General features: G+C 67.5%; 105 protein-coding genes and 3 pseudogenes (2 of these 108 only partly in view). 55 read left to right on the plus strand and 53 right to left on the minus strand.

Annotated elements, in window-relative coordinates; translation table 11 throughout:
* The 3 genes from ACIP5Y_RS30670 to ACIP5Y_RS30680 form a co-directional block, all read right to left on the minus strand.
* On the minus strand, positions 1 to 517 hold the 5' end (the start) of the coding sequence (locus tag ACIP5Y_RS30670) for a serine hydrolase domain-containing protein (RefSeq protein ID WP_400355310.1). 866 nt of this gene lie to the left of the window's left edge; 517 of the gene's 1383 nt are visible here — the first part of the coding sequence; the start codon lies at positions 515 to 517; the stop codon falls past the left edge of the window.
* Positions 518 to 549: 32 nt separating this feature from the next.
* Positions 550 to 2835: a DPP IV N-terminal domain-containing protein gene (locus ACIP5Y_RS30675; RefSeq protein WP_400355312.1), complete on the minus strand. Its 2286-nt coding sequence runs from the start codon at positions 2833 to 2835 to the stop codon at positions 550 to 552.
* Positions 2836 to 3380: 545 nt separating this feature from the next.
* Positions 3381 to 4187: a hypothetical protein gene (locus ACIP5Y_RS30680; RefSeq protein WP_400355313.1), complete on the minus strand. Its 807-nt coding sequence runs from the start codon at positions 4185 to 4187 to the stop codon at positions 3381 to 3383.
* 1666 nt (positions 4188 to 5853) lie between these two features.
* Between ACIP5Y_RS30680 and ACIP5Y_RS30685 the strand changes: the two genes are divergently transcribed.
* A complete protein-coding gene (locus tag ACIP5Y_RS30685; RefSeq protein ID WP_400355315.1) occupies positions 5854 to 6228 on the plus strand; it encodes a MerR family transcriptional regulator in 375 nt (124 codons plus the stop codon).
* Positions 6229 to 6656: 428 nt separating this feature from the next.
* Complete coding sequence (locus ACIP5Y_RS30690) at positions 6657 to 7895, plus strand: thiolase family protein (RefSeq protein WP_400355317.1); 1239 nt, start codon at positions 6657 to 6659, stop codon at positions 7893 to 7895.
* Between the two features lie 33 nt (positions 7896 to 7928).
* Here ACIP5Y_RS30690 and ACIP5Y_RS30695 read toward each other — a convergent pair whose 3' ends face one another.
* Together ACIP5Y_RS30695 and ACIP5Y_RS30700 are read right to left on the minus strand one after the other, a co-directional pair.
* Complete coding sequence (locus tag ACIP5Y_RS30695; RefSeq protein WP_400355319.1) at positions 7929 to 8246, minus strand: DUF222 domain-containing protein; 318 nt, start codon at positions 8244 to 8246, stop codon at positions 7929 to 7931.
* A gap of 75 nt (positions 8247 to 8321) precedes the next feature.
* Positions 8322 to 8765, minus strand: a complete 444-nt coding sequence (locus ACIP5Y_RS30700; RefSeq protein ID WP_400355320.1) for a winged helix-turn-helix transcriptional regulator — start codon at positions 8763 to 8765, stop codon at positions 8322 to 8324.
* A gap of 117 nt (positions 8766 to 8882) precedes the next feature.
* Here ACIP5Y_RS30700 and ACIP5Y_RS30705 point away from each other — a divergent pair, with 117 nt between their 5' ends.
* Positions 8883 to 9755: an aldo/keto reductase family oxidoreductase gene (locus ACIP5Y_RS30705; protein WP_400355879.1), complete on the plus strand. Its 873-nt coding sequence runs from the start codon at positions 8883 to 8885 to the stop codon at positions 9753 to 9755.
* Here ACIP5Y_RS30705 and ACIP5Y_RS30710 read toward each other — a convergent pair.
* Complete coding sequence (locus ACIP5Y_RS30710; RefSeq protein ID WP_400355321.1) at positions 9745 to 9999, minus strand: hypothetical protein; 255 nt, start codon at positions 9997 to 9999, stop codon at positions 9745 to 9747. The two genes, ACIP5Y_RS30705 and ACIP5Y_RS30710, sit on opposite strands and share 11 nt — an antisense overlap.
* A gap of 349 nt (positions 10000 to 10348) precedes the next feature.
* Here ACIP5Y_RS30710 and ACIP5Y_RS30715 point away from each other — a divergent pair, with 349 nt between their 5' ends.
* The 7 genes from ACIP5Y_RS30715 (at position 10349) to ACIP5Y_RS30745 (ending at position 19167) form a co-directional block, all read left to right on the plus strand.
* Positions 10349 to 11563: a hypothetical protein gene (locus ACIP5Y_RS30715; RefSeq protein ID WP_400355322.1), complete on the plus strand. Its 1215-nt coding sequence runs from the start codon at positions 10349 to 10351 to the stop codon at positions 11561 to 11563.
* Between the two features lie 275 nt (positions 11564 to 11838).
* On the plus strand, positions 11839 to 13995 hold the full coding sequence (locus ACIP5Y_RS30720) for a tetratricopeptide repeat protein (protein WP_400355324.1): 2157 nt from the start codon (positions 11839 to 11841) through the stop codon (positions 13993 to 13995).
* A gap of 11 nt (positions 13996 to 14006) precedes the next feature.
* Positions 14007 to 15014: a PP2C family serine/threonine-protein phosphatase gene (locus tag ACIP5Y_RS30725; RefSeq protein ID WP_400355326.1), complete on the plus strand. Its 1008-nt coding sequence runs from the start codon at positions 14007 to 14009 to the stop codon at positions 15012 to 15014.
* A 2-nt stretch (positions 15015 to 15016) separates the two neighbouring features.
* Entirely contained in the window at positions 15017 to 16318 is a 1302-nt protein-coding gene (locus ACIP5Y_RS30730; RefSeq protein WP_400355328.1) for a VWA domain-containing protein, read from the plus strand.
* A 9-nt stretch (positions 16319 to 16327) separates the two neighbouring features.
* On the plus strand, positions 16328 to 17056 hold the full coding sequence (locus ACIP5Y_RS30735) for an FHA domain-containing protein (RefSeq protein WP_400355329.1): 729 nt from the start codon (positions 16328 to 16330) through the stop codon (positions 17054 to 17056).
* A 15-nt stretch (positions 17057 to 17071) separates the two neighbouring features.
* Positions 17072 to 18517 carry a hypothetical protein gene (locus ACIP5Y_RS30740; protein WP_400355331.1) on the plus strand — a complete coding sequence of 482 codons (1446 nt, stop codon included), beginning with the start codon at positions 17072 to 17074 and terminating at the stop codon, positions 18515 to 18517.
* Positions 18518 to 18558: 41 nt separating this feature from the next.
* Positions 18559 to 19167 (plus strand): hypothetical protein, encoded by a 609-nt coding sequence (locus tag ACIP5Y_RS30745; protein ID WP_400355333.1) that lies wholly within the window; start codon positions 18559 to 18561, stop codon positions 19165 to 19167.
* Between the two features lie 67 nt (positions 19168 to 19234).
* On the opposite strand, the gene ACIP5Y_RS30750 is transcribed toward ACIP5Y_RS30745, so the two are convergent.
* Positions 19235 to 20254 carry a hypothetical protein gene (locus ACIP5Y_RS30750; RefSeq protein WP_400355334.1) on the minus strand — a complete coding sequence of 340 codons (1020 nt, stop codon included), beginning with the start codon at positions 20252 to 20254 and terminating at the stop codon, positions 19235 to 19237.
* Positions 20255 to 20348: 94 nt separating this feature from the next.
* Here ACIP5Y_RS30750 and ACIP5Y_RS30755 point away from each other — a divergent pair, with 94 nt between their 5' ends.
* Entirely contained in the window at positions 20349 to 20945 is a 597-nt protein-coding gene (locus tag ACIP5Y_RS30755) for a TetR/AcrR family transcriptional regulator (protein ID WP_400355336.1), read from the plus strand.
* A gap of 408 nt (positions 20946 to 21353) precedes the next feature.
* The gene (locus ACIP5Y_RS30760) at positions 21354 to 21794 is read left to right on the plus strand and encodes a hypothetical protein (RefSeq protein WP_400355338.1); all 441 of its coding nucleotides are present in this window, start codon (positions 21354 to 21356) and stop codon (positions 21792 to 21794) included.
* 151 nt (positions 21795 to 21945) lie between these two features.
* Here the strand turns inward: ACIP5Y_RS30760 and ACIP5Y_RS30765 are convergent.
* Positions 21946 to 22197: pseudogene (locus tag ACIP5Y_RS30765) on the minus strand (cytochrome P450); the annotation flags it as partial.
* Positions 22198 to 22259: 62 nt separating this feature from the next.
* Here ACIP5Y_RS30765 and ACIP5Y_RS30770 point away from each other — a divergent pair.
* Positions 22260 to 23198, plus strand: a complete 939-nt coding sequence (locus tag ACIP5Y_RS30770) for a MerR family transcriptional regulator (protein WP_400355340.1) — start codon at positions 22260 to 22262, stop codon at positions 23196 to 23198.
* Here the strand turns inward: ACIP5Y_RS30770 and ACIP5Y_RS30775 are convergent, their stop codons facing one another.
* Entirely contained in the window at positions 23199 to 23723 is a 525-nt protein-coding gene (locus ACIP5Y_RS30775; protein ID WP_400355341.1) for a DoxX family protein, read from the minus strand.
* A gap of 207 nt (positions 23724 to 23930) precedes the next feature.
* Here ACIP5Y_RS30775 and ACIP5Y_RS30780 point away from each other — a divergent pair, with 207 nt between their 5' ends.
* Positions 23931 to 24707 carry a hypothetical protein gene (locus ACIP5Y_RS30780; RefSeq protein ID WP_400355343.1) on the plus strand — a complete coding sequence of 259 codons (777 nt, stop codon included), beginning with the start codon at positions 23931 to 23933 and terminating at the stop codon, positions 24705 to 24707.
* Between the two features lie 7 nt (positions 24708 to 24714).
* On the opposite strand, the gene ACIP5Y_RS30785 is transcribed toward ACIP5Y_RS30780, so the two are convergent.
* Complete coding sequence (locus ACIP5Y_RS30785) at positions 24715 to 25560, minus strand: MHYT domain-containing protein (protein ID WP_400355344.1); 846 nt, start codon at positions 25558 to 25560, stop codon at positions 24715 to 24717.
* A gap of 365 nt (positions 25561 to 25925) precedes the next feature.
* Between ACIP5Y_RS30785 and ACIP5Y_RS30790 the strand changes: the two genes are divergently transcribed.
* Positions 25926 to 26066, plus strand: coding sequence for a hypothetical protein (locus tag ACIP5Y_RS30790; protein WP_400355346.1), 141 nt, complete (start codon positions 25926 to 25928; stop codon positions 26064 to 26066).
* 76 nt (positions 26067 to 26142) lie between these two features.
* On the opposite strand, the gene pdxS is transcribed toward ACIP5Y_RS30790, so the two are convergent.
* The 19 genes from pdxS to ACIP5Y_RS30885 all read right to left on the minus strand — a co-directional run bounded on the left by pdxS (position 26143) and on the right by ACIP5Y_RS30885 (position 41771).
* Complete coding sequence (gene pdxS / locus ACIP5Y_RS30795; protein WP_397001207.1) at positions 26143 to 27045, minus strand: pyridoxal 5'-phosphate synthase lyase subunit PdxS; 903 nt, start codon at positions 27043 to 27045, stop codon at positions 26143 to 26145.
* 168 nt (positions 27046 to 27213) lie between these two features.
* The gene (locus ACIP5Y_RS30800; RefSeq protein WP_400355348.1) at positions 27214 to 27786 is read right to left on the minus strand and encodes an alkaline shock response membrane anchor protein AmaP; all 573 of its coding nucleotides are present in this window, start codon (positions 27784 to 27786) and stop codon (positions 27214 to 27216) included.
* A complete protein-coding gene (locus ACIP5Y_RS30805) occupies positions 27786 to 28454 on the minus strand; it encodes a DUF6286 domain-containing protein (RefSeq protein ID WP_400355349.1) in 669 nt (222 codons plus the stop codon). The genes ACIP5Y_RS30800 and ACIP5Y_RS30805 overlap by 1 nt, the downstream gene beginning before the upstream one ends.
* Positions 28451 to 28861, minus strand: coding sequence for an Asp23/Gls24 family envelope stress response protein (locus tag ACIP5Y_RS30810; RefSeq protein WP_400355351.1), 411 nt, complete (start codon positions 28859 to 28861; stop codon positions 28451 to 28453). The genes ACIP5Y_RS30805 and ACIP5Y_RS30810 overlap by 4 nt, the downstream gene beginning before the upstream one ends.
* Before the next feature lie 77 nt (positions 28862 to 28938).
* Positions 28939 to 29127, minus strand: coding sequence for a hypothetical protein (locus ACIP5Y_RS30815; RefSeq protein WP_397001199.1), 189 nt, complete (start codon positions 29125 to 29127; stop codon positions 28939 to 28941).
* A 27-nt stretch (positions 29128 to 29154) separates the two neighbouring features.
* Positions 29155 to 29652 (minus strand): Asp23/Gls24 family envelope stress response protein, encoded by a 498-nt coding sequence (locus ACIP5Y_RS30820; RefSeq protein WP_400355353.1) that lies wholly within the window; start codon positions 29650 to 29652, stop codon positions 29155 to 29157.
* Positions 29649 to 29993: a hypothetical protein gene (locus ACIP5Y_RS30825; RefSeq protein WP_400355355.1), complete on the minus strand. Its 345-nt coding sequence runs from the start codon at positions 29991 to 29993 to the stop codon at positions 29649 to 29651. The genes ACIP5Y_RS30820 and ACIP5Y_RS30825 overlap by 4 nt, the downstream gene beginning before the upstream one ends.
* Positions 29990 to 30370: an Asp23/Gls24 family envelope stress response protein gene (locus ACIP5Y_RS30830; protein ID WP_400355356.1), complete on the minus strand. Its 381-nt coding sequence runs from the start codon at positions 30368 to 30370 to the stop codon at positions 29990 to 29992. Before ACIP5Y_RS30830 ends, ACIP5Y_RS30825 begins: the two co-directional genes overlap by 4 nt.
* Entirely contained in the window at positions 30367 to 30951 is a 585-nt protein-coding gene (locus ACIP5Y_RS30835) for an anti-sigma factor family protein (RefSeq protein WP_400355358.1), read from the minus strand. Before ACIP5Y_RS30835 ends, ACIP5Y_RS30830 begins: the two co-directional genes overlap by 4 nt.
* Positions 30942 to 31502 carry an RNA polymerase sigma factor gene (locus tag ACIP5Y_RS30840; RefSeq protein WP_400355360.1) on the minus strand — a complete coding sequence of 187 codons (561 nt, stop codon included), beginning with the start codon at positions 31500 to 31502 and terminating at the stop codon, positions 30942 to 30944. The genes ACIP5Y_RS30835 and ACIP5Y_RS30840 overlap by 10 nt, the downstream gene beginning before the upstream one ends.
* Positions 31503 to 31840: 338 nt before the next feature.
* On the minus strand, positions 31841 to 32506 hold the full coding sequence (locus ACIP5Y_RS30845; protein WP_400355361.1) for a hypothetical protein: 666 nt from the start codon (positions 32504 to 32506) through the stop codon (positions 31841 to 31843).
* A 128-nt stretch (positions 32507 to 32634) separates the two neighbouring features.
* On the minus strand, positions 32635 to 34257 hold the full coding sequence (locus tag ACIP5Y_RS30850; RefSeq protein ID WP_400355363.1) for a hypothetical protein: 1623 nt from the start codon (positions 34255 to 34257) through the stop codon (positions 32635 to 32637).
* 88 nt (positions 34258 to 34345) lie between these two features.
* Positions 34346 to 35386, minus strand: a complete 1041-nt coding sequence (locus tag ACIP5Y_RS30855) for an NUDIX domain-containing protein (RefSeq protein WP_400355881.1) — start codon at positions 35384 to 35386, stop codon at positions 34346 to 34348.
* Positions 35386 to 36510: a glycosyltransferase family 4 protein gene (locus tag ACIP5Y_RS30860; protein ID WP_400355365.1), complete on the minus strand. Its 1125-nt coding sequence runs from the start codon at positions 36508 to 36510 to the stop codon at positions 35386 to 35388. The genes ACIP5Y_RS30855 and ACIP5Y_RS30860 overlap by 1 nt, the downstream gene beginning before the upstream one ends.
* The gene (locus tag ACIP5Y_RS30865; RefSeq protein WP_400355366.1) at positions 36507 to 37517 is read right to left on the minus strand and encodes a phosphatidylinositol mannoside acyltransferase; all 1011 of its coding nucleotides are present in this window, start codon (positions 37515 to 37517) and stop codon (positions 36507 to 36509) included. The genes ACIP5Y_RS30860 and ACIP5Y_RS30865 overlap by 4 nt, the downstream gene beginning before the upstream one ends.
* Complete coding sequence (gene pgsA, locus ACIP5Y_RS30870; RefSeq protein ID WP_400355368.1) at positions 37514 to 38185, minus strand: phosphatidylinositol phosphate synthase; 672 nt, start codon at positions 38183 to 38185, stop codon at positions 37514 to 37516. The genes ACIP5Y_RS30865 and pgsA overlap by 4 nt, the downstream gene beginning before the upstream one ends.
* 91 nt (positions 38186 to 38276) lie before the next feature.
* Positions 38277 to 38852 (minus strand): HIT family protein, encoded by a 576-nt coding sequence (locus ACIP5Y_RS30875; RefSeq protein ID WP_400355370.1) that lies wholly within the window; start codon positions 38850 to 38852, stop codon positions 38277 to 38279.
* A gap of 70 nt (positions 38853 to 38922) precedes the next feature.
* Positions 38923 to 41004 (minus strand): threonine--tRNA ligase, encoded by a 2082-nt coding sequence (gene thrS, locus ACIP5Y_RS30880; protein ID WP_400355371.1) that lies wholly within the window; start codon positions 41002 to 41004, stop codon positions 38923 to 38925.
* Positions 41005 to 41114: 110 nt separating this feature from the next.
* A complete protein-coding gene (locus ACIP5Y_RS30885) occupies positions 41115 to 41771 on the minus strand; it encodes a (2Fe-2S)-binding protein (protein ID WP_400355373.1) in 657 nt (218 codons plus the stop codon).
* Positions 41772 to 41971: 200 nt separating this feature from the next.
* Here ACIP5Y_RS30885 and ACIP5Y_RS30890 point away from each other — a divergent pair, with 200 nt between their 5' ends.
* From ACIP5Y_RS30890 to ACIP5Y_RS30900, 3 genes are read left to right on the plus strand one after another with little or no spacing between them, the layout of a single operon-like run.
* Complete coding sequence (locus tag ACIP5Y_RS30890; RefSeq protein ID WP_400355375.1) at positions 41972 to 43369, plus strand: glucose-6-phosphate dehydrogenase; 1398 nt, start codon at positions 41972 to 41974, stop codon at positions 43367 to 43369.
* A 57-nt stretch (positions 43370 to 43426) separates the two neighbouring features.
* Entirely contained in the window at positions 43427 to 44167 is a 741-nt protein-coding gene (locus tag ACIP5Y_RS30895; RefSeq protein WP_400355376.1) for a beta-phosphoglucomutase family hydrolase, read from the plus strand.
* Positions 44164 to 46524: a glycoside hydrolase family 65 protein gene (locus ACIP5Y_RS30900; RefSeq protein WP_400355378.1), complete on the plus strand. Its 2361-nt coding sequence runs from the start codon at positions 44164 to 44166 to the stop codon at positions 46522 to 46524. The genes ACIP5Y_RS30895 and ACIP5Y_RS30900 overlap by 4 nt, the downstream gene beginning before the upstream one ends.
* 74 nt (positions 46525 to 46598) lie before the next feature.
* Here ACIP5Y_RS30900 and ACIP5Y_RS30905 read toward each other — a convergent pair whose 3' ends face one another.
* Positions 46599 to 47462, minus strand: coding sequence for an NAD(P)-dependent oxidoreductase (locus ACIP5Y_RS30905; protein WP_400355379.1), 864 nt, complete (start codon positions 47460 to 47462; stop codon positions 46599 to 46601).
* 105 nt (positions 47463 to 47567) lie between these two features.
* On the opposite strand from ACIP5Y_RS30905, the gene ACIP5Y_RS30910 reads away from it, so the two are divergent.
* Complete coding sequence (locus ACIP5Y_RS30910) at positions 47568 to 48134, plus strand: CGNR zinc finger domain-containing protein (RefSeq protein ID WP_400355381.1); 567 nt, start codon at positions 47568 to 47570, stop codon at positions 48132 to 48134.
* A gap of 3 nt (positions 48135 to 48137) precedes the next feature.
* On the opposite strand, the gene ACIP5Y_RS30915 is transcribed toward ACIP5Y_RS30910, so the two are convergent.
* A complete protein-coding gene (locus tag ACIP5Y_RS30915; RefSeq protein ID WP_400355383.1) occupies positions 48138 to 48797 on the minus strand; it encodes a hypothetical protein in 660 nt (219 codons plus the stop codon).
* Positions 48798 to 48933: 136 nt separating this feature from the next.
* On the opposite strand from ACIP5Y_RS30915, the gene ACIP5Y_RS30920 reads away from it, so the two are divergent.
* Complete coding sequence (locus tag ACIP5Y_RS30920; RefSeq protein WP_400355385.1) at positions 48934 to 50142, plus strand: FAD-dependent oxidoreductase; 1209 nt, start codon at positions 48934 to 48936, stop codon at positions 50140 to 50142.
* Positions 50143 to 50168: 26 nt separating this feature from the next.
* On the opposite strand, the gene ACIP5Y_RS30925 is transcribed toward ACIP5Y_RS30920, so the two are convergent.
* A complete protein-coding gene (locus ACIP5Y_RS30925) occupies positions 50169 to 50996 on the minus strand; it encodes a helix-turn-helix domain-containing protein (RefSeq protein WP_400355386.1) in 828 nt (275 codons plus the stop codon).
* 205 nt (positions 50997 to 51201) lie between these two features.
* Here ACIP5Y_RS30925 and ACIP5Y_RS30930 point away from each other — a divergent pair, with 205 nt between their 5' ends.
* Positions 51202 to 52023: an alpha/beta fold hydrolase gene (locus tag ACIP5Y_RS30930; RefSeq protein ID WP_400355388.1), complete on the plus strand. Its 822-nt coding sequence runs from the start codon at positions 51202 to 51204 to the stop codon at positions 52021 to 52023.
* Positions 52024 to 52109: 86 nt separating this feature from the next.
* On the opposite strand, the gene ACIP5Y_RS30935 is transcribed toward ACIP5Y_RS30930, so the two are convergent.
* Complete coding sequence (locus ACIP5Y_RS30935; protein ID WP_400355389.1) at positions 52110 to 54320, minus strand: SulP family inorganic anion transporter; 2211 nt, start codon at positions 54318 to 54320, stop codon at positions 52110 to 52112.
* Between the two features lie 207 nt (positions 54321 to 54527).
* The gene (locus tag ACIP5Y_RS30940) at positions 54528 to 56759 is read right to left on the minus strand and encodes a solute carrier family 23 protein (protein WP_400355391.1); all 2232 of its coding nucleotides are present in this window, start codon (positions 56757 to 56759) and stop codon (positions 54528 to 54530) included.
* A gap of 256 nt (positions 56760 to 57015) precedes the next feature.
* Between ACIP5Y_RS30940 and ACIP5Y_RS30945 the strand changes: the two genes are divergently transcribed.
* The 5 genes from ACIP5Y_RS30945 (at position 57016) to ACIP5Y_RS30965 (ending at position 62401) form a co-directional block, all read left to right on the plus strand.
* Complete coding sequence (locus ACIP5Y_RS30945) at positions 57016 to 58053, plus strand: AraC family transcriptional regulator ligand-binding domain-containing protein (RefSeq protein WP_400355393.1); 1038 nt, start codon at positions 57016 to 57018, stop codon at positions 58051 to 58053.
* Between the two features lie 118 nt (positions 58054 to 58171).
* Entirely contained in the window at positions 58172 to 59524 is a 1353-nt protein-coding gene (locus ACIP5Y_RS30950; protein WP_400355395.1) for a glutamine synthetase family protein, read from the plus strand.
* The gene (locus tag ACIP5Y_RS30955; protein WP_400355396.1) at positions 59505 to 60245 is read left to right on the plus strand and encodes a gamma-glutamyl-gamma-aminobutyrate hydrolase family protein; all 741 of its coding nucleotides are present in this window, start codon (positions 59505 to 59507) and stop codon (positions 60243 to 60245) included. The genes ACIP5Y_RS30950 and ACIP5Y_RS30955 overlap by 20 nt, the downstream gene beginning before the upstream one ends.
* Positions 60242 to 61603, plus strand: coding sequence for an aldehyde dehydrogenase family protein (locus ACIP5Y_RS30960; protein ID WP_400355398.1), 1362 nt, complete (start codon positions 60242 to 60244; stop codon positions 61601 to 61603). Before ACIP5Y_RS30955 ends, ACIP5Y_RS30960 begins: the two co-directional genes overlap by 4 nt.
* A 30-nt stretch (positions 61604 to 61633) precedes the next feature.
* On the plus strand, positions 61634 to 62401 hold the full coding sequence (locus ACIP5Y_RS30965) for a 3-oxoacyl-ACP reductase (RefSeq protein WP_400355400.1): 768 nt from the start codon (positions 61634 to 61636) through the stop codon (positions 62399 to 62401).
* Between the two features lie 3 nt (positions 62402 to 62404).
* Here ACIP5Y_RS30965 and ACIP5Y_RS30970 read toward each other — a convergent pair whose 3' ends face one another.
* The gene (locus tag ACIP5Y_RS30970; RefSeq protein WP_400355402.1) at positions 62405 to 62914 is read right to left on the minus strand and encodes a cupin domain-containing protein; all 510 of its coding nucleotides are present in this window, start codon (positions 62912 to 62914) and stop codon (positions 62405 to 62407) included.
* A 184-nt stretch (positions 62915 to 63098) separates the two neighbouring features.
* Here ACIP5Y_RS30970 and ACIP5Y_RS30975 point away from each other — a divergent pair, with 184 nt between their 5' ends.
* Positions 63099 to 64007, plus strand: a complete 909-nt coding sequence (locus ACIP5Y_RS30975; protein WP_400355404.1) for a TIGR03564 family F420-dependent LLM class oxidoreductase — start codon at positions 63099 to 63101, stop codon at positions 64005 to 64007.
* Here ACIP5Y_RS30975 and ACIP5Y_RS30980 read toward each other — a convergent pair.
* Positions 63999 to 65543: an amino acid permease gene (locus tag ACIP5Y_RS30980; protein ID WP_400355406.1), complete on the minus strand. Its 1545-nt coding sequence runs from the start codon at positions 65541 to 65543 to the stop codon at positions 63999 to 64001. The two genes, ACIP5Y_RS30975 and ACIP5Y_RS30980, sit on opposite strands and share 9 nt — an antisense overlap.
* 147 nt (positions 65544 to 65690) lie before the next feature.
* Positions 65691 to 66587 carry an alpha/beta fold hydrolase gene (locus tag ACIP5Y_RS30985; RefSeq protein WP_400355408.1) on the minus strand — a complete coding sequence of 299 codons (897 nt, stop codon included), beginning with the start codon at positions 66585 to 66587 and terminating at the stop codon, positions 65691 to 65693.
* A 122-nt stretch (positions 66588 to 66709) separates the two neighbouring features.
* On the opposite strand from ACIP5Y_RS30985, the gene ACIP5Y_RS30990 reads away from it, so the two are divergent.
* From ACIP5Y_RS30990 to ACIP5Y_RS31000, 3 genes are all read left to right on the plus strand, one after another.
* Positions 66710 to 67156, plus strand: a complete 447-nt coding sequence (locus tag ACIP5Y_RS30990; RefSeq protein ID WP_400355410.1) for a MarR family winged helix-turn-helix transcriptional regulator — start codon at positions 66710 to 66712, stop codon at positions 67154 to 67156.
* Between the two features lie 102 nt (positions 67157 to 67258).
* Positions 67259 to 67609 (plus strand): hypothetical protein, encoded by a 351-nt coding sequence (locus ACIP5Y_RS30995; protein WP_400355412.1) that lies wholly within the window; start codon positions 67259 to 67261, stop codon positions 67607 to 67609.
* Between the two features lie 232 nt (positions 67610 to 67841).
* Positions 67842 to 70082: a phosphocholine-specific phospholipase C gene (locus ACIP5Y_RS31000; RefSeq protein ID WP_400355413.1), complete on the plus strand. Its 2241-nt coding sequence runs from the start codon at positions 67842 to 67844 to the stop codon at positions 70080 to 70082.
* A gap of 104 nt (positions 70083 to 70186) precedes the next feature.
* On the opposite strand, the gene ACIP5Y_RS31005 is transcribed toward ACIP5Y_RS31000, so the two are convergent.
* The 3 genes from ACIP5Y_RS31005 to ACIP5Y_RS31015 all read right to left on the minus strand — a co-directional run bounded on the left by ACIP5Y_RS31005 (position 70187) and on the right by ACIP5Y_RS31015 (position 77935).
* Entirely contained in the window at positions 70187 to 71644 is a 1458-nt protein-coding gene (locus ACIP5Y_RS31005) for a flavin-containing monooxygenase (RefSeq protein WP_400355415.1), read from the minus strand.
* Between the two features lie 55 nt (positions 71645 to 71699).
* Positions 71700 to 72350 (minus strand): TetR/AcrR family transcriptional regulator, encoded by a 651-nt coding sequence (locus ACIP5Y_RS31010; protein ID WP_400355417.1) that lies wholly within the window; start codon positions 72348 to 72350, stop codon positions 71700 to 71702.
* A gap of 101 nt (positions 72351 to 72451) precedes the next feature.
* Positions 72452 to 77935: a carboxyl transferase domain-containing protein gene (locus tag ACIP5Y_RS31015; RefSeq protein WP_400355419.1), complete on the minus strand. Its 5484-nt coding sequence runs from the start codon at positions 77933 to 77935 to the stop codon at positions 72452 to 72454.
* A gap of 239 nt (positions 77936 to 78174) precedes the next feature.
* Here ACIP5Y_RS31015 and ACIP5Y_RS31020 point away from each other — a divergent pair, with 239 nt between their 5' ends.
* Together ACIP5Y_RS31020 and ACIP5Y_RS31025 are read left to right on the plus strand one after the other, a co-directional pair.
* Positions 78175 to 79458 (plus strand): amidohydrolase, encoded by a 1284-nt coding sequence (locus tag ACIP5Y_RS31020; RefSeq protein WP_400355421.1) that lies wholly within the window; start codon positions 78175 to 78177, stop codon positions 79456 to 79458.
* A 70-nt stretch (positions 79459 to 79528) separates the two neighbouring features.
* Positions 79529 to 79711, plus strand: coding sequence for a hypothetical protein (locus tag ACIP5Y_RS31025; protein WP_400355423.1), 183 nt, complete (start codon positions 79529 to 79531; stop codon positions 79709 to 79711).
* On the opposite strand, the pseudogene ACIP5Y_RS31030 reads toward ACIP5Y_RS31025, so the two are convergent.
* A pseudogene (locus ACIP5Y_RS31030) lies at positions 79633 to 79857 on the minus strand (zinc-binding dehydrogenase); the annotation flags it as partial. The gene ACIP5Y_RS31025 and the pseudogene ACIP5Y_RS31030 sit on opposite strands and share 79 nt — an antisense overlap.
* On the opposite strand from ACIP5Y_RS31030, the gene ACIP5Y_RS31035 reads away from it, so the two are divergent.
* Both ACIP5Y_RS31035 and ACIP5Y_RS31040 read left to right on the plus strand, forming a co-directional pair.
* Positions 79808 to 80179 (plus strand): hypothetical protein, encoded by a 372-nt coding sequence (locus ACIP5Y_RS31035; protein WP_400355425.1) that lies wholly within the window; start codon positions 79808 to 79810, stop codon positions 80177 to 80179. The pseudogene ACIP5Y_RS31030 and the gene ACIP5Y_RS31035 overlap by 50 nt on opposite strands.
* An 11-nt stretch (positions 80180 to 80190) precedes the next feature.
* Positions 80191 to 80361 carry a hypothetical protein gene (locus ACIP5Y_RS31040; protein WP_400355427.1) on the plus strand — a complete coding sequence of 57 codons (171 nt, stop codon included), beginning with the start codon at positions 80191 to 80193 and terminating at the stop codon, positions 80359 to 80361.
* A gap of 48 nt (positions 80362 to 80409) precedes the next feature.
* Here ACIP5Y_RS31040 and ACIP5Y_RS31045 read toward each other — a convergent pair whose 3' ends face one another.
* Positions 80410 to 81393 carry an NADP-dependent oxidoreductase gene (locus ACIP5Y_RS31045; protein WP_400355429.1) on the minus strand — a complete coding sequence of 328 codons (984 nt, stop codon included), beginning with the start codon at positions 81391 to 81393 and terminating at the stop codon, positions 80410 to 80412.
* An 87-nt stretch (positions 81394 to 81480) separates the two neighbouring features.
* Between ACIP5Y_RS31045 and ACIP5Y_RS31050 the strand changes: the two genes are divergently transcribed.
* On the plus strand, positions 81481 to 82416 hold the full coding sequence (locus ACIP5Y_RS31050; RefSeq protein WP_400355430.1) for a LysR family transcriptional regulator: 936 nt from the start codon (positions 81481 to 81483) through the stop codon (positions 82414 to 82416).
* Positions 82417 to 82509: 93 nt separating this feature from the next.
* Here the strand turns inward: ACIP5Y_RS31050 and ACIP5Y_RS31055 are convergent, their stop codons facing one another.
* Genes ACIP5Y_RS31055 through ACIP5Y_RS31065 form a run of 3 tightly spaced genes read right to left on the minus strand, consistent with a single transcriptional unit; the run spans position 82510 to position 84606 of the window.
* A complete protein-coding gene (locus ACIP5Y_RS31055; RefSeq protein ID WP_400355432.1) occupies positions 82510 to 83655 on the minus strand; it encodes an RNA polymerase sigma factor in 1146 nt (381 codons plus the stop codon).
* Positions 83652 to 84059 carry a YciI family protein gene (locus ACIP5Y_RS31060; RefSeq protein WP_400355434.1) on the minus strand — a complete coding sequence of 136 codons (408 nt, stop codon included), beginning with the start codon at positions 84057 to 84059 and terminating at the stop codon, positions 83652 to 83654. Before ACIP5Y_RS31060 ends, ACIP5Y_RS31055 begins: the two co-directional genes overlap by 4 nt.
* Before the next feature lie 49 nt (positions 84060 to 84108).
* Positions 84109 to 84606 carry a pyridoxamine 5'-phosphate oxidase family protein gene (locus ACIP5Y_RS31065; protein WP_400355436.1) on the minus strand — a complete coding sequence of 166 codons (498 nt, stop codon included), beginning with the start codon at positions 84604 to 84606 and terminating at the stop codon, positions 84109 to 84111.
* A gap of 161 nt (positions 84607 to 84767) precedes the next feature.
* Between ACIP5Y_RS31065 and ACIP5Y_RS31070 the strand changes: the two genes are divergently transcribed.
* The 11 genes from ACIP5Y_RS31070 (at position 84768) to ACIP5Y_RS31120 (ending at position 94245) form a co-directional block, all read left to right on the plus strand.
* Positions 84768 to 85607 (plus strand): class I SAM-dependent methyltransferase, encoded by an 840-nt coding sequence (locus ACIP5Y_RS31070; RefSeq protein ID WP_400355437.1) that lies wholly within the window; start codon positions 84768 to 84770, stop codon positions 85605 to 85607.
* A gap of 141 nt (positions 85608 to 85748) precedes the next feature.
* Positions 85749 to 86117 (plus strand): nuclear transport factor 2 family protein, encoded by a 369-nt coding sequence (locus ACIP5Y_RS31075; RefSeq protein WP_400355438.1) that lies wholly within the window; start codon positions 85749 to 85751, stop codon positions 86115 to 86117.
* Positions 86118 to 86232: 115 nt separating this feature from the next.
* Positions 86233 to 87654 carry an MFS transporter gene (locus ACIP5Y_RS31080; protein WP_400355440.1) on the plus strand — a complete coding sequence of 474 codons (1422 nt, stop codon included), beginning with the start codon at positions 86233 to 86235 and terminating at the stop codon, positions 87652 to 87654.
* A 282-nt stretch (positions 87655 to 87936) separates the two neighbouring features.
* Positions 87937 to 88761: a CoA transferase subunit A gene (locus ACIP5Y_RS31085; protein ID WP_400355442.1), complete on the plus strand. Its 825-nt coding sequence runs from the start codon at positions 87937 to 87939 to the stop codon at positions 88759 to 88761.
* On the plus strand, positions 88758 to 89546 hold the full coding sequence (locus ACIP5Y_RS31090) for a CoA-transferase subunit beta (RefSeq protein WP_400355444.1): 789 nt from the start codon (positions 88758 to 88760) through the stop codon (positions 89544 to 89546). The genes ACIP5Y_RS31085 and ACIP5Y_RS31090 overlap by 4 nt, the downstream gene beginning before the upstream one ends.
* On the plus strand, positions 89543 to 90259 hold the full coding sequence (gene pcaH / locus ACIP5Y_RS31095) for a protocatechuate 3,4-dioxygenase subunit beta (RefSeq protein ID WP_400355446.1): 717 nt from the start codon (positions 89543 to 89545) through the stop codon (positions 90257 to 90259). Before ACIP5Y_RS31090 ends, pcaH begins: the two co-directional genes overlap by 4 nt.
* Positions 90252 to 90797, plus strand: a complete 546-nt coding sequence (gene pcaG, locus ACIP5Y_RS31100) for a protocatechuate 3,4-dioxygenase subunit alpha (protein ID WP_400355448.1) — start codon at positions 90252 to 90254, stop codon at positions 90795 to 90797. The genes pcaH and pcaG overlap by 8 nt, the downstream gene beginning before the upstream one ends.
* A complete protein-coding gene (gene pcaB, locus ACIP5Y_RS31105) occupies positions 90790 to 92142 on the plus strand; it encodes a 3-carboxy-cis,cis-muconate cycloisomerase (RefSeq protein WP_400355450.1) in 1353 nt (450 codons plus the stop codon). The genes pcaG and pcaB overlap by 8 nt, the downstream gene beginning before the upstream one ends.
* Complete coding sequence (gene pcaD / locus ACIP5Y_RS31110; RefSeq protein ID WP_400355451.1) at positions 92139 to 93011, plus strand: 3-oxoadipate enol-lactonase; 873 nt, start codon at positions 92139 to 92141, stop codon at positions 93009 to 93011. The genes pcaB and pcaD overlap by 4 nt, the downstream gene beginning before the upstream one ends.
* Positions 93008 to 93406, plus strand: coding sequence for a 4-carboxymuconolactone decarboxylase (pcaC, locus tag ACIP5Y_RS31115; RefSeq protein WP_400355452.1), 399 nt, complete (start codon positions 93008 to 93010; stop codon positions 93404 to 93406). Before pcaD ends, pcaC begins: the two co-directional genes overlap by 4 nt.
* An 11-nt stretch (positions 93407 to 93417) precedes the next feature.
* Positions 93418 to 94245, plus strand: coding sequence for an IclR family transcriptional regulator (locus ACIP5Y_RS31120; protein WP_400355454.1), 828 nt, complete (start codon positions 93418 to 93420; stop codon positions 94243 to 94245).
* 7 nt (positions 94246 to 94252) lie between these two features.
* Here ACIP5Y_RS31120 and ACIP5Y_RS31125 read toward each other — a convergent pair whose 3' ends face one another.
* From ACIP5Y_RS31125 to ACIP5Y_RS31135, 3 genes are all read right to left on the minus strand, one after another.
* Positions 94253 to 95431, minus strand: coding sequence for a 4-hydroxybenzoate 3-monooxygenase (locus tag ACIP5Y_RS31125; RefSeq protein ID WP_400355455.1), 1179 nt, complete (start codon positions 95429 to 95431; stop codon positions 94253 to 94255).
* Complete coding sequence (locus tag ACIP5Y_RS31130; protein ID WP_400355456.1) at positions 95428 to 96657, minus strand: MFS transporter; 1230 nt, start codon at positions 96655 to 96657, stop codon at positions 95428 to 95430. Before ACIP5Y_RS31130 ends, ACIP5Y_RS31125 begins: the two co-directional genes overlap by 4 nt.
* An 88-nt stretch (positions 96658 to 96745) precedes the next feature.
* Positions 96746 to 97360 carry a TetR/AcrR family transcriptional regulator C-terminal domain-containing protein gene (locus tag ACIP5Y_RS31135; protein WP_400355458.1) on the minus strand — a complete coding sequence of 205 codons (615 nt, stop codon included), beginning with the start codon at positions 97358 to 97360 and terminating at the stop codon, positions 96746 to 96748.
* A 126-nt stretch (positions 97361 to 97486) separates the two neighbouring features.
* On the opposite strand from ACIP5Y_RS31135, the gene ACIP5Y_RS31140 reads away from it, so the two are divergent.
* From ACIP5Y_RS31140 to ACIP5Y_RS31150, 3 genes are read left to right on the plus strand one after another with little or no spacing between them, the layout of a single operon-like run.
* Positions 97487 to 98977, plus strand: a complete 1491-nt coding sequence (locus ACIP5Y_RS31140) for an APC family permease (protein ID WP_400355460.1) — start codon at positions 97487 to 97489, stop codon at positions 98975 to 98977.
* The gene (locus ACIP5Y_RS31145) at positions 98974 to 100575 is read left to right on the plus strand and encodes an amidohydrolase (protein WP_400355462.1); all 1602 of its coding nucleotides are present in this window, start codon (positions 98974 to 98976) and stop codon (positions 100573 to 100575) included. The genes ACIP5Y_RS31140 and ACIP5Y_RS31145 overlap by 4 nt, the downstream gene beginning before the upstream one ends.
* 60 nt (positions 100576 to 100635) lie before the next feature.
* On the plus strand, positions 100636 to 101862 hold the full coding sequence (locus ACIP5Y_RS31150) for a hypothetical protein (RefSeq protein WP_400355464.1): 1227 nt from the start codon (positions 100636 to 100638) through the stop codon (positions 101860 to 101862).
* Between the two features lie 11 nt (positions 101863 to 101873).
* Here ACIP5Y_RS31150 and ACIP5Y_RS31155 read toward each other — a convergent pair whose 3' ends face one another.
* Positions 101874 to 102254 (minus strand): ArsR/SmtB family transcription factor, encoded by a 381-nt coding sequence (locus tag ACIP5Y_RS31155; RefSeq protein WP_400355465.1) that lies wholly within the window; start codon positions 102252 to 102254, stop codon positions 101874 to 101876.
* Between the two features lie 183 nt (positions 102255 to 102437).
* Here ACIP5Y_RS31155 and ACIP5Y_RS31160 point away from each other — a divergent pair, with 183 nt between their 5' ends.
* Both ACIP5Y_RS31160 and ACIP5Y_RS31165 read left to right on the plus strand, forming a co-directional pair.
* Entirely contained in the window at positions 102438 to 103571 is a 1134-nt protein-coding gene (locus ACIP5Y_RS31160; RefSeq protein ID WP_400355467.1) for a HoxN/HupN/NixA family nickel/cobalt transporter, read from the plus strand.
* A 124-nt stretch (positions 103572 to 103695) separates the two neighbouring features.
* A complete protein-coding gene (locus ACIP5Y_RS31165) occupies positions 103696 to 104382 on the plus strand; it encodes a FadR/GntR family transcriptional regulator (RefSeq protein ID WP_400355469.1) in 687 nt (228 codons plus the stop codon).
* A gap of 9 nt (positions 104383 to 104391) precedes the next feature.
* Here the strand turns inward: ACIP5Y_RS31165 and ACIP5Y_RS31170 are convergent.
* Positions 104392 to 104736: pseudogene (locus ACIP5Y_RS31170) on the minus strand (hypothetical protein); the annotation flags it as partial.
* A 355-nt stretch (positions 104737 to 105091) separates the two neighbouring features.
* On the opposite strand from ACIP5Y_RS31170, the gene ACIP5Y_RS31175 reads away from it, so the two are divergent.
* A complete protein-coding gene (locus ACIP5Y_RS31175; RefSeq protein WP_400355471.1) occupies positions 105092 to 105931 on the plus strand; it encodes an MBL fold metallo-hydrolase in 840 nt (279 codons plus the stop codon).
* Between the two features lie 5 nt (positions 105932 to 105936).
* Here the strand turns inward: ACIP5Y_RS31175 and ACIP5Y_RS31180 are convergent, their stop codons facing one another.
* On the minus strand, positions 105937 to 106653 hold the full coding sequence (locus ACIP5Y_RS31180) for a spermidine synthase (RefSeq protein ID WP_400355473.1): 717 nt from the start codon (positions 106651 to 106653) through the stop codon (positions 105937 to 105939).
* Positions 106654 to 106810: 157 nt separating this feature from the next.
* Entirely contained in the window at positions 106811 to 107692 is an 882-nt protein-coding gene (locus ACIP5Y_RS31185; RefSeq protein WP_400355475.1) for a carbohydrate kinase family protein, read from the minus strand.
* A 115-nt stretch (positions 107693 to 107807) separates the two neighbouring features.
* On the opposite strand from ACIP5Y_RS31185, the gene ACIP5Y_RS31190 reads away from it, so the two are divergent.
* Positions 107808 to 109187, plus strand: a complete 1380-nt coding sequence (locus ACIP5Y_RS31190; protein ID WP_400355477.1) for a trehalose-6-phosphate synthase — start codon at positions 107808 to 107810, stop codon at positions 109185 to 109187.
* On the opposite strand, the gene ACIP5Y_RS31195 is transcribed toward ACIP5Y_RS31190, so the two are convergent.
* Positions 109144 to 110073, minus strand: a complete 930-nt coding sequence (locus ACIP5Y_RS31195) for a GNAT family N-acetyltransferase (RefSeq protein ID WP_400355479.1) — start codon at positions 110071 to 110073, stop codon at positions 109144 to 109146. The genes ACIP5Y_RS31190 and ACIP5Y_RS31195 overlap by 44 nt on opposite strands.
* A 236-nt stretch (positions 110074 to 110309) precedes the next feature.
* Here ACIP5Y_RS31195 and ACIP5Y_RS31200 point away from each other — a divergent pair, with 236 nt between their 5' ends.
* Both ACIP5Y_RS31200 and ACIP5Y_RS31205 read left to right on the plus strand, forming a co-directional pair.
* Positions 110310 to 113033, plus strand: coding sequence for an HAD hydrolase family protein (locus tag ACIP5Y_RS31200; RefSeq protein WP_400355481.1), 2724 nt, complete (start codon positions 110310 to 110312; stop codon positions 113031 to 113033).
* 172 nt (positions 113034 to 113205) lie between these two features.
* A protein-coding gene (locus ACIP5Y_RS31205; protein WP_400355483.1) for a dienelactone hydrolase family protein crosses the window boundary here: on the plus strand, positions 113206 to 113887 show its 5' portion. 80 nt of this gene lie beyond the right edge of the window; 682 of the gene's 762 nt are visible here — the first part of the coding sequence; the start codon lies at positions 113206 to 113208; its stop codon lies off the right edge, out of view.

Here is a 113887-nt window from a genome sequence, read left to right on the forward strand (position 1 = left end):
CCCAGCAGCGGCCGGACAGCCGTTCGATGAGTAGGCCGGAGAGGTTGGTGGAGGCGTTGGTGTAGCCGTACTCCGCGCCGGGCGGGTCGATCACCGCGATGTCGGTGAGCAGATCGGCGTACGCGCGCACGCAATCGTCACCGCGCCCGGTATCGGTGTAGGGGCCGTTGTCGAGACCGCTCGTCATCGCCATCAGGTGACGAGGGGTGACGGTCTTCGTGGTCTCCGGATCACCGAGCCGCAGCTCCGGCAGATAGGTGATCAGCGGGGCATCGATATCGATCACACCCTCGGCGGCGAGCTGCATCACCAGCGCCGCGGTGTATACCTTTGTGGTGGAACCGATCTGGAACAGCGTATCGCGGGTGACCGGGGTATCGAGTTCGGCATTGGCTGTGCCGGTGACGAATTCGTGGATCTCACCGTCGAGCAGGACAGCGAGTTGCGCGCCGACGATGCCGAGTTCGGCGGCGGTGTCATCGACAAGGCGTTGAGTCACCACATGATCGAGTGCCACAAATAACTCCTTCAACGTGTTGTGTGCGGCGGTCAGCGGAAGCTCATTGCCGCCATGGACTTTTCGATGGGGACCGGGGTGAGCCGGAATCCTGCGGGCGGTTCGGCGCCGAGCAGATGCCGGACCAGGAAGTCCCAGCGCCGCCGGATCACGTAATGCTCTGCGCCGGTGAAGGCGTGGTCGGCGCCGGGAACGAGGAGCATCTCGAAGTCCTTGTCCGCCGCGACGAGCCGGGCGACGAGCCGCAGCGTCTGCTGCGGGGTGACATTGTGATCGAGTTCGCCATGGACGAGCAGCAGTTTGCCGCGCAACCGATCGGCGAACTCCGGATTGGCGCTGCGCCGATAGATTTCCGCGTCGTAGGGCCCGTCGTAGGATTCGCCCCACACCTGGTGGTAGATGCGCTGATCGTGGTTGCCGGATTCGGAGACGCCCACGGTATAGAAGTCGGGGTACGTGCACAGCGCCCGCACGGTGGCGTAACCGCCGCCCGAAATCCCGAAGATCCCCACGCGATCCAGGTCCATCCACGGCCGCGTCGCGGCCAGCTCCCGGATCGCGGCAATGTGGTCGTCGAGCCCGCCCGCATCGCACAGCCTGCCGTAGGACGCGTCGTGAAATGCCTTGTCCCGCCCGGGAGTTCCCCGCCCGTCCAACGCGACGACAACGAATCCCAGCGCGGCCAGCGCCTCGGCGTCGTACCCGTAGGACCCCGGGTCGAACGACGGCGCAACGCGGTGGATCTGCGGGCCGGGGTAGATGTGGTCGATGACGGGATAGCGCCGGCCTGGGTCGAAATCGTGCGGCAGGTACAGCACACCGTAGATGTCGGTGGTTGCGTCGGCGGCGGTGGTGCGGAACCGTTCCGGCGGGCGCCAGCCGGTATCGCGCAACCGGACGACGTCGGCACGTTCCAGTTCGACGAGCACTGCGCCGTCCCAGTCGCGAACTGTGATCACCGGCGGGAGTTCGGTTGTCGACGCGGAGTCGAGGAAATATGCCGCGTTCTCGGGGACGGTGACGACGTGATCGAGGTCGTCGTCGCACAGCCGCGCGAAACCCGACCCGTCCAGATTCGCCCGGCACACCTGGCGGCGGTAGGGATCGGTGGCGATCAGCCCGGAGGCGAGGAAGTAGACGACCCGGCGGTCTTCGTCGACATGCAGGATCTGCCGCACCACCCACGCCCCCGAGGTGACCTGGACGGGTGGCGCGTCGGTGCGAGTGTCGTACAGGTACAGATGTCCCCAGCCGTCGCGCTGTGAAAACCACAGCACCTCATGGCCTCCGGGCAGCACCCGCACGATCGGAGGTGCGGCGATCTCCTGGGCCGGTTCCACCCGGGTCGGCCCGCTTTCCTCGATCAGCGTGCGCACCGCGCCGGTCTCGGGGTCGAGTCGCTGCAAGCGCAAGGTCCGCTGGTCTCGCGAGTGATCGAGCCAGTAGACGGCCGAACCGTCCCGGTCCCACCACGCCTGCCGCAACGCTATCGGCGTGATGTATGACATCCGCAGTGGCTCGGCCTGCGCGGTCACCATCGTTCCCGAACGCACATCCAGCACCACCAACTCACCGCGCGCGGTCACTTCCTCTCCCGGCACCGAGTAGGGCAGCGTCAGCAGGGCGGGCCTGCCGCCATCCGGTGGCATCGCCTCGACCAGATGCATCGTCGCCACCTCCCGCTCGTCGGTGCGGATGGTGAGCACCCGGGTCGAATCCGGCGACCACACCACCGACGGCGGTAGCTGCGGCACACCGAGCGCCCGCAGCAAGACGAGCGGAACGAACGGCCCCGGCTCGGCCCCGTAGCCGTAATCGGGCACGCCGTCGCTGGTCAGCGCACGCTCCCCAGAGCCGTCGTCGCAACGAACCCACAGGTCGTCGCCACGGCGGAACACCAGCGAGGTCCCATCCGGTGACGGCACCTCGAGCGGAGAGCGCGGCCGCGCGGCCAGCCGTTCACACTCACCGGTGTCCAGCGTGCACCGCCAGCGCGTGCCGAGCGCATCGAACTCGACCGCACCGCCGGGAAAAGCCAACGCCGACAGCGGAAGTAGCGCGGGATCAAGTTTCTCTCCACTCGCGGCCCCGAGAACCGCGGCCAGCCATTCGTGATCGAATGCCACTTCCCGCCTGCCCGCCGCAGGATCGACCAAGACATACCGTATGCCGTCGGCCGTACGGCTCCGATACCAGAACCGCTCCTCCCCCACGATCCGAACCGGCGTCACCTCCGCCCCATAGACAAGCTCGGATCGGTTGTGCCCCAACAACTTCTCGGCGGTCCGATAAGCGGATTCCGGCACCACAGTCGCCATTGTCTCTCCTCGTCGAGCACTCGAATCAACTCCCATCCTGACGCCGCCGATCAACGATCACCTCGTTCCCACCGACAAGTTCGCCGCCTCTCACTCGTGTACGGCGACGAGACAGCCGCCCACGTGGCCCGGTAACGCCCGGGCGGCTCGAGGCCCGGCAAAGACGTCTCCCTGTGCCCGAGCACCGCGTCTTCCGATTGCACAAAGCCGCCTCATGATCGAGATGCCAACCTGCCCTCGGATCGAGAACCATGGCTCGCGGTCAACCCGAAAACCTACGTCGGCGACCCAGCGCACGAGCCACTCAACATCATCCGCAGCCCCCGCTTCGACCGCCTGCCCCGATCCTCGGATATGCAACCGGTAATTCTTCGTCTCCTCGATATCTATTGCGGTGCAGCACAACTCGACGTCGACCGGACCCGTCTATGGACACAGTCCGGAGCAGCCCGGGAAACGATGCGGGGGCGGCGCCACGGCGCCGCTATGGAAAACATTGACACCACACCGGCATAGGCAATACAAGATCGTGGGAATGCAGTGCGTCAGTGCACCGGGGCGGTCCGGAGGATCTCGCGGCCGCAGAACCGCTGGATTATTTCGTCGTCGCTGAGTTCGGACTGCAGGGAGCCCTGCTCGTTGTCGACCGCGCAGGTCCAATGCCCGTTGGTATCGGATGAGTTGATGATCTCGGCGACGAACACGAGTTGAGAACCCTGGAACCTGTCGAACTCGATGTACCAGTGCGCGGCACCGCCTTTGGACTGTCCGACGATGTAGCCGCCCGCCGAACGATCCACCCCGATCCCGAACACGGTTCCGGACCTGGCGAATTCCGGCTTGTTCGCCTTGGGACGGAATACCTCGAAGTTGCCGTTGCCCACGATCGCGAGGGAAAGCGGCACGATCAGTTCATCCCGTCCGTCACCGACCAGATCGGCCAGGAACGGCTCAACGCCGGGAGCGTCGGAATCGTCCGTATCGATGGTTTGCAGGACGGTGCCGTCACCGCCCGTCACGTCGATCCTCGCCTGAGTCCCGAACTTGAAGCCGTCCCTATGGCGCACGATGAACGAGAATCCCGCGCTGTCGTGGGAGATCAGCTTGCAGTCGGCCGGCGCCGCGCCTGCGGAACCGGATCCCTTGACGTCACCGCACAGCGGCAGCGCTGCGGGTTCCACCGGGATCGTCGAAGTCGTTGGCGCGATGGTCTTGGTGGCCGCGATGACCGGTGCCGGGCTTGTCGTCGGCACGGACGGCGTCGTGTTCTTCGCGGTCGTCTCGGTGTGCCCACAGGCACCGGTGAGCAGTACGCATGCAGTGACGGCCAGCACCGGCCGAATCCTCCCCATGACCTGGAGAATAGCTGGCGCCGGGGAAACGGCGACCCTGTCGGAATTGTCGAAAACTGGCCTCCGAGAACGGCTAGCTGGACCATCGGGTGCTCACGCTGGGTCAATCGCTGACGCACGAGGACTTCGGGTCGAGCGATACCGAAGGGAGGTGAGCTCCCCGGATAACATGCCCAGTGGTCGACAGCGGTAGGGGGCAATGTGTGGAATGCGTTGAGAACTACGGTGATCGGCAGGATCGGCATTACGGTGGTAGCGGTTTGTGCGGCGGTGGGTGCGATTCCCGCAGCGCTTCACCACCGGGCAACGGAACCCGCTCAGGACAGACTTCGCAGAATGAATATCAAGGGTGGCAGCCGCTGCGGCGCAGCGCCCGGGTGCTGGACCGACCGCAAGCCGTTCACTTCCCGTGCAACTTGCCCACCCATGGCTCTGACCAGAATGGTTCTAGGCGGCCGTCGGGTCGATTGCGGCCGCCGCTGACGCCGAATTTCGTTCCGCCATCGCTCCGGCGTCTGCCACCTCGGTGTTGCTGCTGGTGCGCTTTCCTGAACGCGCAGGTCGCGGCATTATCGCTCACTCGTTTCGAATGAAGTCAGCATGGAAAGGTGCGATACGGAACGCTTTACGCTGATGACAGTGCGTTCAGCAGCGGAACCTTGTGTCGGCTCGATCTCGGTCGCGCGGGGCGTGGAGAGGCTGTGCTCGTCTTGCCGAAGATCGGGAAGTGCTGCCACCGTGACGGGCCCCGGCGCGTTGGAGCGCCGGGGCCCGTCATGGTTCTCACCTTGCTTCTTCGCCCCCTCCAGCGGCGGCCCCGGCCGGGGGTAGTGCCGGTTTCGTCTGCACCGGAAGGGGCGGTCGAACCTCATGTTCCAGGCAGTTCCGCTGCCCAGCTACTTGATCTCTCAATCGCAACGACAGCGAATATATGCCACAACAAGAGGAATGTCTACATCCATCACGATAGTTTTTCCCGCACCGAAAATGGGGGCTCATGCCTTTCGGAGTAGGCGTCGGCTGCGCCGTCAGGGGGCTATTGGCGTGCGGGTCCCCCAGGTCGCCGACCAGCGCCTGACACCGGAGAGCCGCCTGGGCGTTTCGAGCCGCGCGGGAGGCAGCACTCGCGGGAGGTCCAGATGCGCTGGACAAAACAACGATCCCGCGAGGTTCACCGCCGACATACGCACGGCCGCGAACGAGGGCAGAGCGAGTGAACAGCATGTTCGGTACGAGGGAAAAAATCTGCACTCAAGGGTGTAGACAACCGTTGTGACCCGTTGTACTGTCTCTCTTGTTCAACAAGCAGCAAGTCAAGGGCCCGGGAGAGATGAACTGCCCGGAGAAGTTCAGTTTGGGCCGTCCCCCGCCGGCGGGTGAAGTTTGTGATCCTGTTTCCGCAGGAGGGGACGAAGAACACCGCGAAAGGCGCCGGAAGTAGCAAGAGGACTTTCGAAGCGGGACCGTGCCAGCAACATTCGGGTGCGGGGGTGCGCAACCTACGAGCCGGGAGGTGGTCCACGAGCACATACGTACGCATTACGCGTCCCTGTCAACACGTTCGGACGCGGTGTCAAGCACCGGCCTCACCGGCCGGTAACCGAAATTGAGTCAACCCCTTCGTAACGACCTCAGGCCCCGGCGCACTGCGCCGGGGCCTGAAGGCATGAACCCACCGAGAGGTGTAGTGGAAGATCCACACGCGAAACCCGCCGACAGCACGCCCGCCGACCGACTCGACGACGATGACTATCCGGCCTACAGCATGGGCCGGGCCGCGGAAATCGTCGGAGTCACCCAAGCATTCCTGCGCGGCCTGGACGCCGCGAAACTGCTCACCCCGCAACGTTCCGAGGGCGGGCACCGCCGCTACTCCCGCTACCAGTTGCGCATCGCCGCGCGGGTCCGCCAACTCGTCGACGACGGTAACCCGCTCGAGGCCGCCTGCCGGATCGTGATCCTCGAAGATCAACTCGCCGAAGCACAACGCATCAACAGCGAACTACAACAAACCATCAGAGACGCTCACGACGGCAACTGACCGCCAGGCATCACCATCGAATCATCCACAGGCCGTCGATGATTCCTACCCCTCTCGCTAAGGGATAGATCAACAGCACACTGCTGAGGGGATTTGCCGGAATCGGCCACGGCAGTGCACTTCTCGCCGTTTCGAGCTTGGCGGACGGCGTCCTCGAGTGGTACCTCAGCGTGAGATTCTGTCCGATTTCTGAGGGGTCAGGTGCCACTCGGTCCTCGGCAGTTGCGGACGTTCCGCGCAGTCGGATCGGTACGGCCGGTCGATCCTTCGTTAGGCCGTGGGTTCGAGTAGCTCGGTCTCGGAGGTCGGCGGACTCGGCGCCGTCGGGTGTGTGGGTGTGGCGGATTTCGTCGGGATCGGGGCAAGATCGGGGTGGCAAGTACGGCTCGCTCGTTGAGACTCTGAGGATACTTTCGAAGGAGATCGTGATGGCGGAAGCGTTTGTGCTTGGTGGTGTTCGGACGCCGTTTGCTCGGTACGGTGGTTCGCTGTCGCATATTCGGGCCGACGACCTGCTGGGGATGACGATGAAGGGGGCGTGCGAGCGGGTTGGGGTGGGGCTGGATCAGGTTGAGGATATTGTTGCGGGGTGCGTTAATCCGGCCCATGAGGGGATGGGGGATGTCGCGCGGTGGGCGGCGCTGGCGGCGGGATTCCCTGACACGGTGGCGGGGGCGACGATCAATCGGTTTTGTGGGTCGTCGCTGAGTGCGACCGTCAATGTCGCGCACGCGATCAAAGCGGGGGATCTGGGCGTCGGGATCGCCTGTGGCGTCGAGTCGATGTCGCGGTCGGGGTGGGCGTATATGAAGGGCGACTCGCCGTTCGGGCCTCGTGGTCCGGTCATTCTGCTCGACACCATGTGGGCGGGTGCGGGTGGTCCCGCCAATCCGGTGCTGCTGGCGCGCAATGCTTATATCGGGATGATCGAGACGGCACAGAACGTCGCCGACCGTTACGGGCTGACCCGCGAGGAAATCGACGCGTTCGCGCTGCGGACGCAGCGAAATGCCAAGGCGGCCAGGGATTCCGGGCGGCTGGCCAAGGAGATCATGCCGGTGGAGATCGCCGCGACGAGGAAGACCCCGGCCCGCCTGTTCGAGCATGACGAATTCATCCGCGACGACACCACCGCCGAAAGGCTGGCGGCGCTGCCCCCGCAGCCGGGGACGACGCAGATGACCGCCGGGAACTCGACTCCCCTGACCGACGGAGCCAGCGCAGTGGTGCTGGCCTCGGGTGAACGAGCAGCCGAACTCGGCGTCGAACCGCTGGCCCGGGTGGTGTCGTCGGCGGTGTACGGGATCGATCCGCTCTACATGGGTTTGGCTCCGGCGTGGGCGCTGCCGCTGGCGATTCGACGCGCGGGCCTGACACCCGAGCAGATCGATGTGTGGGAAGTGCACGAGGCATTCAGCGCCCAGGCCCTGGGTGTGCTGCGTGAATTGCCCAACCAGCTGGACGGTTTCGTCATCCCGGACGAGAAGCTGACACCGAACGGCGGCGCGGTGGCGATCGGTCACCCGTTCGGCGCCACCGGCGCCCGCTACGTCCTCACCTTGGCCACCGAACTGCGGGAACGCAATGCGCGCTACGGTGCGATCGGCGTCTGCATCGGATCCGGTCAAGGAGTCGCAATCGTCCTCGAAAACCCTTCCGCCGCCTGAGAAAACTCACCGCGGCAATGGTCGGGTTCGGCCTCAGCTTGCCGCCGCCAGCACCCTCCAGACCTTCCTGGAACGCGAACGGGCTTGCGGAGCCGTGTATTCGATTCGCCGGCGCGCTTCGTGGGCACTGATCCGCAGCAGATCAGTCAATAGCTCTACAGTGTCCCGATAGCCGGTGCCTGCGGCGAGGCCACGACGCTCGGCCTCGGCGACGGCCGCGCGCATGGCAGCATCCAGTCGCCTCCGGCGGCGTTCGGTTTCGACGAGGGTGCGCAGCAAATCGACATCGGCCAGTTCCGGCCATCCTGGTCCTGGAGCATCCGGCGCCGGCGCGGTCGAATGTATGTTCACGCGAGCCAGCCTACTTCATGTGTAGAACATATGTTCGATAATTCGGCTTGTGGGGCGTGTGTTGCGTTGAGTGGTTCAGCCGACGTGGGTGTCGTGTGCCGCGCGGTTGGTGAGTACTTCATCCATGTGCGCCTCGGCCCAGCCCTTGATCTCGCGGACCAACCGATGCAGTGAGAGGCCGAGGTCGGTCAGTTCGTAGGAGACCGTCACTGGCACGGTCGGTGTCGCGGTGCGGGTGATCAGACCATCTCGCTCCAGGGCGCGCAGGGTTTGGGTGAGCATCTTCTGGCTCACGCCTGCCAGCAGGCGCGACAGCTCCGAGTAGCGCATGGACCGTGGCTCACCGATGCAGGGGTCGTCGGGCCGAGGTGATCCGCCGCTGCCGAGCGCGGTCACGATCAGTGCGACCCATTTGTCGGAAATCCGTTCCAGCAGTTTGCGGCTCGGACATACCGCCAGGAAGGCGTCATATTCGGCCTTGGCCTGCGCTCGCTTCTGGGCTGCCGCCGTCGTTGCCATCAACTGCTCCTCCAACTTGCGGACGGTTACGCACTCTGAAGTGCCTACTTCCCAATAGGAAGTTACACGTCAATCATGGAGCAAGGCACCGACCAGCTCGACACGAAAGGTAGCGGTATGAACACTCCCTCCCCTTCACTTCCCGGCGGCACCTGGACCCTGGGCGACCTTGTCGTCACCCGGTTCGGTTACGGCGCAATGCAACTCGCCGGACCCGGGGTCATGGGTCCGCCCGTGGATCGCGACGGCGCGCTCGCTGTCCTACGTGAGGTCGTCGACCTCGGCATCACCCACATCGATACCGCCGACGCCTACGGGCCACGCGTCACCAATCAGCTGATCCGCGAAGCACTGCACCCTTACCCCGAATCGCTGCACATCGTGACCAAGGTCGGCGCGACCCGGGATTCGCAGGGCGGCTGGCCGCCGGCTCGGCGGCCCGAGGACCTCCGCCGCGCCGTCCACGAGAACCTGGCCACGCTCGGACTCGAGGTGCTCGACGTGGTCAACCTTCGGCTCGGCAATGCCGCAGGGCCACAGTCGGGTTCACTCGCAGAGCCGTTCGAGGCCCTCGCCGAACTCCAGCGGCGGGGGCTGATCCGCCACCTCGGTGTCAGCAACGCGACGGCCGAACAGGTCGCCGAGGCGCAGACGATCGCGCCGATCGTGTGTGTGCAGAACATGTACAACCTGGCCTACCGGCGAGACGACGAACTGATCGACACCCTCGCCGCGCAGGGCATCGCCTACGTACCCTTCTTCCCGCTCGGTGGCTTCAGCCCACTGCAGTCCGCGGCACTGTCGGCCGTCGCCGCCCGGTTGAACACGACGCCGATGTCGGTCGCCCTGGCCTGGTTGCTGCACCGATCACCGAACATCCTGCTGATCCCCGGCACCTCTTCGACGACCCACCTTCGCGAGAATCTCCTCGGTGCTGGATTGCCGCTCTCCGGCAAGGACATCGACGAACTGGAAAAGATCAGCCATTAGACGAGATGTGGTTCGCGGAGTCCTGGGTGAATGGCGCACCGTTCCAGTCTGCGACGCGCCGTTCCAGCTCGGGCCCGGCGATGCGGGCCATGAGGTCGAGCTCTGCGGGCCGAGCGTATCGGTGACGGGAGGTGCTGCGACGGTAGTGGTCGCCGTCGCGGGTGAAGTGGTGCGAGACGAGGATCTGTTCGGCCAAATCGACGGTGTCGAAGCCGAGATGCCGTTCGGAAACGTCGAACGGCACCGCGACCTGGCCGGGCCGCAGGAACCGTAGTGGCGGTCGCGCAGGTCCACAGTTCGCTGCTCGTCACGGACGGTCACTCTGCCGGGGCGGCGGGAGGCTGTCGATGTATTTACCTTTCGCTTCGAATCGTGCAGGCGGAGTTGCCGTGTCGAATCCGTGACAACGAATGTCTCCAGTATCACGTCTCGGCGGCGGGGCCTCCCTCTCCGCGCTGGTCGGGGGTTCAAGTAGCCCCTGACGTCGGGATACGTTCTAATACTTACGGTTTGTTTACGGTGCGGGGTGGCAGCATGTGCTGACGGGGATCGGTCCCGACCAGATTTGATTGCTTTGAACGACGGGGGTGCCAGTGCTGGCAATTGCCGAGGTCGATATGGCCTTGGCCCGGCTCGACGCCGATCGCTCCGAGATTTCGGTGAATCTCGTGGAGCTGGAGGATCATCCGGGGGTTCGGTTTCTGAACGAGGTTCCGCTGACCGGGGTCAGTGCGGATCGCTGGGCGGTTGCCCGGGTGCGGTTCGCCGATATCTGGGCGCAGTTCCGGCTTTTCGAGAGTGTGGTGGCGCAGGTGCATGCGGTGCGGTCGCGGCGGGGGCGGCCGGGGCAGGCCGAGCTGGCGGAGTTGACGCGGTTGCTGTGCGGGCCTTCGGTGGTGCTGGCGCCGCAGCCGATTCCGCTGGCGGAACGCGATCTCATCGGTCCCGCCGCGGTCAGCCGGTCGATGACGCTGGCCCAGTTGGTGGCGCAGATGACGGCGGCGTATCGCGAAGTGGTGCAGTTGGCTTCGACGGCGGACGCGGTGGCCTCGGCCTATCTGCCGGGGGTGGATCGGGCGAGCGCGCGGTTGCTGGAGGCCCGGCAGTTGGCCGCCGATCTACGGCTGGCCGATATCGGGCATCCGGTGCTGGTCCGGATCGATGCGGTGGAACGGCGGTTGAACACCGATCGCATGCTGGCCATGTCGGATCCGCTGGCGCTGGCGCAGCGGCAGCCGGACAGTTCCGATCCCACGGTGCTGAACCGCGAGATCGATGAACTGCAGGCCGTTCTGGAGGAGCTGCGCGGCCGCCGCGACAGCGTCACCGCACGGCTGACGGGCTTGACCGGTGAGCTGGACGCTGCCGCTACCGCCGAGAACGAGGCGCGGTCGGCGGCGGCCGTCACGGCCGCCAAGATCGCCGGTGCGACCGCTTCCCCCCTCGAACCCCTTGCTCCGCTGCGGGATCGGCTCAGCCACTTGCATGCTTCGGAGGAGCGGCACTGGACCCACGTCAACGATGATGTGGTGGCCCTGGCCCGGGATGTGGAGCGGGCGCGTTCCACCGCCGAGACGGCCCGCGACAACTCGCTCGCGCTGATCGACCGCCGCGATGAACTCCGCGGCCGGTTGGATGCGTATCGAGCCAAGGGCGCGCGGTTGCGCCTCAGCGAGGACGCCACCGTCGACGCCCGCTACCGGCGGGCATATGAGCTTTTGCACACTCCGCCATGCGATCTCGCCGCGGCCACCCGGGCCCTGGCCGAATATCAACAGGCGATCACCGAGAAGACGGCAACACGATGACCAAGTGCATGCGGCCGGACTGCGGCGGCACCATTCTGGACGGTTTCTGCGACGAATGCGGCCTCGCGCCCGCGCCGTCCGTACCGCTGACCCCGACCGGCCAGGGGACGAGCCCCGCCGGCTGGGGCGCGAATCCCACTGGGCGAGGCCCGGGCTCGAGTCCCGCGACCTCCGCCCTCGGGCAAGCGGGAGGACCCCCGGCCCACAATGGTTCCGCGGCGCCCAGCTCGCAAACCAGTGGATCGTCGTCCTACTCCTCCCCCTACTCAACGCCTTTGAGCGCCTCCACGCCGCAGTCCGGGATCTATCTCGGCTCCGGCCGGTCCGGCACGATGACCGGCGGTTCCTCCCGATCCGGCCGCCAGAGCCGCCGCGGTTCGAGCCGTTCCTCCTCCCGCTCCACGCGCACCGCGCGCTCGAGCCGCGGCCGCCTGGGCGCGGGCCTGGTATCGATTCCCCAAGTCCCGTATCGGGATCCGTCGACCGCCGTCATGTCCGACCCGCAGGTCCCGGAGCGGGAACGCTTCTGCAGCAACTGCGGTCAGCCCGTCGGCCGCGGCAAGGACAGTGCGCCGGGCCGCACCGAAGGATTCTGCAAGCAGTGCGGTACCGCGTATTCGTTCACGCCCAAGCTGGTTCCGGGTGACCTGGTGGCCGGCCAGTACGAGGTGCTGGGCTGTCTCGCCCACGGTGGCCTCGGCTGGATCTATCTGGCCCGCGACCGTAATGTCAGCGACCGCTGGGTGGTCCTGAAGGGCCTGCTGGACACCGGCGACGCCGATGCCATGGCGGCCGCCGTCGCGGAACGCCAGTTCCTGGCTACCGTCGAGCATCCGAATATCGTCAAGATCTTCAACTTCGTGAAGCATCCGGACCCCAAGACCCATGAGCCGGTCGGCTACATCGTCATGGAGTATGTCGGCGGCGCGTCGCTGAAAGAGCTGCGCTCGCAACGGGATGCGGTCGGCGCCCTGCAGCCGCTGCCGCTGGCCCAGGGTCTCGCCTACATTCTGGAGATCCTGCCCGCCATGGGCTACCTGCACGGCATGGATCTGCTCTACTGCGACTTCAAACCGGACAATATGATTCAGACCGAGGAGCAACTCAAGCTCATCGACCTGGGTGCGGTCCGGCATATGGACGACGAGGAGAGCGCCGGTTTCAAGACCGACGGCTACTGCGCGCCCGAGCTGGAAACCGAAGGCGCGTCGATCGAATCGGACCTGTTCACGGTGGCGCGCACGCTCGCGCTGCTGACCTTCAACTTCGATTACCGCACCGCCTACCGCTACACGCTGCCGCCGGACTCGGAAGTGCCGTTGCTGGCAATGTTCCCGTCCTACCGCCGTCTACTGGAGCGCGCGACCGCCACCGACCCGAACGAGCGTTTCGGCTCCGCCTCGGAAATGGCCGAGCAGGTCACCGGCGTGCTCCGCGAGGTGGTGGCCGCGCAGGACGGCATGCCCCGCCCCGCGGTATCGACCGTATTCAGCGGTGAGCGGCAGGCTTTCGGCACCGATCCGGCGCAGTGGCCCGCCATCCCCGATCCGGTGGTCATCGCGGCGGGCCTGCCGGTCCCCGTGGTCGACCCCACGGATCCGGCGGCCGGCTTCCTGGCCACCACCACGGTGGCGGATCCGAACCAGCTCATCGCGACGCTGCAGAATGCCCCGGTCTCCTCGCCCGAGGTGATCCTGGCGCTGGCCCGCACTCTCATCGAGGCCGGCCACGCGACCACCGCCCTGGAGCAGCTGGCCGAGTTCGAGCAGTCCGAGGACGCCGACTGGCGCATCACCTGGTATCGCGGCCTCGCCGCCCTGACACAACGCGATATGGCCACGGCCCGTGCGCATTTCGACACCATCTTCGGCATGCTCCCCGGCGAGTCCGCCGCGAAGCTGGCGCTGGCGGCGGCCACCGAATGCGCCGACGATCCGGACACGGCGGCCCGCCTGTACGAGCAGGTGTGGCGCACCGACAATGGTTTCGCCAGCGCCGCTTTCGGTTTGGTGCGCACCCGGCTGCAGACCCGGGATGTGGACGGCGCCATCGGGGCCGCCGAATCGGTGCCCGCGACCTCCAGTCACCATGTGGCGGCGCAACTGGCCGCGTTCGGCGCGCAGCTCGTGGGTGGTTCCGGTCAGCGCGCTCCCCGGTATCTGCAGGCGGCGGGCGACCGCCTGACCGCCCTGCCGCTGGATCCGGAGGCGAAGGCGTGGCGCAGTATCGCGGTCCTGGACGCCGCGCGCGAACTGGCGAGTGGCCAGCCGCAGAACGGCTTCACCGTGCTGGGCTGCCGTTTCGCCGATCGTGACCTGCGCCGTGAGCTGGAGGCGCAGTATCGGACCCTGGCGCGGTTGTCGTCGGACAAGCTGACGCGGCGGGATCTGGTGAACCAGGCCAATGCGGTACGGCCCGTGAGTTGGGTGTGAGGGGCAAGGGTGTGACGACAGTCGAGAGTGAACAGGTGACCGGCGCGTGTCCGGTCTGCGGTGAGCGTTTCGCGCCCGGGGACCGGTTCTGTGAATACTGCGGCAGCGCGCTGACCGCACAGTCCGCGGGTGAGCCCGTTGCGGCGCTATGCACTTCGTGCGGCGCGGGCCAATTGGACGCCGACGGGTTCTGCGGGGTGTGCGGTATGCGGGTACACGTCCCGGATCGCAGCGAGCTGGATCTGGGCGGCATTGTCGCCGCCGTGACCGATCTCGGAAAACGCCACGAGCACAATGAGGATGCGATGGCGTTGCGCCTGGTCGAGGGTGCGGTGGTGCTGGTCGTGTGCGACGGCGTCTCCTCCTCCGAGCACGCCGATGAGGCCGCGCAGCAGGCTGCCGTCTCGGCCGCCGACCGGCTGGTCGCGGAACTGGAGGCCGGAACCGATCCCGAGTCCGCTACCGCGGCGGCGGTCGCGGTGGCCGCGACGGCCGTGAGCGCGCTCGGTGACCGCAGTGAAAGCAGTCCCGCCTGCACATATGTATCGGCCGTGCTGACCGCCGCGGGCGTGACGGTCGGCTGGGTCGGTGACAGTCGCGCCTACTGGCTGGCGACCGATCCGTACGCAACGCCGTCGCAGTGCCTGACCACCGATGATTCGGTGGCCGCGGGTCTCATCGCCCTCGGCGTCACCGAGGAGCAGGCCATGTCGAGTCCCGGTGCGCACACCCTCACCGCCTGGCTGGGGGCCGATGCGGATCGCGTGGAGCCGCACGTGCACACCTTCGCCCCGGCCGGTCCGGGTGCGGTGCTGGTGTGCAGTGACGGCCTGTGGAACTACTTCTCCGCCGCCGATGCGCTGGCCGATCTGGCCCTCCCGTCCGCGGCGACGGCTCCGCTGGCCGCCGCCCACAATCTGGCCGATCTGGCGCTGGCCGCGGGCGGCGGCGACAACATCACCGTGGCTGTCGCGCCGTTCCCCGCAGCGTCCCTGCCTTCGACTCCGAGGATGAGCTGAATATGAACTCCCCCATCGGTTTCTCCATCGAAACCTTCCAGAACGAGTACGTGCCGGCGGGCGCGACCCGGATCAATGCCGTGGTCACCGTGACCGCGACGGGCGGCGCGGGCGATGCCCGCACCACCGGTTCGGGCGGGGCGGCCGAGGTGATCATCGTGGACTGCTCGGGCTCCATGGATCACAGTTACGGCAAGCTCGCCGCCGCCAAGAACGCCACGGCCGCAGCCATTTCGGCGGTGCGCGACGGTGTCGCGTTCGCGGTGGTCGCGGGCACCGATACCGCGCGCATGGTGTATCCGGTGACCCCGTCGCTGGTGCCCGCCGATCCGGGTCACAAGCAGAATGCGATCGCCGCCGTGCAGCAGTTGCGGGCCGGCGGCGGCACGGCCATCGGCAGCTGGTTGCGGCTGGCGCGGCAGATCTTCGGCGAGCGGGGCGGCATCAAGCACGCCATCCTGCTGACCGACGGCCGCGACGAACACGAGACCCAGCAGCAACTGGATGCCGAAATCGCCTCGTGCAGTGACGTTTTCGTCTGCGACTGCCGCGGCGTGGGCACGGACTGGGAGGTCGACGAGCTGCGCAAGATCTCCACCGCCCTGCTCGGCACCACCGATATCGTGGCGAATCCGGCCGATCTGGTGGCCGACTTCCAGGCGATGACCACCGCGGCCATGGGTAAGCAGGTCGCGGATGTGGCGCTGCGATTGTGGACGCCGCGCGGCGCGCAGGTGAAGTTCGTCAAGCAGGTCGCGCCGGATCTGCTGGATCTGACCGGTCGCCGCACCGAATCCGGTACGCAGGCGGGCGATTATCCGACCGGTTCGTGGGCCGGCGCGGAGAGCCGTGACTTCCACATCTGTATCGAGGTCGCGGCGGGCGGCGTGAACGATGTGATGCTGGCCGGGCGGGTGAGCCTGGTGCGGATCACCGGCGATCAGTCGGAGGTGCTGGGGCAGGGCCTGATCAAGGCCATCTGGACCGATGATGTGGTGCAGTCCAGCAAGATCAGCCCCGAGGTCGCGCACTACACCGGTCAGGCCGAACTGGCGGGCGTGATCCAGGAGGGTCTGGCGGCGCGGCGCAGCGGCGACCTCGACACCGCGACGAGCAAATTGGGCCGTGCGGTGCAGATTGCCGCGCAGTCCGGGAATGCCGATACCGCGAAGCTCCTGGAAGGCGTGGTGGACGTGCTCGACGCGCGCACCGGGACCGTGCGCCTGAAGTCCGCGGTGGCCAAGGCCGACGAGATGACCCTGGACACGCGGTCGACCAAAACCTCCCGCGTGCACAAGAAGTAGAGGGCTGCCATGGCTATCTGTCCGTCCGGGCACGACTCGGAGGCCACCGACTACTGCGATATCTGCGGGCTGCAGATTCGCTCGGGTGAATCAGCGCCGCCCGTAACGGAATCCGCGGCCGAGCCCTGCCCGGTGTGCGGTGAATCGCGCACGGGGCGATTCTGCGAGGGCTGCAGTTACGACTTCGTTGCGGGCGTACCGCCCGCCACTGCGGCGACGGCGGCTTCGACCGGAACGCTGACGGCGTCGACGCCCGCACCGGCGATGGTCGAAACCATGGCCGTGGCCACGCCGACCTTGCCGGACACCACTCCCCCGGCGGTCCAGGGTGTCACCGAATCAGCCTGGACGGCAACGGTTTCCGCGGATCGTATCTACTACGACACCATGCGCAGCGAGGACGACGATATCGAGTTCCCCGCCTACTGCCCCGAGCGGACGTTCCCGCTGCAGGGCGGGCAGGTGCGGGTGGGCCGGTACAGCGCCTCCAAGGGCATCGATCCCGAGATCGACCTCACCGGGCCGCCGCAGGATCCGGGCATTTCGCACCTGCACTTCCTGATCATCGCGCAGCCCGGAAACGGCTGGGCCGTCATCGATCTCGGGTCCACCAACGGCACCCGGATCAACGGCGCGGAGGATCCCATTCCGCACGGTACGACGGTGCCGCTGCACTCCGGCGACCGCATTCACCTCGGCGCATGGACCACGCTCACCGTGCTGTCCGCCGAAATCTAGAACTGGACACCCATCATGACCACGGTCATCAACCGTCCGCAGTCGGATCGCAAGGCGCTGCCGAACGTCCGCAACCTGCTGCCCACCCGCGCCGACACTCCGGGCTGGATCCGGTATCTGGCCATTGCCGTGGTCGTCGTCGCGCTGATCACCGCGCTGGTCATGGCGGCCGATGCGCGGTCGGCCCGCAATGGCGTCGGCGTGATCGGCGATCACACCGCGCCCACCGTGACCGCCACCGAGGACCTGTACTTCGCGCTCGCCGATATGGACGCACAGCTCGCGAATGTGCTGCTGGCGGGCGATGATCCGGCGCTGGCGAAGGTGCGGACCAGCGCGCTGGCCACCTACGATCAGCGCCGCACCCAGGTCGACGCCGACTTGCAGCAGGCCATGACCATCGCCACCAATGGCGATGCCGCCCAGCAGATCCGCAGCCTGCTCGACAAGTTCGGGCAGTACCAGAGCCAGGCCGCCGACACCCTGCAGCTGGCGAGCCTCGACCCCGCCCCGGCCGGGCAGCCGTCGGCGCGCACGCTCACCGCGTATCGGGCGGCGACCGGGATGGTGCCCGATCTGCTGAAGAGCGCACAGACGCTCGCCGACACCAATAGTGGGGTACTGAGCCAGGCGTACAACGACAGCGAGCACACCACGACCATGGCGCGATTGCGGATCGTGGTGCTCGGGCTGATCCTGCTGGCCGCGCTCATCGGCCTGCAACTATTGTTGCGGGTGGCGCTGCGCCGCCGCGTGAATCCCGCGCTCGCGGTGGGCACGCTGCTCGCGGCAGGTCTGCTGATCGGCGGTTTCGCCGCGAATTCGACCGCGGCACACCAGCTCACGGTCGCCAAGAAGGATGCCTTCGATTCCCTGCTGGCATTGCGGCAGGCGCGGGCGATCAGCTACGACGCCAATGCCGACGAGAGCCGCTATCTGCTCGATCCGCAGAATGCGGCGGTCTACGAGAAGTCGTTCTACGACAAGTCGCAGCAGCTGGCCGGCGTATCGGCGACCGGGATCGGCAATTACGCGTCCGCCCTGGACCAGGCGATCGCCGCGAATCCGGGGAGCAAGGCGAATGCGCTGACCAAGGATTCATTCCTCGGACAGGAGCTGCGCAACATCACCTTCCCGGGTGAGGGCGAGGCCGCGGCCGACAGCCTGCTGGGCTACCAGAAGTACATCCACGACGACGCCCAGATCCGTGCACTCGACCACAATGGCGACCTGACCGGCGCCATCGCCCTGGACACCGGCGCATCCAACACCGATTTCGGTGGATACGACACCGCCCTGCAGAACACCATCGGAATCAATCAGAAGGCTTTCGACAAGGCGATCTCCGACAGCGAGAACGCCCTGTCCGGCTGGAATGCCCTGCTGCCGTACGGCGGCATGGTGGTGCTGGCGGTACTGGTCCTGGTCGGTGTGCGGCCGCGGCTCGCCGAGTACCGCTGACCCGGCGTGGCCGGAATCCGGAAGTCGATCATGATGGTTCCGTGCCTGCTTTCACCGCCATCACCCCCGCCGGACTGATCGACCTGGTCGCCGAGCGTGCGACCGGCCTGCCGGGCTATGCGGTGATCGCGGTCGATGGAGCCGATGCCGCCGAGCCGGTGTCGTTCGCGCGCACCGTCGCCGAACGACTCCGGACCGGCGGCCGGGCGGCCGAGGTGGTGTCCCTGCACGATTTCGTGCGGCCCGCGTCGGTACGCCTGGAATACGACCGCGAGAGCGAATTCAGTTACCGCACAGCCTGGTTCGACTACGAGGGACTGACCCGCGAGGTGCTGACACCCCTGCACCGCGACGGCCGCTGGCTGCCCGCACTGTGGGACGAGAGCGCCGACCGCTCCGCCCGCGCGCGTATTCGCACGGCCGCGGCAGGCACCGTGCTACTGGTGGCCGGACCCATGCTGCTCGGCCGCGGCCTGGCCTTCGATCTCACTGTGTCCCTGCGCATGTCGGAGGCCGCGCTACGCCGCCGGACCGCACCCGAGGATGGGTTCACCGTTACGGCGCTGAGCGAACATCGAAACGGCGGTGACGAACCCGACATCGTCGTCGCGTGGGACCATCCGGACCGGCCGGCGGTTCGCGCGAACTGATCGGATGTCCCGTCTGCTCGCGCGAAGCAGAAGCATCGGCCGGCGACGACAGTGCCGATCGCGCCGGTCAGCGGGGCCGGTTCGCCAGGGCCGTGAAGGCCAGCTTCGGCTCCCATTCCTTCGCGGCGCCGTCGACACTGTCGAAGACCTTCACCAATCCCCCACTGGCCTGGTCCAAGTCGAGCACCGGGTCCTCGCGATGAACCAGATCGGGGCGCGCGAAGCAGTACCAGAAGGCGGTGTCGATCCCGGCGCTGTCGAGAATGTCCAGCATCTCCAGCAGATGCGCGGCCTGTCCGGCTTCGTCGCGTGTGTAGACGCCGTCGAGGCGCACTGGCGTCCACGTCCGCTCATCCCATTCGATGATGTCCGCGCCGGTATCCGCGCGGTCGACGGCGCCCGCATAGGCCACGCAGCCGAATTCGGTGACGGCCACCGGTTTTCCGAGTTCTGCGCCTCGGTCGGCGTAGGCGCGCATGAGGTCCGGATACTGGCCGGCCAGTGCCGCCGATCGATAGCCGGCGTCGGTGGCGAGTATGTCGAACGGTTCCCAGTTCACGCGTTCGAAGGGCAGGCATGCGTAGGTGAGCTTGCCGTTGAAGCGTGCTCGCGCGATCTTCGCCGCGCGGGCGAGGAATTCGTTGAATCGGCCGGGTAGCTGCGCCATCGCGGCTTGCCCTGCCGGGGTTCGCAGCGCGGCCGCCCGTTCATGGAATTCGTCGCCGGGGAAGAAGCCGTGGACGAACAGGCTCAGTTCGGAGCCCACCGCCAGCACCACGTCCGCACCCTGAATCCGCAGACGTTCAGCGAATTCCGCGAGATCGGCGACGAGTTCGAGCAGTTCGTCCTCGGTGACGCCATTGACGAACGGGCAGATCCACACTTCCAGTCCCGCGTCCGCGGCGAGTGCGGCAGCCTGTTTCAGCCGTGCCGCATGGCCGCCGGTGATGCGGACCGCGTCGCAGTGCAGGTCGTCGCGGATGGCGCGCATATCGCGCAGTACCGCGTCCGGGTCGAACGGTTCGTGGGTGGTGTTGCCGCCGTCATGGACGAAGCCGGTGTCATAGCACACGCCGATGGCACGCATCGGTACCTCCTTGGATCAGTAAGGTACTTCGAGTACCTTAGATCCGACCATAGCGGCGTCCACCACCCCTTCGCAAGGTACGATCAGTACCGTTATGACCGAGCCCGCAAAATCCGCCCGCCGCCGCGGCCCCGCCCTCGAACAGGCCATCCTGCGCGCGGCCGCCGACGAACTCCTCGAATCCGGCTACCCGGGCATGACCATGGACAGCGTCGCCAAACGCGCCGGCACCAACAAGAACGCCATCTACCGCCGCTGGCCCCACCGCCCCGCCCTCGGCGTCGCCGCCTACAAACTCCTCACCACCACCGCCCTCGACCTCCCCGACACCGGCGACCTCCGCACCGATGCTCTGGAGCTATTGCGCCGAGCCAACTCCCACCTCGCCTCCCCGCTCGGCGAAATCCTCCGCAGCCTGCTCTCCCAATTGACCCAGGAGCCCGAACTCCTGGCCCAGCTCCGCGAACAGTCCGGCACCGATGGCGCCCGCCCCTGGCTCACCATCCTCGACCGCGCCATCGCCCGCGGCCAAGCCCCCGCCGCCGCCCGCCACCCGCGCACCGCCACCGTCCCGATCGACTTGTTACGCAACGAATTCGTCACCCGAGGCGTCCCCACCGTCCCCGACGAAATCCTCACCGAAATCATCGACACCATCTACCTCCCCCTCCTCCGCGGCTACCGCCCCTGAACCGCGCCTCGCAGCGGCGGAACCATCGCGACACTCCCCACTCTGCTCGGCACTCTGACCGAAAACGTCGACCACAGGTGACCAGCGGTGATCAACTGGGGCGCAGTGGTCTGTAGGTCTGCGACCCGGGCGGTTATCGTTGTTTCGTCACGTGGGTGATGGAGTGCGGGCCGGCGCCGGAACTTCGCGGGACAGGGCAGGGAACGAGTGTGGCGGTCCTGAGGGAGAATACGGGCGTGAGCGACGTAAGCAGGAAGAAGTTCAGAGATCAGCTCGGGGTACCGGCGGTCGTAGAGCCGACGGGTGCCGCGACACCTGTCGGGGGCTAGCTCGATGTCCGACCGGGAAGTGCCGGGACCGGGATCCTTGCCGGGACCCGGGGGAAACAGGTTCGATGCGGTCGAGCGCTTGCGTAAGAAGCTGGAAAGTCTGCGAGCCGCCGAGGCCGCCGCACCCGAACCGGGAGACGCGAAACTCACCCGGCTGCCGCGCCGGCCACGCCGCATGACCGAAGACGTCAATGAGCCACCCCACAAGACCTGGCGGCCGGACGGCACCTCCGTCTACGACCCCGCACCGACCAGGCCCGTACTGCGCTCGGAACTGCAGCGCGAGACCGGATGGTGGCCGATCGACCCCGGCGCGGCCCGCCACACCGCCCCGGAAACCGATCCGGCCGGACCCGACCAGGACGGCAGCGTCATCGATCTCGACGCGCTGCGGCGGAAGCGCGCCGGCGACGCCCCGACCACCGGCATCCGGCGCATTGCCAAGCCGCGCCGAATCAGCCCCAGCACCAGCGAGGAATCCAGCGAACAGGACAAAGGCCGCAACAGCGACCCCGATTGACCCGGCCGGTTCGCCGAGCTACTCGGCCGAGAAGGCGATCGTCCATCGCGCGTCGTCCGACCAGGTGACCGGAAGTTCGTGCACGCCATAGATATTCATGTCCGTCCTGAGCTTCACCCGGTCGGCGGGCACGGCCAATTCGATAGCGCAGGAGTTCCTCGACAGTGAGGTCGTCCTGGCGGGCCAGATCGGACAGGATGTCCTCACCCGGTGTCGCACGTTTACCCTTCATGCGTTTCACCGTGAAAGCTCCGGTGAGCCTGCGCCGCAGCCGCGTATGGTCCGGCGGATCCATGGCGATGAACAGGCCCCGCGCCTGCGGAGACGGCTCGGTCTGGACGGGCATGCCGGGAATCTCGTACGGCACATGGATGACGCCGAGGTCCTGGCGCGAGCTGACACGAACCTGACACGACGGAAAGCGGGCTTGAGTCTCCATCAAGGGGAGACAGCAAGGTGGGATGCATGGACGACGAGACGCTCTTCACGATCGGGGCCCTGGCCGAACGAACCGGCTTGACGGTCAAGACGATTCGGTTCTACTCCGATCGCGGGATCGTCCCGCCGACCGATTACAGCTCCGGCGGCTATCGCCTCTACGACATCGACGCGCTGGCGCGCCTGCAACTGGTTCGCACCCTGCGAGAACTCGGCATCGACCTCGGCACCATCGGGCGGGTACTCGCCCGCGAGGCTTCGGTTCCCGAGGTGGCGGCGGCCCACGCCGACGCCCTCGACGTGCAGATCCGAATCCTGCGCGCGCAGCGAGCCGTATTGCGGGCGGTCGCCGAACGGGGATCGGATCGACAGGAAATGGATCTCATGCACAAGCTTGTCCGGCTCTCCGCGACCGAACGCGAACGCCTCGTCAACGATTTCATCGACGACACCTTCGGCCGCGTCGACGCCAACCCCGAACTGGTCGAAATGCTGCGCACCAGCCTGCCCGAACTGCCCGAGGATCCCACCATCGAGCAGACCGAGGCCTGGATGAATCTGGTGGAACTGGTGCAGGACAACGACTTCCGCGCCGCGGTCCGGCGCATGGCCGAATACCAGGCCCGGGAACGCGCCGACGGCGACGATACCGGCCTGCACACCGACCTCACCGGCGCCGTGCGCGAGCAGGTCGGGCACGCGCTCACCGCGGGCATCGCCCCGGAATCCGCGGACGGCGGCGTGATCGTCACCGCCCTCGCCACCGCGTACGCGCACACCTTCGGCCGGCCCGATGACACCGCACTGCGCGACTGGATCCGGGAACGCCTCGAGGTGGCGAACGAACCGCGCGTGGAACGTTATTGGCGGCTGGTCTCGGTGATCAACGGCTGGCCGGAGCTGCCCGACCTGGCACCGCTGTTCACCTGGTTCGCGGCCGGACTCCGGGCGCATCCGGACCGGTAGTCATTTCAGGGCGAGGGTGATCAGTGCGGCGGCCATCGCCAGAGCCAGCGCACCGATCGCCCATCGGACGCCGCTACGCGCCCACGGCCGTCCGTGGTCGAGGGAGTAGCGGCCCGGCCCTGTGCACGCGAGCACCGCCGCGGCAACGGCGAACAGCAGCGCGCCCTCGTATCCCATGAGGCCGCTGTGCCAGGTCACGTGCATGGCATTGATCATGGTGCCGATGGCGATGGCCGCGCCGAGCGGTGTGAGCAGCCCGAGCAACAGCAAGGCCCCGCCGGTGGTTTCGCACAGACCGGCCAGGGTGCCGAATACCGTGCCGGGGTGATAGCCCAACTTCTCGAAGCCGGCGGTGGTGCGATGCCAGCCCGCCCCGTTGAACCAGCCGAACAGTTTCTGAGTGCCGTGCACGAACATCAGCCCACCGAAGAACACCCGCAACACCAGCAACCCGACATTGACGCCGAGCGCGTCGGTGCCCGCGGTGAAATCGGTGGCACCGCGCGCGGTGAGGTCGGTGGTCATGGCTATACCAGTTCGGTCGAGCGAGATCCGGAAGGAGTCTGTCCCTTGAATTACGACAGCGGGCCCCGCCCGGTTCACCCGATCGGCGATTGTGTCTTTCCGTGCCACTCTCACCGGATCCCATGATCGGCCGACCGGCCCGGCGCAGACTCGGGTCGAGCGCGCGGTGCAGCCTCCGCGCGCCGAGCGCTAAGGACCGTGAACAGCATGACCACATCCGAGCCCGACTCCGGAGCAACCCCCGAAGCCCCACCCATGGATCCGGAAACCGAGCCGATACCCTTCACCGAAACACCACAGGCGCAACAGCATTCGAAAGACTGGGCGGAAACCTTCGAACTCCGGCGACGGGCCGGAGTCGAACGGGCGCAGAAGATAGCCGAGGCGGCCGCCGCCCTGAAGATCCCGCTCTCGGCCCTGGCGAGCAAGAATCGCGAAAACCGCAACGACCAGGCCCTGGAGATCTTCGACACCGCCTACACCACGCAACGCGTCAGCCACACCGACACCCGCACCGGTATGACCTGGTCGCACAAGACACGCTGGAACAAGGCCGCCGACCAGACCTCCTACTATCTGAACACCCCACAACCCAGCCAGAATCGCATCTTCTCCTGGCAACTACAGCGTGAGCCCGGGGAGCCGCTGCGCGTCTCCGACATCTTCTACCTGCAGTATCTGCGCGGCTCCACGCAGCCGAACCAGTTGCAGCCCTTGCGCTACATCCGTCAGCAGCAGGCGTATTCCGAATCGATCCAACCGGTCTACGATCACCTGCGCTACACCAACCCGAAGAATGACGGCAGCGTCCCGTCGACCACGTACCCCGCCGGTTCGGCCACCTACTTCGCCCTGCTGGGCACCTCCAACGGCGCCGGCCCGGCCTATCTCGTCATCGACTGGGCACGGGAGCTGGGCATCACGGGTATCGGCGCCATCGAGGTGGACCGGGACCTGAACCTGTATTTCCATTTCTCGCAGTAACCGCGGGTCACCAGTGCCGATCGCGGCGCTCGATGGTCTCGGTGGGGAAATCGTCCGGGTCGAAGCGCCGGCCCGGACGCGGCGCGCGAGCCGGCCAGAAGCGGCTCGCGTACTGCCCGCGAATCCGGCTGAGGTCGGGTTCGTCGACATCGGTGATCCCGACCTGGAAGAGCATGAGCATGGTGGCCATGCTGACCGCCACGATGAGCGGGGTCAGCAACTGCGCCGGCTGCGCACCCGACGGCGCGTGCATATGGTCGGAGACATGGGCTCTCATGGCGAACATGCCGGTGTAGTGCATCCCGCACACCGCGACCCCCATGATGAGCGCCGCGCCGATGGTGGCCAGAATCCCGTCCACGTGCAGCGCGAACCAGAGCGCGGCGGTGGCGGCCACGACGGCGATCACTATGGACAGCAGGACGATCCACGGGTCGTACCGCACGGCGGCGTCGGTTCGCATGGCGTACATGCCCGAGTAGTGCATGGCCGCCACCCCCAATCCCGTGACGGTGCCCCCGATTATCAACGCGAACGCCTCACCGTGCCGATGCACCACGATCGATAGACCGAGCCACACGACACCGATGGCGATAATCGCGCTCAGCAGCGTGATCGGCACATTGAACCGAACGGTGCTGTCCTGCACCGAAAATCCCAGCATCGCAATGAAATGCATGACCCAGATTCCGGTTCCGCCCAGCGCGACCGCCCCGGTGACAACCCATCCGCCGTGTGATCCATTGCGCGCCCGCACCATACAGCGCAGTGCCAGCAACGACCCGATGACCGACATGACATAGGCCAGTACCGGGGTGAGCCAGCCGTAGGTGAAGTGATCGATGTCCAGCATGCGGACTCCTTGCCAGAAAGCATTCGACTCGACGGTTCACCGGTGACGCGCCGAACACTAGCCACGAATGTCGAGGCAGTAAATTTGCCGCAGCACAGTCCGGAAAAATTAGCCGAGTTTGCTGGACGGCATGCCCGCAGGTAGCGGAGGCCGCCGCGGCCGGTCCGCGCCCCGGGCGTTCGAGTATGCGGCCCTTGACATCTAGCAGCTCCCCCGCAAACCCACCAGAGCCGAAAGTCCCCCCGCTGCCCGAAATTCGATGACGGATACACCGGCCGATTCAAATCCACACGGGCAGTTGTGGATTGCAATCCGCAGCTGATACGGTTCCGCACCGGTCGGGGAGGAAATCACAAATCGAGGGGATGAATTTGACCTACGACAGCGCCACCGTCACCTGCCGAATCCTGCAGGGCGACAAGGTGCTCAACGAGAACACCGCCACGGGCGGCGGTTCGATCGCCGACTGCACGGCCGATCTCAGCAAGATCCCCGGCGTCAACTGATCCGGAAACGAAATTACGGGGTGGTCCGAAATGGACCACCCCGTAATTTATTTCAGTGAATTATTCCGTCCGGAAATTACCAGCCGCGCTCGGCGAGCCGGTGCGGCTGCGGGATTTCCTCGACATTGATGCCGACCATGGCCTCACCCAGGCCACGGGAAACCTTCGCCAGCACATCCGGGTCATCGTAGAAAGTGGTGGCCTTGACGATGGCGGCGGCCCGCTCGGCCGGGTTGCCGGACTTGAAGATGCCGGAACCGACGAACACGCCCTCGGCGCCGAGCTGCATCATCATGGCGGCGTCGGCGGGAGTGGCGATGCCGCCCGCGGTGAAGAGCACGACCGGCAGCTTGCCGGTTTCGGCGATCTCGACGACCAGATCGTAGGGGGCCTGCAGCTCCTTGGCGGCCACGTACAGCTCGTCCTTGGGCAGCGAGGTCAGGCGGCGGATCTCGTCGCGGATCTTGCGCATGTGGGTGGTCGCGTTGGAGACATCGCCGGTGCCGGCCTCACCCTTGGAGCGAATCATGGCCGCGCCCTCGGTGATCCGGCGCAGGGCCTCGCCCAGGTTGGTGGCGCCACACACGAACGGGACGGTGAAGGCGAACTTGTCGATGTGGTTCGAGTAGTCGGCCGGGGTCAGCACCTCGGACTCGTCGATGTAGTCGACGCCCAGCGACTGCAGGATCTGGGCCTCCACGAAGTGGCCGATGCGGGCCTTCGCCATGACCGGGATGGAGACCGCGCTGATGATGCCGTCGATCATGTCCGGATCCGACATGCGGGACACGCCGCCCTGGGCGCGGATATCGGCGGGCACCCGCTCGAGGGCCATGACGGCGACCGCGCCGGCATCCTCGGCGATCTTGGCCTGGTCCGGCGTGACGACATCCATGATCACACCGCCCTTCAGCATCTCGGCCATGCCGCGCTTCACGCGGGCGGTGCCGATGGTGGGGGTGGTGTCGGGCGTGGTCACGGCAAACTCCTGTGTCATGAGGGCCAATCGGATCGCAGCTGGTCTCCGCGGATCACCGCGAGAGGAACACCCCGATTCTAGGCGTCCAGATGAGGCCGATAGATAGCCAGTCGGACACGACTGGACTGCTCACCCCACCGGCGGTGGCCGGTGTCACAACCCTTCGGGCTATTGCGGGGCAATCCCCTGGTCGGACAGCCGGAACTCCATGCTGACCGGAATCACGCCGACCCCGAGCGCCGCACGCAGCCGGCCCACCGCCTCACCGAGAATGCGACGCCGCAACGCGGTGATATCGGCTCCGGCAGCCGCGGTCACGATCAGCTGCAACTCCGGTGCGCGCCCCGGCCCCGACAACACCGCCGACGCCGAACTCACCTCCGGATAACCCTCGATATCCGCGGCCACCGCGTCCGCCGCCACGGCCGAGGACATCATCGTGGTTCCCGCCGCATCCGCGGCCGACAGCTCCCACGCCACCGCCCGCGGCAGCCGGAACCACTGCGCGGCCATCCACCGCAGGCACAGCAACCCGATCACGATCGCCGCGCCCACGATCACCACCAGCACCCAGGTCGGCGGCGCCCCCGTCCCCGGCACCAGCCGATCCCCCGACTCCACCCCCGGCACCCGCCCACCGTGCGCGGCAACCGCATACCCGCCCGCCGCCAGCAGCAACAGCCCGACGAACGCGAGCAGAGCCCGATTCAACCGAGCCGGCCGATTCGACGAAATCCCCATTACCGACCGCCCTTCCGCGCCGCGCGCACCCGAGTCCGCAAAGCAGCCCCTTCCACTCCGATCCGCCCCAGAGCGCGCGACACCGCCTCCCCCACAACGACTTCCGCCGACCTCTCAACAGGCACGGCAATCGCGCCATCCGATACCGCTTCCGCCGCAACCGCTTCCGCGCTCCACACCCCGGGCGTACCGGGCGCGGACACCTCCGAGCCGACCGGTCCATCCGATGGCCCGGGCCCCGCGGCCGCGACCGCCGGATGCACGCTCGTCGCGGTGACCCGGATATTCTTGCGGCCCAGTCCGACTCGGCGGGCGTCGATGCCGGGGAGTGCGTTCACCTCGCGGGCCAGCATGGAGCGCATGCTGCGGCGGGTGACACTGGCGGCGGTGCCGTCGAGGTCGGCCAGCGGAATCGCCACGGGGCGGCCCGGAAGCAGGGCGAGGACGAGCAGTATGAGGCCGAGCACGATTGCTGCCACGCCGACGGCGAGTACGACGCCGTCGGTCCACCCGGTGTCGTGGAGGCGGGTCGCCACGCTGTCGTAGGACACCAATTGCCTGTCACCGGTGAGCTTCTGGATCAGGGAGATCGCCGTGAGGATGCATACCGCGAACAGCGCCAGCGCCACCAGCAGGGCCGGGACGGCGCGGCGCGGGCGGCGGATCATCGCACCCTCGGCGCGGATCGGGCTGCCGCCGTGTGGGATTCGTGCACCAGCGCCGTGACGACTATATCCACGGCGGTCACCGACACCCCGGCCAGTTCATTCGCGCGCCCGATCAGATGGCGGCGGCAGTCCTCGGTGACCCGGGCCACCGGGAGTGGATAGCGGATCGGCAACCGCACGCGCAGTACCGCGCGATCGCCCGACATATCCGCCTGCACAGTGATATCCGGCTCCACACCGTCCACCTCGCGGGCCGCCTGCGCGGCGATCCGCCGCACCGCGCGTTCGCTGACCGTGGTCCGGCCCGGCGGCTCGGCGAGCGAACCGGCAACCTGCGCAGCCGAACCAATTGGCCCGGCGGCTTGCCCCGTGGGTGTGGAACCAGTGGGCGCGGCGGCTTGCCCCATGGGTCCGGACCCAATTCCCGTGTGCCGCGCGGCCGGTCCCGAAGAATCGGCAACCGGGGCCGGCGGCGGGGCGGAGGTCACCGCCGGCCTCGATCACGCGCGGAGCGCACCATTCCGGACAGGTCGAGTGCTCCGTCGAGCCAGCGGCCGATCAGCAGGCCCAGCCCGGCGAACACCAGCACGATGGCGAAGGCGCTCAAGCCGCCGAAGGCGGCGGCGAAGCCGAGCGCGATGCCGATGGCGAGACAGATCGATGTGGCGTTCAACTGCGACTCCTCTGCTCGGCGATGCGGCTACTGGACGCGGGTCCCCGCGGCGGGTTGCGGGTCGTCGTCCTCGGCGATGTAGACGTCGTTGACATTGATGTTCACCTCGACCACCTCGAGGCCGGTCATCTGCTCGATGGCGGCGATGACGCTGCGCCGGATGGTGCGCGCCAATTCGGCGATGGCGACGCCGTATTCGACGACGATCTCCAGGTCGACGGCGGCCTGCGTCTCGCCGACCTCCACCGAAACACCCTGTCCCACACTGGCGGACGCGCCGGGAATGCGGTCACGGATCGCGCCGAAGGCGCGGGCGGTGCCGCCGCCGAGGTCGTGCACGCCGCGCACATTGCGCGCCGCCAGACCCGCGATCTTCTGCACCACGATGTCGGAGATGGTGGTGGCACCCTGTTCGCTGTGCAGGGCGCCGGTGCGGGCCGAACCATTACGGGCGGAACCGGATTCGGTGGTCTGCTCGGCCGGAGCCTTGGCGGTCCCGGTCTTGGCGGAGTCGGTCGCTGTCATGATTTTCCTCCTGAATCCCTTGTGCTTGGCCTTGCGTCTCTGTCCTCTTCGAGGGCGCCGGCACCGAGTTCGGTGACGACCAGCCGTACCGTCGCGTCCGCCCACGCCGTGCCCGAGAGCACCGGCGCGACCGCGGCGGCCACCCGATCCGCGAGCGGGCGCAGCGGCAATTCGGTGGCGATGACCCGGATTTCGACCAGGTCCGAGCCCAGCTCGATCGCGGTGCCGCGCACCGGTTTCGGCAGCCAGGACACATCGGTGAGCGAGGCCGCGGGCAGTACGCCGTCCACCTCCGCCAGCGCGGCGGCCAGGCGGTCGAGCAGCTCTCCGTTATCGCTCATCGTGCCCCCGGTTCCATATCCACGATGGTCACCGACACTTCGTCGACGACCACGCCGGTCCGGTCCCGCACGGTGTCGATCACCGCGCGCTGCACGGCGGCACCCACCAGCGCGGCGGATTGGTCCGCGCCGATCGCGAGTTCCAGCTGCACACCGAGCGCACCGGCCGGTTCGCGGCGCACCCGCACGCCCTCGGTGGTCGCGGTCTCGTAGCCGGACCACAGTTGCTTTCCGGCACGGCTGAGTCCGGCGACCAGGCCGCGCAACCCCGGCTCGACCCGCACCACCCCGGCGACCCGGGTCGCGGCCCAGGCGGCTACCCCGGCCACCACCGCATCGGCGACGACGAGTTCGGTGCGGGCGGCGGGCGGGGTCACCGGCCTCCTTCCTGATAGACGTCCACGATCGCGATGTCCAGTCGTCCGACCAGTAGACCGGTCCGCGCCGACGCGGCGGCGGTGACACGCTCACGCACCTGCGGAACGAGACCGGGCACGCCGGCGCTGTCGACCTGCACCGCAATGGTCATATTGATGTGCACGACGCTCTCGCCGTCCGGCCCGGTACCCACGACCTGCATGCGGCAGCGGCGGGCGCGCACGCCCGGCACGGAATCGGCGGCGAACCGCAGCACCACTGCGGCGGCCTGCTCGCTGACCGACACCACCCCGGGATGCGGTGTCACGAGTTCCAATGTCGCGCCGCGCCGCAGCTCGGCGCGCACCGCGGACATGATGCGGCCGAACAGGTCCGGCGGCACCGGATCGGGTTCGTCGATGAGTTCCTGAGTCGCCGAACGCAAGCCGAGCAGGCTTTCCCGGGCGGTGCGGCAGTGCGGGCAGCTCGTCTCGTGTGCGTCGCCGTTCCCGTGCTCGACCGCGTCCAGGCGTTCCCAGACCCGTTCCACGCCGCGGCCACAGGGCAGGAGATAGTCCGCTTCGGTGTCGGTCACCGCCATGGCTGCATCACCTCCGCCAATTGCACTCGGGCCCGCGCGATACGGCCACGCACCTGGGTGGCGTTCGCGCCGACGATCTCGCCGATCTCCTCGTAGGAGCGGCCGTGCACCTCCCGCAGCAGCCAGCAGGCACGCTGTTCGGGGGTGAGTTGCTGTAGCGCGGAGGTGAGCGCCTCGAGCTGACTGTTCAGCTGGGCGGCCTGCTCGGGCCGGGTGTCGGCGCGCGGGGATTCGGTGGTGTCCGGATCGACGTCGGCCGCAGGTTGGCGCTTGCGCAACGCATTGAGGCAGAGGTTGGTGGTGATCCGATACAGCCAGCCCGCGAAGGCGTCGTCATCCTGCAATTGGGCGATCCGCCGCCATGCGGTCAGGAAGACGTCCTGGACGATGTCCTCGGCCTCGGCGGTATCGGCCAGCATCCGTGATGCCAGCCGATACATCGCGCCTTGATAGCGCAGCACCAACTGCTCGTAGGCCCGGACATCACCATCGCGCACGCGGCCGGCGAGTGTCGCATCGTCGGGCGCGGTCGCGAGGGCTGCATCGGACACGGCCACAGCACCTCCTCATCGCTACATACGGTTCGACACCGATTCGCGGAGATCGTCACGCAGCATTATGGGTGACGGTTGTCTCAGAAGTTGCTATGGCCCGGTGACGCCCGGCTAGCCGTCCTTGCCGATCACGAACATGGTCGCCCAGTACTCCGCGGCGGACGGACCCAGGTACGGCATGAGAAAGTCGTACAGAATGTAAGACACGAAATCCTTCACCTCTCCACACACGGCCCGCCACTTTCTTTGCGCGGCAAACCTTCCCAGGACCCTAGCGAAGAACGCGCCGGAGATCACCGGGACGACAAGATCGCTATACCCCGAAGTTGCCGGTGCTACACCCGGTAGACGTAGCGACTGGTCGGCACGAGATCCAGATTCAGGTGCGCACCGAACCGGACCACGCTCTCCATCAGGCGAGTGACGCGACGCTGCAATTCCTCCTCGTCACCGCCACTGCCGTAGAACGCGTGCGCACTGGTCATGGCCGCCATCGGAAACAACTCCTCCACCAGCGCATCCACCCGCTTACCCGGAGTTATGGCCGACACCACGGTGTTCTGCACGTACCCGAACGTGTCCTGCGTTTCGATGGCCACCGGAGTGTGCAGCACATGCCAGTTGTGCAGCCACTCCTCCCGCGTCAGCTCCTCGGGAATCCGCAGCACCGCGATGTTCGCCAGCGCATCCGTCCGCACCCCGTCCGCCACCTCCGGCGGCACGATCGGCCGCCGCTCATCGACGATCCACCCGTTCACTTCATCGGCGACCGCGGCCAGCGCGGCTGTCACCGGCGCATGCTCCCCCTCGGTCCGCACACTCACGATCGCCGAAATCGGCTCGTCATAAGTGCTGTGCCGCACCTGCGCCGCCGCCACCTCCGCATCCCGCACATTCACCTGCACCTCGAACACGCCGAGCCCGGCCAATTCCTTGTGCAGCGCCACCCCTCGCAGCCGCTCGTCCAGCCCCTCGCCCCACAACGCATACATCAACTTCATAGCCGTATTTCCTAGCCGCAGATCACCATTGACCGCCCCACGGTAACCGGGCGAATGACCAGGAATACCCGGTTTCACGAGCCCGGTCCCATCCATCGGACGCCGACGCGGAAATGGCTGGTGGGCGGTCAGTCCCAGCGGTCGAGGGTGTAGCGGGTGCGGATGTTGCCGGCGGTGACGCGGAAGGTGTGGTCTATCGCGCCGCCCTTGGAGACGAGGAGGCCACAGACTTCCGCTTCGTCCTTGCCGGCGATCACGGCTTCGGTGGTGTGGGCCTCGAGGGTTTTGCGGATCTCGTGGAGGTCGCTGCGGAGGAATTCGGGGAAGAAGCCGGCGCCGCTGGTGTAGCGGGTGTCTTTCGCGCCCGAGAGGGCGAAGAGGACGCTTTGTTCGCGGGCGGTGCGGTCGTCTTCGACGTACCAGGTGGCGGGGTGGGCGATCACGGCGGTGACGTCGCGGAATTCGCCCGGGCGCAGGCCCCAGCGGTCGGGGGCGGAGCCGTTGACGTAGACGTACCAGGTCACGGGGTTGCGTTTGGTGAGGGTGTCCCACTGGATGATGGGCGGGGCTTCCGGGTTCGCGGCGGTGACCATGGCGCCGTAACCGGCCGAGCGGGTGGGGACCTCGTATTCGATCCGCTCCGCGGACGGGATGACCGTGCGGCGGAACTTCTCCCAGGTGATCACCACCGGGGGCGCGTCGGAATCGATTGCGGCGCGGCGCTTTTCGGCGGGTACGAGGTGGGCGAAGACGCCGTTGGAGCGCGGCGCGTCCTGGACGCGGGGCACCCACAGGGGATGCACGTCGGCCAGTTTCGCGAAGCGGCGTTCCAGGGCGCCGGCGGCGCGCAGTTCACCGATGACCTGTTCGGCGCGGGCGATCATCGCGGCCGTGGGGGCGGCGGTCGGGCGGCGATACTGCAGCGGATTCATCTTCTCGGCGAAGCGCTGTTTGACGGTTTCGTGCGGCAGGCCCTCGGCGAGGTCGCTGAGCAGGGTGCCGATCATGCCGCTCTTGATGTGGCAGTAGCCCGCCGGGGCGGTGGCGGCGGCCAGCCAGATGAGGTTGTCGCGCTGCCGCTGTGCGCTGTCACCGCGACCGCGGACCTTGTCGATTGCGCTATGCAGTTCGAGCAGCCAGGTGCCCGCACCGAGGATGGCGTCGGAGCGGTAGAGCTGCTCGGTGCGCAGCAGCGCTACCGCCTTTTCCACGATGGGGCGCGGGAATTCGGCGAGCGCGCGTTCGAGGGTTTCCCGGTCGGCATTGCGTGCGGCGACGTACTGGGAGGTGGTCAGGATCGGCGACGGCGTATGCACGATGGCCTCGGGCGGCGTGAGCGCGAGGTGTGTCCACGAACCACGTTCGGGGCGGCCCCATTCCGCGGCGTCCGAGCGGAACACCGAGGTGATGGCGGCGCGCTCGACCTGGGCGGCCAGTGCGGCCGCGGCCTTCTCGTAGCCGGGCGGCATGCCGGCGGCCGACCAGACCGCCGAGGCGGTCTTCCCGTCCGGGCCGACGACCACCAGCCCGCCGTAGCGCCGCACGAAGATCCGGCAGGTGCCGCAGATGTTCTCGGCGGCGAGCGCCGGGGTCAGGCCATCCAGAAAGACGTCGAACAGTCCCGCGGTATCCACGGTGAACAGTGCCGCATCCGCGCCCACCGCCGACTCGAATCGCGCGCGTACCGCCGCGAGAAACTCGTCGTACCGGTCGTCGACAGGCTGCGCGCCCATCGCCTGCTGCGTCGCCATGGTCCGTCCCCTCTTCGTGCCGTTGCGCGATAGGCCGACACTAATGCCCGATCCACCAGTATTTCGCGTGCTTTTCCGACAGCGCGGTTCAGCGGATGGAACGGACTTCCGGGTCGGCATCCGCGTCGGCCGCGGCAATGGCCTCCGGCAGCAGTTGGTCCAGGTGATACGGGTACACGGTTTCACCGACGTGGTCCAGGTGAGCGATATCGGTGGGGGTGCACCACTGATTGCCGATAATGGAACGCCGCTCGATGAAGTCGAGACTGCCCGGCTCGGGCGTGAAATTCTTTGCGCGCAAGGCGAAGAAGAGTTCCTCGGAGCGGATGAGTTCACCGTTGAAGGGGAAGACCGCCACCCGCCGCCACAGCGGGCCGCGCAGCGCCGAGGAATCGGCGGGATAACCGGTCTCCTCGTAGAGTTCGCGAATCGCGGCCTCGCGCAGGGTTTCCCCGGTTTCGATGCCGCCGCCGATGGTGAACCAGAACGGCACATCGGGAATCTGCGGATCCACCCCGCGCAGCAGCAGCACCCGGTCCTGCTCGTCGAGCAGCACGATGCGCGCCGACGTGCGGACGGTATCCACATCCAGCCCCGTCGACGCGGCCGCCGTTGCGCGCTCGGCGATTTCGAAATACGTGGGCAGCGGCGCGGTACCGCCGAGGTGCAGCCAACGGACCGGTCGGCGCGTCCGCAAGGCGAGTGTGTCGCGCACCGCGTCATTGTGGAAGCGACGTGCAATCAGCACGCGCGCCTCGGCATCGGCCAGCTCGGCCACCAATTGCGGTGGCAGCAGCGCCGAATCCACGGCCGACAGCGCACCCGCGAGCTGGTTCTCCACCGTCTCGCGATCCCGCCAGTTGGCGCGTTCGGCCCGATCGGCCAGCGAGGCGAGGCGACGCGCCTGCTCCACCAGCTGCGGATCGTCGAGCCCGTGCAGGATGGTGGCCACCGCCCGCGCCACCACCGCACGCCGGTCCAGCGCCGCATCCAGGGCGAGCCGGGCCTGGTCACTGCGCACGTGCAGCCGGTCGAGCCGATTCGCGGTGGTGTAGGCCCACACACCGGCGGTGATGAGGACGGCCGCGATGAGCGCGAGAACCAGAATGGTGGTCGCGGAGAAAGTGATCATCCGGCGGTCCTGACGCGCATATCGCCGACCGTGACGGTCTCGTAGACGCGCAGGATCTGCTCCGCCACCACCGGCCAGTCGTATTCGCCGACAACCTGATTGGCAGTGCGGATGAATTCCTCCCGCCGCTCGGTATCGGTGAGCACGGTATCCAGCGCCTGCGCCAGCCGCGCGGAATCACCGACCGGCACCAGCAGACCCGCGGTCCCGTCGCGCAGTACCCGCCGGAAGGCGTCGAGATCGCTTGCGACAACCGCGGTTCCGGCCGCCATGGCCTCGACCAGCACGATGCCGAAGCTCTCGCCGCCGGTATTGGGCGCGCAGTACACGTCGGCGCTGCGCATGGCGGACGCCTTCTCGGCATCGGAGACCTGCCCGAGAAAGCGCAGATGTCCCGCATGCTCGCCGGCCTCGCGGATCAGCCGTTCCTCGTCGCCGCGACCGACGATCAGCACCTCGATATCGGGATGCTTGCGCACCAACGCCGGTAGGGCGCCGAGCAATACGGCCATGCCCTTGCGCGGTTCGTCGTAGCGGCCCAGGAACAGCACCGATTTACCGGCCCGCGGATAGCCGTCCAGCAGTGGGGCGTGCGCGAAGGCGGGCACGTCCACGCCGTTCGGGATCTCCACCGCGTCGCCGCCGAGCGCCTCCACCTGCCAGCGCCGCGCCAGTTCGCTCACCGCGATGCGTCCGCTGATCTTCTCGTGGTACGGCCGCAGCACGCCCTGGAAAGTGCTGAGCACCAGCGATTTCGTGGTCGAGGTGTGGAAGGTCGCCACGATGGGCCCCTCCGCGATCTTCAGGGCCAGCATGGACAGGCTGGGCGCGTTCGGCTCGTGGATGTGCAGCACGTCGAAATCGTTCTCGGCGATCCAGCGCCGGATCCGCGTATACGCGGTGGGCCCGAAGGAGAGTCGCGCCACCGATCCGTTGTAGGGAATCGCCACGGCCTTACCCGCCGACACCACGAAGTCCGGCAAGGGAGTGTCGTCGGCGGCCGGGGCGAGCACGCTCACCTTGTGGCCGCGTTCGATGAGTACCTGCGCGAGCTCGACGACATGAGCCTGCACCCCGCCCGGGACATCGAACGAGTACGGGCAGACCATGCCGATTCTCATAGCGCGCCGTCTCCCCTGAACCCCTCGGTTCCGATGTCCGCCACCGGTTCCCGATACCCCAATGTCTGCTGCGCCGCCGCGATGCGAGCCCGTCGCTCCTGCGACAGATCACTCTCCCACAGTGGCTGCAGCATGTGCCAGTCGGCGGGATGCGCGGCGATATTGGCGGCGAAGACATCCGCCAGCGCCTGGGTGGCGGGCTGCACGCCGCCGGAAGTGTCGAGGGCCTCGAAAACCTCCATGCCCCAATCCTCCCGGCCCTGCGCGTCGACGGTGAACCAGCAGTGCACCGGGAGCATGGCCGCACCGGTCTCGATGGCCAGTTTGGCGGCGCCGGCCGGTAGCCAGGTGCGCTCGCCGAAGAAGTTCACCGGCACGCCCTTACCGGTGAGGTCGCGCTCCCCCATCAGGCAGACGACCTTGTTGTCTCGCAGCCGGTCCGCCAGCTGCGGGAAGGGCGGCTGCTCGCCGCCGGTGAGCGGAAAGACCTCGAATCCCAGGCTCTGCCGGTACGCCATGAAACGCTCGAACAACGCTTCCGGCTTCAGGCGCTCCGCGACCGTCGCGAAGGCGCCGTTGTTCTGCACGAGCCAGACACCGGCCATATCCCAGTTGCCGGAATGCGGCAGCACCAGCACCGCCCCGCGCCCCTGTTCCAGCGCCGCGAACAAATGCTCTTTCCCGGCGACCTGCAGCGACCTCCCCAATGCCACATGGTCCATGGACGGCAGCCGGAACGCCTCCCGCCAGTAGCGGGCGTAGGAACGCACGCTGTCGCGGATCAGGCTGTCCGGCACCGCTTCCGGGGTCGTTCCGAGCACGCGGGCGAGGTTGCGCCGCAACTGATTCGGCTGCCCCAGCTGCGCGGCCTTGTTCGACCGCTTCGCGAAGACATCCGCACCGCGGTCGAAGCCCTTGCGCACCATGCCTTCCGGCAGTGCGCGGACCAGCCGCCACCCGGCCGCGTACGCCTTGTCGGTCATCGCGGACGTGAAATCGGTGCTCACTGCTGCGGTTCCTCCGGAGCCTTCGCCGCCGTGGCGAGGATGTCGCGGGCGCCGGGAGAATTGCGCACCGCCAGCGCCCGCTGGAAGACGGTGATGATGCTGAGCACGGCCAGCGCGTACATGGCGGCATACACCGCGTACGACAGCCAGTTGATGTCGAAATAGCCGCCGATACCGGTGAATCCGGCGCCGACGAGCACGATGATGAGCCGGTCCGGCCGCTCGATGAGCCCGCCGTCGGCGGACAGCCCGCTCGCCTCCGCGCGCGCCTTGATGTACGAGATGACCTGCGAGGTGATCAGTACGACCAGGGTCGCGAACAGCAGGTGCTTCGAGTGCTCGTGGTAGACGGCCCACCACGCCAGGCCCGCGAAGATGGCGCCGTCGGCCACCCGGTCACAGCTGGCGTCGAGCACCGCACCGTATTTGGTGCCGCCGCCTCGCGCCCGCGCCATCGCCCCGTCCAGCATGTCGAACATGACGAACAGCCAGATCACCATGGTTCCCCAGAACAGGTGACCGGTCGGGAAGAGGGTCACCGCCGCGGCGATCGAGGCGGTGGTGCCGATGATCGTCATCGCGTCGGGCGTCAGCCCGGTGCTCACCAGCGCTTTGCCCAGCGGCGCAGTCGCCTTGGCGAACGTTTCGCGACCGAAGAAGCTCAGCACGCTCCGCAGAATCCTTTCAGGCGTGCCCGGGGGCGCTCCGTGGTTACGCAGGCTTCCGCCTCCGCGCCCTGACCGCTCACGCCGGGTCCTTTCATGCGTCAGCTTCCTTCCATGCCTCCGCCAGCAGCGCGCGAGTTTCCCGCAACAACTGCGGCATCACTTTGACGCCGCCGACGACGGTAATGAAATTCGCGTCTCCACTCCAGCGCGGCACGATATGTTGATGCAGGTGATCGGCGAGTGAACCACCGGCGACACCGCCGAGATTCAAGCCGACATTGAATCCCTCGGGCCGCGAGACCCTTTTCATCACTCGAATGGCCTGCTGCGTGAACGCCATCAATTCGGCGCTCTCCTGCGGAGTCAGATCTTCGAGATTGGCCACGCGGCGATAAGGCACCACCATGGTGTGGCCCGGGTTGTAGGGGTACAGGTTCAGCACCGCGTAGACCCATTCGCCGCGCGCGAGGATCAAGCCGTCCTCATCCGACATCTGCGGGATATCGGTGAAGGGATGCCCGGTCTTCTTGGGCACGTCGACCGTGGGCTCGGCCTCGCCTGTGATGTAGGACATCCGGTACGGCGTCCACAGTCGCTGCAAACGGTCCGGGTCCCCCGCACCGCGGTCGATGATGGTCTCCCGCGGCGCCGAATCCTGTTGCGTCATACTGTTTCCTCCGGGCGTGATCGGTGGCCCTCCGTGGTTACGCAGGCTTCCGCCTCCGGGCCCTGACCACTCACGCCGCCCCGTTCGTCTTCTCGATGAGTTCCGCGGTGGGCGAGGCGTTCTCGCGCCGCTGCACCCAATCCACCACGGTGGCAACGGCTTCGGCGACGGGAATACCGTTGACCTGGGTGCCGTCCCGGAAGCGGAAGGACACCGCTCCGTTCTCCACATCGCGCGCGCCGGCCAGCAGCATGAACGGCACCTTCAGCGCGGTGTGGTTGAAGATCTTCTTCTGCATACGGTCGTCGCTGCGGTCCACGTCGGCGCGAATGCCGTTGTCCCGCAACTGTTCGATGACACCGTCGAGGTGCTCGGCGAAGGCCTCGGCGACCGGGATGCCCACCACCTGCACCGGCGACAGCCACGCCGGGAACGCGCCCGCGTAATGCTCGGTGAGCACACCGAAGAACCGCTCGATGGAACCGAACAGCGCGCGGTGGATCATGACCGGGCGGTGCTTGGCGCCGTCCGCGCCGGTGTACTCCAGCTCGAAGCGTTCGGGCAGGTTGAAGTCCAGCTGGATGGTCGACATCTGCCAGGTGCGGCCGAGCGCGTCCTTGGCCTGCACGGAGATCTTCGGGCCGTAGAAGGCGGCGCCGCCCGGATCCGGCACCAGGTCCAGGCCGGAGTCGGTGGCCACCTTGCGCAGGGTCTCGGTGGCTTCCTCCCACAGCTCGTCGGAGCCGACGAACTTCTTCGGGTCCTTGGTGGAGAGCTCGAGGTAGAAGTCGTCGAGGCCGTAGTCGCGCAGCAGCGAGAGCACGAACTGCAGCGTGGAGGTGAGCTCCGCGTGCATCTGCTCCTTGGTGCAGTAGATGTGCGCGTCGTCCTGGGTCATGCCGCGCACCCGGGTCAGGCCGTGGATCACACCGGACTTCTCGTAGCGGTACACCGAGCCGAACTCGAACATGCGCAGCGGCAGTTCCCGATACGACCGGCCACGCGACCGGAAGATCAGGTTGTGCATCGGGCAGTTCATCGGCTTGACGTAGTAGTCCTGGCCCGGCTTGCGGACGGTCCCGTCCTCGTTGAGTTCGGCGTCCAGGTGCATGGCCGGGAACATGCCGTCCCGATACCAGTCCAGGTGGCCCGAGACCTCGAACAGGTGGCCCTTGGTGATGTGCGGGGTATTGACGAACTCGTAGCCCGCGGCGGTGTGCCGGCGACGCGAGTAGTCCTCGAGCTCCTTGCGGATGATGCCGCCCTTGGGGTGGAACACCGGCAGGCCCGAGCCCAGCTCATCGGGGAAGGAGAACAGGTCCAGTTCCAGGCCGAGCTTGCGGTGGTCGCGCTTCTCGGCCTCTTCGAGCAGGTGCAGGTACTCGTCCTGGGCCTCGGTGGATTCCCACGCGGTGCCGTAGATGCGCTGCAGATCCTCGCGGCTCTGATCGCCACGCCAGTAGGCGGCGGACGAGCGGGTCAGCTTGAACGCCGGAATGTACTTGGTGGTCGGGATGTGCGGGCCGCGGCAGAGATCGCCCCACAGCTTCTCGCCGGTGCGCGGGTCCAGATTGTCGTAGATGGTCAGCTCTTTGCCGCCGACCTCCATGACCTCCGGATCGTCGATACCCGACTTATCGGAGATGAGCTCCAGCTTGAACGGCTCCTTGGCCAGTTCGACCCGGGCCTCCTCGACCTCGACCACCCGGCGCGAAAACCGCTGCGCGCCTTTGATGATCTTCTTCATCCGGGACTCCAGCTTGGCCAGATCCTCGGGGGTGAACGGGCGCTCGACCTGGAAGTCGTAGTAGAAGCCGTCCTTGATGAACGGGCCGATGCCCAGCTTGGCCTCGGGGAACTCCTGCTGCACGGCCTGCGCCAGCACATGCGCGGCGGAATGCCGGATCACATTGCGGCCGTCCGGCGAATCGGCGGTGACCGCTTCGACCTCGGCATCGGTGTCGGGGATCCAGGACAGATCCCGGAGATTGCCCTCGGCATCCCGCACGACGATGACGGCATCCGCGCCCTTGCTGGGCAGATCCGCCTCGCGCACCGCGGAACCCGCCGTAGTCCCGGCAGGCACCCGGACGAGGGCGGCTGGGATCTGCGGGGGTGAGGTGGTCACGGCTGCGCGCTCCTTGGCATTCATGGGCGGAGGTGTCGACCCGCCCGGGTTCACGCTCGCGCTGTTCGCGAACGTATTGTCTCGGCGCGCACCATGCTATCGGCAGGCCACCGGCCACGTGCTTCGTGGTGCGGTCAGCCGCGGGCAGCGACCTCGGCCAGCAGTGTTTCGCGTTGAGCAGCCGGGCGTTTCGGGCAACTGGTGCACATCTCGCAGCCCGGCACCTCGAAGACCAGGCAGCAGGAGATGCGGCGCACGAAAGTACGGCCACCGATATCGGTGAACCGCGGCACCGGCATCCGCCCCGCCACATCCCGGGCCAGCCGGGCGCCGGCCTCCTCGGCGCCGATATCCAGGGCGCGGTTGCCGATGGCATCGGCCACGATCGCCCACAGCGAGGCCACACCCGCCCCGGACACCTCGGCGACCACCGGGATGACCCGGGAGAGCGTATGCCGCAGCGCATTACCCATCGAGGTGTTCGCGCAGCATTCCTCGGCTTCGGCGGCGGCGTGCAGATTCTCGAGCGGCGTGGTACCCAGCGCCACGGTGTATTCGTGCGCCTGCGGTACCACCCGCTCGACGCCGCCGTCGGGCCGTATCTCCAGCGAAATGTGCTCGAGCGCCGGATCGAAAGCGGGCCGGCCCGCGGCATAAGCGCCGACAATGGGTTCGACCAGCGAGGACGCAGCCATGCACCACCACAGGGTCCCGGATACCCGGGAGTCTCCGGTGCCCCAGGAAATTCCCATATCGGCAATGCGTTCGCTCAGCCATTGGGTCCGCAACATTTCCGCTCCGGGCACCATCGACATCGAAACCGCAGGCTGCGCAACCATTCCCATCCGACTCCGATCGATTCGCGCGAATACGAGCACACCCTATTCCGCCCCCAGTTTCTTCCCCCGCAGGCGCGCCCGCAAGACCGCCCGGCCGAACCGCATGCACTCGTTCAGGAGAAGAGTGTGGCCGATGCGGGTATTTTTCGGATATGGCAACCGAGAGCAGCCCGACCACCGCGGACCTGCTGGTGATTTTCGGTATCACCGGAGACCTGGCTCGAAAAATGACATTCCGCTCCCTGTATCTGCTCGAGCGGCGCGGCCTGCTCGATTGCCGGATCATCGGCGTGGCCGGGCGGCCGCTGACCGACGCGGCGCTGGTGGAGACCGCCCGCACCTCGATCGAAGGGACCGGGGAGAAGATCGACGAGGAGATCTTCGACCGTTTCGCCGCCCGGCTGTCCTATCTGAACGGTGATGTACAGGGGCCTGGCCTGTATCAGAAGCTGGCCGAGCGGGCGGGCAAGTACCGGCAGGCCCTCTACTACCTGGAAATGCCGCCGTCGCTGTTCGGTCCGATCGTCGAGCAGCTCGCGGCGGCGAACCTGCTGGAGAACGCGCGGGTCGCGCTCGAGAAGCCCTTCGGCAATGATCTGCCCTCGGCCCAGGCCCTGAACACGCGGCTGCACAAGGTGATTGGGGAGGATCAGCTGCTGCGGGTCGATCACTTCCTGGGCAAGGAACCGGTCATCGAGCTGGAGTACGTGCGGTTCGCCAATCTGCTGCTCGCCCAGGTGTGGGACCGCGCGAGCGTGTCGTGCATCCAGATCACCATGGCCGAGAACTTCGGCGTCGAGGACCGCGGCAAGTTCTACGATCCGGTCGGCGCGCTGCGCGATGTGGTGCAGAACCATCTGCTGCAGGTGCTGGCGCTGGTCACGATGGAACCGCTGGCCGGTGGCGTCGGCGACGAACTGCGCGACAAGAAGGCCGAGGTGCTGCGCGCGATCCGGCCGGTCGATCCGAAGCATTGCGTGCGCGGCCAGTACAACGGCTACCTCGACGTGCCGGGCGTCGCCGCGGGCTCGGACACCGAATCCTTCGTCGCCATGCGGCTGGAGATCGACAACTGGCGCTGGTCGGGCGTGCCGGTCTTCCTGCGCGCCGGTAAGGCCCTGGCCGAGACCGTCACCGAGGTCCGGCTGATCCTGCACCGCACTCCACGATTGGCCTTCGCGGACGCACCCGCGCGGATCGCACCCAATCAGATCGTCATTCGCATCGACCCGAATCCGGGCCTGCGGTTGCAGATCGCGGCACACGATGAAAAGGGCTGGCGCAGCATCGATCTGGATACTCTGTTCCGCGACGATTTCGGCGCCCTGGCGACACCGTACGAGAAAGTGCTGGAGGCCGGGCTCACCGGGGACAGCCGGTTCTTCGCCCGCGAGGACGCCGTCGAGGAAACCTGGCGCATCGTGCAACCGCTGCTCGACGCGCCGCCGCCGGTCACCGGCTATGCGCGCGGTTCATGGGGGCCGAGCACCGCCGCCCTGACCGCGGGGTTCCACGGGTGGCAGGAACCCTGGCTGGACAGCAACGATTAGACCCGACGCGCCGCGGATGGGCTGTGTCCCTCCGCGCGCCGGAGTACCGTCGATTCGGTGTTGGGTCTCCCGGACAAAATTCGCGGCTGTCTGTTCGACCTCGATGGCGTGCTGACCCGGACGGCCACCGTCCACGCGGCCGCCTGGAAGGAGATGTTCGACGCCTTCCTGCGGCAGCGCGCCGAACAGACGCACACGCCCTTCGTGCCGTTCGACAAGGTCGCCGACTACGACACCTATGTCGACGGCAAACCCCGCGCCGATGGGACGCGATCGTTCCTGGAATCGCGCGGTATCGAACTGCCCGAGGGCACCGCGTCCGATACCCCGGACATGAATACCGTCGAGGGGCTCGGCTTGCGTAAGAACGACATCGTGTTGCGGATGATCCGCCAGGACGGTGTGGAGGCGTACGAGGGTTCGATGCGGTACGTCCGCGCGGTCCGCGATGCCGGGCTCGGCCGAGCCGTGGTCTCGTCGAGCACCAATTGCCAGGATGTGCTGGTAGCGGCCGGATTCGACGGTCTCTTCGACGCGCGCATCGACGGCATCGTCGCCCAGCAGCAGCATCTGCACGGGAAGCCCGCTCCCGACACCTATCTCGCCGGCGCCCGCGCGCTCGGCCTCGAACCGGCCGAATGCGCGGTATACGAGGATGCGCTCGCCGGAGTGGAGTCCGGCCGGGCCGGTGCTTTCGGCTTGGTCGTCGGCGTCGACCGGGTCGGGCAGGCCGATGCGCTGCGCGCGCACGGCGCCGATGTGGTCGTCACCGATCTCGCGGAATTGTTCGGCCGATGATCAAGCATCCGGGCTTCGTGGTCGAGCCGTGGTCCATTCGCGCGGAAACCACGGATCTCAGCGTGATCGCACAGGTCGAGTCCGTGTTCGCGTTGTCCAACGGCCATATCGGCTGGCGCGCGAACCTCGACGAGGGGGAACCCAACGGGCTGCCCGGCTCCTATCTGAACGGGGTCTGGGAATCCGCCGTCCTGCCCTATGCCGAGGGCGGTTACGGGTATCCGGAGTCCGGGCAGACGGTCATCGACGTCACCAACGGCAAGCTGATCCGGCTGCTCGTCGACGACGAGCCGTTCGACATCCGCTACGGCCAATTGCATTCCCACGGACGGGAACTCGATATGCGCGCGGGCGTGCTGCGCCGCCGCAGCGAATGGACCTCGCCGACCGGGCGCACCGTCCGGGTCACCTCGGAGCGGCTGGTATCGCTCACCCAGCGCGCGGTAGCCGCGATCTCCTACGAGGTCGAGGTGCTCGACGGCCCGGCCCGGGTGGTCCTGCAATCCGAACTGGTCGCCAATGAGCAGCTGCCCGATTCGGACGGTGATCCGCGCAGCGCCTCGCATCTGGACGCGTGCCTGGAGTCGGAAGCGCACTCCTGCCACGACAATTGGGCCGAACTGATCCACCGCACCACCGGCAGCGGCCTGCGGATCGGATGCGCCATGGATCATGTGCTGAGCGATCCGACCGTGAAGCAGGAAGTGGAAAGCTATCCGGATCTGGCCCGGGTCACCGTGACCGCGGATCTCGTTCCGGGACAACCGCTCCGGCTGGTCAAATTCGTCTCCTACGGCTGGTCGGCGACGCGGTCGCTGCCCGGTGTGCGCGCCCAGGTCGCCGCCGCGCTCTCCGCCGCGACCGAATCCGGCTGGGACGGCCTGGTCGCCGAGCAGCGCGCCTACCTGGACAATTTCTGGGATTGTGCCGATGTCGAGGTCGAGGGCGATGCCGAGATCCAGCAGGCCGTTCGCTTCGCGCTGTTCCATGTGCTGCAGGCCGGCGCCCGCGCCGAGGGCAAGGCGATTCCGGCGAAGGGGCTGACCGGGCCGGGTTACAACGGCCACACCTTTTGGGACAGTGAGACTTTCGTCCTGCCGGTCCTCACCTACACCGTGCCGGAGGCGGCGGCGCACGCCCTGCGCTGGCGGCACTCCACGCTCCCGGCGGCCCTGGAACGGGCGCGCCAGCTGGGGTTGCAGGGCGCGGCCTTCCCGTGGCGAACCATTGCGGGACAAGAGTGTTCGAGTTACTGGCCCGCCGGCACCGCGGCCTTCCACATCGGCGCGGACATCGCCGACGCCGTCGTCCGCTACATCCGCGTCACCGGTGACGAAAAGTTCGAGCGCACTTTCGGATTGGATCTGCTGGTGCACACCGCCCGCCTGTGGCGGTCGCTCGGCCACCATGACAGCGCGGGCCGGTTCCGCATCGACGGTGTCACCGGACCCGACGAATACAGCGCCGTGGCCGACAACAACGTCTACACCAATCTGATGGCGCAGCAGAATCTGCGCGCCGCCGCCGACACCGCCCACCTCTACCCCGAACGCGCCCGTGAACTGGGCGTCGACGAGGAGGAGATGGCCGGCTGGCGCGATGCGGCGGAGGCGATCTACATCCCCTACGACGACAAGATCGGCATCCACCCCCAGGCCGAAGGCTTCACCACACACCAGGATTGGGATTTCGAGCACACCCCGGCCGACAAATACCCACTGCTGCTGCATTTCCCGTATTTCGACCTGTACCGCAAGAAGGTCGTCAAACAGGCCGACCTGGTGATGGCCATGTACCTGCGCGGCGACGCCTTTACCAGCGCCGACAAGGCCCGCAACTTCGACTACTACGAGCGCATCACCGTGCGTGACTCGTCGCTGTCGGCCTGCATCCAATCGGTAATGGCCGCCGAAGTCGGCCATCTCGGCCTGGCGCACGACTATCTCGGCGAGGCCGCCCTGATGGATCTCGACGACCTCGAACACAACACCCGCGACGGCTTGCACATCGCCTCGCTCGCCGGCACCTGGATCGCCCTGATCGCCGGGCTCGGTGGCATGCGGCATCACGAGGACAAAACGATTTCCTTCGCACCCCGGCTGCCGGAAGACATCACCCGCCTCGCCTTCAAGGTCTCCATCCGCGGCCAGCGACTCTGCGTCGAAATCGACCACCAGCGCGCGAAGTATTCCCTCTCGAACGGCGAAGGCCTCGACATCCTCCACCACGGCCGATCCGCCCGCGTCACCACCGGTGAGCCAATCGAACTCCCGATCCCCCTCATCCCGGTACTACCCGCGCCGGCGCAACCCGCCGGCCGCGCACCCGCCCACCGCCACAGCGTCGGCACCAACTGACCCACGACCCGTCTCCTCAGGAACATTCATCGTCCAGGGCTTCCTCGGTGCGGAAGACCGCCGCGCAGCGGTGTTCACCGCGGCTGCTGCTCGGCGATCACGGCCCAGTCGTCCGTTGCGCGGCCGTCGGCGATCGCTTGGTCGAAAACGCCTGTGAGCAGTTCGCCGAACGGCAGGGAGACGGCTTGACCGGCTGCTGCCTCGAGGGCGAGGTGGAGGTCCTTGCGCCCGAGTGCTGTGGTGAACCCGGCCGGCTGGTATCTGCGCTGCGCGATCATCGATCCGTATCCGGAGTAGATGGGTCCGGGGAAGAGCGTCGAAGCCAGTAGCTCGACGAACTGAACCGGGTCGGCGCCGGCCGCGTCTGCGACGCTGACCGCTTCCCCGAGCGATTGGATCGCGCAGGCAATCAGGTAGTTGCCCAGGACCTTTGCGGTGTTGGCCTGCTCGGGTCGCTCGCCCAGGCGCCAGGTGCGCGATCCGATCGCATCGAAGAACGGCTGAACCCCGTCGATGAGCCCGGGCTCGCCCGCGGCGAGGATGTTCAGCGCACCGGCCTCGGCGACGCTGACCCGGCCGAACACCGGGGCGGCGACGTAGCCGATTCCGTGCTCGGCGTGCGCCTCCGCGGCCCGGCGGCACAGTCCGACGCTCACCGTAGCCACGTTGACGTGGATCGCCCCGGGTCGCGCCTGGCCCAGGACCCCGGAGTCCAGGAAAGTCTCCGCGAAGGCGGTGTCGTCGGATAAGACACTGAACACCACCGGGCACCGGAGGGCCTCCGCGACGGATGCGGCGCGGTGGGCGCCGGCCTGCGCGAGTTCTTCCGCGGGCCCTGCTGAACGGTTCCACACCACGGTCTCATGGCCTGCCCGCACCAGATTGCGCGCGATCGCCCGCCCCATCCCGCCGAGACCAATGACCGCAACCTCGCCCATCGCACAACCTCCACCATGTGAACCGTTTAAGACGGTTCACATTGTGACGCGAGTCGACGCTTATGTCGAACCGGTTAAGGTGGTTCAGATAGGTCCAGGTGTTACATGCGGAAGGGGGTGACCGTGGAGGCCCGTCGACTGTTCCGACTGGACAACGAAGTGCTCGCGTTCCGCTTCACCGCCACGATGAGCGACCGGGTCGGCGCGGCGCCCCTGGAGCGGCTCTCCGACCCCGGCCGGCTCGAGCTCTGGTTGCATGCCGCGGGGCTGCACGTACCCGACGTCTCGCCCACCGAGCTCCAGGATGCGCTGACCCTGCGAGAAGCGATCTACCGCGCCGGGCTGGCCGTCGCCGCCACCCAATGCCCCGACCCGGGTGACGCGGCGATCCTGAACGGGGTCGCGGCCGCAGGACGGCCGAGCCCCGGCCTCGACAACGGGCTCGCAGTCTGGCACCTCAGCGAGGAAGCGCCGGTAGCGGACGCACTCGGAGTGCTTGCTACCGACGCCATCCAAATACTCGGAGGCCCCGGCCGCAGCCGGATCAAAGCATGCGAAGGCCCCGGCTGCGCCGGCCTCTTCCTCGATACCAGTCGCGGCACAAACCGCCGCTGGTGCTCGATGAACACCTGCGGCAACAGGGTCAAGAAGGCCCGGCTCGCCGACAAATAGCGCCTACAGGGACTCCGGTGAGCCGGAGGCGAGTGCCCTGTCGATGCCCAGCGTGGCGATCAGATCTTCGTGTAGTTCGAACCAGACTCGATGGGCGGAATCGTGTGTGGTGCCGGTAACCATCTCGGGGTTGTCGGCGGCCAGGCAGAGGGCCGCGGCGAACCGGGTGTCGTAATCGGAGAACCGGGCGAGTCGTTCGGTGAGTTGAATCGTCAGGGGAACCAATTCGTCTGCGAGGCTTGCCAGTTCGGCGAGGATCCGGGAGTCGCGTTGTGCGTCTGCGTGGTCGTTGTCGTGCATGCTGCCGTCGGGAAGGATGGTCAGTTGCCAGGCGGTGCATGCCTGCACCAAACGTGCGTTGAGCGGGAGAAACATGCGATAGATGTCTTCCACCAATGCTTTTGCCCCGCATTCGGCGAGCTCCTCGGCGAGCAGCCGCTCGTTCTCCCCACGCCCGCTCGCGGTGAGTGACCACCCTGCGTCTGTTCCGAAACGGAAGCGGCTGATCCAACCGCACTCCCGGAAGTCGCGCACGTGCGACTCGGCGAGGCCGAGAGGCATTCGGTATCTGTCGGCCACCGCCCGCGTATCCACGAACCCGCCCAGGCGGATTGCGTGCAACGCGAGCAATGAACCGGTGACGATCGGTACCTCTGACGTCATTCCATCGCCCAGTGGCAGTTGCCGAACCATGGGTCAACTACTAGTTGACGATCGACTCAGAGTCAACTATTAGTTGACGATATGGCGATGGTTCGTGGATGGCTTTCGCCGACCGCACGTCGATCCAGGAGTCGCAATGGAAGCTTTCGAGGGCACTGCGCACCGGCAGGCGGAGACATCGGGCAGGCGGGCGGTGGTCGTCGGTGCCGGTATCGCCGGTTTGGCTGCCGCGTTGCGGCTGCATCGGCAAGGCTGGGGTGTCGTCGTGGTCGAACGCGCGCCGAGTCGTCGCAGTAGCGGTTACCTGGTGAACCTGCACGGGCCCGGGTACGCGGCCGCCGAGCGGCTGGGGCTGGTACCGGCGTTGGCTCCGCGTGATATCGGGTTCTTCACCTCGGTGCTCGTCCACGCGGACGGCCGGGAGAAGTTCAGGATTCCAGCCGCTGTCACCGAGGCTGCTGTCGGGAACCGGGCATTGAGCGTGTTCCGCGGCGACTTGGAGTCGGCACTGTACGACGCCGTGGCCGACTTCGCCGATATCCGTTTCGGCACCACCGTGCGGACCATCGCCCAGACCCCCGGCGAAGTCGTGGTCACCCTCGGTGACGACACGCAGCTGCGCAGCGGACTCCTCGTCGGCGCCGACGGCGTGCACTCCCGAGTCCGCGAGCTCGTATTCGGCGCCGAGCCAGAGTATTTCGCAGACCTGGGCCACATGGTCGGCGCATTTCCGCTGGCAACGGTTCCCGAGCACATATCCGAAGGCCTCGGCGCCACCTTAATCGGCCCCGGACGCACGGCCGCGGTGATGAACCTGGGACCGGACCGGTCCTCGGCGTTCTTCACCTACCGCTGCCCCGATCCTGGCGCCGAACTCGCTCTGGGCGCCGCACCCGCCCTCACCCGGGCGTTCGGGGATCTCGGAGGCGGTGTCGCCGACGCCCTCCACCAACTCGAGGCCGACCCCGCCACCGCCTACTTCGACTCGGTCGGCCAAATCGTGATGGACCGCTGGAGTCATGGCCGAGTCGTCCTACTCGGCGACGCAGCCTGGTGCGTAACGGTATTCGCCGGTTACGGTGCCGCCCTCGCCCTCGACGGCGCCGACCGGCTCGGCACCGCGTTGGCGGCACACGGCGACGACATTCCCGCCGCCCTCGAAGCCTGGGAGACGTCGTTGCGCCCCGAAGTACACAAACGACAAGCGCTGGCCCGCAAAGGAATCAGCCGATTCGCCCCATCGTCACGCACCCAGGTGTGGGCCGGCGAACTGATGCTCCGCGCCATCCAACTCCCCGGCATCCGCACCCTGGTCCGTCGCTCCATTCAACGCGCCAACAACTAGTCAGGCGCCGCGTACGAAAGACGGATTCACGTGGCCGGGAACATGGGCGCGGTCTCGAACCGGGTGGCGAAGTCGCGCATGAAGTCGGCGGTGTCCGCATCGGCGGGGAAGACCAGGTCCAGGGTGAGATCGGTGAAAGCCGGATTGGTGGCGGTGCCGAAGGTCAGCAGGGTGCTGTAGAAGCTCAGGGTGCGGTCGCCACGGCGGAGCTGTCCGGACAGCAATACACTGCCGAGCGCGTCGGGTGCCGTGTTGACGGGCGGGGCAGGGTACGACTCGCATTCGAGCAGTAGCGCCGCAATCCGGGGATCGGGCCGGGCGGACAGTTGCGCGCGCAGGTATTCGAGCATGGCGGCGCGGATCGGGGCCAGGTTCACCAGGTGGGTCGAGAGCCCTTCGGGGTGGAGCACCATTCGCGCTACGTTGCCGCCGGTGCCGTTGTCGCCGAGCAGATGCGGGGCCAGCCCTTCGGTGAAGACAGCGACAGCGGGATTGGCCCGGATGATATTCCGCATCGGGTCGGTGACCAATGCCGGAAATGGCATGTGACTATTCAGGATTCGATCGACGACTTGCCGGACCGCCGCCATTTCCGGGGCTTCCCAGACACTTTCGACATAGTCCGGGGCGTGTCCGGCGGAGATCAGCAGCGTATTGCGTTCCCGAGCAGGTACTTTCAGCTCCGCCGCCAGGCGCAATGTCATTACCCGGCTGGGCGTGGCGCGACCGTTCTCCAGGAAGCTGAGGTGGCGTGTGGATACGCCGGTGCCGCTGGCGAGTTCGAGTTGGCTGACGCCCTGGGCCCGCCGCCATGCCCGCAGCAGATCGCCGAACGAATTGGCGGCCCCTGGCATGCGTGCCCCCTACGGACTGGTTGCGATGTGGCCGCGTGACCGTACCCATCCCGGCATACCTGCCGCAACCGGCTTTGTGATCGACCGCACCGCGGATTCGAGGGTCACTCGCCTGCCAGGTTGATTTACCTCCGACGTAATCGTTTCGGGGCGGGGTGCTCATTAGAGTCGGACGCGAACCGCCGCCTATTTCTGGGGATTTCACATGCCATTCTTCGAAACACCTACCGACGGAACACTTCTGGCGTATGAGGATTATGGTTCGGGTGCGCCGATCGTTTTCGTCGCGAGCTGGGTGCTCAATGCCGATATGTGGGAATATCAGGTCCCGTTCTTCCTCGAGCGCGGCTTCCGTTGTGTCATGCCCGACCGCCGCGGGCACGGCCGTTCCGATCGGCCTTCCTCGGGTTACGACATCGATACTCGCACCGGCGATCTCGCTGCGCTTATCGAGCGGCTCGATCTTCGCGATGTCACGCTGGTCGCGCATTCGGCAGGCAGTGGAGAGGCCGCACGGTACCTGGCCCGGCACGGTGACGAGCGGGTCGCGCGAGTCGCGTTCCTGGCCGCGACGCTACCGTACCTGCGGCTCACCGACGACAACCCCGAAGGCTTGCCCGAGGCGATCAATGAGGCCGATATCGCCCAGCTCCGGACCGACCGGCCCCGCTGGTTCGCCGATCGCGCACAGGGCTACTTCGCCACCCATCTGGACAATAATGTCAGCCAGGCGATGATCGACAATGAGATTCGCCGCTGCCAGACGGCTTCCCCCTACGCCACCGTCGCACTGCGCCGGGAACTGTTCGACACCGACCATCGCGCCGATGTCGCCGCCATCGAGCTGCCGACCCTCATCGTTCACGGTAACGCCGATCAATCCGTTCCGATCGACGCGTCCAGCCGCCGCACCGCAGAACTGATCCCGCACAGCGTCTACAAGCAGTACCCAACCGCCGGACACGCCATATACGCCACGCACGCAGCGCAATTCAATGAGGACCTGCTCGATTTCATCAAGAGCTGAATCGCTCAGGTGGTCGGCGTCGTGGTGGAATGCGAAAAGCGCACGGCGGCCGGTGGTTACCGGCCGTCGTGCGCTTTTCTGCTGTGCTAGTGCAGTGCCTCCGCGAGGGCGGAGCGCCGGGCCTCCGAGATCTCGGAGATGCCGTCGGGGGTCACTTCCAGGACTCGGGCGGAGCCGATGTCGAAGAAGAGGCCGCTGACGGTGAGGCCGCGGTCGAGGATGGCCTGACGCACCACGGGGTGGAAGCGCAGGGTGTCCAGCTGGATTGCGACGTTGACCATGCTCAACTGGTCGGCGGCGCCGAATCCGGCTTCCGCGGCCGCCCGGGCGACCGGGTGGCCCTCCTGGAAGGCTTCCAGGCTGGGCCGGGCGTTGGCGAGCCAGTTGCCCAGGCTGGGTCCGGCGCTGCCGCCGGCGAGCAGGGCTTTCATTGCGCCGCAGGAGGAGTGGCCGCAGACGACGACGTGGTCGACCTCGAGGGCGTCGATGGCGAAGACCAGGGAGGCTTCCATCGAGGTGTCGCGGCCGTTGGCGGGCACCAGGTTTCCGACATTGCGGATGGTGAACAGGTCACCGGGACCACTGTTGGTGATGACGTTCGGCACGATGCGTGAGTCCGCGCAGGTGATGAACATGGAGTGCGGGTTCTGGCTGTCGCGCAGTTCGTCGAGGTGCGGGCGCACCACGTGGGCATTGCGGCGGTGGTATTCGGCGACGCCGGAGGTGACCGGGTTGTTGTTGCCGTCGCCGCGCCACGGGCTCAGCACATCGTCGAGCAGGGCGCCGGCCCGGCCGCGCTTGGGCGGGGCGGACCCGGCGTGTGCCATCTCGGCGGTGCCGAGTTCGACGAATTCGACGGTGCCGCCGGTGCTCTCGTGCTGCTTGGCCCAGTCCTGGATGGATTCGTAGGCGGCGTGGTCGAGGAAGTCCACGCTCATCTCGACCAGTACGTCGGCGCCGGTGGGCACCTTCGCCAGTTCCGAGGACAGCTTGGGCAGCGCCAGGAAGGTGGCGGTGCCTTCGACGCTCACCAGCCAGCGGTCGGTGCCCGCTACCGGAGTGGCCGAGACCGCGACGCGGACCACGCGCCACAGCAGCAGCGCGAAGGCCAGCAGCAGGCCGATGAGCACGCCTTCCAGCAGGTTCAGGAACACCACGCCGAGCACGGTCACGCCGTAGACCAGCAGGTCGCCGGTGCGGCGGGCGAGGCGGATGTGCGCGAGCTTCACCAGCTGGATGCCGATGACGATGAGCAGGCCGGCCAGGGCCGACTTCGGGATCTGCTGGACGAGTCCGGCCAGCGCGACCGAGAAGACCAGGATCCAGATGCCGTGCAGGAACGCCGAGGCGCGGGTCTTCGCTCCGGCTTCGACATTGGTGGCGCTGCGCACGATGACGCCGGTGACCGGCAAGCCGCCGATCAGGCCGGAGGTGGCGTTGGCGACGCCCTGCGCGACCAGTTCACGGTCGAAGTTCGTGCGCGGACCGGTCTGCATCTTGTCGACGGCGACCGCGGAGAGCAGGCTCTCGACGCTCGCGATGAGCGCGATGGTCAGGGCGGCCAGCATGACCGCGCCCCAGCCTCCGCTGGGAATCGAGGGCAGGCCGATGGCGTCGAAGATGGAGCCGCTCAGCTTGATTCGTTCCGGATCGCCGGGAATGACCATGGCCAGCACGGTGGCGACGACGATGGCGACCAGCGGGCCGGGCAGCATCCTGAGCTTGCCGGGCACGTACTTCCAGCTCAGCATGATGGCGATGACCACCAGGCCGACCAAGAAGTCGTCGCCGTGCAGGTGCAGGATCTCGCTGGGCAGTTCCGTGAGGTTCTTCCACGCGGTGCTGTGTGAGGAACCGCCGAGCAGTACGTGGATCTGCTGCAGCGCGATGGTGATGCCGATGCCGGCGAGCATGGCGTGCACCACGACGGGTGCGATGGCCAGCGCGGCGCGGGCGATGCGGCTGAGACCGAAGATGATCTGCAGGCCACCGGCGAGCACGGTGATGAAACAGGCTGTCTTCCAGCCGAATTGATTGATGGTCTCGGCGACCACCACGGTGAGGCCGGCGGCCGGGCCGCTGACCTGCATGGGGGACCCGCCGAGCAGGCCCACGACCACACCGCCGACGACGGCGGCGATGAGGCCGGCGGCGATGGGCGCGCCGGAGGCCACCGCAATGCCGAGTGACAACGGCAGTGCGACGAGGAATACGACAATGGAGGCGGGTAGGTCGTAACGCAGGTTCTCGAACTTGCCGAGCTGGCGACCTGGCGGTGAATCGGTGTCGACGGACATATCGCTCCTTCTCCGAGCGCTGCGGGCACCGGAGGAGATCATGTTCAGGGGGCATCGAAGTACGTTGTGGACAGCATTGGCCACACACTCACCGGACTTGAGTAATGACAGGCTAAAAGTAAAGACTTAGCAAAGCCTGAGAAAACCGTTCCCCTTACGTAAAAGGAGCGTGAACCTTGTCGGTCCACGCTCCCCAGGTCTGCCCGCTCAGGCAGGTAAAGCCGCGATCGGTTGTCCGTAGTCGGCCGGCACGCCGATGTCATCGATCTCCGCAATGCCGTCCACGGTGACCTCGACCACCCGGGCGGTCGCGATATCGAAGAACAAGCCCGAGAGCACGACTCCGCGCTCCTCCACCCCGCGCCGGACCACCGGATGCGCCGACAGCGTCTCCAGCTGGACCGCCACATTCACCAGGCCCAGCTGATCGACGGTCCCGAACCCGGCGGCCGCCGCGGCCCGGGCCACCGGATGCCCGCGCCGGAAGCGATCCAGACTCGGCCGCGCATACGCCAGCCAATGATCCAGGTCCGAGCCCGTCACCAGTTCGGAGTGCAGGGCTTCCATTGCACCGCACCCGGAGTGGCCGCAGACCACCACCGAGCGCACATCCAGTTTGTCGAGCGCGTAGATGAGCGCGGCCTCGATGGAGGAGTCCTTGCGCCCGGCGGGAATCAGATTGCCGATATTGCGGACGGTGAACAGGTCGCCCGGCCCGCTGCTGGTGATGACGTTCGGCACGATCCGGGAATCCGCGCAGGTGACGAAGAGCGAATCCGGTTCCTGACCGTGCCGCAGCACATCCAGATGCGGTCGCATGACGTGTTTGTGCCCGCGATGATAGGCCGCGACGCCCGCCACCACGGGGTCGGTGTGGGCGGTGCGCCGCCACGGGCTCAGCGCCTCGTTGAGCATGTGCCGCGAGGGTCCGCGCACCGGCCGTCCGTCGGCGGCGTCGGCCATGCGGGCCGCGCCCATTTCCACGAATTCGACCGTGCCGCCGTCTTCCCGGTGCCGTTGCGCCCATTCCTGGATGGCGTCGTAGGCGGCGTGGTCGAGGAAGTCGACGGTGAGTTCGAGGGTCACGTCCGCGCCGGTCGGCACCTTCGCGAGTTCGGCGGTGAGCTTGGGCAGGGCCAGGAAGGTGAAACTGCCGTCCACGCTCACCAGCCAGCCGCGCCCGGCGACGGGTTCGGCGGTGACGCTGACCCGCACCACCCGCCACAGCAGCAGCGCGAAGGCGAGGGCGAGCCCGACGAGCATGCCCAGCAGCAGATTCCAGAACACCACCACGAATACCGTTGCGGCGTAGACGAACAGGTCGCCGCTGCGCCGGGCCCGGCGGATATGGGCGAGCTTGATGAGTTGTATGCCTACAACAATGAGCAGTCCGGCGAGCGCCGCCTTGGGGATCTGACGGACGACCTCGACCAGCGCTACCGAGAACAGCAGGATCCACAACGCATGCAGCATGGTCGAGGCCCTGGTGCGCGCCCCGGCCTTCACATTGGTGATGCTGCGGACGATGACCGCCGCCACCGGGAGCCCGCCGATCAGGCCGGAGACCATATTGGCCGCGCCCTGCCCGATCAGCTCCCGGTCCAGATCCGTTCGGCGCGTGGCATTCTCGCGCCGCATCCGGTCGACCGCGACAGCCGATAGTAGAGTCTCCACGCTGGCGATGAGCGCGATGGTGACGGCCATCAGCGCCACCGTGGCCCAGCCGCCGTGCGGCAGCTGCGGGAACCGGAGTTCGTCGAGCAGTGTGCCGTTGAGCGTGATGTGCTCGACCCGGACCGGCAGCACATAGGTCAGCCCGGTCGCGACCACCACGGCCACCAGTGGCGCGGGTATCCGGCGAACGGCGGCGGGCATGCGGCGCCAGCCGACCAGGATGGCGATGACCAGCAGGCCGATGAACAGGTCGCCCAGGTGAACCGAGGCGAGCTGATGTGGCAGTCCGGTGATCGAATCCCAGGACGAGCTGAGCGAATCGCCGCCCATGAGCACGTGCACCTGTTGCAGGGCGATGACCACGCCGATCCCGGCGAGCATGGCGTGCACCACGACCGGCGCGATGGCCAGTGCGCCACGCGCGATGCGGCTGAGCCCGAACAGGATCTGCAGGCCACCGGCCAGCATGGTGATGAAACAGGCGGTGGCCCAGCCGAATTGGTTGATGGCTTCGGCGACCACCACGGTCAGGCTGGCCGTCGGGCCGCTGACCTGGAGTGTGGAGCCGCCGCAGAGTCCGGCGACGGTGCCGCCCACGACGGCGGCGATCAGGCCGGCGGCGACGGGTGCGCCCGCGGCGACCGCGATGCCGATGGACAAAGGTAAAGAAACCAGGAACACCACCAGGGAGGCGGGGAGGTCGTGCCGTATCAGGTCGGGGAACCTGGATGACGTCCGTGGCGGCCGTTCGGTGTCGGTGGACATATTTCTCCTTCGCCGGACCGGCTGTGCAGCCCGGTTCATCGGTCAACATGTGCTGGCATCGAATGCTGGTCGAGCTGGTGAGAGACCGCCGGTAATCGTAAAGACAAGGCAAAGAACCCGAAAAGGGTTTGCGCCGATTGGGGTGAACCGGGACCGAACTGTGACCTAGCTCACCACAGGGTCGGCCGGGCGGTCACCGCAGCGGCTTTGGCCCGTTCACCCTCGCGTTGACTGCGGGTTTGCGAGAATTCCTAGAGTGTCCGACAACGCGTGGGGCGTTCGTTCGACGATCAGCGCGGCGCTGCTGACCGACTTCGCGGAGAGCCGCGATATGTCCAGGGCGGCCGCGCTGTCCGGTACCGGGATCACCGAATCGCGGCTGGCCGATCCGGATGTCGAGATCGCCGTCGAATGCGAATTCCGCATCATCCGCAATATCCTCGCTCACACCGCCAATGAGCCCGGTCTCGGTCTGCTGACCGGTTTCACGGTGCATCTGCCCATGCTGGGCAGTCTGGGTATCGCCTTGAGCACCTGCTCGACAGTGCATCAGATGGCGGAGATCTGGTCCCGCTACGCCCGCATCTCGCTGGCCTACGCGCATTACCGCCTCGAGGATGCCGGATCCCGGGTCTTCCTGCATCTGGATGTGAGCGAGGTGCCGCCGGATGTGCGCCGCTTCGCGCTCGAACGCGATCTCGCCATGCTCCGTACGGTGCAGCGCGAACTGCTGCGCTGGGATGTCCCGGTGCAACGGCTGGAGACCGATCTGGAACGCCATCCGGTGTACGAGGCGGTCGGCACCCTGCTCGGCATCAGCGATATCGCCTTCGAAAGACCCGGCACGCTACTGGTATTCGAGGCGGCCGACCTGGAACGCCCGGTCCCGCAAGCGCATCCGCTGCTGCGGCAGCAGCACGAGCAGATGTGCGCCGACATCATCCAGCGCCGCCGCGAACGGGTCGGCCTCAGCGGCCGGGTCCGCGAGCAACTGGTCCGCCGCGGCGGCCTCACCGACCAGGCCGATATTGCCGCCACCCTCAATATGAGCGTCCGCACCCTGCGCCGCCGACTCGCCGAGGAAGGCACCAACTTCCGCGAACTCAGCACCGAAACGACCGGCATGCTCGCCGAGGAGCTGCTCGCCAAGGGCTGCACGGTGGACACCGTCGCCGAACGCCTCGGCTACTCCAGCGTCTCCGCCTTCGCAGTGGCCTTTCGTTCCTGGAAGGGCAAGCCTCCCGGCCGTTTCGCCCGCGAGAACTACAGCGCCCGCCGCACCGCCGCCGTCTGACGAGCGGACGCGCTCGACACGGCCGCCCTCCTTGCGGATTCGGGCACACCGGACGCCGGGTTCGCTTAGCGTGGGGACGTCGATGTCGAGATAGGGGTCTTTCTTGATGCGTGCCGGAATGCTGAGTGTGTCCGAGCTGGTTCGGCAGGTCGAGGCGGGGGAGCTCGATACGGTGCTGGTCGCCATGACCGATATGCAGGGGCGGTTACAGGGGAAACGGTGCTCGGCCCGGTACTTCGTGGAAGAGGTGCTGAATCACGCCACCGAGGCGTGCAATTACCTGCTGGCCGTGGACGTCGAGATGACCACGGTCGAGGGCTACGAGATGTCCTCGTGGGAGACCGGATACGGGGATTTCGTGCTGCGCCCGGATCTCACCACGCTGCGGCTGGTGCCGTGGTGGCCCGGGACCGCGCTGGTGCTGTGCGATGTGGAACAGGTCGATCCGGAGGGAACGCCGGTGGCGGCCTCGCCACGGCAGGTGCTGCGCGCCCAGCTGGACCGGCTGGCCGCGCACGGGCTGCACGCCTATGTCGGCACCGAGCTGGAGTTCCTGGTCTTCGACGACAGTTACGAGGACGCCTTCCGTGGCGGCTACCGCGACCTGCGCCCCGCCAATCAGTACAACGTCGATTACTCGATGCTGGGCACGGCCCGCATCGAGCCGCTGTTGCGCCGCATCCGCAATGAAATGTACGGCGCGGGACTGTATGTCGAGTCCGCGAAGGGCGAATGCAATCCGGGCCAGCACGAGATCGCGTTCCGCTACGACGAGGCGCTGATCACCTGCGACAATCACAGCATCTACAAGACCGGCGCGAAGGAGATCGCCGCCCAGGACGGGCGCAGCATCACCTTCATGGCGAAATACAATGAGCGCGAAGGCAATTCGTGCCATATCCATATCAGCCTGCGCGATGACGAGGGCCGGCCGGTTTTCGCCGGTAATGATGCGGGCGGTACCGCGGCGATCTTCCGGCATTTCATTGCCGGGCAGCTGGACTGCCTGCGTGAGCTCACCTACTTCCTCGCCCCGAATATCAACTCCTACAAGCGTTTCCAGGCAGGCAGTTTCGCGCCCACCGCGGTGGCGTGGGGGCGCGACAATCGGACCTGTGCGCTACGGGTGGTCGGGCACGGACCGGCGCTGCGGCTGGAGAATCGGGTGCCGGGCGGGGATGTGAACCCGTATCTCGCCGTCGCCGCGACCATCGCGGCCGGCCTGCACGGCATCGAACAGCGGCTGCCGCTGGAACCGGAGTTCCACGGCAATGCCTACCGCTCGCAGCGCCCGCGGGTGCCGCGCACCTTGCGCGAGGCCGCGCAGTTGCTCGGCGACAGTAAGGTGGCGAAGACGGCCTTCGGTGAGGGGGTCGTGCGGCACTACCGGAACGCGGCGCAGGTCGAACTCGATGCCTACGACGCCGCGGTGACCGACTGGGAGCGGGTCCGTGGGTTCGAACGACTCTGAGGGGCAACGGCGGCCGGTGATCGGCCTGCCCACCTATTCCGAGCGCACCCGGTTCGGGGTGTGGGATGTGGACAGTGCGGTGCTGCCGCGCAGCTATGTCGATATGACGGTCCGCGCCGGCGGTATCCCGGTGCTGCTCCCGCCCACCGGAGCCGCGTCCGCCGAGGTGATCGACCGCTTGGACGGTCTGGTGCTGACCGGTGGCGCCGATCTGGAACCGGCGCGTTACGGCGCCGAACCGCACGCCGCCACCCGCACCCGGGCGGACCGGGACGAATTCGAGTTCACCCTCTTCGAACTCGCCCGATCCGTGGACCTGCCGGTGCTGGCGGTCTGCCGCGGACTGCAACTGGTGAATGTCGCGCTGGGTGGCACACTGCTGCAACATCTTCCGGATGTGGTGGGGCACACCGGCCACGCCGTCACCCCGGGCACGTTCGGGGTGACCACGGTGCGGACGTTGCCGGACAGCCGGGTGGCCGCCATCGCCGGGCCGGAGGTGAAGGCGCACTGCCATCACCATCAGGCGATCGACGCCCTCGCGCCGGAACTCACCGCGACCGCGCACGCCGCGGACGGCACCATCGAGGCCGTGGAGACCCGCACCGGCCCGTTCCTGGTGGGCGTGCAATGGCATCCGGAGGAGAACGCGATCGACGACCGGCTCATGCGGGCCCTGGTCGAACAAGCCGTGGAGTACGGAAGGGAGCGCAACCGGTGACACCGACTGAGGTCGTCAACCCCGCAACGGAAAAGGTGGTCGCCACCATCGAGGGGGCCGACGAGGCCGCCACCGACGCCGCCATCGCCCGGGCGCAGCGCGCACTACCGGCCTGGCGGGCGCTCGCCCCCGGTGATCGCGCCCGGCTGCTGCGCCGCTTCGCCGAGGCCGTCGACGCCGATCTGGAGCATCTGGCCGAGCTCGAGGTGCGCAATGCCGGTCATACCGTGAGCAATGCCCGCTGGGAGGCGGGCAATGTCCGCGATGTGCTGCACTACAGCGCGGGACTGCCGGAACGGTTGCTGGGCAATCAGATTCCGGTCGCCGGTGGCATCGACATCACCTTCCACGAGCCGCTGGGCGTGGTGGGCATCATCGTGCCGTGGAACTTCCCCATGCCGATCGCGGCCTGGGGTTTCGGCCCGGCGCTGGCCGCCGGGAACACGGTGGTGCTGAAACCGGCGGAACTCACCCCGCTGACCGCGATCCGGCTGGGTGAGCTGGCACTGGATGCCGGTCTGCCGGAACACGTTTTCCAGGTGATTCCCGGTCGCGGGTCGGTGGTGGGCGCGCGTTTCGTCACCCATCCGGCGGTGCGCAAGGTGGTGTTCACCGGTTCCACCGAGGTGGGGCGCCAGATCATGGCGGGGTGTGCCGAGCAGGTCAAGCGGGTCACCCTCGAATTGGGCGGCAAGAGCGCCAATATCGTGTTCGCCGACGCGGATCTCGAGAAGGCCGCCGCCACCGCACCTTATGGCGTGTTCGACAATGCGGGGCAGGACTGTTGTGCGCGGTCCCGGATTCTGGTGCAGCGCAGTGTCTTCGACCGGTTCCTGGAGCTGCTCGAACCCGCGGTGCAGGGTGTGAAGGTGGGCGATCCGGCCGACGAGTCCACCGAGATGGGGCCGCTCATCTCCGCGGCGCACCGCGAGCGGGTGGCCGGATTCCTGGAGCCGTCGACCAAGGTGGCGTTCACCGGCACCCGCCGGGAGGGTCCCGGATTCTGGTTCCCGCCAACGGTTGTGCTGCCTTCCGGCCCCGAGGACCGGGTGCTGACCGAGGAGGTGTTCGGCCCGGTGGTGGCGGTGCTGCCGTTCGACGACGAGGCCGATGCGCTGCGCATCGCCAATGCCACCGAATACGGCCTGTCCGGCTCCATCTGGACCTCCGATGTGGGCCGGGCGCTGCGGGTGGCGCGCGGGGTCGAGGCGGGCAACCTGTCGGTGAATTCCCATTCCTCCGTGCGGTATTGGACGCCGTTCGGCGGCTACAAACAGTCCGGCCTGGGCCGTGAGCTCGGGCCCGATGCGGCCCGCGCGTTCACCGAGCTCAAGAACGTCTTCATCGCCACCGAGTAGTTCCCCCGTCATCGGAGTAAAGGAGATACGTTGCAGCGCTTACAGGATCGAGTCGCGGTGGTCACCGGTGGTGGCAGTGGCATCGGCCTCGCCACCGTCCGGCGCTTCGCCCAGGAGGGGGCGAAGGTCGTCGTCGCCGATATCGACGCCACCTCGGGTGAGGCGGCGGCCGCCGAGGTCGGCGGCCTGTACGTGAAGGTCGATGTCACCGACGAGGCCCAGGTGCGGGCGATGTTCCAGACGGCGGTCGACACCTACGGCGGGCTGGATATCGCCTTCAACAATGCGGGAATCTCACCGCCGGAGGATGATTCGATCCTCACCACCGGTCTCGAGGCGTGGCGGCGCGTGCAGGAGGTGAACCTGACCTCGGTGTACCTGTGCAGCAAATACGCCATCGAGCACATGCTGGTGCGCGGTAAGGGTTCGGTGATCAATACCGCCTCGTTCGTGGCGGTGATGGGCGCGGCGACCTCGCAGATCTCGTACACGGCGTCCAAGGGCGGGGTGCTGGCCATGAGCCGCGAGCTCGGTGTGCAGTTCGCGCGGCAGGGCATTCGCGTGAACGCGCTGTGCCCGGGCCCGGTGAACACTCCCCTGCTGCAGGAACTGTTCGCCAAGGATCCGGAGCGTGCGGCCCGCCGCCTGGTGCACATTCCCACCGGGCGCTTCGCGGAGCCGGAGGAGATCGCCGCTGCCGTAGCGTTTCTCGCCAGCGACGACGCCTCCTTCATCACGGCCTCGCAGTTCCTGGTGGACGGCGGTATCGCGGGGGCGTACGTCACGCCCCTGGACTGAGCGTCACGCGACCGGCATGACCCCGGCGGCCACGTTCTGCGCCGGGGCGGCGATCCAGTAGCCGTAGCGGGCGGCGGTTTCGGCGAAGCGGGCGAAGTCCTGTGCGGTGGGCGGCAGGTCCGCCTCCCTCATGGGCCTGCCCGCCTCGCGCATGAACCGCCCCAGTTTGTTCGTCGCCACAATGAGGACTTCCGCGGGTGTGTCGGCGGTATTGCGCCAGGCGTGTGCCGCCGCGCCGCCCATGTGCACGTAGTCGCCGGTCTCGGCGTGCAGCCACTCCGGTATCTCGTCGGAGTCGCCCGCCGGATAGCGCAGGACCTCGACCTCACCGGCCACGACCATGAAGCCTTCGGTATCCGAATGACTGTGCAGCGGAACGAATCCGGCGGGCGGCACCACGCCCCGCATGACGCAGAAGTCATTGCCCGCATCGTCCGGATCGGTCATGAACTCGATGGTCGGGCCCAGCAGATCGATGAGGACGCCGGTGGTGGGATTTCTGTCGATGCTCATGCCTGTCAGCGTCGGGGAGCGGGCGACGCGAGAGAAGCTGCTGCGTGCGGTGCCATGGATTCCTCCATGTACGGTAGCCGTGCTGCACGATCCCGCCGGAATCGACCGCCCGTTCGGCATATTCGATAAAGATCCCCTTGATTCTTGGGGAACACGCGGTCCGTAGGCGATGTTGTTCTCCGATATGACACTCGGAGTGGCGCTCGCCCAGACGAATGCGGTCAACTACGTCGACGACACCGTGGAGCAGTCGCGCGCGGTCGCGGACCACGGCGTGAAATCGGTGTGGTTCGGACAACGATCGGACTACGACTCACCACTACTGGCCGCGATAGTCGGGCGGGAGGTGCCGGGCCTGGAAGTCGGCACCTCGGCGATCCCCGTCGTGGGACGCCATCCGCAGCTGGTGTCGTCGCTCGCACAGACCGCGCAGGCCGCGACGCACGGTCGCTACCATCTCGGTCTCGCCCTCGGCTCGACCCTGGCCGCACGAGCTTTCGGGCTGCCGTTCGACAAGCCGATCGCCCGCCTGCGCGAATTCCTCACCGGCCTGCGGGAATTGCTGGACACGGGCACCGCCGATTTCCACGGCGACCTGCTCACCGTCACACCCTCGATGCCCACGGCGGTGCCCGGCGCACAGCCGCGAGTCCCGGTACTGGTGGCCGCGATGGGTCCGCAGGCGCTGCGGGTATCCGGTGAGCTCGCCGACGGCATCCTGCCGTATCTGGCGGGGCCGAAGACGCTGAGTGAGCACATCGTCCCGGCGCTCACCGCCGCGGCCACCACACCGCAGCGCATCGTGGCCTTCGTGCCGGCCGTGGTGACCGCCGATGTCGAGGCCACGCGGGCCAAGGCGGTCGAGCAGCTGGCGTTCTACGAGCAGATACCCTCCTATCGCCGGGTCCTCGAACTCGAAGGGGCCACGCGCGCAGCGGATCTGGCCGTCATCGGCGACGAGGAGACCGTAGCGGCCGCGATCCGGCGCTACTACGATGCCGGCGCCACCGAGGTCGTGCTCAGCGCGACGGATCTGGCGGGCCCAGCCGATCAGATCCGGACCTGGAAGCTGCTCGGCGAACTCTCACGATGAGCCGGTTTCCACCGGCTCCTCGCCCACGAAGCGTTTGGGGCCGGTGAACCAGCGGTGGGCGGAGACCAGCCACCACACGGTGATCCCGCCCACCACCACGACCAGGGCTATCGGCGCGTAATTGACTGCGTTCCAGGTGAATCCGTCCACCCATGGATAGCCGTGGTCGTCGGTGGGCAGGATGAACAGCAGGCTGATGAACACGATCCAGATCAGCGAGATGACCCCGATCGGCCGATACCAGCGGCCGAGTTGCCAAGGGCCGGTGTGGAATCGGCTGCCATACAGCTGCCGCAGCAGGATCGGAATGCCGTAGGCGATGTACAGGCCGATGGTGGCGACCGAGGTGGCCGCGGCATACGCGGTCGGGGCGTCGGCGGCGGGCACCAGCATGGACGGGATCAGCAGGATGAACGCGAATACCGAGATGAACAGGACCGCGTTCACCGGCACCCGGCGCGCCGACAGTTTCGACCACAGCCGCGAGCCGGGCACCGCGCCGTCGCGCGCGAAGGCGAAGAGCATGCGGGAGGCGGCCGTGACCGAGGCGTAGCCGCAGAACAATTGGGCGACCGCGGCAATGACGAGCAGCAGTCCGGACCAGAACGAGTTCAGCGAGTTCTGCAGGATGTAGATCACCGGATAGCCGCTGTTCTTGTTCGGATCCAGCGCGTCGTCCAGGTTGGGGATCGCGAAGGTCACCGCCATGATCAGCAGATACCCGGCGACGGCCGATACCACGATGGTGTTGATGATCCCCTTGGCCGCCATCCGGGCGGCATCCCGCGTCTCCTCCGACATGTGCGCCGAGGCGTCGTAGCCGGTGAAGGTGTACTGCGCGTGCAGGAGTCCGAGCAGGAAGCTGACCGCGATGCCGCCGAAGCCGATGGCGCTGTTGTCGACGGTCTTGGTGAACACGAACTGGACGCTCTGATGGTGGTGCGCGCCGATGCCGAGCACCAGCACGAAGATCGCCACACCCACCACATGCCACCAGGCGGACACGTTGTTGATCACCGCCGACAGGTGTGGCCCGATGATGTTCAGCAGCGCGTGCAGCACCAGGATGCCCGCGAACACCTCGAAGATGGCATTGCGGTCCGTCCCGATGTGGATGTCGAGGACGTTCAGCACCACGGTGGTGAAGATCGCCGCACCGTAATCGATTGCCGCCGTGACCGCGATCTGCCCGACCAGGTTGAACCAGCCGGTGAACCAGCCCCAGACCGGCCCGCCCAATTCCGCTGCCCACCAGTACAGTCCGCCGGAAGTCGGGTAGGCCGAGGCCAATTCGGCCATGGCCAGTCCGACGAACAGCACCATGATCGATACCAGCGGCCAGCCCCAGGCCATGGTGATGGGCCCGCCGTTCGCCAATCCGATTCCGTAACTGGCCAATCCGCCGGTCAGGATGGAGACGATGGTGAAGCTGATGGCGAAGTTCGAGAAGCCCGACCACGAGCGGGCCAGCTCCTGTTTGTAGCCGAGTTCGGCCAGGCGCCGTTCGTCATCGGATTGGGGCCGGGTTTCGGTCATGGCTCGCTCCCGAGTGAAAAGGCCGCCCACACACGGCGTTTGCCAGAAGATCAGTGTGGGCTACTCCCCCGTTCACTCGCAGCGCAATGAACGAACTGACCAGGATTCTGAAGGGCCACTGCTCGAGCGGAACGGCTGCCGCGCCGGTCAGCGTGCGATCGCGGCGATATTGTCGATCATGGCGGGCCACACCGCCCGCGGGAACGCGCCGTGACCGACGCCCGGCATGGTGACCAGGCGTGCGCCCGGAATCGCCGCGGCGGTGGCGATGCCGCCCTCGACGCGGATCATCGGATCGGCGTCCCCGTGCAACACCACGGTGGGGATTCGCACCTTCCGCAGCGCAGTGCTGCGGTCGGGGGCGGCGAGCATGGCGGCCTGCTGCCGGAGCTTGCCGTCGGGGTCGTAGGCGCGTTCGTAACTGCGCGCGCCGGTTTCGGTGAGCCACGGAATGTCGAGCGGGTAGCTGGCTTCGGGCGTGCCGATGAGCCGGTAGACCTCGATCAGTTGCCGCCCGGCCTCCGCGGCCGAGTGCAGGGGCTGCTGCATCAGGCCCGCCATTCTCATATTGGTGCGGAGGGTCGCGCGGCCGATGCGCGCCGACGGCGAGGACATGATCGACACCAGCGAGCGCACGCGGCGCGGATTCTCGACGGCCATGGTCTGCGCGATCATGCCGCCCAGTGAGCCGCCGACGACATTGGCCGTGTCCCAGCCCATATCGTTCATGACCGCGAACGCGTCGCCGGCCATATCGCCGAGCGAGTATCGAGCCGCCCAGCGGGGCCGCACGATCATGTCGAACAGTGCGGGCGCGCCCAGGTGATCGAGGTGCGAGGACAGCCCGGCATCCCGGTTGTCCATCCGGACGACCTGAAATCCCTGCTCCACCAAGGCATTGCAGAAGTCGTCGTGCCACACCAGCATCTGCATGCCGAGGCCCATGATCAGCAGCAGCGGCCGCCCCGAGTCTGGCCCGAACACTTCGTAGGCGAGCCGGACGTCCTCATTGTGGGCGGTGCGAATGGTGGCCGGATCGCTCATGGCGTCCTCCTGGATGAATCGGATTGTCCGCGAAGCGGTTCGAGAACGAGCGTAGCTCAGAACTGTTCTCCTGTGAACAGTTCCCGTATGAACATTCTTCCGGCTACCGGTACGGTATGACGATGCGAGGTGCGAGCGACCACTACAGCGAGTTCGGCTACTACATCCACCGCGTGGTCGCCCTGATCGACCGCCAGGGCGATGCCATGTTCCGCCGCGAACTGGGCCTCGGCCTGGCCCAGTTCAACCTGCTGCGCTTCCTCGAAGCCAGCCCCGAAGTCCCCTCCCAGCAACAACTCGCCGACCGCCTCGGCATAGCCAAGAGCGCCGTCAGCCGCCAGATCGACATAGCCCGCCGCAGCGGCTGGATAGCCGTGGCCGTCTCCGAGAGTTCCCGCCGCCAGCACACCCTCACCCTCACCCCCGCCGGCCGCGAACTACTCAGCCGCGCCAAAACTCTCATCGAGGACTCCGAGATCACCGGCTTCCGCGATCTCCCCGAGGCCGATGTCGAAGCCACCGTGCGCACCCTGAAAGCCCTGCACGAGAAGCTCACCGCACAGCCCTGATCGGCTCGATGCGCAGCCCTGGTGATTGACGCCCGAAGTGCCCCGGCCGATGATCGATCAGGGCGCGCTGCTGTGCGCGCCAGTGAATCCAGGAGAAGTACCATGATTCGAAAGATCGCCGCTACCACCATCATTGCCGCCGCCTTGGCCGGCGCCGGAACCGGTATCGCGTCGGCCGCCACCCCCGGTCCGGCGCCGCAGCCCGTCACTCCTGTTGCTGCCGGGCAGACTCAGGCGCTGGTCGGTGAGCAGATCGGCACCGCCGTCGGGACCGTCGCCGGCGCCGTGGTCGGCGGGGTCGCCGGTGGCGCCATCGTCTGCGCGGTCACGGCGCCCATCTGCCCGGCCGCGATCATCGTCGGAGTGGGTGTCGGCGGCGTGACCGGTGGTGTGGTGGGCGGCGCCATCGGGGCGGGTGTGGGCGGCGCCATCGGCGCTCAGTTCCCCGGCTGATCCGAACCGTCCGAACCAGCAACGGGAAAGCCGCCTCCGGCCGAGCAGGCCGGGGCGGCTTTCTGTTGTTCCGGTGAACTTCGCGTGCTCCGGTTGCGGGGGATTCGCTTGCCGGGTATGCATGAGCCGCGGTCCGTCTTTGCGGTTGGGGCCGAATCGACTTACGCAGGCCGTGATTCAGTACGGTGCTCGCTGTGTGACCAGACCACGGATGGATGGGTGATCGGGAGCTATGGCGTTCAAGTTCGGCAGGACCAGCAGGCGGACCGTGCTCGGCGGGTTGCTGGGCGCGGCGGGAGCCGCCGGTGTGGCCCCGTTCATCGGGCGGGCCGGGGCGTCGCCGCGGCGCGGCAGGCTCGAGGATGTCGAGCATGTGGTGATCCTGATGCAGGAGAATCGGTCCTTCGATCACTACTTCGGGACCATGGCGGGGGTGCGCGGATTCGGGGATCGAACCGCCCTGCGGCTGTTGCCCGGCGGGATCGATCCGGTAAGCCAGGCGGTTGCCGAGAGCGCGGCGGCGGCCGCCAACGGGCGGGCGCCGGGCATGGGCACCAGCGGGCTCGGAACCGGCAGCGCGAGCGGTTCGGCCGGAATGGGGCCGGGCAATGTCTTTCAGCAGCCGGATGCGCTCGGGTCGGGATACCTCTACCCGTGGCATATTGACACCGCGCGAGTGGACGGCCAGGACACCGGGGACCTGCCGCACGACTGGAACACCACCCATCAGGCATGGGCGGGCGGCGCCTATCACTCGTGGATCGCCTCGAAATCCGAGATGACCATGGGCTACTTCACCGAGAACGACATTCCGTTCCATCGCGCGCTCGCCCAGGCATTCACGCTCTGCGACAACTACTTCTGCTCGATCCAGGGTCCGACCACACCGAACCGGCTCTACCACTGGACCGGCACCATCGATCCCGGCGGCACCCTCGGCGGGCCCGCCACCGCCAACCCGGCGGACTACAAGCCGGTCTATCGCTGGACCACCTATCCGGAACGGCTGGAGAGCGCCGGCGTCTCATGGCAGATCTTCGCCAATGATCGATCCGGCCAGGACGGGTATCTCGGTGATTACGGCGACAATCCGCTGTGGCTGTTCCAGGCCTATCACGATGCCCTCGCCTCCCCCGATCCGAAGGTGCGGCGGCTGGCCGAACGCGCCAATGTCACCAATGGCTGGCAGCCGGACGACGGGGTGGATGGCAAGAATATCGATTACGTGCTGCAGCAGTTCGTTTCGGCCTGCTCGTCGAACACGCTGCCGCAGGTCTCCTGGGTGGTCGCGCCGCAGAACTACACCGAGCACCCCGCCGCCCGGCCCGTCGACGGCGCGGCCTACGTGCACCGCGTACTGAAGGCCCTGTGGGACAACCCGAAACTGTGGGAATCGACCGTCGTACTGATCAATTACGACGAGAACGACGGGCTCTTCGACCACATCGTCCCGCCGACCGCACCCGCGGGCACGCCGGACGAACTGCTGCCCGCCAATCAGCCCGGCGGCGGTACCACCCTCCCGCAGCTGGCGGCCAGCGGCGCCGTCGAACTGGGCCAGGCGGCCGGTTCGTCCACGCCGCAGGTGGCCTGGGGCGCGCCCACGCCGATCGGACTGGGTCCGCGGGTGCCGATGCTGGTGGTATCCCCGTGGAGCCGGGGCGGCTGGGTGAATTCCGAAGTGTACGACCACACTTCGGTACTGCGGTTCCTCGAACAGTGGACCGGCGTGCGCGAACCCAATATCTCGGCGTGGCGGCGCGCGGTGTGCGGCGATCTGACCGGCTGCTTCGACTTCCGCAGCAGCGACACCACCATCCCGCTGCTCCCCGACACCACCGCACTGCGGGCCGAGGCGGACCGCACCCAGTCCGCCCTGCCCAAACCCGCGCCGCCCGCCGCCGCGGATCAGGTTGCACCGCCGCAGGATCCGGGTACCGCGAAGGCCCGGCCACTGCCCTATCAGCCGATCGCCTGGCTCGACACGACCGGCGGGAACCTGCAACTCCAGCTGGCCAACCAGGGCACCGGGGCGTTCCAATTCCAGACCTACACCTACCATCCCGGGGCCGATGCCACGGTGCGGGAGAACCTGGTCGCGGGCGGCGGATCGGCCACGGCGGGAATCGGTTACGGCGATGCCTACGCTATCGCCGTGCACGCGCCCAACGGCTTCCTCTTCGAAGCGGCGGGTGCTCGCGGTGACGCCGCGCTCGGGGTGTCGGCTCAGGTCGGCGGTTCCGCGGACACACCGATTCTCACCGTGACCGTGCGCAATTCGGGTACCGCACAGGCGAACTTCGAGGTCGAGGGCGGTGACACCTTCACCCTCGCACCCGGTGCGGCGAAGGACATCACCGCTACCGCCTCCGACGGCTGGTACGACCTCACGCTGGCGTCGGCGAGCGCGGCCGGCTGGCGTCGCCGCTTCACCGGTCACCTGGAGAACGGGAAGCCCAGCCGCACCGCGTGACCGGTCCGGCGCTGCGCCGCAGGTCGATGTCAGTCGTTGCGCCGCAGGTCGATGTCAGTCGTTGCGCCGCAAATGGGGATCAGGCGTTGCGCCGCAGTCGGGGATCAGGCGTTGCGCCGCAAATGGAAATCGCGCTCGTCCGGAGCGGCGAGCATGGTTTCCATGGTGTGCCGGTCGAACGGCAGCAGGTCGATATTGCCGCCCTCGGTGAAGTACCAGGAGTTGCAGCCGGTGTTCCATACGGTCGGGCCGAGCGCCTCGGCGACCTCGGCCTCGAACCGGCCGGTGGCCTCCTCGGTGACCTCGACGGTGTCGAATTCCCCTGTCTGCCAGCGCTTGATCCACGCGGTGATGTACCGGGCGGTGACCTCGGCGGCGTGGTGCAGTGGGATGGAGCCGGTGGGCGAGTTGGGGCCCAGCACGGTGAACAGGTTGGGGAAGCCCGGGATCGCGGTCATCCGGTAGGCCCGCGGTCCCTTCGCCCAGACCTCGTCGATCGAGATCCCTTCGCGGCCGGCCAGATTCATCGGGCGCATGTAGTCGTGCGCCCGGAAGCCGGTGGCGAACACGAGGAGGTCGACCTCGTGGTGGCGGCCGTCGCGGGTGCGGATGCCGGTCGGGGTCACCGTCTCGATACCGGTGGTGACCAGTTCGGAATTGCGGGCGCGCAGGGCGCGGTAGTAGCTGCCGGAGAGCACCTGCCGCTTGCACAGCGGCTGATAGTCGGGCGTGAGCTGTTCCCGCAGTTCGGGATTGCGGATCTGCGCCCGCAGGCTCACCCGCGCGTACTCCTGTACCACGCGCCGGCGCCAGCTGGGCCGGGTGACGGCATCGGTGAACAGCTTCGCGCCGGTCATGCCCGCCTGATACAGCGCCTTGTTGACCTGCGGGAGTTTCTCCAGCACCGCGCCGACGAGCGCGGGTTGCGGGAGATTCATGGGCGCCCAGATCACCCATTGCGGGCTGCGCACGAAGTGGGTGATCCGTTCGGCTTTCGGCTGTAGCGCCGAAACCACCTGTACGCCGGTGGATCCGGTGCCGATGATCGCGATGCGGCGGCCGTCGGTGGGCACGCTGTCGTCCCAGCGGGCCGTGTGCAGCACCTGCCCGGTGAAATCCTCCAGGCCGGGCAGGTCGGGCAGGGCCGGGTGGTGCAGCACGCCGGTCGCGGCAATGACGAAATCCGCCTCGTGCACGGCGCCGTCGCCGGTCTCGACCCGCCAGCCGGATCCGGTGAACTCGGCCGCGACCACCTCGGAGTCGAAGCGCAGGTGCGGGCGTAGATCGAAGCGGCCGGCGACCTCGGCGAGGTAGCGCTGGATCTCCGGTCCGGACGCGAACACCTGCGACCAGTCCGGTTTGGGGGCGAACCCGAATTGGTACAGGTGCGAGGGCACATCGCAGGTCAGGCCGGGATAGCGGTTCCAGTACCAGACACCGCCCACATCGGATCCCTTCTCCAGGATCACGAAGTTGTGGAATCCATTGCGCTGCAAGGTGACCGCGGTGGCGATGCCGGACACCCCGGCTCCGATGATCACAATGCGCGGGTCCCGGACCAAGACCGACCTCCTCGTTGGATACCTGCAGTATTCGAATACCGAAGGTATTTCAACGTCAGGAGCATGTCAATGACGCCTGGTCAGGGACCTTTCCCGAGAGGATGGCGCGCAGTCCCGCGGTGAACCGCAGGTCGCGGTCCCCGGTCATGGTCGCGACGATGTCACCGGAGTTCTCGGGCCGCGAGTAGGTGCTCGCGGAGATGCTCTGCACGAGGGTCTCCCACTCCCCCGAGCTCTCCAGCTCCAGATAGGCCTGCTCCTCGATGACGAAACCCGTTATGTAGGAACGCAATACCAATGCGATCTCACCGACGTCGAACTGCGGCAGCGTGACTGCACGCAGCAGGGCCCAGAGGGTGGCCGAGACCCGCAGGGTCGCGGCCGAAGGCGAATAGGAGCCCGCGACGATGCGGCCGCCGTCGCGGAAGCGGAGCATGGCCGCGCGGATACGCTCACAGCAGGCGATCACCTGATCGACATCGAGATCGGCCGGATCGAGGTCGGAAAGCTCGACCGCCGCGAAGACGGTATCGGCCATTGCCCGCTGCAGATCCCGCCGGTCACGCAGATGCTTGTACAACGCCCCCGACGACACCTCCGCCGTCACCGCCAAGCGGCGCATGGTCAGCGCGTCCAGACCGTTCTCCGCGACGAATTCATGAGCGATGACCGCCAGCCGCTCCCGTGTCAGTCCACGTTTGGTCATCGCTCCCGGTCCACTCCTCTGTGACTCCGCAGGTACCCGCACAATGCGCGAATTGTGGCGCCGGCCGGTCGCGCACCCTGGCGACCGGCCGGCGCCGTGCACTACACCAGCGTCATGCCCCCGACCGCGGCCTTGGCCTCGATGGCGGCGATGATGCGCGGCCGCAGTTCGGCCGCACTCACGACGGCGTCGGCGGAGCCGACCTCGACCGCACGCTGAATGCTGTGCACGCGATCGAATTCGGCGGCCACCTCGGCCAGCTTCTCGGTGCGGACCGCGGAACGCAGCTCGTCGAGCTCCGCGGGCAGCGTCGCCCGGTCCGGGCCGGTGGCGGCCGCGGCCCGCGCCTGCAGGTCACGTACGCGCGGGTCCTTGGCGGTACGAGCGTCCACCTCCGCGGCGAAGACCACCGCGGCGGCCGGAGCGCCACCGAGCACCGAGGCGAAGGAACCCTCCACCGCGAGCACGGTCATGGCCGGGTTCAGCGCCTTCGAGAAGACGACGAACGCGCCGCCGTGATACCGCGACAGCACCACGAACACGATGGGCCCGCGGAAATTCACGATGGCCCGGCCGATCTCGGCGCCGTACTCCAACTGCAGCTTCCGCAGCGACTCCGGCGAACCGTCGAAGCCCGACAGGTTCGCCAGCACCACCAGCGGCCGGTTGCCGCTGGCCGCGTTGATCGCACGGGCCGCCTTCTTCGACGACTGCGGGAAGAGCGTGCCCGCGGTGTAGGTGTCCGGGCCGTCGGTGGGAGGGAAACCGCGGCGCGGCACCGGCCGCGACTCGATACCCAAGGCGCACACCGGGATTCCACCCAGATGCAGATCCTGCACCACCGCGGTATCCGCATCGGCCATGCCCGCCCAGCGTTCCAGCGCGGGATGATCCTGATCGGCCAGCGCCCGCATGACCGAGCGGATGTCGAACGGCTTCTTGCGGTCGGGATTGGCTGTCGCGGAGAAGATTTCGCCGACCGTGGCGAAATCGCTGTCCGCCATGGTGTGCGGGTAGTCGCGAATATCGCGGTCGATCGGGTCGGCGGTGGCGATACGACGCGGGCCGGGTTCGCCGGGAGCGATGTAGGTGTGCTCGTAGTAGGCCATGACGATATCGCGGGCCGCGGTCAGATTCGGCGCCCAGTACTGGGCCTGGCCGTTGGGTCCCATGACGCGTTCGTAGCCGCCGATACCGAAGTTGTCCTCGGCCGAGACACCGCCGGAGAAGTCGAGCGCGCCCTTACCGGTGAGCACCATGGCCGACTCCGGCATCATCACCAGAATGCCCTTGGTGTGCATGAGCATGGTCGCTTCGGCATTCCAGTACGGCTGTGCGCCGACATTGATGCCCGCGACGACGATATTGATTTCGCCGCCGTCCTGGGTGAATTCGACGATGCGCTTGAGCGCGGCGGCCACCCAGTCCATGTTCTCGGTGCCCGACTCCATGGAGATGCGGGCGCCGGCGGAGAGGGCGTACCACTCCAGCGGGACCTGCAGCCGCTCCGCCAGATCCAGCGCGGCAATGATGCGGCGGCATTCCGGTTCCGACAGCGCACCGAGGGATTTCGTCGGATCACCGAGCAGGACCACGCGCTTGACGCCTTGCGGGTGACGCTTGGTCGGCGTGCTGACGACACCGGCGACGATGGCGGCGGAGTTGCGGCCCTTCGGCCGGTCGACGGGGACCAGCGCGTGCTGCTCGTCGAGATCGTATTCGGCGAAATCGCCCAGCAGGCCGGTCAATTCGTACGGGTAGACCGTATTGCGAACGCTGGCGCGCAGCACCTTCAGGCGGTAGTCGTCGAGCGGCTCGATCGGTTCCTCCGACCAATCCCCGATCGACAGGCTGGTGCCGCCGGTGGCGTCGAAGCGGATGCGCAGGGCGGTCTTGCGCAGCTCACCGGTCCGGCTGTTGCGCTGGCGTCCGATGAACACCATTTCTTCCAGGCCCGCACCGCCGGCGGTCTGGAGCATGCGCTTGGCGAGGGTATCCAGTTCCGCGCGGGTGATGCCGCTCGGCGGCCACACGTACACGACGATCCGGTTGGTGTTGAACCGCTTCGCCGTCGGCCGCTGCGACTGTGCGCGGCGGATGGAATCGAGGCAGGTCGCCAGGACGATCTCGGCGGTCGGCAGGGCGACCAGGCGGCCGTCGAGATCGCGCAGCTCGGTCAGGTCCCGCACCTGTGCGAAGGCCACGAGACGGTCATCGGACGGGTTGTCCTTGGCGACCGCGCGGAAGAGGTGCACCTCGTCGTCGTCCGAGGAGGACACCCGGGTGAGCTCGAACTTGCTGAGCCGCTCGAACTGCATGCGCTGCGCGATGTACGGGTGCAGACCGCGGATCAGGCGCTCCTCCACGAAGCCGGAATCCGTGTTGCGGAACGTGAAGTGATGGTGCATCACCTCGCCCTTGCTGCCCGCGACGGCCACCGTGATCCGGTTGATCCGAGCCGGCAGCGGCACCGAGCTCAGGACCTCCTGCAGGGCGGCGGCCATGGCGTCGAGATCCGCGGGCTGCTGCTCCCAGCGCAGGTAGATGTCGACATCGACGGCGTGGTCGCCGGTGACCAGGTCGGCCAGCCCGTGCAGGGCGCCGCCCAGCGCATCGAAACCCGTTGCGCAGGAGATCATCCGGGAACCGTCGCGCTCGGCGCTGAAGAAGGTGCAGCCGTCGATCTCGCTGGCCCGCAGCCCGGTGAGACCCTTGTTGCCGTAGTAGCGGCGGGTGAGCACCTCCAGCAGCACCGCGCTGTTCAGAATGCGGCGCTCCATGCGCTGGCCGAGCAGCCGCACCAGAGGTTCGGTACTGCGGACCATTTCGGCGATCCGCTCGCCACGATCCGCGGCATCCGGCTGACTGTCCAAGTGCCGCAGGTGTTTACGCACATCCGTGTAGGTGCGGGCGCGGTTGCGCAGCAGCAGCGGCATACCGAACCAGGCGTAGGCGACACCGCGCGCGAGGTCGGCGATGACCGGGAAGCGCAGCGGGGTCGCCGCGATCAGCCGTTCCAGGGCCAGGCCCAGGGGTTCCCGCAGGGTCCGGTCGGGCATCGGATCGAGCAGCCACTCCCGCAGCAGGGTGACGATGAGGGCGGCGTTCGCCTGGGAACGCTGCTGCGCCAGGAAGATTCGGAACACCGCGGCTTCCAGCTCCGGTGAGCGCTCCAGCTCGGAGACGCCGTAGTGCGCGAGTGCCTTGGCCAGCTTGGTCTGGAAGGTGGCCGGCAGGCCCGCCCGATCGACATCGAGGGACTGCAGGTAGACGTGGAAATACTCACGGGGACTGTGGATATGGCCACTGCCGTGATCATCGGCCGGGCGATTGTGGGTGAGCGCGGCGAGATCGGTGAAGGTGTCGATGAGTTCGAGCTCCGCGGCCGGAGTGCGGCGGCGGCCCTGCCCGCCCAATTCCTTACGCGCGGCGAGATAGTCGTCGATGACGCGGCGCTCGTCGGCGGGGTCGACGTCGTAGCCCAGCAGCAGGGCGCGGAGGTCCTCGCGGCCCTGCTGTTCGCGCTGCGCCGCGGGCACCGCGTCGGGGAGGGTGGGCAGGTCCAGTTCGACGGCGGGCGCGGGGGCTGCCGCCTCGGCGTCGTCCTCGGTGGCGAGCGGCTCCAATCGCAGCAGCGGCGAACCGGTTTCGACCTGGGTGCCCACGGTGACCAGGCATTCCTTCAGGCGGGCCGCGAACGGTGCGCGCAGCACCGTTTCCATCTTCATGCTCTCCAGGACGAGCACGGGTGCGCCCGCCGCGACCTCGGCGCCGGGCGCGAGCGGCGTCGCGACGACGAGAGCGGGCGCGGGCGCGCGGACCACGCCGCCGTCGTCACGGTTGACGCGGTGGGTGACACCGTCCACCTCGACCAGGTGGGTGGTGCCGAAAGTGCCGGTGAGCAGGCGGTATCGGGTGCCGTTGACAATGATCTGCCCGGTATTGCGGTCGAAGCGGTCGAGTTCGATGGCGGCGCTGCGGGTTTCGTCACCGGACTCGATGACCACCCGGAAGCGCTTCGCACCGACCCGGGCGACGCGCACGCGATACGCGACGCCGCGCAACTGCAGATCCAGCGGGCGGCCGCTGTCGTGCTGCACCTGCGGACGCCCGCCGGAAGCGGTCGTGAGCAGCCGATGTTCTTCGGCGCGTTCGTCTTCCTCGTAGGTTTCGATGGCGGCGACGGCCAGGGCGACCGCGGAGTGCCGGTGCTGGATGAGCCGGCCCTCGCCGCGGACGCGGTCGATCCAGCCGGTGTCCGCGCTGGCGTCGATGATCTCGGGCTGGTCGAGCAGGTCGAGCACGAAACTCTTGTTGGTGACGCCGCCCTCGATGACCACGGTGGTCTGCGTCATGGCCTGCCGCAGCCGGCCGAGCGCCTCGGTGCGATCCCGGCCGTAGGCAATGATCTTCGCGATCATGGAATCGAAATCGGCTGCGATGGTGTCGCCCTCGCCGACGCCGGTGTCCACCCGGATGCCGGGGCCGGCGGGCAGAGTGAGCCGGGCGATGCGGCCGGGAGCGGGCGCGAAATCGCGATCGGGATCCTCGGCATTGAGCCGGGCCTCGACGGCATGGCCGCGTTCGACGGGCGGCTCGCCCTGCAGCTTGTTGCCGGAGGCCACCGACAGCTGGGCCTTGACCAGGTCGAAACCGGTGGTGCACTCGGTGATCGGATGCTCCACCTGCAGGCGGGTGTTCACCTCGAGGAAGGCGAACTGACGGTCGCCGGGGTGGTACAGGAACTCCACGGTCGCGGCGCCGCAGTAGTCCACCGCGAGGGCCAGGCGTTCCGCGGACGCCTTCAGTTCGGCGGCCTGGGTGGCGTCCAGCACCGGCGACGCGGACTCCTCGATGATCTTCTGATTGCGCCGCTGCACCGAGCAGTCACGGACGCCGAGCGCCCAGGCGGTGCCCTGCCCGTCCGCGATGACCTGGACCTCGACGTGCCGGGCGCCGGTGACGAGACGTTCCAGGAAGACGACGCCGCTGCCGAAGGCGCGCGCGGCCTCCTGGCTGGTGCGCTCGTAGGCGTCCTCGAGCTCGGCGCGGCTGCCGATCACGCGGATACCGCGTCCGCCGCCGCCGGCCGTCGCCTTCAGCATGAGCGGGTAACCGATCTCGGACGCGGCCGCGATTGCGGCGTCCAGGGTTTCGACCTCGCCGCGGCTCCACGGTGCGACCGGTACGCCCACCTTCTCGGCGAGCAGCTTGGCGCCGATCTTGTCGCCGAGGGTGCGCATGGCTTCGGCGCTGGGCCCGACGAAGGTGATGCCGATCCGCTCGCAGAGTTCGGCGAAGGCCGGATCCTCGGCGACGAATCCCCAGCCCACCCAGGCGGCATCGCATTCGGTCGCGACGAGGGCTTCCTCGAGCAGGTTCAGGTTCAAATAGGGCCGCGCGGCGGCGGGACCTAGGTTGTAGGCGATATCGGCGTGACGCACGAACGCGGCAGTGCTGTCCACATCGGTGTAGAGAGCGACTATCTCGATGGGTAGCGCCGTTTCCGCGGCAAGTTCCCTGACCGCGCGGATGAGCCGCATGGCGGCCTCTCCACGATTGACGATTCCGATCCGACTGAACACTTAGCGGGTCCTTCTCTCCGAGATGTGGCCATGTAACCCTGGTGAGCATTGTTCACCAGCCACTCGCGAAATCAACCCCTAATAGCCGGTAACTTCGGTTCCCCTGAGCGATATACACCTTCCGTACCCCTCCGGCCGAATTGCCGATCCCGGCCCGATCTACGCTGATTCCGCACCATCGATCGATTTTGCGAGCTCGCAGCACATATCCGAGAGCATTCGATTGCAGGGAGCGAATCATGACGGCGAGTACTTCGACCATCACCACGGCCATCGGCGGACTCGACCGGATCCGGGCGGATCTCGCGGACTTCTATCGCGACCTGCACATGCACCCCGAACTCTCGGGCGCCGAACATCGCACCGCGCAGCAGGTCGCCGAGCAGGTGGCGGCCCTCGGCTACCAGGTCACCACCGGCGTCGGCGGGACCGGCGTGGTCGCCATGCTGGCCAATGGCAACAGCCCGACCGTTCTGCTGCGCGCCGATTTCGACGCACTGCCCATCACCGAGGCGACCGGCCTGCCCTACGCGTCCCGCAATGACGGTGTCATGCACGCCTGCGGACACGATATGCACGCCACCTGCCTACTCGGCGCGCTGCACCTGCTGGCCGGTGCCCGCTCGACCTGGTCGGGCACCATCATGGCGATATTCCAGCCGGCCGAAGAGACCGGGCGGGGCGCGCAGGGCATGGTCGACGACACGCTCTTCGAGCGCTTCGGCAAACCGGATATCGTCCTCGCGCAGCACACGGCGCCGTTTCCCGTCGGGCTCATCGCCGGGCATCCCGGTGTCGCGGCAGCGGCCACCGACGCGCTCCGCGTCACGCTGCACGGCCACGGCGGGCACGGCTCCCGGCCGGAGGTCACCGTCGATCCGGTCGTGCTGGCCGCGGCCACCGTCATGCGCTTGCAGACCATCGTGTCGCGAGAGATCGCCGCCAATGATGCCGCGGTGGTGACCGTGGGCTCGATGCGGGCGGGTACCAAGGACAACATCATCCCGGATGATGCCGAGCTGCAATTGAATATCCGCACCTATACTCCCGAAGTGCGCCAGCGGGTGTTGTCCGCCGTGGACCGCATCATCAAGGGCGAGGCCGCCGCCGCGGGCGCGGTACGCGCCCCGGAGATCTCCGTGATAGACACCTTCCCGGTCATGAACAACGATCCGGACGCCCTGCACCGGACCCTGACCGCCATCGGCGAAATCCTCGGCCCCGACCATGTTTTCGACCCGGGCCGCATCACCGGCAGCGAAGACGCGGGCATCTTCGCCACCAGTGCCGGTGTCCCGCTCTGCTATTGGATGTTCGGCGTACTCTCGCTCGCGCAATTCGGCGGCACCGACCCTGTCCAGATCGTCCGGGACGTCCTCACCGGTCGCATAGACCCCAAATCCGTTCCCGGCCCGCACACCGCGAAATACTTTCCCGAAGTGGACCCCAGCATCACCGCGGGCGTCACCGCCATGGTCACCGCCGCCCTCACCTGGCTCGGTTCCGCCGCCCCTATGGCGTGAGCGCGATTCTCCCGAACACCTCGCCGGATTCAGTTCGGCGGTCGCGGCGCGTCTGTCCGATACGGGCACGGTGTCGGCGCTGAAGGTGGCGAACGATATCGACTTCTTGAAGCCCGCGACCATTGCCGAGCCGAAGTCCGCGGGCGGCATGCCCGCCATCACGCCGGCCACCACCATGCGACCGTTCGGTTCGAGCCGGTCCAGGAAGGACGGCAGGTCCGCGCCGGCGACGATGTCGATGATGACGTCGTAGCCCGCGGGAGCGTCCTCGGCGCTCCGGCCCGTTCGATCCAGGACATGCGTCGCGCCGAGTTTGCGCAAGCGGGCTCCGCGCTCGGCCGATGCGGTCGTGACCGCGACCGCGCCGCCGCCGGCCCGAGCCGCGAGCTGCACCGCCATGACTCCGATGCCGCCGGCCGCGCCGCGTATGAGCAAGGAAATCCTGATCGCGGAGGCCTTCACCGACCAGATGCACGCCTGCCGATCGATAGTCGAGGAAGGCCTCGCCGATCCCGATGCGTGGCAAGGCTTCTGCCACACGATCGAGCAGCTCTGCGAACTCCAGGCCCGCGACCACGGCTTCACCGCGGCCTTCATGTCCACTTTTCCCCGTGCCGTGGACTTCGCCGCGATCCGCACCGCCTCGCTCACCGCCGCCGCCGACCTGATCCGCCGCGCCGAGGCGACCGGCAACCTCCGCCCCGACGTAGCGACGACCTGATCCTGATGATCATGGCCAACAACGGTATTCAGGCCCCAACGCTCGCAGCCCGAATCGCGGCCTCGCGCCGCTTCGCCGCCCTCATGATCCAGGCGTTCCGGACCTCTTCCCCCACACCGTTTCCGCTCCCGCCGGTGCCACGGCTGCTTCCCGCGGAATCAGCACTGGCCGTCAAGCACTGACGCATCCGGGCATGCGGTCCTTGCGGCGCCCTTGATCAGCGAGAGCGGTTATGGGACAAGCACGAGCTTGCCGGGGGCATGTCCGGCGATTCCGGCGCGGTGGGCCCGCGCCGCCTCCGCCAAGGGGTAGACGGTGTCGATCAGGATGCGCAATTCGACTGCGCGGGAAGCCAGATCGGCGCGGGCCGACTCGCGGAGCTCGGTGCCCGCGTCCTGGCCGGGGCCGTAGCCGAGGGCCTTGATACCGGCGACGACGTGACGGTCGCCGGCAACGATCGAGGCGATGCGCTGTCGATCGGCTACCAGTTCCAAGGAAGTGTCGAGCGCTTCATCGCCGCCGGCACAGTCGATCGCGGCGGTGACCGGTCCAGGGGAGGCTGCACGCACGCGGTCGAGCAGCCCGGCACCGTAGGTGACCGGAATGGCGCCGAGTTCGCGCAGTAGTTCGTGATTGTGTGCGCCGGCGGTGGCGATCACGGTTGCGCCCGCTGCCGTGGCCAATTGCACGACCACCGAACCGACTCCGCCCGCGCCACCGTGGACGAGCAGCGTGTCACCCTCGCCGACACCGGCGGCGTGCAGGGCGTGCACGGCCGTGGTGCCGGCCAGCATCAACGAACCCGCCTCGGGCCAGCCCAGATCGGCGGGCTTGGGGATCAGCGAGGTCGCGGGTGCGGTGACGTAGTCGGCGTAGGCGCCGGTGACCGGGTAGACGATGACCTCGTCGCCGACTTCGAAGGCGCGCACGTCGTCGCCGATCGCGGTGACGACTCCCGCGCATTCCAGTCCGAGCCGGGGCAAGTCGTCGGCGAGCCCGGCGGAGTCCTGGTGCTCGTCGTCCACCTCGTGGAAGGCGCCGCTGTAGAGCTTCCAATCGATGGGGTTGACCCCGGCCGCGCGGACCTGCACGACGACCTGGCCGGCGGCAGGTTCCGGTATCGGCATGGAGACGATCTCGAGGACGTCCGGTGACCCGTATGCGGTCGGCCGCACGGTCCTGGCCTTGGTTGTCAATTCCTGTGCGCTGCTCATGAATTCAGTCTCGATCGCGCATGACATGATGTCTACTGCAATCTCTGCACTCTGAGTTTGCGTTGAACGCATTCATTAGGAGGGCTCATGGCCGAGCAGCTGGACCTCAACCTGTTGCGGGTGTTCGACGCGTTGATGGATACCGGAAGCGTGTCGGCGGCCGCCGAGCGACTGCATCTGTCGGGTCCCGCGACCAGCAGAGCCCTGGGCCGGCTACGGCGAGCGATGAACGACCAGATCCTCGTACGCGCGGGCCGCGGCCTGGTCCCCACCCCGTTCGCCCTGCGCAGCGCCGCCAAAGTCAAAGCGCTGCTGAACGATGCGGCCGCCCTGCGCTCCGATCCCACCGGCAATGACCCACGATCCTGGCAGCGCACCTTCACCATCCGGATCAACGACGCCCTCGTCCCCGTACTCGCACCCCGCCTCACCCGCCTGATCGCCGACCGCGCCCCCGGGGTCCGGCTCCGGTTCGCCCCCGAGGCCTCCGAAGGAGCCGACCCACTACGCGACGGCTCCCTGGACCTGGACGTCGGCGTAGCCGATCCACCCCCACCCGACGTATGCACCGAACCCCTGTTCACCGACCACTTCGTCGCCGTCGTAGCAGCGGATTCCGACCTCGGCCGGGCCCCACACCTGACGATCGACGACCTCTGCGCCCACCCCCACATCTCCGCCTCCCGTCGCGGCCTGGCCCACGGCCCCCTCGACGAGGCTCTACGCCGCATCGGCCGCACCCGCACGGTCAGTGCGGTTGTCCCCTCCTACGCCGTCGCGGCCCTGATCGCCCTGGAGGACGACGTCATCTGCCTCCTCCCCCAAGTCCTGGCCCAACACCTGGTCCAACGCCGAATCCCCTTGCGCTGGCACGAGGTCCCCTTCCCCCTCCCCGCCGCCGAGGTCGAAGCCCGCTGGCACCGCCGCCTGAACGACGACCCCGCCGCCCGCTGGCTACGCGCCCAGCTGAAAACCGCCGTCCAGCCCTTGATCACTCCACCGGACCGCACCGAGAACTGTTGAACCTTCGACCTTTTCGGACTCTCAGCCAGGATACTGTTAGCGACACCCGAGGCCCCCAAAACCTGGGGCAGGCAGCAGATGTCGGCGAGGTGATCAGGAGTGGAGTAGTTGCCGGAGTCGGGCTGCTTCGCGGGTGAGGTGGTCGCGTTCGGGGAGGTTGGTGGCTGTGCGGGAGGCTTCGGCGTAGAGGGTGGCGGCTTGTTCGAGGTCGCCGGCGCGTTCGAGGAGGTAGGCGCGGGCTGCGGTATGGCGGGGGAGGTTCGGGTCGAGGTCGGCGAGGGCGGCCAGGCCGGCTCGGGGGCCGTCGGCCTCGCCGACCGCTACCGCGCGGTTCAGGCGGATTACCGGGGTGTCGGTGCGGAGTAGGAGTTCGTCGTACCACTCGACGATCTGCACCCAGTCCGTTTCGGCGGTGCTGGGGGCGTCCGCGTGTAGAGCGGCGATGGCGGCTTGGGTCTGGTATTCGCCCAGGCGGTCGCGGGCCAGCGCGGCTTGCAGAATCTCGACACCCTCGGCGATAAGGACTGTGTCCCAATGGGATCGGTCCTGTTCGGCGAGGGGGATCAGGCGGCCGTCCGGGCCGGTGCGTGACGCGCGGCGGGCGTGATGCAGCAGCATCAGGGCGAGCAGGCCCGCGACCTCGGGCTCGTCGGTCGCGGCGGCGAGCTGGCGGGTGAGGCGGATGGCCTCGGCCACCAAATCTATGTCACCTGTGTAGCCCTCGTTGAAGACGAGGTAGAGGACGCGCAGCACCGTTGCGAGATCGCCGGGACGGTCGAGTGGCAGGCCCGAGATGCGCCGCTTGGCCCGGCTGATCCGTTGCGCCATAGTCGCTTCGGGGACGAGATAGGCCGTGGCTATCTGCCGAGTCGTCAGGCCGCCGACCGCACGCAGCGTCAATGCGACGGCCGACCCGATGGGCAGGGAGGGGTGCGCGCACAGGAAATACAGCCACAGCGAGTCATCGGTGGCGGGCACCGGGCCTGCCGGAGGTTCGACTTCCACGGCGAGTTCCCTTCCCCGCCGGGATGTTTCGGCGCGGGTGGCATCGAGGAACTTGTGCCAGGCCGCCGCGACGAGCCACGCCTTGGCATCGCGCGGCGGATCGTCCGGCCACGCCTCCAATGCCCGGATCAGCGCCTCCTGCACCGCGTCCTCGGCCGCGGCGAAGTCGGCTCCGCGGCGTACGAGGATGCCGATCACCGCGGGCACGAGTTCGCGCAGCAGGGATTCGTTCACTCGGTCACCGTGGGCAACCCCGTGAAGAACGGTCGAAGCTCGAGCCACTCCTGCACCGGCTTCCCGCCCGCACCCGGTGCCGCGGACAGCTCACCGGCCAGTTCGACCGCCCGCTCATAGGTTTCGACATCGATGATCGTCCACCCGGCAATCAGATCTTTGGTCTCCGCGAACGGACCGTCGGTGATCGGCGGCCGCCCCTCGCCGTCGGACCGGACGAACGTGCCCTGCGGAGCGAGCGCCAAATGTTGGACGAACTCCCCGGTCTCCTCGAGTCGCGTGGCGAAATCCTGCATGTACTGCACGTGGGCCGAGATCTCCTCGGGCGTCCACTGATCCATCGGCACGTCGTTGACCGATGCGGGCGCGCCCCGATAGTGCTTGAGCAGCAGATATTTAGGCATGATGTTCTCCTCTGTCGGTTACGGTCCATGCTGGCCGGGTCGATCGGATTCAGGCCCGCTGACGTTCGGCCCGCTGCCGGATCAGCTCCTCGACCGCGCTGGGCAGCGTGGTTTCGAAGTCGATGAGCTTCACCCACGTCGGCGTAATGACGACCCGAACCATTCCGTCGTAGAGCGAACGAACCTCGGCCTCCCATTCGACCCGCTGCTCCGCAGTCATCTCGTAACTGCCGTTCATCTGCAGATACTCCGCCGGAATCCCCTCCACCACATCCAACTCCGCCCGGCCCCGGATGAGCAGCATCTTCGGCGGATGCACCTCGGTATCGATCGTCAGCGCCACCTCGGGGTTGTCGCGCAGGTAGGGCAGTTTCAAAGCGTTCTTCGAGGTGCAGACGACGATCTCCGAGCCGTTCCAGGTGAACGCGATCGGGATATTCCGCGGCGTACCGTCCTTCGCGACATACGCCATCCGCAGCAGGTCACGGGCCAGCAGCTTCTGGCTGATCGGCAGGTTCACAATCGTGGTGATCTCGTTCGGTTGCATGCTCGCTCCTTCGTCGGTCCGGCCGAGCCCCGTTCGGCTGCTCGTACCCCTGGGACGGAGCCGCCCAACCGTTCTCGACATCCACCTCACCCGAATTCCAGATTCTTTTGCCGCAAGCGCCGCGCCAGGACAGTGCAAGAGCTGTCGAAAATCATTCGTTCATGGACGAATCCAATGAAACAACCATGACGCAAGAAAACCCGCTGCTGACGATGATCCGAGAGGTGTGCGCTCTCGGGCGCGCCGAGTTCGACCGCCCGCATACCGCCGAAGGTGACCCCAACGCTGTACGTGCGCTCGTACAGGGCCTGCAAGCGATCGATCCATCCGGTGAGCCCAGCGATATCTCCCTCTCACTGGACTTGCTGGCGCCCCGCGCCCCGTACTTCGACCAGCTCGTCCTGGCCGCCATCGCGGCCGAGGTACCTCAGGTCGTAAACCTCGGCGCAGGCTACGACGACCGCGCCCTCCGATTCCGGCACCCCGCCGTGCGATTCTTCGACCTCGACCTCCCCGATATCGTGACGGACAAGGCTCGCCGCCTCGGGACGATGCACACCCCACACCTCACCCTGGCCCCAGTGGACTTCCGAACCGGCGATGTCGCCGAGGTCTTGGCTCGCGCCGGCCACAACGCCCACCAGCCAACCTTCTTCCTCGCCGAACACCTCACCCTGTTCCTCGAACCGAAGAATGTCGAGCAACTCCTGGCCGGCCTCTCCACCCGCGCCGCAAAAGGCTCCACCCTGGCCATCACCGCCGAAGTGCACCCCGCCGACCTCGAGTCCGACCTCGTCGTCGCCACCGTGGACGCCGAGATGTTCAGCGGCACCGGACCACTCCGCACAATCCAATCCCGCGATACCTGGCTCACCCTCCTCGACAAGACCGGCTGGCAAGTCGAAGCCCCCGACGAGGTGACAGCCATCGACCACTTCGAACTCCCGATCGAGCCCCACCCCATCCGCATTCAAACCCAATTCCTCACCGCGACAGCATGACCGTCCCCTGCACTGCGCTCATGCCGGAGAAGGTCCGCGCCGGCGTACAAGTCGTCAGTACCTAAGTACGACAGATTCCGGGGTGGTCAAAGCTCAATAACTTTGTGGTCAGCAAGTACGGAACCACTGAGGAGAGACATCATGAGCGACATCAATGAGCTGGTCGACCGCTACCTGGACGCTTGGAACGCCACCGATGCGGACCGCCGCGCGGAACTGGTCGCCGAGGTGTTCACCGAGGATGCGGAGTATGTCGATCCGCTGGCGGCGGTGCGGGGGCATGCCGAGCTGGCCGCCACCATCGCGGCGGTGCAGGGGCAGTTCGCCGGACTGGAATTCAGCCGCGGCGGGGCCGTCGACGCGCATCACAATATCGCCCGGTTCACCTGGAACCTGGGACAGCCGGGTGCGGAGCCGCTGATTGTCGGCTTCGATGTCGCGGAGCTTGCCGCGGACGGGCGGATCGTCCGGGTCAACGGCTTCCTCGACAAGGTGCCCGCCGGCGCCTGAGCCCTCACTTCCGGCGGGAAACACGCACGCGCCGTGTGTGTTTCCCGCCGGGCTCCACCGAATCACCTGCGGCAGTTCACGGGACACTGTCCATCGATCGCTAGGACATTTCGTCATGTCATCACCGACCCTTCAGCGGCCCTCCGCCGCATCGACCCGGCCCGAGGCCGACCAGGCGTCGCTGGGCACTCTGCTCATCCTGCTCGCCGGTATTTTCGTGGCCACTCTCGACTTCTTCATCGTCAATGTCGCGATCCCCGACACGCAGGCCGATCTGCACATCGGTAATGCCGCCACGCAGTGGATCGTCGCGGGTTACGGCCTGGCCGTCGCGGCCGGCCTGATCACCGGCGGACGGCTCGGCGACATGTACGGCCGGCGCCGCCTCTACGGGATCGGAATGGCGGTCTTCACACTGGCTTCCGCCGTATGCGCCCTCGCCGGCGGTGCGGGTGAACTGATCGCCGCACGAGTCGTGCAGGGCGCCGGGATGGCGCTGCTCATGCCGCAGGTACTCGGCATCATCACCGTGGTGTTCACCGGCGCCCGGCAGGCCCGCGCCTTCGCGGCCTACGGCGCGACCATGGGCCTGGCCGCCGTATTCGGCCAGTTGATCGGCGGCGCGCTGATCCAGGCCGACCTGTTCGGCCTCGGATGGCGCACGATCTACTGGATCAATGTGCCGGTGGGCATTGTCGCCCTCGCACTGCTGCGGCGCATGGTTCCCGAATCGCGTGGCGCCGCCGGCACCCGGCTCGATCCGATCGGTGTGGATCTGATCATCGCCGCGCTGGTCGCCATGGTGCTGCCGCTGATCCAGGGCCCCTCGCAGGGCTGGCCGCTGTGGACCTGGCTGTCACTCGCGACCGCCGCCGTACTGCTGGTCGTATTCGCCTGGTATCAAACACGATTGGCTGCCCGTGGCGCGTCGCCGCTGGTGGATCCCGACCTGTTCCACGAACGCTCGTTCCGGGTCGGCGTGGTGGTCGCGCTCATCTACCAGATGAGTGTCGCCTCGTTCTTCCTGTTCCTGGCGCTGTATCTGCAACAGGGGCGCCATCTTTCGCCCCTGACGTCCGGACTGCTGTTCCTCGCGATCGGCGCACCGTACCTGTTCACCTCGAAACTGTCGGAGCAGCTCGCGGTCCGGCTCGGCCGCCAGGTGATCACGGTCGGCGCCGTCCTGCAGGCCGTCGGCTTCCTCCTGCTCATCCCGGCCACGACCGAATCGATCGGCCTGCTGATTCCCGGCCTGATCGTGGTCGGAGCGGGCATGGGTTTGGCGATGGTGCCGCTGCCCGGCACCGTGCTGGCCCGAGTCTCCGTCCACCACGCCGCCTCCGCCGGCGGCGTCCTCTCCACCGCGAACCAGGTCGGTGGCGCACTCGGCATCGCCGTCGTAGGAATCCTCTTCTACAACCACCTCACCGGCGGCCTCGGATCGGCCTTCGTCTGGAGCCTGCTCCCGATGATCGTCCTCTGCGCCTTGGCCGCAGCACTGGTACAGCTGCTGCCCAAACTGTCCGCCGAAAAGTGAACTGAGCCGCCCAGTTTCGCCCCCGGTCACCGCCTCAGGTGGCCGGGGGCGAAACGCGCACTGCCCGCGCACGCGACTCGCCCTGCCATCGACGATATTCTGACCGTGTCTACGCGACCGTCTACAGCGAGCCTCGGGACGCCCGGTAACGCCGCACCCGAAATCCCCCCGGAGCAGGTCATCAGCCGAAAGCTGATGGCCTGCTCTCCGTTTTGGTTGACCCACACCCGAAGCGATGTTCATAATGAGCACAGACGTTCACTATGCGAACATTGGAGTAATGTGGGCAGGATTTCGGGGTTGGCGGAGGCGATTGCGCGGCTTGTCCATGATGGGGATGTCGTTGCGCTCGAAGGGTTTACGCATTTGATTCCGGTGGCGGCGGGGCAGGAGATCATTCGGCAGGGGCGGCGGGGGCTGACGTTGGTGCGGATGACGCCCGACATCGTGTATGACCAGATGATCGGGGCGGGGTGTGCGCGAAAGCTGATCTTCTCGTGGGGTGGGAATCCGGGGGTCGGGTCGTTGCATCGGTTCCGGGATGCGGTCCAGCAGGGGTGGCCGGGGCCGTTGGAGATCGAGGAACACAGTCATGCGGGGATGGCGAATCGGTATGTCGCGGGGGCTTCGGGGCTGCCGTTCGCGGTGCTGCGGGGGTATGTCGGGACGGATCTGGCTACCGTCACGGACACCATCAAGCCGATCGTGTGCCCGTTCACGGGTGAGCAGCTGACGGCGGTGCCCGCGCTGAATCCCGATGTCGCCGTGATTCATGCGCAGCGGGCCGATCGGGATGGGAACGTGCAGTTGTGGGGATTGCTGGGAGTGCAGAAGGAGGCGGTGCTGGCGGCGCGGCGCAGCCTGGTTACCGTCGAGGAGATCGTGGACACGCTCGAACCTGTCCCGGGCGCGATCGTATTGCCCGCCTGGGCGGTGACCGCGATTGCCGAGGTGCCCGGCGGTGCGCATCCGTCGTACGCACAGGGCTACTCGGAGCGTGACAACGCCTACTACGCCGCCTGGGACGCGATCAGCCGCGACCGCGACAGCTTCGACAGCTGGTTGCACGAGCACGTATTCGCTTCAGCCCTCGGGAGCAACGCATGACCGCCGCCCGGCCACTCGAAACAACCACCGCCGCAACAGATCCCGCCTACACCGCCGACGAGATGATGACCATCGCCGCCGCGCGGGCGCTGCGCGGGGACCAGCGGTGTTTCGTCGGGATCGGCCTGCCGTCGACCGCGGCGAACCTGGCCCGCACCACCCACGCGCCCGATCTGGTCCTCGTCTACGAGTCGGGGACGCTGGGGTCCAAGCCGGATCGCCTGCCGGCCTCGATCGGCGACGGCATTCTCGCCGAGACCGCCGATGCCGTGATCAGCGTGCCCGAGGTGTTCAACTACTGGCTGCAGCCGGGCCGCATCGATATCGGATTCCTCGGCGCCGCACAACTCGACCGGTTCGGCAATATCAACACCACGGTCATCGGCGACTACGCCGACCCGAAGGTCCGATTGCCCGGTGCGGGCGGGGCGCCGGAGATCGCCGCCTCCTGCGGTGAGGTGTTCGTCGTGGTCCGGCAGTCCCGGCGGTCGTTCGTCGATCGGGTCGATTTCGTCACCTCGTTCGGGCACGGGCGGGGCTGCGGGGAACGCGCCGCGCTGGGTCTGCGGGGTGCGGGCCCGACCCTGGTCATCACCGATCTCGGGGTTATGAGGCCCGCTGCCGACGGTGAATTGATCCTTGTCGCAACGCATCCCGGGATCACCGTGGAGCAGGTGCGCGAGGCGACCGGCTGGGACCTGCGGGTCGCGGACGACTGCACGGTCACCGAACCACCGACCGTCCAAGAGCTATCGGCGCTCCGGGCCCTGCAGGCGGCGTCATGAGCCGCGCATTCCGCCGCGATCCCGCGGACACGCATCCACCGCTGGACTCCCCCGCCTACGCTTCCACCGCGCTACGACATCCCGATCACCCGTTGGTCCTACTGCCGCAACGCCTCACCGAGCTCACCGGTCCCGTCCTCGGCGAGGGCCGGATCGGGACCAAGGACAACGATCTCACCGCCCAGCATCGCGGCGAGCCCATCGGGCAGCGAATCATCGTGCACGGCAGGCTCCTCGACGGTGACGGCAAGTCGATCCCGAACTCGCTCGTCGAGATCTGGCAGGCCAATGCGGGCGGACGCTACCGCCACGACCGGGATCGCTGGGATTCCGCGTTGGACCCGAACTTCGACGGCGCCGGCCGGACCCTCACCGACAGCGAAGGCCGCTACGAGTTCACGACGATCAAGCCCGGCGCCTATCCGTGGCGCAATCACCACAATGCCTGGCGGCCGGCGCATATCCATTTCTCCGTGTTCGGGCTGGCGTTCACCCAGCGGCTGGTCACCCAGATGTACTTCCCCGACGATCCGATGTTCTTCCAGGATCCGATCTTTCAAGCCGTGCCCGAACCGGCGCGGAAGCTGCTGATCAGCCGCTTCGATTACGAGCGCACCGAACCCGCACGGGCGCTGGCCTTCGAGTTCGACCTCGTCCTGCGCGGTCGCGAGGCGACTCCCTTCGAGACCGATGAGGACGACCACGATGACTAGCCTGCCGACCACCCCGTCGCAGACCGTCGGCCCGTTCCTGCACATCGGGTTGAGCTGGGACGACGGGCCGTACGCGGTACCGCTGGGCACCGAGGGCGCGATCTGGCTCCGGGGCAGGGTGTTCGACGGCGCCGGCGCGGTGATCGATGACGCCCTCGTCGAGATCTGGCAGGCGGATCCGGACGGCCACTTCGACCATCCCGACAGCCGCCGCCCGGTCCGGCCCGGCTTCCGGGGTTTCGCCCGCAGCGACACCCGCAGCGGCGAATTCGCCCTCCACACGGTGATTCCCGGCGAGGTGGATGACGGCGCGCAGGCCCCGCATATCGACATGTCCGTTTTCGCCCGCGGCCTGTTGCACCGGGTGGTCACCCGCGTCTACTTCCCCGAGCACGCCGACGGGCACCGCACCGATCCGGTCCTGGCCATGGTTCCGCCGGAGCGTCGCGGCACCTTGATCGCCGCACGCGGCAGCGACGGATATGTTTTCGATGTGCACCTACAGGGCGACTCCGAGACGGTGTTCTTCGATGTCTGACGGACTGTTCGACGCCGTGCTCGCGGCCGGCCCGGTCGCCGGGCAGGTCAGTGATCGCGCCTGGGTGCAGGCCATGCTGGATTTCGAGGGCGCGCTGGCCCTGGCCTCCGCCGACGCCGGTGTGATTCCGGTCGAGGCCGCCGAGGAGATCGCCCGCTGCTGCCGCGCCGAGGACTACGACATCGCCGATATCGGCGCCCGCGCTGTGGATATCGGCAATCCCGCCGGCCCCCTGGTGCGTGCCCTCACCGCACGCGTCACACCGCAGGCGGCGGCCTACGTGCATCTCGGCGCCACGAGTCAGGATGTGTCCGATACCGCCGCAATGCTGGTGACCGCCCGGAGTTTCGACGCGCTGCGCACCGAACTGCGCTCGGATGCCGCGCTGCTGGCCGGACTGGCCGAGGAGCACGCCTACACGGTCATGCCCGGCCGGAGTCTGCTCCAGCAGGCGCCACCGGTGACCTTCGGATTGACCGCGGCCGGCTGGCTCAGCGGTATCACCGCGGCGCAGGCCCGGCTCAACGGAATCCGGCGCGACCGTCTCGCCGTGCAGTTCGGCGGCGCCGTCGGGACGCTCGCGGCCCTGGGCGACAATGGAATACGCGTTCTCAGCGGCCTCGCCGAGCGGCTCGGACTGGCCGAACCGGTGCTGCCGTGGCACACCGAGCGCAGCCGGATCGCCGAGGTGGCAGGGGCCTTGGGTCAGACCTGCGGCGCGGTCGCGAAGATCGCCCGCGATATCACGCTGCTCGCCCAGACCGAAGTCGGCGAGGTATACGAGCAGGGCCCCGCGGGTACCGGCGGATCATCGACCATGCCGCACAAGCGCAATCCGGTCGCCGCCGTGCTCGCGACCGGTTCGACCGGGCAGGCCCCGGGACTGGTCGCCGCGCTACTGGGTGCGTCGGCGCACGAGCATCAGCGAGCGGCGGGCGCATGGCACGCGGAGTGGCGGCCGCTGTCGGAGTTGTTGCGCACCACCGGATCCGCAGTGCATTGGCTGGTCGTCAGCCTGGAACGGTTGCGCGTCGATCCGGAGCGCATGCGGCTGAACCTCGACCGCACCGGCGGACTGCTGCTCGCCGAGAACGTGGCGATCGAACTGGTGTCGGCCTCGCAGGGAGCGGTCGGCAGGCAGGTCGCGAGCGATACGGTCGCGGACTGCTGCCGAGCGGCCCTCACCGGCGGCGGTGAGCTCATCGATCTGCTGGCGGGCGATCCGCTGGTCCGGCGATATCTGGGACGCGACCGACTGACCGAATTGCTCGACCCCGCAGGCTATCTCGGGTCAGCAGACGAGTTCATCCGGCGGGCCCTGGACGACTGGAAGGCCCAGTCGTGAACCCCGTCCCCTCACTCCGCAACGCCCTGGATCCCTCACCCCATGAGGCCGCGCTCGCCCCGCCCCACGGGAATCTCGTTGCCGCGCACCGCGAGAACTCCGTCGCCGTGCACTACGCCGAGGACGGCCCGCGCACTGGACGGCCCGTTGTACTCAGCGGATCGCTGGGCAGCGATCTGCGTATGTGGGAGCCGCAGCTCGCGGCGCTGACGGGTGCCGGTTTCCGCGTCGTCCGCTATGACCATCGCGGTCACGGCGATTCGCCGGTGTCACGCGGCCCTTACACGCTGGGCGATCTGGGCGGTGATGTCCTCGCGTTGCTCGATCGGCTCGGTATCGGGGCCGTGGATTTCGTCGGGCTGTCGCTGGGCGGCATGGTTGGTATGTGGCTCGCACAGCACGCGCCGGAGCGGCTGCGCACGCTGACCTTGTGCTGCACCTCGGCCGAGCTCGGGCCGCCCAGCGGATGGTCCGAGCGGGCGCGGATCGTCAGAGCCGAGGGGATTCAGGCGATTTCGCAGTCGGTCGTGCAGCGCTGGTTCACTCCGGCCTGGCTCGCCGCCGATCCTGAGCGGACTCGCGACTACGAGAAGATGGTCGCGGCAACACCTTCCGAGGGCTATGCGGCCTGTTGCGCCGCCATTGAAACGATGGACATTGCCACGCGTCTGCCGGGAATCACCGCACCGACGCTGGTCATCTCCGGGGCCGAGGATCCCGCCACGCCGCCGCCGCACGGGCGGCGCATAGCCACCGAGATTCCGGGTGCGAGCTTCGAAATCGTCTCTCCGGGAGCGCATCTGGCCAGTGCCGAGCAGCCCGCGGCCGTCAATGACCTGATTCTCCGACACCTGAAGGACCATGCATGAGCGAGCGAGCAGAACAGGGCATGGCCGTCCGGCGCGACGTGCTCGGCGACGCGCACGTCGACCGGGCGGTGGCGGCGACCACCGAGTTCACCCGCCCGTTCCAGGAGTACATCACCGAGGCCGTCTGGGGCTCGATCTGGACCCGCGACGGCCTGGATCGGCGCACCCGCAGCTGCATTACGCTGGCGGTGCTCACCGCGCTCGGGCGGCACGAGGAGATCGCGATGCATGTGCGTGCCGCGCTCGGCAATGGCCTCACCGCCGCCGAGATCGCCGAGGTGCTGCTGCATACCGGCGCCTATGCTGGTGTGCCCGCGGCGAATGCCGCATTCGCCATCGGGCAGCGCGTGCTGGCCGAACTCGGTGATGACGCGGCACGAACAGCACAGGAGTGAGGAGGACGAGGATGGCGAGCGACGAACTCGACGGCACGGCCGACCAGGACGACGTCAAACGCGGCGCGCATCATGTGCAGTCTCTCGAGCGCGGGCTGGCCGTCATCAAGTCCTTCGACGCCCAGCACCCGCAGCTGACCCTCTCCGATGTGGCCCGCCGGACCGGTCTCACCCGCGCCGCGGCACGCCGGTTCCTGCTCACCCTCGCCGATCTCGGTTACGTCCGCACCGATGGCAAGCACTTCACGCTGGCCGCCAAGGTGCTGGAGCTCGGCTACTCCTATCTCTCGAGCATGACTTTGCCCGAGGTGGCGCAACCGCATCTGGAGCAGCTCTCCACCGAGGTGCACGAGTCCAGTTCGGTGTCGGTGCTCGACGGCGCCGATATCGTCTACATCGCCCGGGTCGCCGCTTCCCGGATCATGACGGTCAGCATCAATATCGGCACCCGGTTCCCGGCGTACGCCACCTCCATGGGCCATGTGCTGCTCGCCGGATTGACCGCGCCGCAACTGGACGCCTATCTCGCGGCGACGGCGCTGGCCCCGCTCACCTCGCATACCCTCACCGACGCCGACGCTTTGCGCGCGGAACTGGAAACCGTTCGTGCCCAGGGTTATTCGATCGTCGACCAGGAGCTCGAGGCGGGCCTGCGCTCGCTCGCCGCTCCCGTGCGCGACCACTCCGGCACCGTGATCGCGGCCATCAATATCTCCACCCATGCCACCAGGCAGGACATGGATTCCATTCGGACACAACTGGTTCCACGACTGCTCGCCGCAGCCCAGCGGATCGAGCGCGATCTGGCCGGCGCGGCGCCGATCGCCCGCCTGGGTTGATCCGCGCTCACTTCGAGTGCTGCCACCCCGTATAGGCTTCCGCGAGGTAGGCCGCACCGTGGCGCGACCCGGTGACCAGTGACAATTCACCGCGCTGCCGCTCGATATCGAAGGCCGTCGCGCCCGCGGCGCTGTGCAGCATCGTCGTCATCCAGTACGAGAAATGCTGGGCCTTCCACACCCGGTCGATTGCCCGATCGGTATAGACGCCGAGTACATCCTCATTCCCATCCGCGAGGAACTCGGTAATGGCCTCGTGCAGTACCCGCACGTCCGCGAGCGCGAGATTCAGCCCCTTCGCACCGGTCGGCGGGACGGTATGGGCCGCATCCCCGGCCAGCAGCATCCGCCGGTGCCGCATCGGCGCGGTGACGAACGAGCGGAACGGCAACACCATCGCGCCGCTGATCGGTCCTTCCTTCAGCGCGAAACCGTTGCCGTTGACGCGCTTTCGCATCTCCGCCCAGATTCGATCCTCATCCCAGTCCTCGACGCGTTCATCGGGCGAGCACTGGAAGTACATGCGCTGCATGGTCGGTGTCCGCTGGCTGATCAGCGCGAACCCGTGCGCGGAGCGGGTATAGACCAGTTCCGGATGCGATTGCGGCGCCTCGGTGAGGAATCCGAACCAGGCGAACGGATACTCGCGGAACCACTCGGTGCGGATACCCGGTGGAAAGGCGCGGCGGCAGATGGAATGCGAGCCGTCGGCGCCGATCAGCAGTTCTGCCTCGACCCGGATCGCGGCACCGTCGGAGTCGGTGAACATCATCGCCGGTCGATCCACGATATCGACGCGGGTATCCGATACGCCGTAGCGCACATCTCCCCCGTCGGCCTTGCGGCGCGCGGCCAGATCGAGGAACACATCGGTCTGCGGGTACAGCCACACCGATTCGCCCACCAGGTCCTGGAAGTCGATGCGATGGTTCTCACCGTCGAACCGCAGCACCACCCCGTCGTGCCGATCCCCTTCGGTGACAACATGATCCGAGACGCCCGAGTCGACCAGCAGCCGGACCGAGCCGGCCTCGAGGATGCCCGCCCGGATCGTGGTGGCGATCTGCTCGTGGGTCCGATGGTCGACGACGACGGAGTCGATGCCGGATCGGTGCAGCAGGTGCGAGAGCATCAGCCCGGCCGGACCGGCCCCGACGATGGCGACCCGAGTGCGGAGAGTCTTCATGCCACATAGCCTTTCGCGGTATCGAGCGCGGGGACCGCAGGCCGGCCGGCGGCGGCCAGGCGCGGCACCATCGCCATGGCGAGCAGCCCGCAGGCCGCCACCGCGGCGAAGAAGTAGAAGCCCCACGGGTTCGCCGAGCCCGCGATGATGAGCCAGCCGGTGATGGTCGGTCCGAGTATCGCGCCGAGCCGCCCCACGGACGCCGCCAGCCCGAGCGCGGTCGCCCGCACCTCCGCCGGATACGCCTGCGTGACATAGGCATAGATGAGCACCTGCGCGGAGAACACGAAGATCCCGGTCACCAGCACCAGCGCGTCCAGCAGCAGACTGCTCGACACTTGGACGCTGAGCAATGCCAGCAATACGGCGCCCGCGCCGAACCAGATCAGCGCGGTCTGCTTGATGCCCTGCCGATCGGCGAGCGCGCCGGCGATGAGCAGCCCGATGATCGCGCCGATATTCAGCACCAGCAGCAATGTCAGCGAGGTCGACATGTTGTATCCGGCATCGCGCATCAGCTTCGGCAACCAGGTGTTGAGGCCGTACACCAGTAGCAGTCCCATGAACGATCCGACCCAAACACCCAGTGTCACACGCAGATACGGGCGCCGCAGCAGGACCGTCGGCCGGACGCGGTTCGGTGCGGTGCGGCGGGCCAGATACGCCTCGGATTCGGGCAGTTTCGCCCACATGACCGGTAGCAGGAGCAGACCCGCCACGCCGCCCGCATAGAACAGTGGCTGCCAGTGCGGGATCAGCCGGAGCGCGATGAGGGACGTGATCACGGCGCCGGTGTGATAGCCGGTCATGGTGATCGTGCTGGCGAAGGCCCGCCGGGATGCGGGCATGTGCTCGGCCATGAGGGTCAGCGCCGTCGGCATGCACGAGCCGAGCCCGAGCCCCGCCAGCAGCCGGAACGCGCCGAATACGGCGACCGAACCGGCGAGGGGAAGCGCGGCGGTGAATACCGAGAACAGTGCGATCGAGGCGAGCAGCACCTTGCGGCGACCGAACCGATCGGCGAGCGGCCCCGATCCGGCCGCGCCGATCGCCACTCCGACCAGGGAGATCGTTGCCGCGAAAGTGGCACGGGCGGCGGTGAATCCGAGGTGATGGTGCTCAATGAGGGTCGGGATGGCGGCACCGAGCACCACGAGGTCGTACCCGTCCAGCAGCACGGTGAGCCAGCACAGCGCCGCCGGCCAGGAAAGCAGTTTGCGCATCATCGACTATCTGTTCGCATACCGCACACGTGTGCGCATATTGTTCGCTGTGACGGTAGTCACCGCGCGATGCGCATGTCAAGACGAGGGGTTACCCCGCGGCACTCCCCGACATCCCCGCAAGCAAGGCCGCCAAACCCAATTCGAAGGCGGTATCGGCCCTTCGGCGACCGGCCGGCCCGGCGGTTACCGCCGCACCGAGCGCCGGCAGGTCGGCGCGATCGGCGACAACCCAGGGCTGATCCGGCGCCGTGAGATCGAGCGCCGAGCCCAGCGCGAAGGAGTCGAGCGCCGTAATCCACGGCACGATGTCGGCGTCAGCCACACCGGCCCCGGCGAGCAGGCCGGCGACGCGGTCGTAGCTGCGCAGGCCCGCCTCGGAGGTCATCGGCTGCGCGATGAGCAGCGGAATCAGGTTGGGATGCGCGGCCATGGCCTGGCGGTAGGCGCGCATCCAGCCCGATATCGCGCCCATCCAGTCGGGATCATCCACCGCGGGCGAATCGATTGTGGCCCCGACCCGTTCGCGCAGCGCTTCGATGATCGCGCCGCGGCCGGGCAGGTGGTGATAGACCGAGGACGGGCTGGCGCCCAGCCGGGCGGCGAGTTCGGCCATTGTCAGCCGGCCGGATTCGTCGATGCATACGAGGGCCGCATCGCAGATCGACTCGATGCTCAGTAACCGATTCCGTCGCTTAACCACCATGTCTCCACCGTATTCGTTACAAATATGTTGACTACACACTGAATCCGCGATTCTCGAGGTAGCGTGGCGCCCACCTCTTAACCGAATGACGTTCACTTAAGCGTCGCGGATCGAAAGAACGATCTCATGGTCGAATCTCCCAGCACGCCATCCGCCGGTAACGCCGGCAACAACGAACTAGAGCGCGGCGTCCTCGGGACCGGCAGCCTGGTGTTCATGGTGGTCGCGGCCGCCGCGCCACTGACCGTCATGGCGGGCGTTGCACCGCTGGCCATTTCGATCGGCGGCATCGGCGCACCGACCGGCTACCTGGCAGCGGGACTGGCGCTGGCCGTCTTCGCGGTCGCGTTCACCCGGATGACCAGGCACGTCGGCAATGCCGGCGCGTTCTACGCCTACATTGCCCTCGGCCTGAGCCGGGGCTGGGGCATCGCCGCCGCCGTGCTCGCGCTGATCTCCTACAACGCGCTGCAGATCGGCGTGTACGGCCTGTTCGCGACGCAGACGAATCAGACGCTGTCCGATCTCTTCGGCTTCACCCTGCCCTGGCCGATCATCGCTATCGCGGCGGTCGCCGCGGTCCTGCTGGTGGCGCGGCTCGGCATCGACATCGGCGCGAAAGTGCTCGGCGTCTTGCTGATCCTGGAATCGGGGATCCTGGGATTGATGGCAATCCGCGTCGTCGTCAAGGGCGGGGCCACGGGTATCGGCTTCGGTTCCTTCACCCCGTCGGCCGTGTTCACGCCCGGCATGGCCGGGGTGCTCGGGATCTGTTTCGCGGCGTTCATGGGTTTCGAATCCACCGTGCTCTACCGGCGTGAGGCCCGGGATCCGGAGCGCACGGTCCCCCGCGCCACCTATCTGGCCGTCGGTTTCATGGGGATCTTCTACTGCTTCATCGTGTGGTCGGTGATTCAGGCCTTCGGACAAGGCAATGCGGTCGCGGCGGCGCAGAACGACCTGTCGGGCCTGTTCTTCTCCGTCATCCGCGGTTATGTCGGGCCCTGGGCCGAGACCGTCATGCACCTGCTGATCATCACGAGCGTGTTCGCCGCGCAGCTCGCCTTCCACAATGCGATCACCCGCTACGCGCACGCACTGGCCGATGACGGCGTACTGCCGGCCTGGTTCGGCAAGACCCACCCTCGCTATCGCTCGCCCTACCGGATCTCGGTGGTCCAGACGGTGCTCGCGGTGATCGTGATCGCCGCCTTCGCCGCGGCGGGCGCCGACCCTTACACGCGACTGTTGTTGTGGGGCAACACTCCTGGGGTGGTCGGACTGCTGGTGCTGCAGACTCTTACCGCAGCAGCGGCCGTCGTGTACTTCCTGCGCCGCAACCCGGCGGCGAGCACCCCGGTCGCACTGGCCGCCGGGATCGCCGCCACCATCCTGCTGGGCGGTGCGACCTATCTACTCATCGCGCACATCGATCTACTGACCGGCACGTCGGGCGGGATCAATGCCTTGATCGTCGGCGTCGTCCCGGTCTCGCTGCTGGCCGGCGGCGCACTGGCGGTATGGATACGACGCCGGCGCCCGGACGTCTACGCCCATTTCGGCGACAGCGCACCGAGCACAACCTCCGAGGAAACCAGCGAAGGGACGACCCGATGAACGCAGATCTCATAGTTTGCGCCGACACCGTACACACGCTGGCCGAGAACGACCGACGGCCGGTCGAGGCCATTGCCGTACGCGACGGCGTCATCGTCGCTACCGGATCCCGTGACGAAGCCCGCGAATGGCGCGGAAACCACACCGAGACAATCGATCTCGGTGCGGCCGTCATCACCCCCGGGCTGATCGACGGGCACAGTCATCCGGTGACCGGACTCGAATTGACCGACGGCACAGACCTGTCCGGCGCGCGGACACTGGACGAGGTGCGCGCGCTGCTGGCCACCGCCGCGGCCGAGTGCGCGCAGGGCGAGTGGGTACTGGCATGGGGCCTGGATCCGAATGTCTTCGGCGCCGGCCCCATCGACAACGCGGCTCTCGAAAAGGCCGTCGACGGTCGGCCCACCCTGGTGCGCCTGTTCGACGCCCACTCCGCACTCGCCACCGCGGCCGCCTTGCGGATAGCCGGCGTCGACGGGCCACGCACCTTCCGGGAGCGGGCGAGCGTGGTCTGCGATGAGCGAGGTCGGCCCACCGGCCTACTGCTCGAAAGCGCCGCGGTAGACCTTGTCGCCCAGCATATTCCGGCCGAGTCCGCGGCCGTGCGCGGCGCCCGGCTGCACGCCCTGCTCGCCGGGATGGCCGCCACCGGGCTCACCGGCGCCCACGTCATGGACAACAACGGTGACAGCGAAGCGATCCTGCGCGCCGCCGAGGAGCTCGGCGAGTTGCCCCTGCGACTGCGCGTCGCACCGTGGTGCGAGCCCGGAATCGATCGCGACGGGCTGGCGGCGCTGATCGACGGCCAGGGCCGGGGCGGTCATCGCTGGCACATCGGCGGCGTCAAGTTGTTCATCGACGGCACCATCGACAATGGCACGGCATGGCTCGAAAAGCCCGACGCGCTGGGGCAATCCACCGCCAGTTTCTGGCCGGACCCCGCCCGGTACACCGAGGCGGTCCGCACGCTCGCCGCGGCGGGCGTACCGACCGCGACCCATGCGATCGGCGATGCCGGGGTGCGGCATGTCCTGGACAGCCTCGACGGGCTCGAGCGCCCCGCGGCGGCGCCACACCGCATCGAGCACATCGAAACGCTGCCAACGGAATTGATCGGCCGCTTCCTGCGGCAGCGGGTGGTGGCGAGCATGCAGCCCGCGCACTGCCGCTTCACCCGCGCCGATCACACCGACAACTGGTCGACCCGGCTCGGTGACGAACGGGCGGACCGGGCGTGGCGCTGTCGCGATCTGCGCGAGGCCGGGGTGCCGGTGGTACTCGGCTCCGACTGGCCGATCGCCCCGTTCGACGCCCGCGCCGGCCTGGCGACCGCGCAATTGCGCCGCCCGGCCGAGGAGCCGAATGTTCCTGCGGTGCAACCGGATCAAGCACTCACCGCGCGAATGGCATTGGAGGGCTACACCACACAGGCCGCAGCGGCAGCGGGCGAGACCGGCACCCTCACGGTCGGTGCGGGCGCGCACCTGACCGCCTTCCTGGTCGACCCGCTGCGCTCCGATCCCGACGAACTGGCGGCTGCTCCGATCGCATTGACCCTGGTCGGAGGCCGTGTAGCGCATAGATCGCAAAGTTAGCGAACAACTCTCTGCAAAATTTACTTTGCAAAGAGTTGTTTGCGATCGTACTGTGACGTCATGCGAACGAAACGCTTCCTGACCGCGCTCGGCCTGACCGCGCTGCTCTGCGCACCGACCGCATGCACCACACACGCCGAGAACGGCAGCGGGCCGACAACTTCCGGCCCACAGCCGGTACGCGGCGATATCGTCTCCTCCACTCCGGTCGAGCAACTGACCACGGAGGAGACGGCCACGTACCTCGGCAAAGGCAAGTTCGGTACCCCCGTGCGCAATGGCGTCGACGCGTATCGCGTCGTGTACCGGACCATCGCCGCAGACGGCGGCCCGACCACGGCGAGCGGCCTGATCGTCCTGCCGCGCAACGATTCCCATCGGCTGCGCGTCGTCGCCTACGAGCACGGCACGCTGGCGCTGGCGAGCGATGCGCCCTCGGTCAATGGCGATACCCGTCCGGACCGGGCCCGCACGATCATGTTCGCGGCCGCGGGTTATGCGGCGGTCGCGCCCGACTACCTGGGACTCGGCGTCGGCCCCGGACCGCACCCGTACACGCACGCACCCACGGAGGTCAGCGCCTCGGCCGATTTGCTCACGGCCGCCCGCACCCTCGCCACGCAGCAGCACCGCGACCTCGATCCGAACCTTCTGGTCACGGGCTTCTCGCAGGGCGGCGAGGCGGCCACGGCCGTCGGTAAAGCCTTGCAGGGCAACCAGATCCCCGGTTTCGGACTCGCGGCGCTGGCCCCCGTCAGTGGCCCCTACGACGTACAGCACGTCGAATTCCCCGCGGGCCTGGACGGCCGCGTCTCCCCCGCCGACGCGGTCTTCTACTTCGCGTACTGGCTCACCTCGATGAACCGCATCTACCACCTGTACGACAATCCGGCCGAAGCCTTCCAACCGCCCTACACCGACGCAGCGCAACTCTTCGACGGCAAGCACGACGAATCAGCGATCGGCAAGGCCCTGCCGCCCACCCCCGACAAACTCCTGCAGCCCGCCTTCGTCAGCGCCGCCCTCGCCAACCCCACCGGCCCACTCCTGCAAGCCATGAACGCCAGCGACGGCACCTGCGACTGGACCCCGAACATCCCGGTCCACCTCTACGCCGCATCCGGCGACCGCAATGTCCCGATCGCCAACGCCCAGCATTGCCTGCAAGCCCTGCACAGTGACCAGGCCAGCCTCACGGACCTCGGCCGAATCGACCATACGACAACGGTTCACGTCGCCCTCCCGCAGATCCTCACCTGGTTCCAGCAGCAGGTGCCGGCCACCTGATCGGACAGTGATTACCGGTGGTCCGCGCGGGCGGCGGAGTGCGTGGCGCGGGCCATGGCCAGTATCGGGCCGAGGGTGCGGTCGGTGAGCCGGTAGCGGATCACCCGGCCGTCGCGGGTTCCGCTGACGGCGCCGGAAGCCCGGAGCAGCCGCAGCACTTGGGAGACCGAGGTGGCGGTGAGGCCGGTGGCCAAGGCCAGATCGGTGACACTGATCGGGCCCGCGCGATCGACGGAGAGCAGGATTGCGAGCCGGTTCGGATCGCTGACCAGAGCGAACCTTTCGGCCCAGGCGGCAACGTGCCCGGGATCGCCCAGCGCCTCGATGGCTTCGCAAGCCCGATGCTCGTCGATGGCGGGCTGACCGGCCCGCTCGGGCGGCACGAGGTGCATGTCACCACTCTTCCACACCTCGGATACCTAGACAGCTATGCAGGCTTGCAGGTGTAGTGCGGCGGGCCTTACCCTGAAACGTATCCGACGGTGTCGGAAACGCCGCAGCCACAACGAAGTCCGGACGAACCCGGATACCTCTGTGGAATCCCCTGTGCCTGTGAGCATCCCGAGGAGGATGCCATGTTGTCAGTCTTCGCTGCCCGGACCCGCTCGATCGCCGGCGCCCTGCATCCCGCCGAGTGGGGACGATTGGGGTCGATGGCCCTGGTCATCCTCGCGCTCAATATGTTCGGCTGGGGTATCTACGTGATCACGGTGCTGCCGCACCACTTCCGATATACCGGGCTGGGCATCGGATTGGGGGTTGCGGTCACCGCGTGGACGCTGGGCGCGCGGCATGCCTTCGACGCCGACCACATCTCTGCCATCGACAATTCCACCCGCAAACTCATGGCGGATGGCAAGCGGCCGTTGGCCAGTGGATTCTTCTTCGCGCTGGGGCATTCCACGATCGTGGTGGCGGTCGGGGTCGGCATCACCTTCGCGGCGAAGGCGGTATTCGGCGCCATGGTGGACCCCGCCTCCACCTATGAGACGGTCGGCGGGGCGATCGGCACGCTGACGGCGGCCGGGTTCCTGTATCTGATCGCGGCGCTGAATCTGATTGTGCTGCTGGGGATTTTCAAGGTCTTCCGCGATATGCGGCGCGGCGTCTACGACGAGGCGGAACTCGAGCGGCAATTGCAGGCCCGCGGCCTGATGTGGCGGTTCTTCGGCCGGTTCATGCGCTCGATCAACCACACCTGGCAGTTGTTCTTCGTGGGTCTGGTGTTCGGGATCGGATTCGATACCGCCACCGAGGTCGTCCTGCTGGCCGCCACGGCCTATGCCGCCACTTCCGGGCTACCGTTCTACGCGGTGCTCGCCCTGCCGATCCTCTTCTCCGCGGGCATGGTCCTGTTCGACACCCTCGACGGCTGTTTCATGAACTTCGCCTACGGCTGGGCCTTCGCCCGCCCCGTGCGCAAGGTCTACTACAACCTCGTCATCACCGGCCTGTCCATCGCGGCGGCGTTCCTCATCGGCACGATCGAAGCGCTGGGCGTCCTGACCAGCGAACTCCATTTGAACGGCCCCTTCTGGGATTTCATGGCCGACTTCGACATCAACAAGGCCGGTTTCGCCATCGCCGGGCTGTTCGCGGCCACCTGGATCCTCGCATTGCTGTTGTGGCGTTACGGCAAAGTAGAGGCCCGCTGGCAAGCCGGACTCGAACAGGACGCGTGCCCGGAGGGCATCGAACCGCTTGGTTGACAAACGTCTGATGTTTGTGTGGACTGGTCGAATATTCGAAATGGCTATCAGGCAGCTATTTCCAGGTCCGGCCATCCTGCCGCGCCGGACGACCGCACACCGGCATCGATCGGGAGGTTCAATCGTGGCCGATCTGGCCAAGCCCGTCCGCAGCGCCACCCTGTCCCAGCAGATCGCCGACGAACTGCGGAACCGGATCGTCACCGGCGAATGGGCGGTCGGCACCAAGATTCCGGCAGAGCCCGTGCTCATGCAGACGCTGGGGGTGAGCCGCAGTACGGTGCGGGAGGCCTTGCGGTCACTGGTGCACACCCGCATGCTCGAGGCCCGCGCCGGCGACGGCACCTACGTCCGTTCGGACAGCACGCTGGAGTTCGCCCTGCGCGACCGCATCGCCCACGCCGACCTGCGCGAGGCGGTGGAGATCCGGGCCATGCTCGAACAACACACCGCCCGCCTCGCGGCGCAACGCTGCACCCCGGCCGACGCCGGCCGGCTGCGCGAGCTGCTCGCGACGGCGGAAGCGGATGCGGCACAGGCGGATTCGCTGGCCGAGACGCTTCCCACGATGCAGGCGCTCTTCGACAAGATCACGGCGATCACCGGCAACCGCCTGCTCGCCGAGATCCACAAACATCTCGCCGCGGCGATCTTCGAGAACCAGGCCGACCTCCCGGGCGACATCACCGCGATCACCCGGATGCGTTCCCTGCGCGGCGAATTCATCGAGGCCGTCTGCGCCAACGATCCCGACCGCGCCGAGGACACGGTGCGGCGCCTGCAACTGGACTTCATCCTCGGAATCGACTGACACCGAAATTCAGTGCCGGCACAGCCATTCGGTGCCGTAGTGCGAGGCATTGCCGCCCTCGAGGTGGACCCAGTGGCCGGAGCCTTCGCAGGGTGCGCCGTCGACCGGTGCGGAGTCCTGCGGGGTGGTGGTCGGGGTGTCGACGGGCGGTGTGGTGTCCGGGCCGGCGCCGTGGTTGGGGTTGGTGCAGATCGAGCCCTCGCACGGGACCCAGCTGCCGTCGCCATTGGGGTTCGGGATGGCGTTGGGGCCGATGTAGCTGCCGACCGGGCAGCCCGGATCCTGGTTCTTCGCACAGTATTCCGCGCTCAGGTTATTGCCGGTGGAACCGTCCGCGCCGCGCTGTCCCGGATTGGTGGTGGGCCGGGGTGGCGCCACCGTCGTGGGCGCTACCGGTGGCGCCTGGACCGCGGTGGTGGTCGGGGTCGCGCTGGTGGTTTTGGTCGCGGTGGCGCTGCTGCTCGGCGCCGGGGACGGGGTCGAGTCGTGCGAGCAGGCCGCTGCGCCGAAGATCAGGACCATTCCGCCCAGGACAGCCAATGAACGTTTCACCGTGAATCCTTTGCTATCAGGTTGCCATATTTCAAGAATGACCCAGTAGAAGATAAACATCAGATGTTTGTCAACCTTGCTCATCTCACACAACAGTGCAGATACGAGAGCGGCGTATAGGTAGCGATCAGATTGCTTGGTCGGCTAGCCTCCGGGGATGGCAGCACTGCAATTCGATGTTCTGTGCGGTCGCAGGCCCGGGCTCACCCGGGACCTTCCGCCGGGTAAGGAAGATCTGCAGTGGGTGGTCAATACCGCCACCCTCATCTATGACGACACCGATGCGGTCCTGGTGGACACGTTCACTTCGGTCGATCAGAACCAGGAACTCGTCGACTGGGTGCGGGGGCACGGGCGGAATCTGAAGTTCATCTACATCACGCACGGGCACGGCGATCACTTCTTCGGCGTCAAACAGCTGAAGGAAGCCTTCCCCGGCGCCCGGGCAATCGCCACTCCCGCCGCGGCGCGGCAAGCCGCGCACGAAGGCAGTCCCGAATACCTGGCGAGCTTCTGGGACAAGGCATTTCCCGGCCGGATCCCGAAGCCGCCGGTAGCGCCGGAACCCCTCGACGGCGACCACTTCGAGATGAACGGCCACACCTTCGAAGTGATCGAAACCGGCTACACCGACACCCACGACACCAGCGCTCTGTGGGTGCCCGACCTGCGCCTGGTGGTCACCGGCGACGTCGCCTACAACGGCATCCATCAGTACATGGCGGAAACCACCACCGAATCCCGCCGGGAATGGATGCGCGCCACCGACAAACTCGCGGCGCTCGATCCGGCCGTCGTCATCGCGGGACACAAGATCCCCGACAACCCCGACGATCCGAAGATCCTCGCCGAGACCAAGCAATACCTGGCCGACTTCAATCGCCTCGACGCCGCCACCGACACCGTCGCCGAACTCTACGAGGCCATGTTGCAGCTCTACCCTGATCGCGCCAATCCGGGATCACTGTGGGGCGGCGCGAAGAAAGCGAAGTCCTGACGCACTCACTTCCCGTCTTCGGGCCAGACGCGCGCCGGCGGCCAGGCCTGCTCCACGTGCCGGTGCAGTGAATCCAGCGGTAGGGGAACGCGACTGGCGGCGAGGACCTGGTTGCCGGTGTAGCCGGCGAACACGTCACCGTCGACGAGGACCCGGTGCGGGAAGGTCGCGCGGATCGCCGCCAGGTCGTGGCGGGTGCCGACCAGGTTGAGGAGGTAGATGCCGTCGGGTCGCAATACCCGGGCCGCGTGAGCGGTGAATTCGGGGCCGGTGATGCCACGCGCGATCCGGAGTCCCTCGAAGGCATCGGCGATCACCAGATCCGCGGAAGCCGCTGGGACAGTGGCGATCTCGGTGAGGCCGTCGCCGATGCGCAGTTCGACGCCGGGCACCGCCCGCAGGCCCAGATGCTCGTCGACGAACTCCGCCAGGGCCGCGTCGGCCTCGATGACCAGGTGCCGGGAACCGGGCCGCACGGCGGACAGGTAGCGCGGCAGGGTGCCGCCACCGCCGCCGATGTGCACCACATCCAATGGCGCGTCGGCGGGTTCGAGGACCGCGACGACATAGGTCAGGTACCGGAGGTACTCGAGCTCCAGATGGGTCGGGTCCCCCAGGTCGACATAGGACTGGGCAACGTCGTTGACGGTCAGCAACCAGCCCCCCGGCCGCTCCGCGTCGGCCGATAGTTCGGCATGGCCGAATCGAACTTCACGCGTCACGTAGACCGGTCCCCGCCCTGGCCGCAGGTCTTCGTCACAGGGCGTTTCCGGTCGGCTACTCATCCCTCCATCATCCCCGCACCGGTTGCCGGTTACCTGCGCGGCGTGCCGTAGCCGTGGAACGGACCCGGGCGATCGAGTGTTTCCCGGCATCGGACTAGGACAATCCTCCGAGTCGGCGAGTGAGCTCGGCGGCATCGGGCGCTGCTACGGAGCCGGGGCCGCCGACCACGGCGGAGCCGCAGGCCACGGCGGCGGCGAGGCAGTCCGGCAGGGACCAGCCGGCGAGGCGGCCGTGGACCAGGCCGGCGTCGAAGCAGTCGCCGGCGCCGGTGGTGTCCAGGGCCGGAACCGGCTGTGCCGCAAGGTCGTAGCGGTGGCCCGCGTGCAGGGCGGTGGCGCCTTCGGGGCCGCGCTTGATGACCACGGTGGGTGCGAGTTCGCCGAGCCGGGTCAGCGCCTCGTCGAGGGTCGGCGCACCGGTCAGGCGGAGCGCTTCCGCGGCATTGGGCGTGAAGACGTCGGTGAGCGTCAAGGCCTCGCGGACTCCCGGCGTCCCGAGGTCGGCCGGTATGTCCTGGCAGTCCATGAACACGGCGGTGCCCAGGTGGCGGGCGAGCCGTAGTGACTGCAGGGTCTCGGTGTCGTAGCGCAATTGCGGCACCATCAGCAGTCGCGGGCGGTAGCGGAGCAGCAGCGACGAGATCGGTTCGGGGGAGACGGGATCCTGATAGCTGATCATGGCGCGGTCCCGTGCGGTGGACAGTGCCACGGTGAGACTGCGCAGTGGTCTCGCATGGTGGCGGAAAGCGGTGTCGTCCAGCCTTTCCGCGTGGACCGCCCGCAGGACGCAGGCGCTGAACGGATCGGTGCCGAAGTCGGTCGCCCAGACGACATCGTGGCCGAGGCGGTGCGTGGCCATCGCCAGGGTGTAGGCGCCACCGGGCACCATGGCGAAGCCGTCGGCGAAGATCTCGTGCCCGGGGCGTGGAGCCTCGGGTAGCCCGTGGAAAATCAGATCCGCGAAATATGCTCCCACAACGAGTATTTCGCGACCACCGGCGGCGGATCCAGAACGGTATGTTTTTGTATCTCGTTCTACACCAGCAGAATTCGCAGCACTTTCCATACGCGACAATGCTACGTTTTCATCGGTGACAAGTTCCCGGGCCTCCGCCTCCCATGGCATGCATTCGCTGGTCATCGGCTATCACCGGCCGCCGGGTATCGGATCCGGCGCCACGGGGCGGGAGCCGTCCAGCCCCAATGGGATCCTGCCCACCTTGACCGGCCTGTTCGATCAGGGCCTGCCCGGTATCTGGGTTGCCGCGGCGCCCGGCCCGAACGGCTGCCACGCCGCGCTGCCGGAGGGGATGCCGCTCTCACTGCTGCCGCTCACGGCGGCCGAATGGAGTGGTTATTTCCACCGCGCGTGCAAGGAAACGCTGTGGCCGATACTCATGTCCGAGCCGCACCGGCTGCGTTTCGATGCGCGTGCCTGGGCCGTGTACCGGTCGGTCAACCGGCGTTTCGCCGCGCATATCAGCGCGCGGGCGGCGCCCGGCGCCACCGTCTGGCTGCACGATTACAACCTGTGGCTCGTGCCGGCGGCACTGCGCCGACTGCGGCCCGACCTGCGCAGCGGGCTGTTCCACCACACCCCGTTCCCACCGCCGGAGGTGTTCGCCGCACTACCCGTGGCGGACGAGGTGCGTTGCTCGCTCGCGATGCTGAACTGGGCGGGATTCCATACCGACGCGTTCGCCGGCAACTTCCGGCGCGCGCTCGGTGACCGGCCCGGCCCGCCGGCCGTGGGCATCCACCCGCTCGGTATCGACCGCACCGCCGTCGAGGCGCTCGCCCGCAACCGCGCACCCCGCACGACCTCCACCGCGCACCGATTGGTGCTGTCGGTCGAACGCCTCGACTATGCCAAGGCGCCCGTCCAGAAGGTCGAGGCCATCGCGGATCTGCTGACTCGCTCTCCGGAATACCGCGGCCGCTTGACTTTTCGCCTGGTGTGTCCCCCGCCGGAGCCCGGCATCACCGCCTACGACACCACCCGCGATCAATTGGAGCGTCGCATCGCCGAACTGAACCGCGTCTGGCGCACCGGGGACTGGCAGCCGATCGACTACATCCCGCGCAACCTGCCCTTCCCGGACGTCATCGATCACTACCTGGCCGCGGACGTCTTCTGGGTGACCTCGCTGCAGGACGGAATGAACCTGACCGCAAAGGAATTCATTGCCGCCCGCTGGGCCGCCATGATGCTGGGCGGCGCACCCGCAGTCCTCGTGCTCTCCCGCCACACCGGCGCCGCGACGGCGCTCGGCGACGCCGCCGTACTCACCGACCCGCACCGTCCCGGCGATCTGGCCGCCGCCCTGTCCCGTGCCTTGGCCCTCGATCCACTCGAACAGCGAATCCGGCTGCGGCACTTGGCCATGCGACTGGGCGACGACCGCCCGCTGGATTGGGCCAATCGCATTATCGACGCCATCCGGGGCCGCACACCGGTGCCGGCGGGCTGAGCGAGGATGCGAGTCGGAGCGCACGGCTGCGCAGCGCGGTGCGGGCCGTGTCGAGCCTGGGCAGCGGCAGGCGCTGGAAGGTGTACTCCGCGCCCTCGTATTCGATGGCTCCGAGTCTCTCCTTGACGTGGCGGATCCCGCGCACTCCGCCGGATTCGCCCATGACGAAAGTGCGGCATCCGATATCGCACGCGTACTCGATGGAACGGCACTGCAGCAGTTCCTGTGCTCGGGAGGATCCGGCGTGCGCGCGGTCGCCGTACGCGCGCCAGCCGACGGCGATGTATTCGTGGAAGAGGGCGATATTCGCGGCAATGGGAGCGCCGTCGAGTTCCGCGACCCAGATGCGGCAGTCGGCGCCGAGCATTCCGGCGGCGGTCTGGAAGCGGCGCAGCGGTTCCGCGTCACTCCACCGCTGCGCAAGCGGTCGTAGCGCTCGCCATTGCTGTGCGCGCTGTTCCAGCCAGCGCAGATAGACGCGATAGAAATCGGCGACCAGGTCCGGGGAGTTGCCGGCTCGGATGCGGATGCCGGCCCGCTCGGCCTTGCGTTCGGCATTGCGGATGCCGTTGCGTGCTTTGCCCGAGAAGCGATGCGACCACACGTGGGCGAAGCCGCCGGAAAGGTCGAGCACATGGGTGCTGCGCGGCACGCGGTAGCCGAACCGGGATCGCGGACCGGCGGCCGAGACCCCGGCCCAGGCGTAGGCCGCGGCATAACCGGGCCGGATCATGGTCCGCAGTCCCGAATTTCGGCACAGGTCGGCGTACACGACGGCGATGTCTTCCGCGGTGGCGCCGCCCGGGGCGAGCACGCCGCCGGTCCCCCAGCCGTGCGGAAAGGACGCCTGCACAGCGGGCGCCGGTCCCCGGATTGATGTACCCACGAGTGGGCGGCGCACCAGCGGAAGTATCAGGTTGCGGCCGTTGGGCATTCGATACAATCGGCTGGCGTCGTGCCACCCGTCACTGCGGCATACGCAGTCGAGCCAGGCCGGCGTCTGTGACGGCGCCGCGGTCGGGTCCGCCGACAGTACCCGCAGCCACGCGTCTCTCGGCGCCGGACTCGTCACTGGTTCGATTCAGACATCGTATCGGCGATTTCCCGATGCCGATATGGCTTGTGGGAGAGGATATCCACATCGAGAACGCGCCGGTCACCGGTCCTGCCGCGATCGATCTGCTGCAGTCTGCCGACGCACTGTGCAGGTCCCTTCGCGAGTCGGTCGCGGCCGATGACTGGCTCGACGCGTATCTGTCGGCGTGCGGGCTGTGGCAGATGGTCGAGGATCAGCTGCATCCGGATCGGCTGCAACTCAGGCGCATTGCCTCGTATCTGACGGAGTCCCGGACTTCGCCACCCACCAGGATGGCCGGTCGGGTCGCGGCGTCGGTCGCCATCGCGGTCGATGTGACCGGCCCGGGGCGGCTGCGCCGCTTGACCCGAGCACAGCGGGCGCTGGCCACGCTCACTGTCCGGTTGGCGGCCCGACTGCTCGCACCGGCGAACGGAGTGGACGATCCGTTGCTTGTTGCCGCACTGGTAGGTGAGATCGAACCGGTGGCAGGGGTGCTGGGAGACGATGTGCTGCGGCTTCCGGCCTGCTTCCGGGACATCGATCAGTCGCCCGATGATCTGCGCAGGCTGGCGGCGAAGCTGCTTGCCGAGGTGGAGGCGCCGAGCGATCAGCTCCTTTATGTGGTCGGGGTCCGGACATCCGGCTGCTATCTGGCGCCGCTACTGGTCGCGGCGCTACGAGCGCAGGGACGCTCGGGTGCGCAGGTGGCTAGCTACCGGCCGGGGCGACCGTGGCGGCGCGGCGAGCGGAATGCCTTGCGAGACTGTGCACGCGCGGGTGGACGGATGCTGTTGATCGATGATCCACCGGTGTCGGGACGTTCCCTGGCGGCATCGGCGCGAGCGCTCGCGGCGGCCGGAGTCGATGAGGATCGCATTGTTCTGGTGGTAGCGACGGGTGCCGGCGCCGACGAGATTCCGGAGTCCCTGCAGCACTGGCCGGTAGTGCAACTGCCGTGGCGCGAGTGGGCCGTGCACGAATTGCTCACGCCACGATCGGTTCAGGCCGCAGTCGCTGCACTGGCAGGCCCGGAGTGGCGTGTCGGTTTACCGATCGCGCACCCCGAATCGATTGCGCCGGACCGCGATCATCTGTGTGCCAGGTACTCGGTCCCGTTCACCGACACGGACGGCGAGCGCTCGGAGACGCGTGAACTCATGGTCGAAGGCGCCGGTCAGGGGCTGTGGGGTCGGCATGCCGTATTGGTCGGCGAACGGTTGGCCGCCGAGGTGCCGCGGGTATACGGGTTCGCGGACGGACTGCTGTATCGCGAATGGATACCCGCAGGGCCGCAGGCTGATTCGGCCCTCGTGGCAAATCACATTGCCGAGTATGTCGCGCAACGTCAGCAACGGCTCTCCACTCCTCGGGATCCTTCCGGAGTATTGCGCGGACGTGGTCCGATCTGGGAAGTCGCGGCCTATCTGCTCAGCGGGGAATTCGGAGCGCTCGGTCCGATCGCGCGATTGCTCCTGCTGGAACCGATGACCCGCATGCTCCTGACCGTGGAGCGGCCTTGCATCGTCGACGGCGCTACGGAACGCCGGCATTGGGTGTCCGATCCGATTGTGCCGCAGGCACTGCGCAAGGTGGCATTTCATCGATCGGCGTTCGGCAATCGCCAATTAGCTTGCTACGACGCGGTATTCGACCTCGCGGGAGCATCGGTCGACGCACCCGATGGCGCGTTCGCGCGAGCACTGCGATCGAGTTTCGAATCCCGAACAGGCCGTGACGTGGACGGTGAACGGTGGCTGCTCTACCGCCTGGTGCACCTCTGGCAGCTCGGTCGCACAGGCAAGGCCGATGCCGCGGAACTCGACCGGCGGTGCGCGGCCGTCGTGCACGACTATCTCGCGGAATGTCTACTGCCACACCCGCAACCGACCACCGGGCCGATCTGCGCCCTCGATCTCGACGGCGTACTCGAAACCGGTCCGCTCGGCTTCCCCACCACATCACCCATCGGGGTACTGACCCTACGGGCATTGCTCGCACACGGATACCGTCCAGTGATCGCGACCGGCCGCAGCATCGACGATGCGCGCGACCGATGCCGGATCTTCGGCCTCGCAGGCGCGGTCGCCGAGTACGGATCGGTCATCTACGACGCCGCCACGAACCGGGAGACAGACCTGCTCACCGATACCGAACGGCGCCTGCTGGATCGAATACGCGCGAAACTACGCGCAGACCCGCACATCGAGGTGGTCGACGGCTACCGCCACAGCATCCGCGCCCGCGCAGCCGGTGGCCCACTTCCACCGGAAATGATCAACGCCCTATCCACCTTCGCCCCCTCGGACCTGCGATTCGTCACCGGCGAAGGCCAAACCGACATCGTGATCGCCCGCGTCGACAAGGCAACCGGCCTGACAGCGCTGACACAACGAATACCGGCCGCCGAGCATCGAATGACGGTAGGCGACAGCGCCGAGGACCTGCCCCTCCTCCGCTCAGCGCAACTGTCCTTCGCCCCACGCAATGCCGACACCCGCATACGCGCCGCGCGCACCACCCGAACCCACCGCGCCTACCAGGCCGGCCTGGCAGAAGCCTGCCGCCATCTACTCGGCCACCGCCCCGGGCACTGCGCCGTATGCCGACCACCCGGCCTCCCACCACGAACACGGGTACTCCTCACCGTCCTTGCCCTGCGCGAGGACGGCTTACGCGGACTCCCGATCCGCACAGCGCACCTCGTCGCGCAGCTCGGCAGGTGGAGTCGGGTGGCGCGGAAAGTCACGCCGAGTTACGGTGTCAAGTGATGACTACCGGGACGGCGTTGCGCCACACATGGATTGGCTACCCGGTGCTGTTCTGAGCGCCGCGCGGGCGGGTGTGGGCCCGGTTTTCGATCGAGGATCCGGCGGTGTTGCTCGGGCTCCCCCTTTTGTTGTGTTGAGCACGGGACATCAACCACGACAGGAGGATCCAATAATGACTGCAGTACAGGGTAGTTCGGTCGATGTGCAGACGCCCGATGGTGTCGCCGACGCGTATGTCGTTTACCCCGATGACGGCGCCGCCCATCCGGGGGTGCTGGTGATTCAGGATGGTTTCGGGTTGCGGCCGAGCTTGCGGTTGCTGGCCGATCGTATTGCCGGACGCGGTTATACCGTGCTGCTGCCGAATGCCTATTACCGGCATGGGCGGGCGCCGGTGGTCGAGTTGCCGGACTTCATCGACCCGGCGGAGCGGCCGGAGATCTTTCAGCAGGTCTTTCCGATGATTCGTGAGCTCACGCCGGAGCGGGTGCGGTCCGATGTCGGGGCCTATCTCGGGTGGCTTGCGGCGTCGCCGCGGGTTGCGGCGGGGAAGGTCGGGCTGACCGGCTACTGCATGGGTGCGCGGCTGGCGGTGCTGGCCGCGGCCATGTTCCCCGATCGGATTGCGGCGGTGGCCGGATTCCACGGTGGGCCGCTCGTTACCGACACCCCGGACAGTCCGCATCTGATCGTCGGAAACATCACGGCGGAGCTGTACTTCGCGCATGCCGGCGCGGATCACGAGCGGGCTCCGGAACACACCGCCCAATTCGACAAGGCGCTCGAGGCCGCCGGCGTCCGCCACCGCACCGAGGTCTACGAGGGATCCCAGCACGGCTACACCCAGGCCGATA

Source organism: Nocardia sp. NPDC088792, from assembly GCF_044750615.1.
Taxonomy (GTDB): domain Bacteria; phylum Actinomycetota; class Actinomycetes; order Mycobacteriales; family Mycobacteriaceae; genus Nocardia.

Bases quoted from the DNA above. Each gene is read 5' to 3' on its own strand.
- ACIP5Y_RS30675 (WP_400355312.1), bottom strand. From the start codon at position 2,835: ATGGCGACTGTGGTGCCGGAATCCGCTTATCGGACCGCCGAGAAGTTG.
- ACIP5Y_RS30680 (WP_400355313.1), bottom strand. From the start codon at position 4,187: ATGGGGAGGATTCGGCCGGTGCTGGCCGTCACTGCATGCGTACTGCTC.
- ACIP5Y_RS30685 (WP_400355315.1), top strand. From the start codon at position 5,854: ATGAACCCACCGAGAGGTGTAGTGGAAGATCCACACGCGAAACCCGCC.
- ACIP5Y_RS30690 (WP_400355317.1), top strand. From the start codon at position 6,657: ATGGCGGAAGCGTTTGTGCTTGGTGGTGTTCGGACGCCGTTTGCTCGG.
- ACIP5Y_RS30700 (WP_400355320.1), bottom strand. From the start codon at position 8,765: ATGGCAACGACGGCGGCAGCCCAGAAGCGAGCGCAGGCCAAGGCCGAA.
- ACIP5Y_RS30705 (WP_400355879.1), top strand. From the start codon at position 8,883: ATGAACACTCCCTCCCCTTCACTTCCCGGCGGCACCTGGACCCTGGGC.
- ACIP5Y_RS30730 (WP_400355328.1), top strand. From the start codon at position 15,017: ATGAACTCCCCCATCGGTTTCTCCATCGAAACCTTCCAGAACGAGTAC.
- ACIP5Y_RS30735 (WP_400355329.1), top strand. From the start codon at position 16,328: ATGGCTATCTGTCCGTCCGGGCACGACTCGGAGGCCACCGACTACTGC.
- ACIP5Y_RS30740 (WP_400355331.1), top strand. From the start codon at position 17,072: ATGACCACGGTCATCAACCGTCCGCAGTCGGATCGCAAGGCGCTGCCG.
- ACIP5Y_RS30750 (WP_400355334.1), bottom strand. From the start codon at position 20,254: ATGCGTGCCATCGGCGTGTGCTATGACACCGGCTTCGTCCATGACGGC.
- ACIP5Y_RS30755 (WP_400355336.1), top strand. From the start codon at position 20,349: ATGACCGAGCCCGCAAAATCCGCCCGCCGCCGCGGCCCCGCCCTCGAA.
- ACIP5Y_RS30770 (WP_400355340.1), top strand. From the start codon at position 22,260: ATGGACGACGAGACGCTCTTCACGATCGGGGCCCTGGCCGAACGAACC.
- ACIP5Y_RS30775 (WP_400355341.1), bottom strand. From the start codon at position 23,723: ATGACCACCGACCTCACCGCGCGCGGTGCCACCGATTTCACCGCGGGC.
- ACIP5Y_RS30780 (WP_400355343.1), top strand. From the start codon at position 23,931: ATGACCACATCCGAGCCCGACTCCGGAGCAACCCCCGAAGCCCCACCC.
- ACIP5Y_RS30785 (WP_400355344.1), bottom strand. From the start codon at position 25,560: ATGCTGGACATCGATCACTTCACCTACGGCTGGCTCACCCCGGTACTG.
- ACIP5Y_RS30790 (WP_400355346.1), top strand. From the start codon at position 25,926: ATGAATTTGACCTACGACAGCGCCACCGTCACCTGCCGAATCCTGCAG.
- ACIP5Y_RS30800 (WP_400355348.1), bottom strand. From the start codon at position 27,786: ATGGGGATTTCGTCGAATCGGCCGGCTCGGTTGAATCGGGCTCTGCTC.
- ACIP5Y_RS30805 (WP_400355349.1), bottom strand. From the start codon at position 28,454: ATGATCCGCCGCCCGCGCCGCGCCGTCCCGGCCCTGCTGGTGGCGCTG.
- ACIP5Y_RS30810 (WP_400355351.1), bottom strand. From the start codon at position 28,861: ATGGGGCAAGCCGCCGCGCCCACTGGTTCCACACCCACGGGGCAAGCC.
- ACIP5Y_RS30820 (WP_400355353.1), bottom strand. From the start codon at position 29,652: ATGACAGCGACCGACTCCGCCAAGACCGGGACCGCCAAGGCTCCGGCC.
- ACIP5Y_RS30825 (WP_400355355.1), bottom strand. From the start codon at position 29,993: ATGAGCGATAACGGAGAGCTGCTCGACCGCCTGGCCGCCGCGCTGGCG.
- ACIP5Y_RS30835 (WP_400355358.1), bottom strand. From the start codon at position 30,951: ATGGCGGTGACCGACACCGAAGCGGACTATCTCCTGCCCTGTGGCCGC.
- ACIP5Y_RS30845 (WP_400355361.1), bottom strand. From the start codon at position 32,506: ATGAAGTTGATGTATGCGTTGTGGGGCGAGGGGCTGGACGAGCGGCTG.
- ACIP5Y_RS30850 (WP_400355363.1), bottom strand. From the start codon at position 34,257: ATGGCGACGCAGCAGGCGATGGGCGCGCAGCCTGTCGACGACCGGTAC.
- ACIP5Y_RS30860 (WP_400355365.1), bottom strand. From the start codon at position 36,510: ATGAGAATCGGCATGGTCTGCCCGTACTCGTTCGATGTCCCGGGCGGG.
- ACIP5Y_RS30875 (WP_400355370.1), bottom strand. From the start codon at position 38,852: ATGACGCAACAGGATTCGGCGCCGCGGGAGACCATCATCGACCGCGGT.
- thrS (WP_400355371.1), bottom strand. From the start codon at position 41,004: ATGAATGCCAAGGAGCGCGCAGCCGTGACCACCTCACCCCCGCAGATC.
- ACIP5Y_RS30885 (WP_400355373.1), bottom strand. From the start codon at position 41,771: ATGTTGCGGACCCAATGGCTGAGCGAACGCATTGCCGATATGGGAATT.
- ACIP5Y_RS30890 (WP_400355375.1), top strand. From the start codon at position 41,972: ATGGCAACCGAGAGCAGCCCGACCACCGCGGACCTGCTGGTGATTTTC.
- ACIP5Y_RS30900 (WP_400355378.1), top strand. From the start codon at position 44,164: ATGATCAAGCATCCGGGCTTCGTGGTCGAGCCGTGGTCCATTCGCGCG.
- ACIP5Y_RS30905 (WP_400355379.1), bottom strand. From the start codon at position 47,462: ATGGGCGAGGTTGCGGTCATTGGTCTCGGCGGGATGGGGCGGGCGATC.
- ACIP5Y_RS30910 (WP_400355381.1), top strand. From the start codon at position 47,568: ATGCGGAAGGGGGTGACCGTGGAGGCCCGTCGACTGTTCCGACTGGAC.
- ACIP5Y_RS30915 (WP_400355383.1), bottom strand. From the start codon at position 48,797: ATGACGTCAGAGGTACCGATCGTCACCGGTTCATTGCTCGCGTTGCAC.
- ACIP5Y_RS30920 (WP_400355385.1), top strand. From the start codon at position 48,934: ATGGAAGCTTTCGAGGGCACTGCGCACCGGCAGGCGGAGACATCGGGC.
- ACIP5Y_RS30925 (WP_400355386.1), bottom strand. From the start codon at position 50,996: ATGCCAGGGGCCGCCAATTCGTTCGGCGATCTGCTGCGGGCATGGCGG.
- ACIP5Y_RS30930 (WP_400355388.1), top strand. From the start codon at position 51,202: ATGCCATTCTTCGAAACACCTACCGACGGAACACTTCTGGCGTATGAG.
- ACIP5Y_RS30935 (WP_400355389.1), bottom strand. From the start codon at position 54,320: ATGTCCGTCGACACCGATTCACCGCCAGGTCGCCAGCTCGGCAAGTTC.
- ACIP5Y_RS30940 (WP_400355391.1), bottom strand. From the start codon at position 56,759: ATGTCCACCGACACCGAACGGCCGCCACGGACGTCATCCAGGTTCCCC.
- ACIP5Y_RS30950 (WP_400355395.1), top strand. From the start codon at position 58,172: ATGCTGAGTGTGTCCGAGCTGGTTCGGCAGGTCGAGGCGGGGGAGCTC.
- ACIP5Y_RS30970 (WP_400355402.1), bottom strand. From the start codon at position 62,914: ATGAGCATCGACAGAAATCCCACCACCGGCGTCCTCATCGATCTGCTG.
- ACIP5Y_RS30975 (WP_400355404.1), top strand. From the start codon at position 63,099: ATGACACTCGGAGTGGCGCTCGCCCAGACGAATGCGGTCAACTACGTC.
- ACIP5Y_RS30980 (WP_400355406.1), bottom strand. From the start codon at position 65,543: ATGACCGAAACCCGGCCCCAATCCGATGACGAACGGCGCCTGGCCGAA.
- ACIP5Y_RS30985 (WP_400355408.1), bottom strand. From the start codon at position 66,587: ATGAGCGATCCGGCCACCATTCGCACCGCCCACAATGAGGACGTCCGG.
- ACIP5Y_RS30990 (WP_400355410.1), top strand. From the start codon at position 66,710: ATGCGAGGTGCGAGCGACCACTACAGCGAGTTCGGCTACTACATCCAC.
- ACIP5Y_RS30995 (WP_400355412.1), top strand. From the start codon at position 67,259: ATGATTCGAAAGATCGCCGCTACCACCATCATTGCCGCCGCCTTGGCC.
- ACIP5Y_RS31000 (WP_400355413.1), top strand. From the start codon at position 67,842: ATGGCGTTCAAGTTCGGCAGGACCAGCAGGCGGACCGTGCTCGGCGGG.
- ACIP5Y_RS31010 (WP_400355417.1), bottom strand. From the start codon at position 72,350: ATGACCAAACGTGGACTGACACGGGAGCGGCTGGCGGTCATCGCTCAT.
- ACIP5Y_RS31020 (WP_400355421.1), top strand. From the start codon at position 78,175: ATGACGGCGAGTACTTCGACCATCACCACGGCCATCGGCGGACTCGAC.
- ACIP5Y_RS31040 (WP_400355427.1), top strand. From the start codon at position 80,191: ATGGCCAACAACGGTATTCAGGCCCCAACGCTCGCAGCCCGAATCGCG.
- ACIP5Y_RS31045 (WP_400355429.1), bottom strand. From the start codon at position 81,393: ATGAGCAGCGCACAGGAATTGACAACCAAGGCCAGGACCGTGCGGCCG.
- ACIP5Y_RS31050 (WP_400355430.1), top strand. From the start codon at position 81,481: ATGGCCGAGCAGCTGGACCTCAACCTGTTGCGGGTGTTCGACGCGTTG.
- ACIP5Y_RS31060 (WP_400355434.1), bottom strand. From the start codon at position 84,059: ATGCCTAAATATCTGCTGCTCAAGCACTATCGGGGCGCGCCCGCATCG.
- ACIP5Y_RS31065 (WP_400355436.1), bottom strand. From the start codon at position 84,606: ATGCAACCGAACGAGATCACCACGATTGTGAACCTGCCGATCAGCCAG.
- ACIP5Y_RS31070 (WP_400355437.1), top strand. From the start codon at position 84,768: ATGGACGAATCCAATGAAACAACCATGACGCAAGAAAACCCGCTGCTG.
- ACIP5Y_RS31075 (WP_400355438.1), top strand. From the start codon at position 85,749: ATGAGCGACATCAATGAGCTGGTCGACCGCTACCTGGACGCTTGGAAC.
- ACIP5Y_RS31080 (WP_400355440.1), top strand. From the start codon at position 86,233: ATGTCATCACCGACCCTTCAGCGGCCCTCCGCCGCATCGACCCGGCCC.
- ACIP5Y_RS31090 (WP_400355444.1), top strand. From the start codon at position 88,758: ATGACCGCCGCCCGGCCACTCGAAACAACCACCGCCGCAACAGATCCC.
- pcaH (WP_400355446.1), top strand. From the start codon at position 89,543: ATGAGCCGCGCATTCCGCCGCGATCCCGCGGACACGCATCCACCGCTG.
- pcaG (WP_400355448.1), top strand. From the start codon at position 90,252: ATGACTAGCCTGCCGACCACCCCGTCGCAGACCGTCGGCCCGTTCCTG.
- pcaB (WP_400355450.1), top strand. From the start codon at position 90,790: ATGTCTGACGGACTGTTCGACGCCGTGCTCGCGGCCGGCCCGGTCGCC.
- pcaC (WP_400355452.1), top strand. From the start codon at position 93,008: ATGAGCGAGCGAGCAGAACAGGGCATGGCCGTCCGGCGCGACGTGCTC.
- ACIP5Y_RS31120 (WP_400355454.1), top strand. From the start codon at position 93,418: ATGGCGAGCGACGAACTCGACGGCACGGCCGACCAGGACGACGTCAAA.
- ACIP5Y_RS31125 (WP_400355455.1), bottom strand. From the start codon at position 95,431: ATGAAGACTCTCCGCACTCGGGTCGCCATCGTCGGGGCCGGTCCGGCC.
- ACIP5Y_RS31130 (WP_400355456.1), bottom strand. From the start codon at position 96,657: ATGATGCGCAAACTGCTTTCCTGGCCGGCGGCGCTGTGCTGGCTCACC.
- ACIP5Y_RS31135 (WP_400355458.1), bottom strand. From the start codon at position 97,360: ATGGTGGTTAAGCGACGGAATCGGTTACTGAGCATCGAGTCGATCTGC.
- ACIP5Y_RS31140 (WP_400355460.1), top strand. From the start codon at position 97,487: ATGGTCGAATCTCCCAGCACGCCATCCGCCGGTAACGCCGGCAACAAC.
- ACIP5Y_RS31145 (WP_400355462.1), top strand. From the start codon at position 98,974: ATGAACGCAGATCTCATAGTTTGCGCCGACACCGTACACACGCTGGCC.
- ACIP5Y_RS31150 (WP_400355464.1), top strand. From the start codon at position 100,636: ATGCGAACGAAACGCTTCCTGACCGCGCTCGGCCTGACCGCGCTGCTC.
- ACIP5Y_RS31155 (WP_400355465.1), bottom strand. From the start codon at position 102,254: ATGCACCTCGTGCCGCCCGAGCGGGCCGGTCAGCCCGCCATCGACGAG.
- ACIP5Y_RS31160 (WP_400355467.1), top strand. From the start codon at position 102,438: ATGTTGTCAGTCTTCGCTGCCCGGACCCGCTCGATCGCCGGCGCCCTG.
- ACIP5Y_RS31175 (WP_400355471.1), top strand. From the start codon at position 105,092: ATGGCAGCACTGCAATTCGATGTTCTGTGCGGTCGCAGGCCCGGGCTC.